The 115343-nt window shown below is 60.7% G+C and carries 107 protein-coding genes and 1 riboswitch (1 of these 108 cut by a window edge); of the genes, 72 read left to right on the forward strand and 35 right to left on the reverse strand.

From position 1 onward, the window contains the following. The first annotated feature begins 283 nt into the window (after nucleotides 1-283). The 3 genes from BUA42_RS17015 to BUA42_RS17025 all read left to right on the forward strand — a co-directional run bounded on the left by BUA42_RS17015 (nucleotide 284) and on the right by BUA42_RS17025 (nucleotide 4232). The gene (locus tag BUA42_RS17015) at nucleotides 284-1837 is read left to right on the forward strand and encodes a phytoene desaturase family protein (protein WP_072779528.1); all 1554 of its coding nucleotides are present in this window, start codon (nucleotides 284-286) and stop codon (nucleotides 1835-1837) included. A gap of 127 nt (nucleotides 1838-1964) precedes the next feature. After that, on the forward strand, nucleotides 1965-2477 hold the full coding sequence (locus BUA42_RS17020; protein WP_143152732.1) for a hypothetical protein: 513 nt from the start codon (nucleotides 1965-1967) through the stop codon (nucleotides 2475-2477). Between the two features lie 153 nt (nucleotides 2478-2630). Next, complete coding sequence (locus tag BUA42_RS17025; protein WP_143152733.1) at nucleotides 2631-4232, forward strand: amidase; 1602 nt, start codon at nucleotides 2631-2633, stop codon at nucleotides 4230-4232. 602 nt (nucleotides 4233-4834) lie between these two features. Here the strand turns inward: BUA42_RS17025 and BUA42_RS21455 are convergent. The 4 genes from BUA42_RS21455 to BUA42_RS17045 form a co-directional block, all read right to left on the reverse strand. After that, nucleotides 4835-4957, reverse strand: coding sequence for a hypothetical protein (locus BUA42_RS21455; protein ID WP_281249791.1), 123 nt, complete (start codon nucleotides 4955-4957; stop codon nucleotides 4835-4837). Between the two features lie 275 nt (nucleotides 4958-5232). Beyond that, nucleotides 5233-8259, reverse strand: a complete 3027-nt coding sequence (locus BUA42_RS17035) for an aminotransferase class III-fold pyridoxal phosphate-dependent enzyme (RefSeq protein ID WP_143152734.1) — start codon at nucleotides 8257-8259, stop codon at nucleotides 5233-5235. Further along, on the reverse strand, nucleotides 8232-9533 hold the full coding sequence (locus BUA42_RS17040; RefSeq protein WP_072779533.1) for a type I glutamate--ammonia ligase: 1302 nt from the start codon (nucleotides 9531-9533) through the stop codon (nucleotides 8232-8234). The genes BUA42_RS17035 and BUA42_RS17040 overlap by 28 nt, the downstream gene beginning before the upstream one ends. Beyond that, on the reverse strand, nucleotides 9530-10375 hold the full coding sequence (locus tag BUA42_RS17045) for a MurR/RpiR family transcriptional regulator (RefSeq protein ID WP_072779534.1): 846 nt from the start codon (nucleotides 10373-10375) through the stop codon (nucleotides 9530-9532). Before BUA42_RS17045 ends, BUA42_RS17040 begins: the two co-directional genes overlap by 4 nt. Nucleotides 10376-10455: 80 nt before the next feature. On the opposite strand from BUA42_RS17045, the gene BUA42_RS17050 reads away from it, so the two are divergent. From BUA42_RS17050 to BUA42_RS17080, 7 genes are read left to right on the forward strand one after another with little or no spacing between them, the layout of a single operon-like run. Beyond that, on the forward strand, nucleotides 10456-11229 hold the full coding sequence (locus BUA42_RS17050; RefSeq protein WP_072779535.1) for an N-formylglutamate amidohydrolase: 774 nt from the start codon (nucleotides 10456-10458) through the stop codon (nucleotides 11227-11229). Then, entirely contained in the window at nucleotides 11226-11870 is a 645-nt protein-coding gene (locus BUA42_RS17055) for a cysteine hydrolase family protein (RefSeq protein ID WP_072779536.1), read from the forward strand. The genes BUA42_RS17050 and BUA42_RS17055 overlap by 4 nt, the downstream gene beginning before the upstream one ends. Then, nucleotides 11870-13738: a branched-chain amino acid ABC transporter ATP-binding protein/permease gene (locus tag BUA42_RS17060; RefSeq protein WP_084066278.1), complete on the forward strand. Its 1869-nt coding sequence runs from the start codon at nucleotides 11870-11872 to the stop codon at nucleotides 13736-13738. The genes BUA42_RS17055 and BUA42_RS17060 overlap by 1 nt, the downstream gene beginning before the upstream one ends. Nucleotides 13739-13757: 19 nt before the next feature. Further along, the gene (locus tag BUA42_RS21410; RefSeq protein ID WP_072779537.1) at nucleotides 13758-14909 is read left to right on the forward strand and encodes an ABC transporter substrate-binding protein; all 1152 of its coding nucleotides are present in this window, start codon (nucleotides 13758-13760) and stop codon (nucleotides 14907-14909) included. 4 nt (nucleotides 14910-14913) lie between these two features. Then, nucleotides 14914-15639 carry an ABC transporter ATP-binding protein gene (locus BUA42_RS17070; RefSeq protein ID WP_072779538.1) on the forward strand — a complete coding sequence of 242 codons (726 nt, stop codon included), beginning with the start codon at nucleotides 14914-14916 and terminating at the stop codon, nucleotides 15637-15639. A gap of 3 nt (nucleotides 15640-15642) precedes the next feature. Further along, nucleotides 15643-16530, forward strand: coding sequence for a branched-chain amino acid ABC transporter permease (locus BUA42_RS17075; RefSeq protein ID WP_072779539.1), 888 nt, complete (start codon nucleotides 15643-15645; stop codon nucleotides 16528-16530). 54 nt (nucleotides 16531-16584) lie between these two features. Continuing rightward, nucleotides 16585-17544: an acetamidase/formamidase family protein gene (locus BUA42_RS17080; protein ID WP_072779540.1), complete on the forward strand. Its 960-nt coding sequence runs from the start codon at nucleotides 16585-16587 to the stop codon at nucleotides 17542-17544. Between the two features lie 606 nt (nucleotides 17545-18150). Here BUA42_RS17080 and BUA42_RS17085 read toward each other — a convergent pair. The 3 genes from BUA42_RS17085 to BUA42_RS17095 are packed head-to-tail and all read right to left on the reverse strand — an operon-like array spanning nucleotide 18151 to nucleotide 21763. After that, entirely contained in the window at nucleotides 18151-19887 is a 1737-nt protein-coding gene (locus tag BUA42_RS17085; protein WP_084066279.1) for a thiamine pyrophosphate-binding protein, read from the reverse strand. Further along, entirely contained in the window at nucleotides 19887-21020 is a 1134-nt protein-coding gene (locus BUA42_RS17090) for an enolase C-terminal domain-like protein (RefSeq protein WP_072779541.1), read from the reverse strand. Before BUA42_RS17090 ends, BUA42_RS17085 begins: the two co-directional genes overlap by 1 nt. Continuing rightward, nucleotides 21017-21763 (reverse strand): aspartate/glutamate racemase family protein, encoded by a 747-nt coding sequence (locus BUA42_RS17095; protein WP_072779666.1) that lies wholly within the window; start codon nucleotides 21761-21763, stop codon nucleotides 21017-21019. The genes BUA42_RS17090 and BUA42_RS17095 overlap by 4 nt, the downstream gene beginning before the upstream one ends. Nucleotides 21764-21908: 145 nt before the next feature. Between BUA42_RS17095 and BUA42_RS17100 the strand changes: the two genes are divergently transcribed. The 5 genes from BUA42_RS17100 to BUA42_RS17120 all read left to right on the forward strand — a co-directional run bounded on the left by BUA42_RS17100 (nucleotide 21909) and on the right by BUA42_RS17120 (nucleotide 27018). Further along, nucleotides 21909-23150 (forward strand): NAD(P)/FAD-dependent oxidoreductase, encoded by a 1242-nt coding sequence (locus BUA42_RS17100; protein WP_072779667.1) that lies wholly within the window; start codon nucleotides 21909-21911, stop codon nucleotides 23148-23150. A 48-nt stretch (nucleotides 23151-23198) separates the two neighbouring features. Continuing rightward, nucleotides 23199-24167 carry a TRAP transporter substrate-binding protein gene (locus BUA42_RS17105; protein WP_143152738.1) on the forward strand — a complete coding sequence of 323 codons (969 nt, stop codon included), beginning with the start codon at nucleotides 23199-23201 and terminating at the stop codon, nucleotides 24165-24167. A gap of 63 nt (nucleotides 24168-24230) precedes the next feature. Then, nucleotides 24231-24767, forward strand: coding sequence for a TRAP transporter small permease (locus tag BUA42_RS17110; protein ID WP_072779543.1), 537 nt, complete (start codon nucleotides 24231-24233; stop codon nucleotides 24765-24767). A gap of 4 nt (nucleotides 24768-24771) precedes the next feature. Then, nucleotides 24772-26079: a TRAP transporter large permease gene (locus BUA42_RS17115; protein WP_072779544.1), complete on the forward strand. Its 1308-nt coding sequence runs from the start codon at nucleotides 24772-24774 to the stop codon at nucleotides 26077-26079. A 3-nt stretch (nucleotides 26080-26082) separates the two neighbouring features. Continuing rightward, a complete protein-coding gene (locus BUA42_RS17120; RefSeq protein ID WP_072779545.1) occupies nucleotides 26083-27018 on the forward strand; it encodes a hypothetical protein in 936 nt (311 codons plus the stop codon). Between the two features lie 67 nt (nucleotides 27019-27085). Here BUA42_RS17120 and BUA42_RS17125 read toward each other — a convergent pair whose 3' ends face one another. The 6 genes from BUA42_RS17125 to BUA42_RS17150 are packed head-to-tail and all read right to left on the reverse strand — an operon-like array spanning nucleotide 27086 to nucleotide 32844. Continuing rightward, the gene (locus tag BUA42_RS17125) at nucleotides 27086-28393 is read right to left on the reverse strand and encodes a TRAP transporter large permease (RefSeq protein ID WP_072779546.1); all 1308 of its coding nucleotides are present in this window, start codon (nucleotides 28391-28393) and stop codon (nucleotides 27086-27088) included. Next, complete coding sequence (locus BUA42_RS17130) at nucleotides 28393-28899, reverse strand: TRAP transporter small permease (protein WP_072779547.1); 507 nt, start codon at nucleotides 28897-28899, stop codon at nucleotides 28393-28395. Before BUA42_RS17130 ends, BUA42_RS17125 begins: the two co-directional genes overlap by 1 nt. 55 nt (nucleotides 28900-28954) lie before the next feature. Continuing rightward, a complete protein-coding gene (gene dctP / locus BUA42_RS17135; protein ID WP_072779548.1) occupies nucleotides 28955-29968 on the reverse strand; it encodes a TRAP transporter substrate-binding protein DctP in 1014 nt (337 codons plus the stop codon). 40 nt (nucleotides 29969-30008) lie between these two features. Next, nucleotides 30009-30656, reverse strand: a complete 648-nt coding sequence (gene leuD, locus BUA42_RS17140) for a 3-isopropylmalate dehydratase small subunit (RefSeq protein ID WP_072779549.1) — start codon at nucleotides 30654-30656, stop codon at nucleotides 30009-30011. Next, nucleotides 30653-32053: a 3-isopropylmalate dehydratase large subunit gene (gene leuC / locus BUA42_RS17145; RefSeq protein ID WP_072779550.1), complete on the reverse strand. Its 1401-nt coding sequence runs from the start codon at nucleotides 32051-32053 to the stop codon at nucleotides 30653-30655. Before leuC ends, leuD begins: the two co-directional genes overlap by 4 nt. Continuing rightward, nucleotides 32050-32844 (reverse strand): GntR family transcriptional regulator, encoded by a 795-nt coding sequence (locus BUA42_RS17150; RefSeq protein ID WP_072779551.1) that lies wholly within the window; start codon nucleotides 32842-32844, stop codon nucleotides 32050-32052. The genes leuC and BUA42_RS17150 overlap by 4 nt, the downstream gene beginning before the upstream one ends. 132 nt (nucleotides 32845-32976) lie before the next feature. Between BUA42_RS17150 and BUA42_RS17155 the strand changes: the two genes are divergently transcribed. Genes BUA42_RS17155 through BUA42_RS17190 form a run of 8 tightly spaced genes read left to right on the forward strand, consistent with a single transcriptional unit; the run spans nucleotide 32977 to nucleotide 42513 of the window. Next, nucleotides 32977-33537, forward strand: a complete 561-nt coding sequence (locus tag BUA42_RS17155) for a nuclear transport factor 2 family protein (protein WP_072779552.1) — start codon at nucleotides 32977-32979, stop codon at nucleotides 33535-33537. Beyond that, on the forward strand, nucleotides 33534-35228 hold the full coding sequence (locus BUA42_RS17160) for a hydantoinase B/oxoprolinase family protein (RefSeq protein ID WP_072779553.1): 1695 nt from the start codon (nucleotides 33534-33536) through the stop codon (nucleotides 35226-35228). The genes BUA42_RS17155 and BUA42_RS17160 overlap by 4 nt, the downstream gene beginning before the upstream one ends. Then, nucleotides 35225-37282 carry a hydantoinase/oxoprolinase family protein gene (locus tag BUA42_RS17165; protein ID WP_072779554.1) on the forward strand — a complete coding sequence of 686 codons (2058 nt, stop codon included), beginning with the start codon at nucleotides 35225-35227 and terminating at the stop codon, nucleotides 37280-37282. The genes BUA42_RS17160 and BUA42_RS17165 overlap by 4 nt, the downstream gene beginning before the upstream one ends. 3 nt (nucleotides 37283-37285) lie before the next feature. Beyond that, complete coding sequence (locus BUA42_RS17170) at nucleotides 37286-37891, forward strand: cysteine hydrolase family protein (protein ID WP_178346925.1); 606 nt, start codon at nucleotides 37286-37288, stop codon at nucleotides 37889-37891. Further along, nucleotides 37888-38757 (forward strand): isocitrate lyase/PEP mutase family protein, encoded by an 870-nt coding sequence (locus BUA42_RS17175; RefSeq protein ID WP_072779555.1) that lies wholly within the window; start codon nucleotides 37888-37890, stop codon nucleotides 38755-38757. Before BUA42_RS17170 ends, BUA42_RS17175 begins: the two co-directional genes overlap by 4 nt. A 3-nt stretch (nucleotides 38758-38760) precedes the next feature. Next, complete coding sequence (locus BUA42_RS17180; RefSeq protein ID WP_072779556.1) at nucleotides 38761-40152, forward strand: FAD-dependent oxidoreductase; 1392 nt, start codon at nucleotides 38761-38763, stop codon at nucleotides 40150-40152. Further along, complete coding sequence (locus tag BUA42_RS17185; protein ID WP_072779557.1) at nucleotides 40145-41359, forward strand: acyl-CoA dehydrogenase; 1215 nt, start codon at nucleotides 40145-40147, stop codon at nucleotides 41357-41359. The genes BUA42_RS17180 and BUA42_RS17185 overlap by 8 nt, the downstream gene beginning before the upstream one ends. Beyond that, the gene (locus BUA42_RS17190) at nucleotides 41359-42513 is read left to right on the forward strand and encodes a CaiB/BaiF CoA transferase family protein (protein ID WP_072779558.1); all 1155 of its coding nucleotides are present in this window, start codon (nucleotides 41359-41361) and stop codon (nucleotides 42511-42513) included. The genes BUA42_RS17185 and BUA42_RS17190 overlap by 1 nt, the downstream gene beginning before the upstream one ends. A gap of 97 nt (nucleotides 42514-42610) precedes the next feature. Here the strand turns inward: BUA42_RS17190 and BUA42_RS17195 are convergent, their stop codons facing one another. The 4 genes from BUA42_RS17195 to BUA42_RS17210 all read right to left on the reverse strand — a co-directional run bounded on the left by BUA42_RS17195 (nucleotide 42611) and on the right by BUA42_RS17210 (nucleotide 46772). Next, entirely contained in the window at nucleotides 42611-43393 is a 783-nt protein-coding gene (locus tag BUA42_RS17195) for an IclR family transcriptional regulator (RefSeq protein ID WP_072779559.1), read from the reverse strand. A gap of 10 nt (nucleotides 43394-43403) precedes the next feature. After that, on the reverse strand, nucleotides 43404-44762 hold the full coding sequence (locus tag BUA42_RS17200; RefSeq protein WP_072779560.1) for a TRAP transporter large permease: 1359 nt from the start codon (nucleotides 44760-44762) through the stop codon (nucleotides 43404-43406). Beyond that, a complete protein-coding gene (locus BUA42_RS17205) occupies nucleotides 44762-45430 on the reverse strand; it encodes a TRAP transporter small permease (protein ID WP_072779561.1) in 669 nt (222 codons plus the stop codon). Before BUA42_RS17205 ends, BUA42_RS17200 begins: the two co-directional genes overlap by 1 nt. Before the next feature lie 112 nt (nucleotides 45431-45542). Then, nucleotides 45543-46772, reverse strand: coding sequence for a TRAP transporter substrate-binding protein (locus tag BUA42_RS17210; RefSeq protein ID WP_072779562.1), 1230 nt, complete (start codon nucleotides 46770-46772; stop codon nucleotides 45543-45545). 105 nt (nucleotides 46773-46877) lie between these two features. On the opposite strand from BUA42_RS17210, the gene BUA42_RS17215 reads away from it, so the two are divergent. Continuing rightward, a complete protein-coding gene (locus BUA42_RS17215) occupies nucleotides 46878-48473 on the forward strand; it encodes a GMC family oxidoreductase (RefSeq protein ID WP_072779563.1) in 1596 nt (531 codons plus the stop codon). A 14-nt stretch (nucleotides 48474-48487) separates the two neighbouring features. On the opposite strand, the gene BUA42_RS17220 is transcribed toward BUA42_RS17215, so the two are convergent. The 3 genes from BUA42_RS17220 to BUA42_RS17230 form a co-directional block, all read right to left on the reverse strand. Further along, entirely contained in the window at nucleotides 48488-50140 is a 1653-nt protein-coding gene (locus tag BUA42_RS17220; protein ID WP_072779564.1) for a thiamine pyrophosphate-dependent enzyme, read from the reverse strand. 104 nt (nucleotides 50141-50244) lie between these two features. Beyond that, nucleotides 50245-51693 carry a sensor histidine kinase gene (locus tag BUA42_RS17225; RefSeq protein ID WP_342716114.1) on the reverse strand — a complete coding sequence of 483 codons (1449 nt, stop codon included), beginning with the start codon at nucleotides 51691-51693 and terminating at the stop codon, nucleotides 50245-50247. After that, the gene (locus BUA42_RS17230) at nucleotides 51690-52427 is read right to left on the reverse strand and encodes a response regulator transcription factor (protein ID WP_072779565.1); all 738 of its coding nucleotides are present in this window, start codon (nucleotides 52425-52427) and stop codon (nucleotides 51690-51692) included. The genes BUA42_RS17225 and BUA42_RS17230 overlap by 4 nt, the downstream gene beginning before the upstream one ends. Before the next feature lie 219 nt (nucleotides 52428-52646). On the opposite strand from BUA42_RS17230, the gene BUA42_RS17235 reads away from it, so the two are divergent. From BUA42_RS17235 to BUA42_RS17285, 11 genes are all read left to right on the forward strand, one after another. Further along, the gene (locus BUA42_RS17235) at nucleotides 52647-53891 is read left to right on the forward strand and encodes an ABC transporter substrate-binding protein (RefSeq protein WP_072779566.1); all 1245 of its coding nucleotides are present in this window, start codon (nucleotides 52647-52649) and stop codon (nucleotides 53889-53891) included. A gap of 74 nt (nucleotides 53892-53965) precedes the next feature. Beyond that, nucleotides 53966-54838: a carbohydrate ABC transporter permease gene (locus tag BUA42_RS17240; protein ID WP_072779567.1), complete on the forward strand. Its 873-nt coding sequence runs from the start codon at nucleotides 53966-53968 to the stop codon at nucleotides 54836-54838. Beyond that, nucleotides 54831-55724, forward strand: coding sequence for a carbohydrate ABC transporter permease (locus BUA42_RS17245; RefSeq protein ID WP_072779568.1), 894 nt, complete (start codon nucleotides 54831-54833; stop codon nucleotides 55722-55724). Before BUA42_RS17240 ends, BUA42_RS17245 begins: the two co-directional genes overlap by 8 nt. Before the next feature lie 5 nt (nucleotides 55725-55729). Further along, nucleotides 55730-56827 (forward strand): ABC transporter ATP-binding protein, encoded by a 1098-nt coding sequence (locus tag BUA42_RS17250; protein ID WP_072779569.1) that lies wholly within the window; start codon nucleotides 55730-55732, stop codon nucleotides 56825-56827. Between the two features lie 171 nt (nucleotides 56828-56998). Then, nucleotides 56999-57973, forward strand: coding sequence for a membrane dipeptidase (locus BUA42_RS17255; protein WP_072779570.1), 975 nt, complete (start codon nucleotides 56999-57001; stop codon nucleotides 57971-57973). After that, nucleotides 57970-59655 carry a hypothetical protein gene (locus BUA42_RS17260; protein ID WP_072779571.1) on the forward strand — a complete coding sequence of 562 codons (1686 nt, stop codon included), beginning with the start codon at nucleotides 57970-57972 and terminating at the stop codon, nucleotides 59653-59655. Before BUA42_RS17255 ends, BUA42_RS17260 begins: the two co-directional genes overlap by 4 nt. Further along, on the forward strand, nucleotides 59652-60263 hold the full coding sequence (locus tag BUA42_RS17265; protein ID WP_072779572.1) for a DUF3726 domain-containing protein: 612 nt from the start codon (nucleotides 59652-59654) through the stop codon (nucleotides 60261-60263). Before BUA42_RS17260 ends, BUA42_RS17265 begins: the two co-directional genes overlap by 4 nt. 223 nt (nucleotides 60264-60486) lie before the next feature. Further along, nucleotides 60487-60945: a (2Fe-2S)-binding protein gene (locus BUA42_RS17270; protein ID WP_072779573.1), complete on the forward strand. Its 459-nt coding sequence runs from the start codon at nucleotides 60487-60489 to the stop codon at nucleotides 60943-60945. Nucleotides 60946-60948: 3 nt separating this feature from the next. Then, the gene (locus tag BUA42_RS17275) at nucleotides 60949-63138 is read left to right on the forward strand and encodes a xanthine dehydrogenase family protein molybdopterin-binding subunit (RefSeq protein ID WP_072779574.1); all 2190 of its coding nucleotides are present in this window, start codon (nucleotides 60949-60951) and stop codon (nucleotides 63136-63138) included. A gap of 182 nt (nucleotides 63139-63320) precedes the next feature. Further along, nucleotides 63321-65042 carry an AMP-binding protein gene (locus tag BUA42_RS17280; RefSeq protein ID WP_072779575.1) on the forward strand — a complete coding sequence of 574 codons (1722 nt, stop codon included), beginning with the start codon at nucleotides 63321-63323 and terminating at the stop codon, nucleotides 65040-65042. A 5-nt stretch (nucleotides 65043-65047) separates the two neighbouring features. Further along, the gene (locus BUA42_RS17285; RefSeq protein ID WP_072779576.1) at nucleotides 65048-65929 is read left to right on the forward strand and encodes a bile acid:sodium symporter family protein; all 882 of its coding nucleotides are present in this window, start codon (nucleotides 65048-65050) and stop codon (nucleotides 65927-65929) included. On the opposite strand, the gene BUA42_RS17290 is transcribed toward BUA42_RS17285, so the two are convergent. Continuing rightward, a complete protein-coding gene (locus tag BUA42_RS17290) occupies nucleotides 65926-66546 on the reverse strand; it encodes a TetR/AcrR family transcriptional regulator (protein ID WP_072779577.1) in 621 nt (206 codons plus the stop codon). The genes BUA42_RS17285 and BUA42_RS17290 overlap by 4 nt on opposite strands. Nucleotides 66547-66635: 89 nt before the next feature. Here BUA42_RS17290 and BUA42_RS17295 point away from each other — a divergent pair, with 89 nt between their 5' ends. From BUA42_RS17295 to BUA42_RS17325, 7 genes are all read left to right on the forward strand, one after another. Further along, complete coding sequence (locus BUA42_RS17295; RefSeq protein ID WP_072779578.1) at nucleotides 66636-67775, forward strand: efflux RND transporter periplasmic adaptor subunit; 1140 nt, start codon at nucleotides 66636-66638, stop codon at nucleotides 67773-67775. 4 nt (nucleotides 67776-67779) lie between these two features. Beyond that, on the forward strand, nucleotides 67780-70914 hold the full coding sequence (locus BUA42_RS17300; protein ID WP_072779579.1) for an efflux RND transporter permease subunit: 3135 nt from the start codon (nucleotides 67780-67782) through the stop codon (nucleotides 70912-70914). A gap of 137 nt (nucleotides 70915-71051) precedes the next feature. Continuing rightward, nucleotides 71052-72476, forward strand: coding sequence for a circularly permuted type 2 ATP-grasp protein (locus BUA42_RS17305; protein WP_072779580.1), 1425 nt, complete (start codon nucleotides 71052-71054; stop codon nucleotides 72474-72476). Between the two features lie 3 nt (nucleotides 72477-72479). After that, nucleotides 72480-73421, forward strand: coding sequence for an alpha-E domain-containing protein (locus BUA42_RS17310; RefSeq protein WP_072779581.1), 942 nt, complete (start codon nucleotides 72480-72482; stop codon nucleotides 73419-73421). 19 nt (nucleotides 73422-73440) lie between these two features. Continuing rightward, nucleotides 73441-74238 (forward strand): transglutaminase family protein, encoded by a 798-nt coding sequence (locus BUA42_RS17315; RefSeq protein WP_072779582.1) that lies wholly within the window; start codon nucleotides 73441-73443, stop codon nucleotides 74236-74238. Between the two features lie 29 nt (nucleotides 74239-74267). Then, nucleotides 74268-74990, forward strand: coding sequence for a proteasome-type protease (locus BUA42_RS17320; RefSeq protein WP_072779583.1), 723 nt, complete (start codon nucleotides 74268-74270; stop codon nucleotides 74988-74990). A gap of 27 nt (nucleotides 74991-75017) precedes the next feature. Beyond that, nucleotides 75018-75965: a carbohydrate kinase family protein gene (locus BUA42_RS17325; RefSeq protein ID WP_178346926.1), complete on the forward strand. Its 948-nt coding sequence runs from the start codon at nucleotides 75018-75020 to the stop codon at nucleotides 75963-75965. Between the two features lie 274 nt (nucleotides 75966-76239). Here BUA42_RS17325 and BUA42_RS21460 read toward each other — a convergent pair whose 3' ends face one another. From BUA42_RS21460 to irrA, 3 genes are all read right to left on the reverse strand, one after another. Beyond that, nucleotides 76240-79875: a DUF4214 domain-containing protein gene (locus BUA42_RS21460; protein ID WP_072779584.1), complete on the reverse strand. Its 3636-nt coding sequence runs from the start codon at nucleotides 79873-79875 to the stop codon at nucleotides 76240-76242. A 278-nt stretch (nucleotides 79876-80153) separates the two neighbouring features. After that, nucleotides 80154-80825 carry a hypothetical protein gene (locus BUA42_RS17335; protein ID WP_072779585.1) on the reverse strand — a complete coding sequence of 224 codons (672 nt, stop codon included), beginning with the start codon at nucleotides 80823-80825 and terminating at the stop codon, nucleotides 80154-80156. A 149-nt stretch (nucleotides 80826-80974) separates the two neighbouring features. Next, nucleotides 80975-81391, reverse strand: coding sequence for an iron response transcriptional regulator IrrA (gene irrA / locus BUA42_RS17340; protein ID WP_072779586.1), 417 nt, complete (start codon nucleotides 81389-81391; stop codon nucleotides 80975-80977). Nucleotides 81392-81576: 185 nt separating this feature from the next. On the opposite strand from irrA, the gene fabA reads away from it, so the two are divergent. Continuing rightward, on the forward strand, nucleotides 81577-82086 hold the full coding sequence (fabA, locus tag BUA42_RS17345; RefSeq protein ID WP_072779587.1) for a bifunctional 3-hydroxydecanoyl-ACP dehydratase/trans-2-decenoyl-ACP isomerase: 510 nt from the start codon (nucleotides 81577-81579) through the stop codon (nucleotides 82084-82086). 3 nt (nucleotides 82087-82089) lie between these two features. On the opposite strand, the gene BUA42_RS17350 is transcribed toward fabA, so the two are convergent. Beyond that, entirely contained in the window at nucleotides 82090-82752 is a 663-nt protein-coding gene (locus BUA42_RS17350; protein ID WP_072779588.1) for a dimethylsulfonioproprionate lyase family protein, read from the reverse strand. A gap of 134 nt (nucleotides 82753-82886) precedes the next feature. Further along, nucleotides 82887-83102 carry a YgaP family membrane protein gene (locus BUA42_RS17355; RefSeq protein WP_072779589.1) on the reverse strand — a complete coding sequence of 72 codons (216 nt, stop codon included), beginning with the start codon at nucleotides 83100-83102 and terminating at the stop codon, nucleotides 82887-82889. A 161-nt stretch (nucleotides 83103-83263) separates the two neighbouring features. On the opposite strand from BUA42_RS17355, the gene BUA42_RS17360 reads away from it, so the two are divergent. Genes BUA42_RS17360 through BUA42_RS17375 form a run of 4 tightly spaced genes read left to right on the forward strand, consistent with a single transcriptional unit; the run spans nucleotide 83264 to nucleotide 86434 of the window. Continuing rightward, nucleotides 83264-84493, forward strand: coding sequence for a beta-ketoacyl synthase N-terminal-like domain-containing protein (locus BUA42_RS17360; RefSeq protein WP_072779590.1), 1230 nt, complete (start codon nucleotides 83264-83266; stop codon nucleotides 84491-84493). Between the two features lie 18 nt (nucleotides 84494-84511). Further along, nucleotides 84512-85303 (forward strand): enoyl-ACP reductase FabI, encoded by a 792-nt coding sequence (locus BUA42_RS17365; protein ID WP_072779591.1) that lies wholly within the window; start codon nucleotides 84512-84514, stop codon nucleotides 85301-85303. A gap of 1 nt (nucleotide 85304) precedes the next feature. Then, entirely contained in the window at nucleotides 85305-85700 is a 396-nt protein-coding gene (locus BUA42_RS17370; RefSeq protein ID WP_072779592.1) for a DUF4260 domain-containing protein, read from the forward strand. A 59-nt stretch (nucleotides 85701-85759) separates the two neighbouring features. Beyond that, nucleotides 85760-86434: a ferredoxin reductase domain-containing protein gene (locus tag BUA42_RS17375; protein WP_072779593.1), complete on the forward strand. Its 675-nt coding sequence runs from the start codon at nucleotides 85760-85762 to the stop codon at nucleotides 86432-86434. A 15-nt stretch (nucleotides 86435-86449) separates the two neighbouring features. Here the strand turns inward: BUA42_RS17375 and BUA42_RS17380 are convergent, their stop codons facing one another. Both BUA42_RS17380 and BUA42_RS17385 read right to left on the reverse strand, forming a co-directional pair. After that, on the reverse strand, nucleotides 86450-87607 hold the full coding sequence (locus tag BUA42_RS17380; RefSeq protein ID WP_072779594.1) for a winged helix-turn-helix domain-containing protein: 1158 nt from the start codon (nucleotides 87605-87607) through the stop codon (nucleotides 86450-86452). Between the two features lie 4 nt (nucleotides 87608-87611). After that, on the reverse strand, nucleotides 87612-88478 hold the full coding sequence (locus tag BUA42_RS17385; protein WP_072779595.1) for a hypothetical protein: 867 nt from the start codon (nucleotides 88476-88478) through the stop codon (nucleotides 87612-87614). 112 nt (nucleotides 88479-88590) lie between these two features. Here BUA42_RS17385 and miaB point away from each other — a divergent pair, with 112 nt between their 5' ends. The 17 genes from miaB (at nucleotide 88591) to BUA42_RS17470 (ending at nucleotide 104994) form a co-directional block, all read left to right on the forward strand. Then, nucleotides 88591-89913: a tRNA (N6-isopentenyl adenosine(37)-C2)-methylthiotransferase MiaB gene (miaB, locus tag BUA42_RS17390; protein WP_072779596.1), complete on the forward strand. Its 1323-nt coding sequence runs from the start codon at nucleotides 88591-88593 to the stop codon at nucleotides 89911-89913. A 105-nt stretch (nucleotides 89914-90018) separates the two neighbouring features. Continuing rightward, nucleotides 90019-90561, forward strand: a complete 543-nt coding sequence (locus tag BUA42_RS17395) for an OmpA family protein (protein WP_072779597.1) — start codon at nucleotides 90019-90021, stop codon at nucleotides 90559-90561. Beyond that, on the forward strand, nucleotides 90561-90869 hold the full coding sequence (locus tag BUA42_RS17400) for a hypothetical protein (RefSeq protein ID WP_143152736.1): 309 nt from the start codon (nucleotides 90561-90563) through the stop codon (nucleotides 90867-90869). Before BUA42_RS17395 ends, BUA42_RS17400 begins: the two co-directional genes overlap by 1 nt. A gap of 75 nt (nucleotides 90870-90944) precedes the next feature. Next, complete coding sequence (locus tag BUA42_RS17405) at nucleotides 90945-91922, forward strand: PhoH family protein (protein ID WP_072779598.1); 978 nt, start codon at nucleotides 90945-90947, stop codon at nucleotides 91920-91922. 30 nt (nucleotides 91923-91952) lie between these two features. Next, entirely contained in the window at nucleotides 91953-92492 is a 540-nt protein-coding gene (gene ybeY, locus BUA42_RS17410) for an rRNA maturation RNase YbeY (protein WP_072779599.1), read from the forward strand. A 193-nt stretch (nucleotides 92493-92685) separates the two neighbouring features. Next, on the forward strand, nucleotides 92686-93456 hold the full coding sequence (locus BUA42_RS17415; protein ID WP_425435043.1) for a hemolysin family protein: 771 nt from the start codon (nucleotides 92686-92688) through the stop codon (nucleotides 93454-93456). A gap of 7 nt (nucleotides 93457-93463) precedes the next feature. After that, complete coding sequence (lnt, locus tag BUA42_RS17420; RefSeq protein ID WP_072779601.1) at nucleotides 93464-94933, forward strand: apolipoprotein N-acyltransferase; 1470 nt, start codon at nucleotides 93464-93466, stop codon at nucleotides 94931-94933. Between the two features lie 35 nt (nucleotides 94934-94968). Beyond that, nucleotides 94969-95017, forward strand: a riboswitch (SAM-SAH riboswitch). A 3-nt stretch (nucleotides 95018-95020) separates the two neighbouring features. Further along, complete coding sequence (metK, locus tag BUA42_RS17425; protein ID WP_072779602.1) at nucleotides 95021-96202, forward strand: methionine adenosyltransferase; 1182 nt, start codon at nucleotides 95021-95023, stop codon at nucleotides 96200-96202. A 138-nt stretch (nucleotides 96203-96340) separates the two neighbouring features. Next, entirely contained in the window at nucleotides 96341-97084 is a 744-nt protein-coding gene (locus tag BUA42_RS17430) for a dienelactone hydrolase family protein (RefSeq protein WP_072779603.1), read from the forward strand. Beyond that, on the forward strand, nucleotides 97081-97623 hold the full coding sequence (locus BUA42_RS17435; RefSeq protein WP_072779604.1) for a histidine phosphatase family protein: 543 nt from the start codon (nucleotides 97081-97083) through the stop codon (nucleotides 97621-97623). Before BUA42_RS17430 ends, BUA42_RS17435 begins: the two co-directional genes overlap by 4 nt. A gap of 50 nt (nucleotides 97624-97673) precedes the next feature. Beyond that, entirely contained in the window at nucleotides 97674-98390 is a 717-nt protein-coding gene (gene trmB / locus BUA42_RS17440) for a tRNA (guanine(46)-N(7))-methyltransferase TrmB (protein WP_072779605.1), read from the forward strand. Beyond that, entirely contained in the window at nucleotides 98387-99013 is a 627-nt protein-coding gene (locus BUA42_RS17445) for a (d)CMP kinase (protein ID WP_072779606.1), read from the forward strand. The genes trmB and BUA42_RS17445 overlap by 4 nt, the downstream gene beginning before the upstream one ends. A gap of 20 nt (nucleotides 99014-99033) precedes the next feature. Beyond that, complete coding sequence (locus BUA42_RS17450) at nucleotides 99034-100020, forward strand: aldo/keto reductase (RefSeq protein ID WP_072779607.1); 987 nt, start codon at nucleotides 99034-99036, stop codon at nucleotides 100018-100020. A 184-nt stretch (nucleotides 100021-100204) separates the two neighbouring features. Next, entirely contained in the window at nucleotides 100205-100651 is a 447-nt protein-coding gene (locus BUA42_RS17455; protein WP_342716119.1) for a polysaccharide deacetylase family protein, read from the forward strand. Between the two features lie 146 nt (nucleotides 100652-100797). After that, nucleotides 100798-101904, forward strand: a complete 1107-nt coding sequence (locus BUA42_RS17460) for a Hint domain-containing protein (RefSeq protein ID WP_072779608.1) — start codon at nucleotides 100798-100800, stop codon at nucleotides 101902-101904. Nucleotides 101905-102096: 192 nt separating this feature from the next. After that, nucleotides 102097-103806, forward strand: a complete 1710-nt coding sequence (gene rpsA / locus BUA42_RS17465) for a 30S ribosomal protein S1 (protein WP_072779609.1) — start codon at nucleotides 102097-102099, stop codon at nucleotides 103804-103806. A 132-nt stretch (nucleotides 103807-103938) separates the two neighbouring features. Continuing rightward, nucleotides 103939-104994 (forward strand): 3-carboxy-cis,cis-muconate cycloisomerase, encoded by a 1056-nt coding sequence (locus BUA42_RS17470; protein WP_072779610.1) that lies wholly within the window; start codon nucleotides 103939-103941, stop codon nucleotides 104992-104994. Between the two features lie 90 nt (nucleotides 104995-105084). Here the strand turns inward: BUA42_RS17470 and BUA42_RS17475 are convergent, their stop codons facing one another. The 7 genes from BUA42_RS17475 to BUA42_RS17505 all read right to left on the reverse strand — a co-directional run bounded on the left by BUA42_RS17475 (nucleotide 105085) and on the right by BUA42_RS17505 (nucleotide 110786). Then, the gene (locus BUA42_RS17475; protein ID WP_072779611.1) at nucleotides 105085-105921 is read right to left on the reverse strand and encodes a 3-oxoadipate:acetyl-CoA acetyltransferase; all 837 of its coding nucleotides are present in this window, start codon (nucleotides 105919-105921) and stop codon (nucleotides 105085-105087) included. 8 nt (nucleotides 105922-105929) lie between these two features. Further along, entirely contained in the window at nucleotides 105930-106535 is a 606-nt protein-coding gene (pcaG, locus tag BUA42_RS17480; protein ID WP_072779612.1) for a protocatechuate 3,4-dioxygenase subunit alpha, read from the reverse strand. Beyond that, nucleotides 106535-107260 carry a protocatechuate 3,4-dioxygenase subunit beta gene (pcaH, locus tag BUA42_RS17485; protein WP_072779613.1) on the reverse strand — a complete coding sequence of 242 codons (726 nt, stop codon included), beginning with the start codon at nucleotides 107258-107260 and terminating at the stop codon, nucleotides 106535-106537. Before pcaH ends, pcaG begins: the two co-directional genes overlap by 1 nt. Further along, on the reverse strand, nucleotides 107257-107634 hold the full coding sequence (gene pcaC, locus BUA42_RS17490) for a 4-carboxymuconolactone decarboxylase (protein WP_425435040.1): 378 nt from the start codon (nucleotides 107632-107634) through the stop codon (nucleotides 107257-107259). Before pcaC ends, pcaH begins: the two co-directional genes overlap by 4 nt. Before the next feature lie 10 nt (nucleotides 107635-107644). Continuing rightward, complete coding sequence (gene pobA, locus BUA42_RS17495) at nucleotides 107645-108814, reverse strand: 4-hydroxybenzoate 3-monooxygenase (RefSeq protein ID WP_072779615.1); 1170 nt, start codon at nucleotides 108812-108814, stop codon at nucleotides 107645-107647. A gap of 149 nt (nucleotides 108815-108963) precedes the next feature. Continuing rightward, nucleotides 108964-109806, reverse strand: coding sequence for a sugar phosphate isomerase/epimerase family protein (locus tag BUA42_RS17500; RefSeq protein WP_245819050.1), 843 nt, complete (start codon nucleotides 109804-109806; stop codon nucleotides 108964-108966). After that, a complete protein-coding gene (locus BUA42_RS17505; RefSeq protein WP_072779616.1) occupies nucleotides 109803-110786 on the reverse strand; it encodes a fatty acid desaturase in 984 nt (327 codons plus the stop codon). Before BUA42_RS17505 ends, BUA42_RS17500 begins: the two co-directional genes overlap by 4 nt. Nucleotides 110787-110989: 203 nt before the next feature. On the opposite strand from BUA42_RS17505, the gene BUA42_RS17510 reads away from it, so the two are divergent. From BUA42_RS17510 to ureC, 8 genes are all read left to right on the forward strand, one after another. Next, a complete protein-coding gene (locus BUA42_RS17510) occupies nucleotides 110990-112120 on the forward strand; it encodes a lytic murein transglycosylase (RefSeq protein WP_072779674.1) in 1131 nt (376 codons plus the stop codon). Next, entirely contained in the window at nucleotides 112120-112566 is a 447-nt protein-coding gene (locus BUA42_RS17515; protein ID WP_072779617.1) for a hypothetical protein, read from the forward strand. The genes BUA42_RS17510 and BUA42_RS17515 overlap by 1 nt, the downstream gene beginning before the upstream one ends. 173 nt (nucleotides 112567-112739) lie before the next feature. After that, nucleotides 112740-113564, forward strand: coding sequence for an urease accessory protein UreD (locus tag BUA42_RS17520; protein WP_072779618.1), 825 nt, complete (start codon nucleotides 112740-112742; stop codon nucleotides 113562-113564). A gap of 3 nt (nucleotides 113565-113567) precedes the next feature. Then, on the forward strand, nucleotides 113568-113870 hold the full coding sequence (locus BUA42_RS17525) for an urease subunit gamma (RefSeq protein ID WP_072779619.1): 303 nt from the start codon (nucleotides 113568-113570) through the stop codon (nucleotides 113868-113870). 32 nt (nucleotides 113871-113902) lie between these two features. Next, the gene (locus BUA42_RS21235) at nucleotides 113903-114076 is read left to right on the forward strand and encodes a hypothetical protein (protein WP_178346927.1); all 174 of its coding nucleotides are present in this window, start codon (nucleotides 113903-113905) and stop codon (nucleotides 114074-114076) included. After that, nucleotides 114073-114378, forward strand: a complete 306-nt coding sequence (locus BUA42_RS17530; protein ID WP_072779620.1) for an urease subunit beta — start codon at nucleotides 114073-114075, stop codon at nucleotides 114376-114378. Before BUA42_RS21235 ends, BUA42_RS17530 begins: the two co-directional genes overlap by 4 nt. Continuing rightward, nucleotides 114378-114692, forward strand: a complete 315-nt coding sequence (locus BUA42_RS17535) for a hypothetical protein (RefSeq protein ID WP_072779621.1) — start codon at nucleotides 114378-114380, stop codon at nucleotides 114690-114692. Before BUA42_RS17530 ends, BUA42_RS17535 begins: the two co-directional genes overlap by 1 nt. A gap of 1 nt (nucleotide 114693) precedes the next feature. Further along, nucleotides 114694-115343: the beginning of an urease subunit alpha gene (gene ureC / locus BUA42_RS17540; RefSeq protein WP_072779622.1), read on the forward strand. Its footprint extends 1111 nt past the window's final position; 650 of the gene's 1761 nt are visible here — the first part of the coding sequence; it begins with the start codon at nucleotides 114694-114696; the stop codon falls past the right edge of the window.

Here is a 115343-nt window from a genome sequence, read left to right on the forward strand (position 1 = left end):
GTGCTAAGTGACGCAAATCTAACGAGCCATTTTTTCGTCAGCTCCCTGCTTTTTCAATTTGAAGTAAGGTCCGGATAAGTCCGTGTTTGTGCAATTCGTCACGTGAAGCGGGCGTGGCTCTAGTCCACTTTTCCAAGTACCCGCATACCTATATTGCTGGCTGCTCCCCCCATTTCGCTCAGTTTAGCATTGATCGCGATCAAAGCGACTTTCCGAGAACGTGTTATCCGGTCTCAATGAAAAAGCGTCTTCTTGACTTGATTGGATGCGGAGGACAACCGACATGGCAGACCCCGAGGGCAAAGACTGGGACGTGATCATGATCGGCTCTGGCATGGGCGGCATGGCCGCGGCCGCCGCGCTGTCGAAGGTGGGGCACAAGGTGCTTCTGCTGGAGCAGTACGAGACGCTAGGCGGGTTGAGCCACAGCTTCACCCTCGAAGGGTTTCAGTGGGATGCGGGCATCCACTATCTCAATCATGTCGCCCCGGAAGATCGTGAGCGACGCATTCTGGACTGGCTGTCGGATACACCGATCGAGTTTGCCTCGATGGGCACGATCTTTGACAATGTCCATATCGGCGACGCCCCGCCGCTGTCCTTGTCTCGCCCCTACGAGGCGCAGGCGCGCGACTTGAAGGACAGGTTCCCCGAAGACGCGGAGGCCATCGATGCATGGATCGGTGCGCTGAAAGAGGGCCGGGATGCTGCACTTAAGGTCACCTCGACGCGCGCAATGCCCGATTTGGTCGGCACGGCGCTGAAGTGGTGGCACAGCGACGCCGTCGAGCGCTGGTGCATGCGCACGACGCAAGAGGTCATCGACGAGATCACCGACAATCCCGTCCTCGCGGCGGCGTTGGCGGCGCAATGGTTCGATCATGGCGGCAGGCCCAGCAAGGCCAGCTTCGCCATGCATGCCCTGATTACAGGAGGCTACCTTCAAAGTGGCGCGTGGTATCCCGAGGGCGGGGGTGCGGCCTTTGCCGAGCACATCCTACCGACGATTACCAAGGCAGGGGGTGACGCGCGGGCCAACACCAAAGTCGAGACGCTTCTGATGGAGGATGACCGAGTCATTGGTGTGCGCACGGCGGACGGGGAGGAGATACGGGCGGACACGGTGATCTCGGATATCGGGGCGCGCGAGACGGTGAACACGCTGCTTCCCGAAGGATGCGGGCATCAGGAGTGGATCGACGAGATCAACGCCCTGCCGCACTCGGTCGCCCATTTCAGCCTGTTCGTGGGCTTTGAGGGCGATATCGAACGTGCCGGGGCGACACGGTCGAACCACTGGATTTACCCGGGCGGAAAGGTCGACGTGGTCTGGACGGATGCGCCCGAAAGTCCGCCGCCCGGCCTTTTCGTCTCTTTCGCCTCCTTGAAGGATCCCAGCCATGACGCGGGACCGTCTCAGAAATACGCCGGCGAAATCGTCGCCTGGGTCGACTGGTCGGTGGTGGAGACATGGGCGGGCAAGGAGCCGGGCGCGCGGGGGCAGGATTACGAGGTCTTCAAGGCCAAGGTTGCGGACGCGATGTTTTCGCGGTTCGAGGCCTATTTCCCAGACCTCGCCAAGCTCGTTGTATTCCGCAATCTCTCGACGCCGCTCACGATCCAGGCGATCACGGGACACCACAAGGGCGCCTTCTACGGGATCGACACGACGCCAGAGCGTCTGATGAGCGAGGCACTGCAAACCCGGTCACCTATCCCGGGTCTCTTCCTTGCAGGGCAGGACGTCCTCACCCCCGGTATCCCCGGCGCGCTTTGGGGTGGCGTGCTGGCAGCGGCGAGCGTTGACCCAAAGCTGTTCCGGCAGCTGCCGAAATAGACGACGAACGTATTTGTGGCCTGACGCGCCATCCACGCGCGCCACCGAACCACGCGCCAACGAGGCTGAGTGCCGACATGGACTGATGGCGCCGCTGCAAGGGACGCCAATTCAAGGGAAACGCATCATGCCGCAGATATTCTGGATCATTCTCGCAGCCACGCTTGCGGCGTGGCTCGCCATGAACCTCTGGACGGCACCACGGATCGAAGAGACGGCCGGCGGTCTTCGCCTGCTGGATATGCGGTTCACCGGGTATTCCTATGAGGAGGTGCGAGAGTTCCTGTCCGCGCTCGATGATGAGGGTGCGGCGCTCCATCTCGGAGCGCAATTCTGGCTCGACATGGTGTTTCCGCCGCTCTTGGGCGCGGTCATATTTTTCGTGTTTCGCTGGCTGTTCCCCGGGTTGCCGGTTTTGGTCATCGGCATCGTTTCCTTGTCGTACGTCGTGGCGGATGTTCTTGAGAATCTGGCAGTGGCCAAGATTCTGCGCGCCGGCGTCGATGGACTGACGCCCCAGATGGCGGCCACGGCCAATCAATGGACGACGGTGAAGTGGGGCCTCGCGCTCGTCGGTCTGGCGATGCTGATCATCGGCATCGCCCTCCGCCTTCGCCGAAATCGGTCAGCCGATGCTTAGCGCTCGACACCCCAACCTGACGGTATTCAAAGCGCTTTTCAGGAGTGGCACTCGGGCAGTTCCTCCCCAACCGATCCATGTCCCTTGTCCCGTATCGGTCGCGGATATGGTCTTTCGGTGCACTACCTATCCCCATCAGAGGAGAGCACGAGCGTGATCCGGACACGGCCCAAATCCCCAGACGAGAAGATCCATATGAGCGCGTCGGAAATGGCAGGCGCGATCAAGTCCGGCGCCTTTTCCGCCGAAGAGGTCGTCGACGCCCACATCAGCCACATCCAGACCGTCAATCCGGCCCTGAACGCAATTGTCATTCCGTTGTTCGAGGAAGCCCGCGCACAAGCCAGAAAGGCTGACGAGGCGCGTGCCCGAGGCGAACCACTTGGCGCTCTGCACGGCGTGCCAGTGACCATCAAGGAGCAATACAAGGTCAAGGGTACGCAAACCACGCTCGGGGCAACCAACAAGATCGGCAACGTCTATGATGACGAGGGGCCATTGGTGACCAAGCTTCGCTCCGAGGGTGCGATCATCCTCGGCAAGACCAATATCGTGCAGACGCTCTTGGGCCACGAAAGCGACAACCGGGTCTATGGGCGCACCAACAATCCCTGGGACTTGAAGCGTTCTCCGGGCGGAAGCAGTGGCGGTGACGCGGCCATCGTCGCCGCTGGCGGCGCACCGCTTGCCTTGGCAAGCGATCTGGGCGGCAGCATCCGGATTCCGGCGCTGTCCTGCGGCGTTCATGGCTTCAAACCGACGACGGGCCGGTTGACCAACGACGATTTCCCGGGCGATCTCCTCGGATATGGGCAGGAAGCCATCCTGCCACAGCCCGGACCGATCGCCCGAACCGTTGCGGATCTTGCGCTGGCGATGGAGGTGTTTGCCAGGACTTCGATGAACGCCACCATCGACAACGTCCCGCCGGTGCCTTGGATCGACCCGGCGACGATACCGGTCAAGGGGATGCGCATCGGCTATTACACCGACAACGGTCTCTTCAGCGTGTCACCTGCGCTGCGGCGCGCGGTTGAAGAGGCCGCAGAAGCCCTGCGGTCCATGGGTGCCGAAATCGTCCCCGTTGACGCGCCGGACCCGTTCGAGGCGATGCGCATCTTCCTCGGTGTGATGACGGCCGGAGGCGGGGCACGGATGAAATCTCTGCTCGGCGCGGAAAAACCGATCCCGCAGATTGCAGCTGCGGTCAAGGGTATGGGGACGCCGCGCCCGGTGCTTGCCATGGTGGCACGGCTCATGGCCGCAAGGGGCCAGCACCACAATGCCCGCGTGATCGGAAACATGGGCGCGCTCAAGACCGCCGACTACTGGCATCTGGTCGAGGCCCGCACGGAATATCGGGTCCGCTTCCAGCGCGCGCTCGATGCAGCCGGATTGGATGCCGTGATCTGCCCGCCCCACGCCGTACCAGCTGTGACGCATGGTGCCAGCGAGCACTTGTTTCCGGCAGTGAGCTACGCCTTCACCTACAACGTCCTCGGCGCCCCTGCGGGCGTGGTTTCGACCACCAGAGTGCGACCGGACGAGGAGAGCGACCGCAAGGTCGGCAAGGACATCGCCGACATCACGGCACAGCAGGTCGAACGGGGCAGCGCCGGACTGCCGGTCGGAGTGCAGGTCGTCGCGCGGCACTGGCACGACCACGTGGCTCTCGCTGTAATGGCAGCCCTAGAAGCGCATTTCCGCAAGACGGAGGAGTATCCACTTCGGCCAGAATTGCCGGTGAGCCTTTGAGAAGAGCCAATACTGGAATTCTGCCAAGCGGGAAAACCGGGCACGAGACCACAAGTTCGGTCGCCGGAGAAAACCAAATGGAATTTGAAGGCCTTTCCGCAAATGCCATTCGAATGTTGGTTGCAAAGGCAATTTCCTCCGGAAAAACTTCGAACTCCCCATCAACTGACGTCGCCGTCTCAGCGAACGTGCGGCATGACGAGCGCAACCGAGCATGCCTAGACGTCTTCGGACAGCCGTCGCTTCTTTGCCAGCCTGAGTAGATGCTGCTTGGCATCCAACGAACGCTAAGAGTTGACGGTGACACGTGCCAAAAGATGCCCGAGGGGCGGCTTTCGCCCGGGTCGGACTTTAACGATAACTCAGCGATCCAAGTTAACCTCATTCAAAATCTTCGAACACCTAATCCACATTTCTCGGTAAGTGCGAATAGTCCATGGGTTTAGCCTGACCGACATAGGCACCGAATTGGACGGCACAGTCCGACCCGTTGGAGGCGACACCACCGCACGGGCGTTACATCAAAGGCGTCCGGTTCGGCCGTGAAGGAAATGCTCGAAGCTAAGATGGTGCCCTGCGAGCTTAACGCACTGAAGACCGCCCTAGCTGTCTCCCGACGAGAGGCGGTAATGGCCTTCGATGTCCTGAAGAGTACCGGCTCCGCCCTGTTTCAGGGCCAGTAGGTGGCCGTCTGGCGCGCCGTGACGGAAGGCATCGACTGGCATTTGAGGCGGCCGGGGTTGTGGTGGGCGATAACAATGACATTCAATCCAACATTTCTCGCATCCGTGCGCTGCTCGGTCAGAAACGTGATCTTTAGGTTATCGCTTGTCGACACACAGCAACCTTGCAACCAGCGCTCGGTTCGCCGAACCAACCCGGGCGGCAAATCTGGCATACTTGGCTTAAGCCCCTGAAGACCGTTCTGGCTAGCAAGGCCCCCTTAAAGGGGCAAGTTAACCTTGGCATCCTTGGCAGCGCTACTTGAACCTTATGGGCGTTACACCGTGACCTCGGCCAGCACCTCATCAAGCGCTGTCAAAATCATGTCGATGTCGTCCATTTCAATGGTCAAGGGTGGGCGGATCTTCAGGATGTTGTCGTGGGAGCCTTCACTGCCGATGAGAATGCGATGATCGCGCATTCGGTTCTTGACGAAGCGGCAGATTTCGGTCGCCTGCGATCCATCCGGTCGGACGAGTTCCACTCCGACGAACAGGCCCATGCCACGCACGTCTCCGATGCAATCATATCGCTTTTCGAGCGTGTTCAATCCCTCAATCAGCCTTGCCCCCGCAAGGCGGGCGTTCTCCTGCAGGGCTTCGTCTTCGACGATTTGCAGGACCTCGCGGCCGAGCCTGCAAGACAGGGTCGAGCCACCAAACGTCGAAAAGAACTCAATCCCGTTGTTGAAGCTGTCTGCGATTTCGCGCGTCGTGACGACAACACCAATTGGATGGCCGTTGCCGATGGGTTTTCCGAGGACCACAATGTCCGGTCGGACCTCCTGCTGTTCGAAACCGAAGTAGTGTTCACCCAACCGGCCCAACCCCGTCTGAACCTCGTCTGCAATGCAAACCCCGCCCGCCGCGCGGATTTTTTCGTAAACCGCAGGAAGGTATCCCGGCGGCGGAATGATCTGGCCCCCGACGGAAGGGAAGGTTTCGGCGATGAAACCCGCAAGGCCTTGCGCCCGCTCCGTCAGGGCCGCAATCGCGGGGTCGACGAGATCGGCGAACTTGCGAGCACGATCGGGATCATCCCGCCTGAAAGAACCGCGATAGTCATCTGCCACTTCGAACAGTTCGACCCAATCTGCCTTGCCCACCCCGCCGGGTTTGTTGAATTTGTAAGCCGAGATGGCGACCGTTCCCGTGGAATTGCCGTGATAGCCATGATCGGGGGTGACGATGCCCTTGCCGCCCGTATGCGCGCGCGCAAGGCGTAACGCCAGTTCGTTGGCCTCGGTCCCGGAATTGACGAAATAGCAGACCTGCAAGTTGTCCGGCAGCTTTGAAAGCAACGCCTCGGCGAACTCCGTTTGTGCCGGATGCAGGTAGCGGGTGTTGGTGTTAACGCGCCGCAGCTGGTCGGCTGCCACGGCTTGGATACGTGGATGCGCATGGCCGACATGTGGCACGTTGTTATAGGCGTCCAAATATGGTCGCCCCCATTCGTCGAAGAGGTGATGCCGCCAACCGCGCACCAGCATCACCGGCTCTGCGTAGCTGAGGCTGAGATTGCCGCCAAAATGCGCCTTGCGCGCGGCCAGAACGGCTTGGCGATCCGTCGGCCGATAGCGCAGCATGTCATCGGGCAGGTTCAGAAGTGCCGCCGGATTTGGGCAGACGGCCTCCCACAGGGCAATGTCATCGGGATCGCAAACACCAGGCCAGTCATCGCCGATCCCGTCGATGGTCAGGGCAAGCTGAATATGCAAATGCGGAGCCCAGCCTCCGTTCTGGTGAATGCCACCCAAATGGCAGAACACCGCACCTTTCGCGACCCGATCACCGGGCTTGAGTGTCTCCAAACAGGACGGATCAAGGTGACCGTAGAGCGTGTGGAACGTATCGCCCTCCGGCGTGACATGGCGCAGGACGATGACGCCGCCGTAGTCGAGGTGGTCGGTGCGGTTCTCGATCGCAGCGACCTCGCCCTCCAGCGGCGCACGCAGCGGCGTGCCGGCAGGGGCGAAGACATCCGCCGCCAAATGCACAGTGCGTCGGTTGCTGGCTTTCCACGGTCCTAAACGGAACGCGGGTGCTGTGTAGATCAGGCGCGGCTCAAGGTAGTAGCCCAGCCAGACCTCCCCGGCCGGACCATTTTCTTCGCCCAGTCTTGCGGCCTCGGTAGGGGTCATGTCGAAGGGATTCTGCGGGCAGGTGCTTGCCTCCACTGACAGCGCGTGCAGCTGCGCATCAGCGAGGTCCGCTCCGATGATCGGGGCAAAGCCGCCCCGCGCATTGTCGAGCCACGCTAGCACGCGACCGGCCGCGTCGCTGACTGGCAGACCGCAGGCTGCGCGCAATCGTGGCGACAAGAGTTTGGGTGGTTCCGGAAAGGTCTCCAGAAAGCGCCATGCGGGGGCTTGGGAGATCACCACATAAGGATCATCCGGCGTCTCAACGGCCATGAGGTGAGAATTGACCACGCTCACTGCCAAGCGCATCCGGATCAAAGGCCAGAGCAGATCAAGTTCTACGCCAGTCAAGGGATAGACGTCATGATACCCCTCAACCAGCGCCTCCAGCGCGCGATCTGGTTGAGGATGATCCAGCACCACATAGGCTGCGGCGATGGCGAGATCGCAGATGCGAGGCCCGGAACACATGTCTCCGAAGTCAATCAGACCCGAGATGCGCTGATCGCCCAGTTCCCCTGCTACGAGGATGTTGTAATCGTTAGCATCATTATGGATCGCCTGCTGGGGTAGTGTCCGCAACGCATGGCTGATTGTCTCGAAACCGGCCAGCGCCGAGGACAGAAGCGCCCGGCGGCCCGCGTCGGGGATCATGTCAAGATGCTCGGCGATCCAACTGGCGCGCATCAGGTCCCACTTGAAATCGCGCGCCAATCCGGGGTGCGCGAAGTCCTCGAGCGCGTGGGCCGTCCGGCCTAACACCTCACCCAGTTGTTGCACAAGCCGCGCCGTCTTGGGCTGAGCCTTGGCATAACAGCGGCCCGGCAACCGCTCAATCAGCCAGACGAGGCGGTATTGCCCATGTTCATCCGAAAGGGTCAGAACCTCAGATCCCGATACCGACGGCATCACCCTTGGAACCGGCAGATCGGGATCGCGCCGCGCGATATGCGCCAGTGCCGCCACCTGCATGTCAACGAGCCAGGGCGGGCAGTCCGGGCGCATCGCCTTGAGCACGTAACCCACGCCGTTGTCGGTCTCGGCCAGGAAGTTCAGGTCGTATTCGCCATCGAGTCGCGTCAGATCAACAGAGATGCCCCAGTGCTGGTGCAGAAGGTCTTTCCAATGGCGCACTGTCAGTAAGTCCGGCCGTAGGCAGCACATTGCGCGGCGGTGTCCATCTCTGCGAGAAAGGCCATTTCGCCGCGCTTGTGCGCCACGTAGACCGGAGCGAAGACCTCAGGGAACCATCCGCGCACGGTAGTATTGTTCTCAAACCGCTCCAGCGCAGCCTCAAGCGTCTCGGGCAAGCGGATGAACCCCCGTGCGTCAAGGTCGGCGGGCGAAAGAAGGGACAAGTCCTCTTCGGTCGGTGCGGGAGGGTTTAGACCGTCTTCGATCCCCTGGCACCCGGCATGCACGATGGCAGCCAGCGCCAGATGCGGGCAGGCGGCCGCATCGGCCGCGCGGTATTCGATGTTGAACTGCCGCGCGATGCTGGCGGGATCCTTGGCCGTGACAGGGCAAACCCGCAGAGACGCCTCCCGGTCGCGGAAGCCGAGGTTGTTGTAGGCCGCCGACCAGCGATGCGGCGTCAATCGCAGGTAGGAGACAACCGAGGGCGCCGTCAGGGCAAGGATGCTGTCGAGATATTTCAAAACGCCCGCGGAGAAAGCCGCTGCAAGCTCTGACATGCCGCAAGGGCCGTCCGGATCATAGGTGGCGGGCGCACCGTTTGCGTCGAGAAAGCTCATATGGACATGCACGCCATTGCCGACACTGGCCGGATCGAGGATCGGGGCATAGGTCGCATGCTCGCCCGCGTGGCGCGCGGTTGCCCGGGTTAGCTCGCGCACGATGACAGCTGCATCGGCGGCCCGCATCCCTGCCTCAGGTCCGATCACCACCTCGTATTGATTGGGGCCATATTCTTTCATGATGCTGTCGGGGCTGAGACCGGCATCGGCCAGATGCGACATCAGAGCCTCACACAGCCCACGCTGTGCCTCGAAACCGGCGCGCCCATAGGCCTCGTATTTCGCGGCATTGCCGGTGGTCAGCTGGAACTCGTGCTCAAATGCCGCAAGCATGGACACTCCGGCCACATTCTGCAACCGCTCAAGTGCGCCGCGCAGGAGCGCGCGAGTACACAAGTCCCATGGCGCGCCTTCAAGCGTGACGATATCGCCCAGCATGAAACGCTCCGTGCCGTTTTCGAATTGCGCAACGACGGCGGTCTCTTCGTCAGGAATCAGCAGCAGATCCCCCAACGCGCCGAAAGGGCTTTCGGAGATGGTGTCGAAACAGGTGATCTGAACGTTCGTGGGCGTCCAGCCCACGCCACGCTTCAGCCGTTTGTCCAGTTGCGCGGCGGGAAAGGCCTTTCCCCGTACCTTGCCCGCCAGATCGCAGGTTGCGGCAAAGATCAAATCAGTCATGTCTTGGTCTCCGTGGTCAGGGCGCGCGTGGCGTCCCAGAGTTCGATGCGGTCCCGGGTCTCGTCCCAGGTCAGTTCCGCGACGCGGGCGACAAGCGCCTCAACGATGGCCAGCGCGGCGGCATAGCTGTCCCAGACGGTGCCTGTCTCAATCGGTACTGCGAGCACCTCAGCCGCGTTGTTCTTGATCGGAGAAATCCAGCTATCGGTCAGGAGCACGATCTTCACCTTTTTGGTGGCCAAGGCCTGCGCCAGACGTTCAAGCGTGTGCTCGTAACGGCGGAAATCGACCAGGAAAACCACATCGCCCGGTCGCATGCGCAGCAGGTGGCCGGGCCAGGATTCGATGTCGCGGGACATATGTTCGACGCCTTCGCGGGACTGGGCGAGGTGAAAGGTCAGATGACGCGCTATGGTGTCGCTGATCCGGCCCCCCAGGGCAAAGACCTGCCTGCGCTGGTCGGACAAGAGTGCGGTGATCCGGTCGAACTGACCATCTGTGATAGCATCGCCTGCCGTTTCGATCTGGGCTGCGGCACGGGACAGAAAGCCTGCCAGAAAGCTGCCTTCGATCCGGGTGCTACGCTCGTGCAGATCAACCGGAGAGATATCCCCTCGGCGCAACTCCTCCAACAGCTTGCGTTGCATGTCGGCATAGCCATCGAGCCCCAGTTTGGCGGTAAAGCGCGAGATAGACGCGGCCGAGACGCCCGCCTCCTCGGCCAGTTCCTGAATGTTGAGCAGTCCCTTGAAGGGATAGTTCGATAAAATCGTCGCTGCCAGTTTGCGCTCTGATTGGGTCAGGCTGTCCGAGGCGGCGCTGATGGTCGATCTGACTGTCATTTCATCAGAATGGTGAAAATAAATTTTCAGTCAATGGAAAAAAGTTGACAGAGAAAAGGATTTTTCCAAGGCTTGCGGGTATGACCCTTGCCGACGACTCAACGATTCTGCACCCATCCGATCCCGCTCCGGTCAGCATCGTGAACGGGCAATCTCGGGTACCGCTGCTGTTGCTGTGCGAACATGCAGGACAATCGATCCCCGCTCGTCTGAACAGGTTGGGTGTCAGCCAGCAGGTGATCGACAGCCATCGCGGCTGGGATATCGGGGCGTTGGCCGTGGCGCGCGAGGTGGCGGCACGGCTGGGCGCGCCGCTGGTCATCCAGAATTACAGCCGACTGGTCATCGACGCGAACCGTCCGCCCGACAGCGTCCATGCCGTGCCCTCAGAGGTCGACGGCGTCCCCATTCCGGGGAACACCGGGATCTCCCGCTCACATCAGAGGCAACGTGCCAAGGAGATCTTTGCGCCGCTTGATGCTGCGCTCGCCGATTTCATGCGCGACCTGCAACCGCGTGGCTGTTTCTCAATCCATTCCTTCACGCCCATTCTGGGAGGCGTACCCAGACCATGGCATGCGGGCTTCCTCAGTCGCCGCGACACGCGCACTGCCCAGAGGTTGATGCAGGCCATCGCTGCCCGGCAGCCCCACCTGACGATGGCGGTGAACGAACCCTACCGGATCGAAGACGACACTGACTGGTTCATACCGCGCCATGCCGAACCCAGTGGCGCCGCCCATGCCCTGATCGAGATCCGCAACGACCTGATTTCAACGCCCGACGGCATCCCGCTCTGGGCGGATCTGGTCGCGCAGGCAATCACCACCGTGATGCAGGAGGCAGAGGCATGACCCTCACCCGCGACGTTCCGCTAGAACCGGCGCACTCGGCGCTGCTTTTCATCGACGTGCAGAACTTCTCTGCCGAGCGCGAAGGCGCGGAATTCAAGGATCTGTCCCCAGACGTCATGGAGGAGAAATACGGCTGGTATTTCGAACAGTTGAACGGCCGTGTCATCCCCAACATGCAGACCATCCAGAAAGCCACACGAGCAGCAGGCGTGGAGGTGATGTATACTACGATTGAGAGCCTCACGCTCGATGGCCGCGACCGGTCACTCGATTACAAGATCACCGGCTTCAACGTGCCCAAAGGCAGTTGGGACGGCAAGGTGATCGACCGGATCGCACCACAGGGGGACGAGATCGTGTTACCGAAATCCTCATCCTCGGTCTTCGTCTCGACTCATATCGATTATATCCTGCGCAACCTCGGCGTGCGGCAGTTGGTCATCGCCGGGCTGATCACCGATCAATGCGTCGAAAGCGCAATCCGCGATGCCTGCGATCTGGGTTACTTGGTAACGCAGGTGACCGATGCCTGCCTAACCTATTCGCAGGCGCGCCACGACAATTCGCTGAACGCAATCAAGGGATATTGCCGTCAGATTACCAGCGCCGAGCTTGTCGCCGAGCTGGAAGCGCAGACCTGATGGCAGACGCCGCGCTCTTCGCCCATCCGGCGCGGCTGCGCGCGGCAAACTGGCTGCGCACCTTCGCGGCCCTTGGCGTGCTGATCGGAACGGTTGCTTTTCTCACGCTGGTCTTTGGACGTACTGGCGAACGGATCGCGGTCCTGATGTGCGTGAACGTGTCGGCGGTGGTGGCACTGGCGGTCTTCTGCGGCAACACCGGCATTGTCTCCTTCGGGCACGGTGCCTTTATGGCCCTGGGGGCGTATCTCTCGGGTATCCTCACTATGCCCGCCGGTTTGCAGCGCAGCGCGTTGCCTGAGCTTCCGGGCTGGCTGGCGGGGCATGAGCTGTCGGTCTTGGGCGCCTTGCCTTTTGTCCTATTGGCGGGCGCGGGTTTTGCCTTGCTCACCGGTAGTGCGATTTCCCGGCTGGTGGGGGCCTCGGCGGCGATCGCGACACTGGGGCTTTTGATCATCGTCCATAGCATCGCCGTGTCGGCGCGGGAGTTCACGCGCGGCAGCCAGACCTTTTATGGCGTGCCCCGGATCACCGATCTGACCTTCGTACTGATGGCGGCGATTGTTTTTGTCATCCTCGCGCGGGTCTATCGCGAAAGCCGCTGGGGCCTCTTCGTCCGCGCGGTGCGCGATGACGAGGACGCGGCGACCGCGCTAGGCATTGCACCGCGCCGGGCGCGGCTGGCGGCGTGGACGCTGTCGGGGACATTGGCCGTGGTGGCAGGCGCTCTTTACGGGCATATTCTGGGTGCGTTCTCGCCCGCCTCTTTCTATCTCGGGTTGGTCTTCGCCCATGTGGTGATGATGATCGTGGGCGGAATGAGTTCGGTTGGCGGCGCGGTGGTGGGCGTGATCGCCGTGACCATCCTGCAAAACACGGTACGCAACCTGGAGGGCGGGATCACCCTTGGCGGGGTCACCCTTCCAGAAGTCTTTGGTCTCACGACCGTTTCGCTTGGTGTCGCGATCCTGCTGGTCATCTGGTTTCGCCCGCAAGGCTTGGTGGGCGGGTTTGAGCTGGGCCCCGGCGCGGGCGCAGGCCTGCTGAGGCGCATCGCCTCCAGAGCGACTGAGCCGCCCGCGCCGCGCCCCGTCTCCACCGAGACGTTAAAGGCGCGTGGCCTTTCGCGCGCCTTTGCAGGGGTGAAAGCCGTCACCGATGTCAGCTTTGACGTGCCCGCTGGCCGGATTACCGGGCTGATCGGCCCGAATGGGGCGGGCAAATCGACGCTGGTGAACCTCATCACCTGTCAATACGACGCCGATACAGGCAGTGCAGAGATCGAAGGCGTGGATCTGACCGGGCTGCCGCGTCACCGGATCATCGACCACCGCGTTGCGCGCAGCTTTCAGAACCTGCGACTTTTCTCCGGTCTGACCGCCTTTGAAAACGTGCTGGTTGCCGCCTTGGCCGCAGGCAACAGCCGCCAGAGGGCCAACGCGATAGCGCTGCGCGAACTGGAAGCCTTTGACCTTGGCAGCATCGCCGCGATACGCGCCGACAACCTGCCCTATGGCGCCCGCAAACGGCTGGAGATTGCCCGCGCGCTGGCGCAGGATCCGGCCATCCTGTTGCTGGACGAACCCGCAGCGGGCATGAATCCCGCCGAGACCGATGACCTTGCGGACCGCCTGATCCGCATCCGCGAGGACCGCAGGATCGGTATTCTGCTGATCGACCACGACCTGCGTTTCGTGAACCGCCTATGCAGCCATATCGTGGTGATGAACAGGGGTGAGAAAATCGCCGAGGGCACGCCCGAAGAGGTGCGCGGGAACCCTCAGGTCATTGAAGCCTATATCGGCCGCGGTCGGGTGGCCCGCGCCGCCGATGCACAAACACCTCAAGATCAAGCCCTCGCCAATTGAAATCTGAAAGGAAATCCCCATGAAACTGAAGTCTCTCTTGCTCGGGTCAGCCATCGCAGCGCTCGGCACGGCCGCTTTTGCCGAAGATGAATATATCATCGGCGTAATGTCTGCGCAGTCGGGCTACCTCGCCCCTTATGACGGACCCGCTTATGCCGGGTTCAAGTTCTGCATGGACGAAAAGATGGCCAATGGCGGGCTGAACGGCAGCATTCCTGTAAGGTTGATCGTCAAGGATACCCGATCCGACATCGCATATGGCGTGCAGGTGGTTCAGGAAATGCTGGACGACGGGGCGCAGTTCATAGTGTCCTCGGCCGACGCGGACCCGACGATCGCCGCCGCCCAGATCACTGCGGCCGACATGGTGCCGACGATGACTTTTGCTGGCACGGCGCCGGTATTGACGCAGGTCGGCCCGCATGTTTTCGGCAGCTATCCCGGTGACAACCAGCAAGGCGCTGTGCTTGCGGGCTATGCGCGCGACCAGGGCTTCGAGAAAGCCTGGCTGCTGACCTCGCCCGACAGTGCCTACACGCTCGGCGGTCCGCGCTATTTTGGTGAGGTCTTTGAAACGCTCGGCGGTGAAGTCGTCGGAGAGAGCACCTTCAGTCTCAACCAGCCTGACTTCTCGGCAATTGTGACCAATATCCAGAATGCGGAAACCGCACCGGACGTCATCGTGACGTGGGCGTGGGAACCGGACTTCCCCGCTTTCATCCGCGCCCTGCGCGGCGCCGGTGTCGAAACGCAAGTGATGGGCGGTGACGTGCTGGACACACCGACTGTTCGCGGTCTGGGCGATGTTGTTGACGGTGTCGTGCACACCTCTGGCGGCTACCCGGAGGAAGGTTCGGCCTATGCCGCTTTCATCGACCGGTTCACGGAAGCGACCGGCACGACGCCTGACAACAATTACTACGTGAATGGCTGCGACATCGCGGACATGATCGAACAGGCGGTTGCTGCCGCGGGCACCACCGATCCGGCGGCCGTCAGCGCAGCCATGGCCGAAATCGAAGATGGTGAGGCGACCATGTCGAATTTCACCTTCAAGGGCACTGACCGTATGCCTTTGCGCGAGGTTGTCGTGGCACGGATCACGGGTGACGGGGAAAAGGAATTCGTCCTTCGCCAGATGGCCGATCCCGAAACCTTGCCGAAGCCCTGATCCGGTGACCGGTCAGAGCGATACGGTTCTCGACGTCGAGGCGCTTGATGTCCGCTACGGCCCCGTCAGGGCCGTGCGCGGTATCAGCTTCGGCGTTGCCCGCGGCGGAATCACGGCACTTCTGGGGGCCAACGGTGCAGGCAAGTCCAGCACGCTGATGGCCATTGCCGGGGTCGTTCCGGTCGCTTCGGGGCGCGTGTCGCTTTTCGGCAAGCCCACTGCCAAAACCACGCCCGACGCGATCGTTCGGTCGGGCGTGGGAATCTGTCCCGAAGGGCGGCGCATCTTCGCGTCACTGTCGGTAGAGGAGAACCTGATCGTCGCAGGCACCGCGGTGGCCACTCCGCAAGTGGCTGCCACCCGCCGCGAAGAGATGATGGAGCGCTTTCCCATTCTCGGCGAACGTCGCCGCCAGCTGGCGGGTCTACTGTCGGGAGGTGAGCAGCAGATGCTTGCCGTGGCCCGTGCCCTGATGGGGGCACCCAAGCTGCTGTTGATGGACGAGCCGTCTCTGGGCCTTGCCCCGCAGATGGTCGACACGATCTTTTCCATCATCGAGGAGCTTCAGCGTGAAGGCATCTCGATCCTTTTGGTCGAACAGAACGCCGCCCTTGCACTCGAGGTCGCAAACCATGCGGTTGTCATGGCCAATGGCGAAATCGCGGGGCAGGGCGCTCCTGCGGATCTGGCGGGAGACACCCTTTTGAAATCAGCATATTTGGCGGCCTGAGAGATGGACCAACTTCTGCAGCAGCTCATCAACGCGCTCAGCCTCGGCGGCATCTACGCGATGCTGGCACTTGGCCTCGCCATCGTTTTTTCCATCGTGGGTCTGATCAATTTTGCCCATGGCGACATCATGACCTTCGGCGGCTATGGCATCTTCCTGTCGATGGTCTTTGGTTTCCCACCAATTGCAGCGCTGTGTATTGGGCTGGGCGCTGCTGTCGTCATGGCGCTGGCGATGGAGCGAACGGCCTTTCGAGTTATGCGCGGGGCGGATGTCATCTCGCTGCTGATCACGAGTTTCGCGGTATCTGAAATTCTCAAGGTTTTGTTCCAAAACGGCATTTCGGCGCGGCCGGTACCGATCTCCTTCCCAGCTGCGTGGTCGGGCTCGTACCAGATCGGTGGCATGACCATCGGGGTAGCCCCTACAGCCTCAATCCTTGTGACGATCGTTTCACTGGGATGCCTGACCTTTGTGCTGCGGCGTCTGGCCATCGGTATGGCGATGCGCGCCGCGGCGGAAGATTTCGATATGCTGCGCATGCTGGGCGTGCGCGCCAACCGTGTTGTGGCCGCCGCTTTTGCAATCTCGGGACTGCTGGCCGGGATCGCCGCTGTGATCTGGACGGCGCAACGTGGCTCCGTCGACCCAATGATGGGCTTCTTTCCGGTGCTCAAGGCCTTCATCGCTACGGTTTTGGGCGGCTTGGGTAGCCTCGGCGGCGCAGTTCTTGGCGGCTTCGTTGTGGGCACGCTGGAGGTTCTGACACAGGCGTTCCTTCCCGATGCGCTGGCCCCGTACCGTGACGCCATCGTATTGAGCGCCGTGATTGCAGTGCTTCTGGTGCGCCCGGACGGTCTTTTGCCGGCGCGCAGCGGCGCTCGGTCCTGAGCTGCGCAAAAGCCAAAACGGGGCCAGGCGGTCCCCAATGTTACGGAGAGCACCATGTGCAAGACCTGCGACTACACCATCCACAGCGCGCAGCATCATTTCGGCTGGGACAATGCGATTGCGCCCGTCGCGACCGTGGCGCCCGGATCGACGCTACTGTTTCACTGCATGGATGCGGCCGGCGGTCAGCTTGGACCCTCAAGCACCGTGGACGATGTCGCAGCGCTCGATTTCGGCAAGATCAATCCGGTCTCCGGCCCGATCTATGTTGATGGGGCCGAGCCGGGCGACGCGCTCAAGGTCACGTTCGAAGGCTTTGCGCCGCGTGAGACCGATGGCAGCGCCTGGGGCTGGACCGCCAACATCCCCGGTTTCGGCCTCCTGGCCGATCAGTTCGACGACCCGGCTCTGACGATCTGGACCTACGATGCCCGCACCATGGCACCCGCGCTCTGGGGCGATATGGGCCGCGTGCCTCTCAAGCCGTTCACCGGCACCATCGGGGTGGCGCTCGCCGAGCCGGGCCTGCATTCCATCGTCCCGCCCCGGCGTACGGGCGGCAATCTCGATATCCGGGATCTCTCCACGGGGACGGAGATCTACCTGCCGGTCGAGGTGGCAGGTGCGCTCTTTTCCGTGGGCGACACGCATGCTGCACAGGGTGACGGGGAGGTCTGCGGCACTGCTATCGAAAGCCCGATGGATGTGACGCTGACCCTCGATCTGGTGAAGGGTGCGGAACTGAAAATGCCGCGCTTCACCACGCCCGGCCCGGTGACGCGGCATCTCGATGCCAAGGGGTATGACGTGACCACGGGCATCGGTCCGGACCTCATGACTGGCGCGCGAGATGCGGTGGCGGGCATGATTGACCTGCTGACGGCGCGTCACGGCATGTCAACCGTCGATGCCTACATGTTGGTATCCACCTGCGGCGACCTGAGGATTTCCGAGATCGTCGATATGCCAAACTGGGTGGTTTCCTTCTACTTTCCGCGCATGGTTCTGGAGTAGCTGCTACCACTGGTATGAGCACTGAACGGAAACCTTGTCAGTTTTTCCAAAGGCAGCATCTTCGGTGACCACAACCAGTCCTTCAAATCCACCTATGGTTATTTTGTCTGTGATTTAAGTACGCAGGAAGCCGACATCTGGTTGCACTGTTCAAACGTTAGCTTATTCCCGCGTCCGTTTGTTCGGCAGCCATAGAGTTTCGCTGCCTCACCTTTTCTTTGATATCCCGGCCAATGCGAACTCGGTTCTTCACCATTTGAACGGGCGAAGCACGAAGAGCTATAGAGCGGAAGTGTTATACGGAGGAGCAAATCATCGGCCAGCTGAAGGAGCGCGAGACTGGCGCAAAGACCGACGACATCTGTTGCCGCAGCAGCACCAATCAGTGACGTTCTATAGATGCGTTAGAAGTACGGAGGCTTGCAAACTGGGATGCGAAGCGCCTGGGAGCCTTTCGATCTCCATGCTTTCACTCATCACTGGAAACCAACCGAAAAACCTAGATCAGACCGGTCCTACCTCACATCTGGTAACAAGCGCAAACGGCCGTATCCGATCACTAATCTAATGCAATCATCAGACGACCCGCGCTTGGCAAAACCGCCATCAGTAGAAATGCGGAAGGTTCTTTACTCTGGCTGCTCGGACCCAGCTTGGGACGAAGGGGACGATTTTGTCTTGGGTTGGGACCATGATTTCGATGAAGTTTGCGCCCGGATTTGAGATGGCATGCGCCAGCGTGGGTTTGATCTCGGCCTCTGTCGCGATCCGTGCCGTCTGGAACCCGAAGGCGTCCGCGACCTTGAGGTAGTCGACGCCGCCGAAATCGGTCGACCAAGGTGCATCGACATCGTCGAGGAGGATCGCCTCGCCGCGAATCCAGCCGAAGCTGTCGTTGCGGGTCAGGATGATCGTGACGTTCTTGCCGGAGCGTTTGATCGTTTCCATGTCGCCGATGACAAAACCGAATGATCCATCACCCGTGAAGCTGATGACGGGGCCGTCTGTGGAATGGCACGCGCCAATCGCGGCGGGCACCGAATAGCCCAAAGCGCCCATGGAGTAGTTGGTGATGTAGCGCCGCCCGGCTTTGCGGAAGGTCAAAAGGGCGGAGGGGTAGATTGCGCTCACACCCGGTTCGGACGTAACGACCGCATCGTCCGGCATGAGTTGATCAAGCACCTGCGACAGCTTCACAGGCGACACCGTGCCCTCCGGCATCGGGATATTCGATTTGAAAACCTTGTCGAGCGCGGTCTTCTTGATCTGCGTGAGATCGACCGTTGGGCGGCTGGGGTCGGGGCGGTTCTCTTTAAGAAGCTCAACCATGTAGGTCAGGCTCGCGCGGGCGTCGCCGACCATGCCAACCTCGACCGGAAAGTTGTTGCCGATATGGGCTTCCGCGATGTCGAGATGCAGGAAGGTCTTTGTCCGCGGGTCCCCGTAGAGCTTCCAGTGGTCTGTCGCGGCGCTGTCGGTGTTGGAGCCGATAAAGAAGATCACATCCGCGTCGTGGACATACTGGTTCGAGTACTCCATTCCGCCCCGCCCACCGATCACGCGCAGCGCAAGGGGATGGTCCTCCGGGATTGTGCCTTTGCCGGGTGTTGTGGTGCCAACCGGGATCTGCAGCACCTCGGCGAGCTCCAGAACAATGTCAGACGCTTGCGAGATCAGCGCTCCCTGACCGCAAACGATCGCGGGTTTACTGGCTGACAGCAGCACGTCAATCGCGGCGCGGATCTTGTCGTGATCTGCGACCGGGCGATGTGCGGGGTAGGTGCTGTATTCGGGCTCGGCGTAAAGGTCGCTTAACTCTGCCTCTTCGCCAAAGATATTGATCGGCACGCGGATATGCACGGGTGCCGGTCTGCCTGATGTGGCCACGCGAAAGGCGCGGCGCACGAGAAAAGGAATATCGCGGGCGTTCGAAATCACGAATGATTCCTTACAGATGCTTTCGTAGAGCGCGGTTTGATTGACGCCGGTCAGCCCATGTTTCTTGTCCTGATTGATAGGAATGTCTGAACTGAAGAAGATCACGGGAACAGAGCTGAGAAAGGCCTCGGTGATCCCCGGCGTGCAGTGTGTGACACCCGGGCTTGGCGCTTCGAGCACGGCGGGCTTGCCGGTGATCTTGGCGTAGGCCTCGGCGGCGAAAGACGCGGTGCGCTCATCTCGCGTGAGGACGAATTCGATATCGGAATGCGCGCGCCATTCCTTGTACCAGCCAATCGTCGTTTCTCCGGGCAATCCGAACACATGGGTCACGCCGTGCAGTTCGAGCATACGCAAAAGCGCTTGCGCCCCATTCATTCGCGTCGGGTCGGGAATCGTCGGCATCACGGTTCTCCTGACGAAAACAGGTGTGTGCGGTAGCGGTCGAGCATGTCGGGGTCGGGCGTGGTTCCAAGGCCCGGTGACGTGGGTACGTGAACGTAGCCGTCTTTGACTGGGAAGGGCGCGAGCGCCAGGTCCGCCTCGGCATAGAAGGTCGACATGTAAAATTCGCATCCAAGCGTCAGGTTCGGGACGGCTGCCATCAGGTGGGCACCGGCCATGTGGGCGATGGAGGTTTCAAACATGCAGCCGCCATAAACCTCGATCCCCGCCGCGCGGGCAATCGCCGCGATTTCCAGACAACGTCGAATACCGCCTGACTTCGCGGTCTTGAGCGAAAAGATATCGGCGATGCGCATCTGGGCGCCATGCAGCGCATCTCGGACGTCGAACACACTTTCATCCGCCATGATCGGCACGTCGACGGCGCGTGTGATCGCCGCCAAGGCCTCGCGTTCGCGCATCCGGACCGGTTGCTCCACAAAGTCGGGCCGAAAGGTTTCAAGGTCGCGAATGAGCCGGATTGCATCGTAGGCCGGCAGGCCCTGATTATAGTCAATGCGCAGATGGATCGCGTCGCCGTAGAACGCGCGCAGCTTCTCAAGCCGCATGAGGTCAAAGCTGTGGTCGGCAAACCCGGTCTTGAGTTTGAAAATGCGAACGCCGCTGTCCCAGATTCGGGCGACATCTTCGAGATCAGCGTCGAAGTCCGGGTTGGCTACCGAGAAGCTGAGCGGGATGCTATCGCGGTGCCGCCCTCCGACGAGTTCCGCAATCGGCAGACCGGCGATTTGCCCCGTAATGTCCAGCAAAGCGCATTCCAGCGCCGCCTTTGCCTCTGGGTGACCCACCAACGCTTGCTCCGCATCTGCGAGGATCGGCTCGATCAAAACGGCATCCCGCCCCACCACATGCGGTCGCAAATGCACATGGAGCGCAGCGGCGTTGCCATCAACTGTGCCAGTGAAGACAGGCCAGGGCGACGCTTCGCCCCAGCCGGTCAGGCCGCTGTCCGTCACCAGTTCGCAAAGTGCTACGTTGATGCCGCCTACATCTCCCGAACCGTGCGAATGCACGGCGCGCGCCGGGATCGAAACGCAATGCACCCGCATGTCGGTGATCCGGTGTGCTGTCATGGCGCCGACGTTCGCGGGTCATCAAGCTCGGATGGGAAGCGGCGGGGCAGGAGGCCCGCCTGAAACCAGAGCAGATAGGTGTAGATTGAGAAGACGGGTCGACCGGTCGCGCGACGGATGTCAGCGGCATAGGGCACCATGTTTGTGCACTCCAGAAGGATTGCGCCAACCCGGGGATGCGCTTCGACAAGGCGCAGCGCCGCAGCAATGTTGTCCGCGCGGGCACGATCGAAATCGATCTCCTCGGCATCGCCCAGCACCTGCGTGGTAAAATGGGATGTCGCCCTCGTGCCCATGATGGGTGTATCACCGGCAATGCCTGCCGCATCGAGATGGGCCGAGGTCAGCGTCTCGGACGATATCGTCAGGATTCCCAGTGAGCGGTCAGCTGGCAATGACTGCTGAATGAGACCCGCTTGGAGCAGCGACGACGACGCGACTGGCACGCCCAACGCATGAGACATATGGTCCTGAAAAGGCACCAGAAATCCGCAATTCGTGGCAATCCCATCGCATCCGAGGTCGACAAGTTCTTGCCCGGCCTCGATGAACGCGGCCAGAAGCGGGGTCGCATCGCCGCGTACGACGTTGTCCGGGGTAGCGGAGCGAACGACCTTGTATTGAACCGGGAAGGGCCAGGTCGCGGCATTTCCGATATCGCCGGGGATGCGTGGAAACCGGGTGTTCAGCATAAGAATGCCAACCGTCGCGCCGAAGACCGTCTTCCCGCCATGTGTCGTCATTCCGGCATTCCCAAAAGGACCCACAAAGCCATCCGTGTGAGCCATCTGAGCCAGCCTAGCGTCCGTCTTGCTTTGCGCGCAAGGCTGTGTCTTCATCGACGGCGGGTGTTGTCAGAAGAAAGACTGGACCAAGGGGGGTATCACCATTCCGGAACGCGTGATCATAGCCGGTGCCGGAATCGTCGGTGTTTCAACCGGGATTTGGTTACGCCGCATGAGCGATGCCGAGGTCACGATTATCGACCGTTTGCCCCCCGGCGAAGGCACCTCTCACGGCAACGCGGGTGTTTTGGCTGCCTGTTCGATTGCGCCGGTCACGGCTCCGGGTCTTGTACGAAAAGCGCCGGGAATGCTCCTGAACCCGGATTTTCCGCTTTTCATGCGCTGGGGCTATTTCCCCAAGCTCGTACCGTGGCTGATCAAGTATCTGTCAAACGCAAATGACAGCGACACCCGCCGCATTGCGAAAGGCTTGACGCATATCGTCGGTGATACCGTCGACCAGCACAAATCACTCGTCGCCGGAACCGATGCGGCGGACTGGGTGCACGAAAGCAATTATTCCTTCGCTTACACAAACAGGGCTGCGTTTTCGGCTGATGCCTACACCTGGGGCCTCCGGCACGAGGCTGGTTTTGAACCCGAAATCCGCGAAGGCGACGCGGCGCGGGAATTTGAACCGAACCTGTCGCCGACTATCGGGCTCTTGGCGACGATGAAAGACCACGGATACATCCGTGATCCCGGCGGCTACGTGAAAGCACTGGCACGAGTATTCGAAGGTCTGGGCGGCACGATCCTTCGGGCCGAGATCAAGGATTTCGAGTTCGAAGACGATCGCATCCGGTCGGTTCTGACCGACGCAGGCCCGCAACCTTGTGACCGCGCAATTCTGGCAACCGGTGTCTGGTCCAAACCGCTGATGCAAAAACTCGGGCTAAAAATCCCGCTCGAGACTGAGCGCGGGTATCACATTATCTTCAAGGATGCAGAAGGCATTCCGTCCCACCCGATCATGATTGCGAGCGGTAAATTTGTTGCTACGCCGATGGATGCGGGGCTGCGCTGCGCCGGTGTAGTCGAGTTCGGCGGGCTGGATGCGGGGCCTGCGCAGGCCGTGTTCAACCTGTTGCGGAAGCAGGCCAAGGCCGCGCTTCCCAATCTCAGCTATAGCGAAGAGGTGGAATGGCTCGGGCATCGTCCTGCTCCGGCTGACAGCCTCCCGCTGATCGGACAAGTCCGCCAGACCGGCATCTTTACTGCCTTTGGTCATCACCACATTGGATTGACCGGTGGCCCCAAAACGGGAAGGATCGTGGCATCTCTGGTCGCGCACCGACCGCCCAACACAGATATCGGTGCATTTGATCCAATGCGATTTGCCTAAGATCGCTTCTAAGAAAAAGACATCAACTGGGAGAAGACAATGTCAACAATGTCGAAAACGCTGATCGCTTCGGTCACCACGGCCATGCTCGCCGCACCTGCCGTGGCTCAGGAAAAATGGGACCTGCCCATGGCCTATTCCGGATCGAACTTCCATTCGGTCACGGGGGCTGAGTTCGCCAAATGCGTGACCACCGGTACCGGTGGCGAGATCGAGATCACCACCCACCCGTCCGGGTCCCTTTTCGCAGGCGCCGATATCAAGCGTGCCGTTCAGACCGGTCAGGTGCCAATCGGTGAGCGCCTTCTGTCCGGCCACCAGAACGAGAGCGCGATCTTCGGATGGGACAGCGTGCCGTTTCTCGTGTCGTCCTTCGATGAGCATGAAAAGCTCTATGAAGCCGCCAAGCCGCACATCAACGAGCTGCTGGCCGAGCAGAACATGACGATGCTCTACTCCGTGCCGTGGCCACCGCAGGGCCTTTACTTCAACAAGGAAGTGAATTCGGCCGCTGACATGGCAGGCCTCAAGTTCCGGTCCTACAACAACGCCACCGCACGTCTCGCGGAACTGACCGATATGCTGCCGGTTGCGATCGAAGCGGCAGAGATCAGCCAGGCCTTTGCTACCGGAGTGGCGGAATCGATGATTTCCTCTGGTGCCACGGGCTATGACCGAAAAGTGTGGGAAAGCCTGAGCCATTTCTATTCGGTCGATGCATGGCTGCCGCGCAATTACATGCTGGTCAACAACGACGTCTGGGCCGATGTGTCGGAGCAGAACAAGAACGTCATCAACGCCTGCGCCGCCATGGCGGAATACGCAGGAACGTGGCGCGCGAAGGAATACACCGGCTTCACGCTGGCAGGCCTCGCCGAGGGCGGAATGACGGTTCAGCCGGCGGGCGAGCAGCTGATGAACGACCTGCGCGAAGTGGGTGCAACCATGACGGCCGAATGGCTCGAAGCGGCTGGTGAAACCGGCCAAGCGATCCTCGACGCCTACAACGCTCAGTAACCGAGCGATCAGGGCCAGCCTCACCGGGCTGGCCTTTTCCTTTCCTGCGCTGGAGACGTGCCCATGACCGGTGCCTTGCGCGGCCTGCGCCGCTTTCTTGATTTCCTATACCTGGCTGCAGGCATTCTTGCCGCTCTCTGCCTGATTGCGATCCTGCTGCTGATCGTGGCGCAAATGGTGGCGCGCTGGACTGGTGAAATCTTTCCCGGTGCCGCCAACTATGCGGGCTACGCGATGGCGGCGGCGAGTTTCTTTGCGTTTGCCAACGCGCTCAACCGGGGGTCGCATATCCGCGTGTCCCTATTGTTGAATGCCGTGCCGAAAGCGTTTCGGCGCGTGTTGGAAATCTGGTGCTTCGGCATCGCCACAGCGGTCATGTGGTACTTCACCTACTACGCCTATTGGTTCGCCTACTGGTCCTGGAAATTCAACGAGGTCAGTCAGGCACAGGACGCAACTCCGATGTGGATCCCGCAATCGGTCATGGTGATCGGCGGTTGTATCCTTGCCATTTCGCTGACCGATCACCTGATCCACGTGATCTTCCGGGGCGACCACCGCATCAAGCGCGACCTCGTCGATCAAAGTTTTGCGGAGTAGGGCCGTGGAAGAATTTTACGCCATCAGCCTGTTTCTCTTCGTTCTTTTCCTGCTTCTCGGCACCGGGGTCTGGGTCGGTATCGCCCTGATGGGTGTCGCTTGGGTGGGCATGGAGTTGTTCACCTCGCGCCCGGTCGGCGACACGATGATCACGACGATCTGGGCGTCCTCGTCAAGCTGGACCCTGACGGCCTTGCCGCTTTTCATTTGGATGGGGGAGATCCTCTTCCGGACGCGGCTGTCCGAGGACATGTTTCGCGGCCTGTCGCCCTGGCTCGCCCGACTGCCCGGTGGCCTCGTCCACACCAACATCGTGGGATGTACTGTCTTCGCGGCGGTGTCCGGGTCGTCGGCGGCGACGTTGACGACTGTCGGCAAGATGTCCATCCCAGAGCTCCGTGCGCGCGACTACCCAGAGCGGATCGTTATCGGCACACTCGCCGGCGCGGCGACGCTGGGCCTGATGATCCCGCCGTCACTGGCCCTTATTGTCTACGGTGTGACGGTCAATGAATCGATCACGCAGCTGTTCTTCGCCGGGGTTTTCCCGGGCCTCTGCCTTGCGCTCATGTTCATGGGATACGTGGCGATCTATTCGCGGTTGTCGGGTTCGTGGAACCCGAAGCAGGAAACCGGCATGTCCTTCAGCGAAAAGCTCAGCAATTCCCGCTTCCTGATCCCGGTTTTGCTTCTGATCTTCGTGGTCATCGGGTCGATGTATGCAGGCTACGCCACCGCGACCGAAGCAGCGGCAATCGGTGTGATCGGATCACTGGTTCTGGCGGCGGGTCAGCGGTCGCTGAACTGGACGACCTTTACCGAAAGCCTCATGGGGGCCACGCGGACGTCCGCCATGATCGCGCTGATCCTCGCAGGCGCGGCATTCCTGAAGCTTGCGATGGGGTTCACCGGCTTGCCGCGTGCATTGGCAGACGGAATTGCCTTGATGGAGCTGTCGCGGTTCGAGCTTTTGATGATCCTGATGGTCTTCTACATCATCCTTGGGATGTTCCTTGACGGGATTTCGTCCGTTGTGCTGACCATGGCCGTCGTGGAACCGATGGTACGGGAGGCCGGGATCGACCTGATCTGGTTCGGCATTTTCGTCGTCGTGGTGGTCGAGATGGCGCAGATCACGCCGCCCATCGGGTTCAACCTTTTTGTCCTGCAAGGCATGACCGAACACGAGATGGGCTACATCACGCGCGCGGCCTTCCCGATGTTCATGATCATGGTGCTGATGTGCTTCGTGCTCATCTGGTTCCCAGACATCGCCATGTGGTTGCCCGAGACCATGCGACAGGCCCCCTGACGGGTGTTCAGCGCTCTGGCCTGGATCGGGCGACATGGGAAATACTTTCTGATCGCCGGGTTGTTCGTTGGGCTTCTCGCGCCCGGGCTGGCAGAAACGCTGCGCCCGTGGATCGGCACGCTGGTAGCCGTGTTGCTATTCGTGACCGGCGTCCGGGTTGGGGCACGGCAAGCCTTCGGACACCTAAGCGAACTCAGGCCGACCTTGGTCCGGATCAGTGTTTTGCAAACTCTCTTGCCGCTTGTTGTCATCGCAATGCTTGCTGTTCTCGGAGTGTCGCATTTCCCGATGGCGATGGCCGTCTCTCTGATGCTGGCGGCACCGTCGCTGACAGGTGCTCCGAATTTCGCGATCATGATGGGACACGATCCGGCACCGGGCATGCGGTTGCTGGTGATGGGAACGGCCGTGTTTCCAGTGACGGCATTGCCGGTTCTTCTGATCCTCGATCCGGCGGGAGGCGGTATTTTCAGTGCCTTTTCGCTTTCGCTCGGACTACTTGCAGCGATCCTGGCCGCGGTAAGCCTTGGCTTCACTGTTAGGCGTTTTGTCCCGAATTTGGGTGATCTACGCGCACAAGGCGCTTTGGACGGATGCGCGGCGCTGCTTCTCGCAATCGTGGTCGTCGGTTTGATGAGCGCCATCGGCCCGCTGTTGCAAGACGATCCATTGGCCTTGGTACTTTGGTTGCTGGCGGCGCTTGCGGTGAATTTCGTGCTTGTCTTTGTGACCTTGCACGTGTCGCGCCGCGCGCATCTGCAAATGGCAGTGCCCACCGCGATCTACGCAGGCAATCGCAACATCGCCCTGTTCCTGATCGTACTGCCAGACGAGGTTGCGGCGCCGCTCATGATCTTTGTCGGCTGCTATCAGGTTCCGATGTATTTGACGCCGATCCTGTTGTCCCGGCTGGCTGGCGAGGGGCCACAGGACAGGTAACTGCGATGTCAGACGCCACCGCATGATCGACCGAAGAATTCGGAATTGAAGTGGGCTGTATGCCCGGCTACAGGCCCGGCAGCCACGTCGCCAGGATCGGGAACAGGATCAAAAGGCCCACGACCATCAGCGAGCAGAAGATGAATGGCATGGCTGCACGGTAGATCTCGCGCATGGTGGTCTCTGCCGGGGCCACCCCCTTCATCACGAACAACAGCAATCCGAAAGGTGGCGTTGTAAAGCTGATCTCAAGCGCCAGCAGCATGATCAGCCCGAACCAGATCGGATCGAATCCAAGTGTCTGCGCCAGCGGGAAAAAGATCGGCACGGTCAGAAGCATGATCGAGATCTGTTCCATGAACATGCCGAGCACCAGCAGCACACCGAACATTACCAACAGCATCATGGTCGGGTCCAGGTCGAACCCTGTGGCCCAGTTGATCAGGCCACGTGATGCGCCAGAAAACGCGAGAAGCTGACTGAACGTGGCCGAGCCGAACACGATCAGGTACGCCATCAGCGTCACACGCAACGCACCTCGCACGGATTTCTTGATCGCGTCCCATGTGAGGCACCGGTAGATCGCGGCGAGGATGAGCACACCCAATGCGCCAAACGCCGCCGCTTCTGAGGGTGTGACGATCCCGTTGATCATCATGATGACAATCGCGACCATGAGCCCGATCATCGGGACAACATCCCGCATCAGGATGCCGAGCTTTTCGCCCGCACTCATTGGGGTGACGTCGTAGGGCGGCGCCGCGTCGGGATCCAGCCGGGTCTGGATGTAGATCGTCGCAATATAAAAGGCGGCAAGGATCAGGCCGGGGATCACCCCGGCGATCAGCAAAGCGCCCACGTCGATCTTGGCCAGCGTGGCCAGCAGCACGGCAAGCGCCGAGGGCGGGATGATGATGGCCAGCCCCCCGGTGCCAAGGATTGGGCCGATGGACATATGGCTTTTGTACCCGCGCCGCTTCATCTCGGGTACCATCAGCGACCCGAGAAGCGCGGTCGACCCCATCGAAGACCCGGACAGCGTCGAAAACCCGGTACCGCCAAGGACCGTGACATAGCTAAGGCGTCCAGGCAGTCGACCCAGCAGCTTGTCTATGGCGGAAAACATGCGGCCGCCCAAACCGGTCTGGAAAAAGATCTCTCCCATCAGCAGGAAAAGCGGAATGGGCACCAGTGCGAAGATCGTCAGCGATCCCCAGCCATTGTTCAAAAGCTGGCTGATCCCCCGCTCGCCCCCCATGAAGACCCATGCTCCAAGGATGTTGGCGGCCAGAAACGCCAGTGCCACCGGCATTCCGAGCGCCATGAGAAACATGATGCTGCCAACCAGCAGGCCAAGGGCTTCGTACCATTCCATTATTCGTGAATCCCCGCCTCGCCGGAATGCATCAGTTCCGGACCAAAGACGAACCGGGCGAATTCAATCGCCATCACGGAAAACGCGATGGGGAAGGTGATCGTGAGAAGCCACCGGGGATAGTAGTAGGCCCGCACATCGAAATCGTTGCGTTCGATATTGGTCAGGAAGAGGTCCAGCCCGTACCACGCAAGGATCAGGGACACCGCCACACATGCCAGCGCGACAGCGCGGCTGACGATCCGGCGCAGGGCTGAGGGCAGGGCGGCTGTCACCAGTTCAATGTGCACATGCCCCTTTTCGCGCACCAGCCACGGCGCGCCGAGCATGGTCATGTAGAGGATGCCGTATTCGGCGGAGGTAAACAGCCATGCGAAGGGCTGCATCCCCAAATTGCGCATCAGGACGGATACGACCACCGACACCATCAGCCAGACGAGCGTCACGGCAGCGATGAAAGCCATCGTGTACAGAAGGGCGTCGTAGGCCCGGATCACGGCGCGCATGAGGTATTCCGTCCGAATTGGAAGGGCCGGAACGTGCGGTTCCGGCCCTATGGTCTTACTGGTCTGCTGCCGGATCGTAGAACTTGCCGATCAGGTCGTCATAGCTCGCGACCGACTGCGGTTCTGCTTCCATCAGCTCTTTCATCCGTGCCCAAGTGGTCTCGCGTGCAGCGGCAAGATAGTTGGCGCGCGCCTCACCTTCGAGTTCCACAACCTGCATGCCAGCCGCGTCGAGCGCTGCGAAGTCCTCATCGCGCTTCCCGCGCAGGGCGTTCACGCTGTCGATCTCATGCTGGATCGCGGTGTCCTGCAGAATCTGCTTGGCTTCGTCACTCAAGCCGTTCCACGACTCAAGGTTCACGATCACCCCAAGGTCGGTCGAGAAGAAGCACGGCTCGATCCGGTAGTTGAGGAACTCGTTCCACTTGAGGTCGATGAGGCCAATCTGGGTCCAGCCTGTCGCATCCACGACGCCGTTCTGCAGCGCCGAATAGACTTCGCCCGTGGGCAGGTCGATGACCTGTGCTTCGAGGTAGTTCGTAAAGAACGCGTTATACACTGCGTTGCCGCGCAGACGCAGACCGTCCACTTCGAGGTTGCCATCGGCGTCGAAGGACGGCTCGTTCCGCGTCCAAAGGTTGTAGCACACGCCGCTGTCGAACCAGCCAAGGTACTTGAGACCCATGCGTTCCTGATGGATCTGATCGATCAGGTCGATGCCGCCGTTTTCGCGGGTTTCGATGGCCGTCAGGTTTGACGCCACAAGGGCGTCTTTCTCTGGCAGCGCGCCGCCATAGAACGACCCGGGCGTATAGACCATGTCCACGATGCCGTCGCGTACCGCGTCGGGCTGCTGGAACATGCCGATGGCTTCGGGGCCGCCCCGGACTTCGATCTGGATCACGCCTTCGCCCGCTTCGTTTACCTTGTCCACGAAGGACAGGAAGCTTTGCGTGTAGATCAGCGTTTCTGGAAACGCATGGACTGCGGTGATCGTTTCTTCCGCGTGGGCCACCGAGCCCAGCATCACGCCGCCCGCAAGGCAGCCTTTCAACAGGTTCATATTCATGGTTAGTTCCTCCTACACCCTTCGGCCGGTCTGGCCTTTGCTACTGCGAACCGGTGTCCCGCCCCGCGCTCCTGAAGTTGGTCTGTTGGACTGGTATGGCCCACGGTGTGTCCTTGACATATTGCGTGCGAAACTCCGCGATGGCCGCTTTGTGGTGTTGGGTCAGGTCGATGTCGTCCCACCCGTTGATCAGTTTCTGTTGCCAGACATCGTCAAGCGTGAAATCGAGCACGCTGTCGCCGACTCGCATCGTCCGGTCCGTCAGGTTGATACTGACCTCGACCGGGCCTGCGCTCAACTGAGAGATCGCGGCGTCGACCTCCGCCTCCGGCACGCGGGCGGGCAAGAGGCCGTTGTTCACAGCGTTGCTGGCAAATATGTCACCAAAGCTTGGTGCAACGACCGCACGGATGCCGAAATCGACAAGCGCATAGACCGCGGCCTCGCGTGACGATCCGCTTCCGAAGTTGCGGCGCGAAATCAGGATGCTGGCGTCCGGCGTGCTATTCAACGGGAAATCGGCAATCGGATTGCCGTTGTTGTCCGTGCGCAGGTCGTAAAGCAGGAAATCCCCGTAGCCCTCGGACCGTGGCGTCGACATGAAGCGCGCCGGGATCAGCTGGTCGGTGTCCACGTTCTCGCGGTCCAGTGCAACCGCCAGACCCGTATGCTGGGACCATCCGGTCATGCGACCTTCCTCCCATTCAGCAGGTCGCGCACATCGGTGAGATGCCCCGTCACGGCGGCAGCGGCGACCATGGCGGGTGACATCAGATGCGTCCGCGCACCCCGTCCCTGGCGGCCACGGAAGTTTCGATTGGTCGTGGACGCGCAGCGCTTTCCCGGTTCGACATGATCGCCGTTCATCGCCACGCACATCGAACATCCGGACCCGACCCAATCGAGGCCCGCGTCGACAAAGATGCGATCCAACCCTTCGGCCTCGGCCTGGGCCTTGACTTGTCTTGATCCCGGCGACACCAGTCCCGGCACTTTCGCGCGACGCCCGGACAGCACGGCCGCCGCAGCGCGCAAGTCTTCGATCCGGGCATTTGTGCAGGACCCGATAAACACCTGATCGACCGCGATATCGGTCAGCGCGCGACCCGGGGTCAGACCCATGTACTCAAGCGCATTGCGCGCGCGCTCTGCTGTGTTTCCACTCATTTTCGAGGGGTCGGGAACTGTCGCCGTCACAGGCAAAGCGTCTTCCGGTGTGGTGCCCCAGGTGACAATCGGGGCAATCTCGGCGGCGTCGAGGGTCACCTCGGTATCGAAAGTGGCGTTCCCATCCGACGGCAAGTCAGACCAGGTTTCAATCGCCCGGTCCCAATCGGCGCCGCGCGGCGCGAAAGGACGGTCTTTCAGATAGGCAAAGGTTGTCTCATCCGGCGCGACCATGCCAAACCGCGCGCCGCCTTCGATCGACAGATTGCAAAGTGTCATGCGCCCTTCCATCGACAAGGCCCGCACTGCGGCCCCCGTGTATTCGATGGCGTGACCGCGCCCTCCGTCTGCGCCCAGTTTCGCAATCCACGCGAGCGCGAGGTCCTTGGCCGTGACCCCCGGTCCAAGCTGTCCCGTCACGTTGATCCGCATTGCCTTGGGTTTGGTTTGCCAGATGGTTTGCGTCGCCAGCACATGCGCCACTTCGGTTGCGCCGATGCCAAAGGCCAAGGCCCCGAATGCGCCATGTGTCGATGTGTGGCTGTCACCGCAGTTGATCAGCAAACCGGGCAGTGTGATCCCCTGTTCCGGTCCAATCACATGCACAATGCCCTGCCGAGGGTCGTCAAGGCCGAAGCATTTGATGCCATGTGTCCGCGTGTTTTCTTCAAGCGTCGCAATCATCCGCGCGATGGCTTTGGTCGCGGGTCCGCCGCGTGTTGGAGCATAGTGGTCTGCCACACCGAAGGTCAGGCCCGGCTCCGCAACCGGAACGCCCCGCTCCGCGATCTTGGCAAAGGCGTGATGAGAGCCTTCGTGGACAAGGTGACGATCCACCCACAAGAGGCTTGTCCCGTCGTCCCGGCGGAGGATTTCGTGCGCATCCCACAGTTTGTCGAGAAGACGCCGACCCGTCATAACGCTGCTCCGCCAATCACGGGTTCCCAATGCCGCGCTTCGCCGGCACCGACACGCGCCAGATCCATTTCGAGGCGGAACAGGTCTGGCCGGTAGAGCGCCGACAGATGCTCGACCCCGCGTCCTCTTGCATCGCGCACAATGCGCTGCACGAACAGAAGCGGTGATCCGACCGAAATCTCCAGCGCTTCCGCGACGTCCGGTGTGGCAAGAGCGGCGGTGACACTTTGATGCGCGCTCTCAACGCTCACCCCGCTGCGTTCCAGGAGTCGGAACAGCGGTTGGGTGGCGAGATCGGCCTCGTCGTAGTTGATTGCGATGTCTTTCGGGACATAGGTCGTCAGATGCGAAAACGGCTGGCCGCCCGATGACCGGACCCTCACGGCCTTTTGTACTTCCGCACCGTCGGCGAGTTCCAGCGCCTTGGCGACTGTCGGTGGCGCGCTGTCGTACGAAAAGGACAAAAGACGTGCGGTTGTCGTACGGTCCATTTCGACAAGATGCGGGATCAGTGTCGCGAAATCTGCAGACAGCTTCTGGCTTTCATGATCTTTTGCCCGCACCACTGAGCCGGCACCGGTTTTCTTCTCAATCCAGCCATCTGCCGCCAGTGCCTCAAGGGCACGCCGCACCGTGATGCGCGAGACGTCGAACATGTCTGCAAGCTTGTGTTCGCCAGGCAGGCGCGTTCCGTCCTTGAAAACGCCATTTGAAATTTCGTCGCGCAGCAACAGGTAAACCCTGCGGGCCTTACCGCCTTCTGGAAGTCCGGAATGCGCGATGATCGTCACGAAAGCGCGGCCCCTGTTGCTTGCTGATCCTTGCCGCCGCTGTGGCGTTGCGACGAAGGTTCCTGTTGGATTGGCCTTTCAATATACCAAAACCTGTTATATGAAAAGTGCAGATTTTGCGGGGAGGATCGTATGCCAATCGTGGAAGCGCATATCCTTGAAGGGTATAGCGCCACTGAGAAATCCCGGCTGACTTCCGCTCTCACAAATGCGATTCGCTTTGTCGTTCCCGCGCCGGATGTAGCCATAACCGTGATGCTGCATGAATACCCGTCCGAGGCCTACGCCCGCGGTGGGCAGCATCGCCAGCCCGCTCCGGCGCTGCCCGACCCATCCACGATTGTCCGAGACTACCTGACCTCGATGGAGGCGCGCGATCTGGAGGCCGCACAGTCCATGCTGCGGGAGGATTTCCAAATGGTCTTCCCTGCAACCGATCCGATGACGCGATTGTCCGAACTGATCGAATGGTCCAAGGCCCGTTACCGATCCGTGAAAAAGACCTACGACGGCTTTGATGCGCTGCACGGCAATGGCGTCGCGGTTGTTTATGCCCGCGGTACGCTACACGGCGAATGGCTGGATGGTACGCCGTTTGACGGCATCCGCTTCATCGACCGTTTTGAAATTTCGGAAGGCAAGATCGTACGTCAGGACGTCTGGAACGACATGGGAGAGGTGCGAGCGCAATGACCGCTGCAATTGACCCGATCACACTGGCGGTTTTGGCCGGGCGCATGGAGCAGATCGCCGACGAGATGGATGCAACCCTGTTTCGCGCGGCTTTCAACCCTATCATCGCCGAGGCGCACGATGCCTCGCACGGCTTCTACCACGCGTCCTCGGGCGATACGCTGGTACAGGGCAAGTCCGGTCTACCGATCTTTGTCGGCGTCATGGCGTTTGCCGTTAAGGCGGTCATCGACAAGGCCGCCGAGGCGGGCGATCTGGCCGATGGGGATATCTACATCTTCAACGATGCCCATATGGGTGGGACTCACCTGTCGGACATGCGGCTTGTGCGACCCTACTTCCGAGACGGCCAGCTGTTCTGTTACCTGGCCAGTGTCGGGCATTGGCACGATGTCGGCGGTGCGGTGCCGGGGAACTACAACCCGTCCGCGACAGAGGCCTTTCAGGAGGCGTTCGTCCTGCCCCCGGTCAAACTGGCCAGCGGCGGAGTGATCCAGCAGGACATCATTGACATCCTCATGCGCAACACGCGCCTGCCGCAGTCGGCGATGGGCGACCTGAATGGCCAGTTAGGCGCACTCGATCTGGGTGTGAAACGCCTTGATGAATTGCTGGATGAATACGGCGCCGAAACGGTTTCAGCCGCACTCGACGCGCTGGGCGACAGGGCGGAGACACTCATGCGGTCCGAATTGTCCGGCCTGCCCGACGGGCGTTGGGAGGCCGTGGATTACCTCGACAATGACGGGATCACTGATGAGGCTTTGCCGATCAAAGTCGCGCTGGAAATCCATGGCGATCAGATGGTGCTTGATTTCGAGGGCACGGCTCCGGTGACGGCAGGTCCGGTGAACATTGCCTATCCGACAGCCGTGGCAACGGCCTATGTGGCGATCAAGCACATCTTCCCCGACCTGCCTGCCAATGCAGGCGTCATGCGCCCGATCGAAGTGCGGGTGCCGGACGGATCACTTCTCTCTGCCGAATTCCCCGCGCCTGTCGGGGGATACACCGAAACCATTTTGCGGATGATCGACGTGATCTTCAGCGCCGCGTCGCAAGCAGCCCCGGAGCGGGTGGTCGCCAACGCCTACGGCACGATCAATGCCCTTTCCATCGCCGGAAAGCGCGCGAACGGGCAGCGCTGGGTGATGTTCAGTTTTTACGGCGGTGGTCATGGTGGCAGCATCGAAAGCGACGGCCTGAACCACGGCAACGCGCCGATTTCCACCGCGACCATTCCCCCGATGGAGATCCTCGAGGCGGCCTATCCGGTGATGTTCCGTCAATGGGCGCTGCGCCCCGACAGTGCAGGGGCGGGCCAGCATCGCGGCGGGCTTGGGGCGACCTACGAGATCGAGGTGCTTGAGGAAAACGCTGAGGCATTCCTGTTCGGTGAACGTGGACGGTTCGCCCCTCAGGGGGTTCAGGGCGGCGGTGACGGGGCAATGAACGTGTTTCACTTCGAACAGGCCAGCGGATGGGAGACGCCGCCGCTTGCGTCAAAAATGCTCGGGATCAAGCTAACCAAGGGACAGGCCGTCCGCCTCGACACACCGGGCGGAGGGGGGTACGGCCCAGCCTCGGACCGCGATCCGCAGCTCGTCGCGCGCGATGTGGCGCTCGGGTATCTGACCGCTGACCTTGCAACGGAACTCTACGGGTCTGCCTGGCAAGAGGTGTCCGCATGAGCAAGATGGTGGGCGTGGACGTGGGAGGCACCTTCACTGACGTGTTCGTGCTGGATGAGGCAACCGGCACAGCCGAAGTGGCCAAGGTGCCCACGACGCGCCCGGATCAGTCGGGCGGGTTTCTGGACGGGATCGGCCAGCAGGTCGACGACCTTTCCACAGTCGCTGCAGTGGTGCATGGCACCACGGCGGGTACAAATGCTTTGCTTGAACGCAAGGGCGCGAAGATCGGCGTGATCACCACACACGGGCTCCGCGACGTTCTGGAAATGCGCCGCCGTGACAGACCCCGCACATGGGGTCTCCGCGGCGATTTCGAACCGGTCGTGCCGCGCAATTTGCGCCTGGAGGTGCCCGAACGCACTTTGGCCGACGGAACGATCCGCACGCCTGTCGATCTGGACGCGGTGAAGGCAGCGGCGCAGGAGTTGATCGATGCCGACTGCAAAGCTGTCGCCATCCTGTTGGCCAATGCGTATGCCAACCCCGAAAACGAAGCCAAGGCAGTCGAAGCCGTCCGCGCCATGTGGCCGAACGATCATGTGAGCTGTTCGTCGGAAATTCTGCCGGAGATCCGTGAATTCGAGCGGTTCTCGACCACGGCGCTGAACGCCTATCTGCAACCCGAGGTTTCCGGCTACATCAACCGCCTGGACCGGGCGCTGACCAAAGGCGGGTTCGACGGCGAATTCATGATCGTGCAGTCGAATGGCGGCGTGATGGGCACGGACACCGCGTGCCGCTTGCCCATCCGAACAGCGCTGTCCGGTCCCGCGGCTGGTGTCATCGCCGCAGGGCACATCGCAAAGACAGCCGGTTTTGAGAACGTCATCACGGGCGACATGGGCGGGACGAGCTTCGACGTGGCGCTGATTGCCAAGGGGCAGTCGATGCTGTCGCCGCAGACCTCCATCGACTTCGGCATGGTGGTCCGCAATCCGATGATCGAGATCACGACGATTGGCGCGGGTGGCGGCTCTATCGCTTGGGTCGATAAGGGCGGCCTGCTGAACATTGGCCCCGAAAGCGCAGGATCGACGCCCGGGCCTGTCGCTTATGGGCAGGGCAATGATCGACCCACGGTGACGGATGCCAATGTCGTGCTCAGCCGGATTGATCCGGAAAGTCCGATTGGCGGAAAACTGGACCGTTTGGACGTGGATGCGGCTGCGACGGCCATCGATACCCATGTCGGGTCTAAACTGGGACTGAGCACCGTCGAAGCGGCTGAAGCGATCCTTCGCGTGGCGAATTCGCGGATGGCGGGGGCAATCCGGCTTGTCAGCATCGAGCGCGGGTTTGACCCAAAACGCTTTGCCTTCATGCCCTTTGGTGGTGGCGGCGCTTTGCACACCGGTGCGATCTTGAAAGAGGTCGGGATCGGCAGCGCAATCGTTCCACGCTATCCGGGCGTGACTAGCGCAATGGGGTGTGTCATCGCCGACATGCGGCAGGATTTCGTTCAGACGATCAACACTTTGACGGCGACCCTCGACACCGATGCGCTGCGAGATGTGATGCAGCGGCACATCGACGGCGGGATGGCCTTGCTCAACGCGGCCCGGTCCCGTTTCGAGGCGCGGGACATCGTGGTTGAGCTGGACATGGCCTATGTCGGTCAGACACATACAGTGGCCGTGCCGTTGCCCGTGACGGTCGATGGCACGACTGTGGCTGCGCCCACCATCGCGGATATCGGTGCGGCGTTCGACGCTGCGTACCAAGCCACGTATGGACGTCTGCTGAAAAACGGCACCCGCCGGGTGATGAATCTGCGTACTGCGGTGATCGGGCGGCGTCCCAAGTTTGACCTGACAACGCTCGCCCCAAAAGGCGGCGGCGTGGATGCGGCAAAAACCGGGACGCGTCAGGTGCATTTCGGCGATACCTGGCACGAGACCACCATCTACAAGCGCCTCGATCTGCCTGTCGGCGCTGAGATATCTGGCCCTGCGATCCTCGTGCAGCCGGACACCACGGTGTTGGTGGACCCCGGCTTGTCCGCGCGGGTGGACACCTACGGCAACACGATCATCACAAGGGACGAGGAGTGACACATGGCACATGAGATCGACCCAAAACGCACCGCTCTCCTGACCATCGATCTGCAAAACGACTTTCTGCATCCCGAAGGTGCCTACGGCCGTGCCGGACAGACGGCTGAGGCAATCGCGGCCTTACCCGCCCGGATCAAACCCGTGGTCGATGCGCTGCGGACCAAAGGCGGGACGTACATCAGCGCACAGTTCACGTTGGTGCCTGGACCGGGGGAGGAACCACTGATCGCGCCGCACCTGAAAGAGCTGCGACCGTTCCTTGGCAAGGGCGACTTCGCACCGGGGAAATTCGGCCATGCGCTGGTCAATACACTTGCTCCGGCGGATTACACGGTCGAGAAGGTGGCCTATTCCGCCCTCTACCAGACCCGGTTGGAATACATTCTCCGGGCGTTGAACATCGATACGCTGATCATCGGGGGGATTGTGACCAATGGCGGTGTCGCAAGCACCGTACGTGACGCCCATCTACGCAACATTCACACGATACTGCTTTCGGACGGTTGCGCAGCGTTCAAGCAAGAGGTGCATGACGCCACACTCGTTTCCCTCGGTTCGATTTGTCCGAACGTTACCTGCGCCGAAATGGTGGACTTGCTGTCATGAACCTGAAAACGCGCCTTTCGTCGAATGAGATCCTGGTCGCGCCAGGCGTTTTTGACGCGCTGACCGCCGCGCTTGCCGAACAGGCTGGGTTCGAAGCGCTTTACCTCAGCGGCGCCGCAGTGGCCTATACCCGGCTCGGCCGCCCGGATATCGGTCTGACATCGGTCAGCGAGATGGCGGACACCATGGCGTTGATCCGGGATCGCGTAGACCTGCCGGTCATCATCGATGCCGACACAGGTTTCGGGAACGCCTTGAACGCACAGCGCACGATGCGTGTGTACGAACGGGCTGGGGCAAATGCGTTGCAAATCGAAGATCAGACCTACCCCAAGCGCTGCGGGCACCTTGCGGACAAGTCTCTCATTCCGAAGGCGGAAATGGTCGGCAAGATCGCCGCGATGGCCGATGCGCGGGCGCGTGAAGAAACGCTGATCATCGCGCGTACGGATGCGGTGGCTGTAGACGGGTTTGACGCAGCGATGGACCGGGCGGACGCCTATGTCGCGGCCGGGGCAGATGTTCTGTTTATCGAAGCTTTGCGTTCTGTTGATGAAATGAAAACGGTGACAGAACGGTTTAAAGACCGCGTACCTTTGCTGGCGAACATGGTTGAAGGTGGAGCAACGCCGATTCAGAGCGCCGAAGATTTGCAAGCGATGGGTTTTTCCGTCGTGATCTTTCCCGGCGGCATCGTGCGTGCGCTGGCCCGCACGGCTGAAGCGTATTTCGGCAGCCTGAAGGCAAACGGCAGCAACCGCCCGTTTGCAGACCGCATGTTCGATTTCGGCGGGTTGAACGACCGACTTGGCACAGATGCCATGCTGGCTGCGGGCAAGCGCTACGAACACGGGGGCGGCGACTGATCCATGCCCGTTTTGCCGCCCCCATCGACTGGTTTCGATCTTGACGTGCCGATCTTAATCGTCGGCGCGGGTGCATGTGGCTTGGTGGCCGCTCTTTCCGCAACGGATGCCGGTGCAGAGGTGCTGGTGGTCGAGGCGGATGCGGCACCTTCGGGGTCAACCGCGTTGTCTGCGGGGCTCATCCCTGCCGCCGGAACGCGATTTCAAATCGACGCCGGGATCGACGACAATGCTCGTCTGTTTGCTCAGGACATCCAGAAGAAGGCGAAGGGCGAGAATCCACAGGCCTTGGTCGATTTGCTTGCCGATCGTTCGGGGGATGTGATCGAATGGCTGGCGGACCGGTTCGATCTTCCCTTCTCGGTGGTGACCGATTTCGACTATCCCGGCCATTCCCGCCGCCGCATGCATGGACTTCCCACCCGCGCCGGACGCGAGTTGGTCGACCGATTGCGAAGCGCCTGCGAAGCGCAGGGGATCGATATCATCTGCAATCGCCGCGCAACGTCGCTTTTTGTCGAAGGCGACCGTATCCTGGGCATCCAGTTGGAAAGCCCGACCGGCACGGAAACCTTGGGGTGCAGCGCGCTGATCCTCGCGTGCAACGGGTTCGGCGGGAACCGCGACATGGTCCGCGAGTACATGCCTGAGATCGAAAATGCAGTTTGGTTCGGCCATGACTTTAATCAAGGCGATGCCGTCACCTGGGGCGACGCGCTGGGCGCGGAAACGCTGCATCTGAGCGCGTATCAGGGCCACGGAAATGTCGCGCATCCGCAGGGCATACTGATCACCTGGGCGGTGATCACGCAAGGCGGGGTGCAGGTGAACCTGAGGGGAGGGCGCTTCTGGGACGAGAGCCAGGGCTATTCCGAAGCCGCACGCGCAGTTCTGGCCCAGCCAGATAGCGTTGCTTGGACGATTTTTGACAGCCGTATCGCGGCCATCGCGCGCCAATTCCAGGATTTCAAGGACGCTGAGGCCGTCGGTGCGATCCGTACCGCAGAGACGCTTGCAGACCTCGCAAACGTTACCAACCTGCCGGAAGACGCGCTGGCAACGACGCTAAACGCGCTTCCGACGGATGGAGAAGACGTGTTCGGACGCCAATTTTCTGCCCCCCCGCTTCGATCACCGTATTGCGCGGTCAAGGTGACCGGCGCCTTGTTTCACACGCAAGGGGGGCTCAAGATTGATGACACCGCGCGGGTCATCCGCAAGAGCGGCGGCGTTTTCCCGAACCTGTTTGCGGCGGGTGGGGCTGCTGTGGGCGTCTCGGGATCAGGCGACAGCGGATATCTTTCAGGAAACGGACTTCTGGCCGCAACGGTCCTCGGGCACATCGCCGGAGCTGAAGCGGCGTACGACATGAAAAAGGAGATGCCAAATGCTTGATGCATCACACTCGGGCCACGGCCCATCGCTTGCGAAATTCGACTGGGAAGACCCGCTTCACCTGCGGGCTGCGCTTGAAGAAGAAGAGCGCATGATCGCAGACAGCGCTGCTGCTTATGCGACGGACAAGCTGCTGCCGCGGGTGTCCGACATGTATCTGAACGAAGGCGTTGCGCCCGAGATCTTTGCGGAGATGGGCGAGATGGGTCTGCTCGGCGTGACCATCCCCGAAGACTTCGGCGGGCTGGGCGCGGGCTATGTGAGCTACGGCCTTGTCGCGCGCGAGGTTGAACGGATCGACAGCGGCTTCCGGTCGATGATGAGCGTGCAAAGCTCTCTCGTCATGTACCCGATCCACGCCTACGGCACCGAAGAGCAACGTCGGAAATACCTGCCCGGACTGGCGGCCGGTACGTTGATCGGGTGCTTTGGCCTGACCGAACCCGATGCCGGGTCCGATCCCGCGGGCATGAAGACCGTCGCGCGCAAAACGGACGGCGGCTATGTTCTGAACGGTGCGAAAATGTGGATCTCGAACAGCCCGATTGCGGATGTGTTCGTCGTCTGGGCCAAGTCTGACGCGCACGGCGGCAAGATCCGGGGTTTTGTTCTCGACAAAGGGATGAAGGGCCTCTCTGCACCGAAGATCAATGGCAAGCTGTCCCTTCGCGCGTCCATCACGGGTGAGATCGTGATGGACAACGTGGAAGTCGGCGAAGACGCTCTGCTTCCCGGTGTTGAGGGCCTGAAGGGTCCGTTCGGCTGCCTCAATCGCGCGCGCTATGGCATCGCCTGGGGCGTGATGGGCGCAGCCGAGGATTGTTGGCATCGTGCGCGTCAATATGGTCTGGACCGGACGCAATTCGGTCGCCCGCTGGCACAGACGCAATTGTTCCAGAAGAAGCTCGCCGATATGCAGACCGAGATCACACTCGGTTTGCAGGCGGCATTGCAGGTGGGTCGGATGCTTGACGCGGGCACTGCCGCGCCAGAGGCCATCAGCCTGATCAAGCGCAACAATTGCGGCAAGGCGTTGGACATCGCCCGTCACGCGCGCGACATGCATGGTGGCAATGGCATCATGGCCGAATACCATGTCATGCGCCACGCGCAGAACCTCGAAACGGTGAACACCTACGAAGGCACGCATGATGTGCATGCGTTGATCCTTGGTCGTGCGCAAACGGGACTGCAGGCGTTTTTCTGATGCCGGCACCGCTCGAAGGTCTCAAGGTTCTCGAATTGGCCCGCATCCTTGCCGGGCCAATTGTCGGACAGACGCTGGCTGACCTTGGCGCAACCGTTATCAAGGTCGAAAGCCCCAAAGGCGACGATACGCGCAGCTGGGGCCCCCCGTTCATCGAACGCGAGGGCGAGGATGCGCCGTCCGCCGCGTATTTCTACAGCTGCAACCGGGGTAAGTACTCTGTCACGGCGGACCTTGCGACGGAAGAGGGCAGGGCATTCGTGACCGATCTCGCCCGCGACGCGGATGTGTTGATCGAGAACTTCAAGGTGGGCGGGCTCGCGAAATACGGTCTGGACTATGCCAGCTTGTCCAACGCAAACCCGCGATTGGTGTATTGTTCAATCACGGGGTTCGGACAGACCGGCCCCTACGCTGACCGAGCGGGATACGACTACCTTGTTCAAGGCATGTCGGGTCTCATGTCGATCACCGGCGATCCCAACGGCGAGCCGCAGAAAGTCGGCGTTGCCGTGACAGACATCTACACCGGGCTCTATTCCGTCATCGCGATCCAAGCTGCGTTGACCGCGCGCGAAAAGACCGGAAAAGGCCAGCATATCGACATGAGCCTTTTGGATGCCGGCACCGGCTCTTTGGCCAATCAGGCGATGAACTTTCTTGCAACGGGTCAGTCGCCCAAACGAATGGGAAACCAGCATCCAAACATCGTACCCTACGAGGTGTTCCCGGTCTCCGACGGCGATATCATCATCGCGGCGGGCAACGATCGCCAGTTTCAGGGTCTATGCGAGGTGCTTGGCCGACAGGACCTTGCCACCGTTCCCGACTATGAAACCAACGCAGGCCGTGTCAAAAACCGCGAGCTCTTGGTGCCGCTTCTGAAAAATGAGACAGCCAGTTGGACGAAGTCCGACCTGCTCGCGGCATTGAAAGGACAGAAAGTGCCCGCATCGCCGATCAACACGGTCGAAGAGGTCTTCTCCGATCCCCAGATCGCTCACCGCGAGATGCAGATCACTCCCGAAGGCATCCCAGGCGTCCGTACCCCCATTACCTTCAGCGACGCCGACCTCGCCCTCACCAAATCCGCGCCACTTCTTGGCGCCCATACCGAGGAGGTGCGCCAGAGGGGGTGGTTCATTGGCGGCTAAGGTCGACTTCTGAAACCGGCCGTACTTTGCGTGTCGAGTATTCGGCGGCCGAACCAAAAACTTGCCCGAGTTGCCAGCCTTTTTGAACTTCCCGCAGTCACTCAGCGTCGATCAACTCGGACAGGCGTTGTGCTGCTTGGCGGAGTTGGGGGAGCATTTGCTCTAGGCTCTCTTTGTTATGCCGCTGTAGCGGGGCGTGGATTGAGAGTGTGGTCAGCAATCGCCCGCGGTTGTCGGTGATCGGCACGCAGACGGCGGCCATGCCTTCCATGAATTCCTCGTTGTCTGTCGAATAGCCCCGCGCGCGGGTCAGGTGGAGTTCCTCGCGCAACTGGTCCGGGTCCGTCAGTGTTTTCTCAGTCTGCCGGTCGAAGCTTAACGATGCGAGGATGCGGTCGAGGCGGTCGTTGCGTAGCGAGGACAGGTACATCTTGCCGCTCGCCGTGCAGTGAAACGGGACTTGCGTGCCAACCGGGAGTTCGATGCGCAGCGGCCAGTGGGTGTCCACGCGATCGAGGTAGACCATGCCCTCGCGGCCCGGCGCGGCCAGGTTGCAGGTCTCGCCAACCTCCTGCGCCAAAGCGCGCATGATCAGAAGGCGCTCCGTCCGGATGCGCTGTGAGGATAACGTGTTGGCCGCCAGTCGTCGCAGACGTTTGCCCGGGCCAAAGGAGCGACCATCGACGTCGCGCTGCAAGAACCCCTGTTCCTCTGCCGTTACCAGAAGCCGGTGAACAGTGGGTTTCGGAAGATCAAGGGCATCGGCCAGCGCCGAAGGAGACACCGCAACTCCCGCGCTTGCGACCTCCTCCAATATCAGGAGGAGGCGCAAATTCGTGGGAATATGACCTTTCGCCGAAACGGCGTGATCATCCGGCATCACTACATCCTTATCGGTCCGGTAGCAGGAAGAGGGCGAGTTCCGGTGTCAATGACACCAGGATCCAAACACTGATCAACGCGACAAGGTAGGGCACCGTGTAGCGCAGCAGTCGGAAATACGGCACGCCGGTCACGCCCGAGGCCACATACAGATTGAGCCCGTAGGGTGGGGTGATGAACCCGATGGACGCTCCGACGAGGAAGATCACAGAGAAATGGATCGGGTCCACGCCCACGCTTGCTGCAATCGGTGCAAGGATGGGGGCAAGGATGATCGTCACGGGAAGAGACTCGAGCACCATGCCCGAGAAGAAGACGATCACCATCGCGGTGAAGAGCACGGCGTAGTAGCCGCCCATCGAAGTCACGAAATCGCCGATAACCTGTTGCGCACCGAGAAGCGAGAGGATCTGCTGCATGACAACGGATATCGCGATCAGAGGTGCAAGAATGCCTGTGATCTCGGCCGACCGCATGGTGATCCCCGGGATTTGCCAGAGCGTGAACCCCTCCACCACGATCATTTCGCCGTAGCTCTTTTCTTCCCAGGTTTTCTCGGACTTCAGACGCAGCGCCTTGGTCACGGCCCAGGACAGAAGACCCGCGATGATGCAGAAGCCGACGGTGACACCCGCAGCCTCGGTCGGGGAAAACTTGCCGGTATAGATGCCCCAGAGCACAAGTCCGATGGCGAAGAAGCCAAGCCATGCGCCGAAGGCGGTTTTGAGAACCCGGTTGAGTTGCAACGGGATCAGATAGCCCCAGCCGTTGATGCGGCAGATGATCCAGCAGGCGACCTGCATGCCAACAACCATGAGCGCACCGGGCAGGATGCCCGCGACGAACAGGTCCGAGATCGGCAGGTTCATCAGGAAGCCGTAGACAATGAAGATGATCGACGGCGGGATGATGATCCCAACGGTGCCACCGGCCGCAGCCGTCGCCGCCGAGAAACGTTCGTCGTAGCCGCCCTTGACCATTTCAGGGTGTAGCATCGAACCGATCGTCGCGGTTGTGGCCGAGTTCGATCCAGAGATCGCCGCGAAAAGACCGCACGCGCCAAGTGATGCCATGGCCAGACCGCCTCGCAACCAACCCAGGCAGGCGTAGGCGAAGTCGGACAGCCGTCGCGCAATCCCCGACTTGTTGATGAGGTCTCCGGTCAGGATGAAGAGCGGCATCGCAAGGAGCGCGAAGCCCTTGTTGAACACGTTGAGAAGTTCCGCGCCCATGTTGTCGAGGGTCAGACCAAGGACAAAGGAACATCCGATGACCCAGTAGGCGATCACCAGAAGAACCGGGACGCCGAGCATGAACAAAAACGTCACGCCCAGCGAGATGAGTGTAATCAAGGTTCCGTCGGTCATCAGGTGTCCCCCCCGATCACGGCTTGCTGTATAAGGGGTTTGCCCTCGCGGTAGTTTTTCACGTCATCCTGAATGTTCTCTACCGCGCGTGCTGCCATCAGGGTCGCGGCCAGCGGCGCTCCAAGGATGAACCACCACTGCATGGTGTTATCGGTGCCAAGGACGATCTGGAAATTTGAAGCGGAAAGCGCCACCACCCGCAATGTCGTCACGAGGAAGATCAGGGCGAAGCCGAACCACAGGAAGAAATCAAGCCAGAGGCAGAGCAATTGTCCACCGCGTGCCATGCGCGTTCTGAATTCGGAAAAGCTGAGATGCGTTCTGACGCGGACGTTATATGCCGCCCCGAACCATGCCATGATCATAAAAAGGAACGGAGGAATGGTGGTCGACCACGGTTGTTGGTTCGAAAAGACGAACCGGTCGATCACTCCCCAGAAAATGATCCCAGCGATCGCAAGGTAGCAGGTGATCATCACTGTGCGTTCGAAATAGCGTTCGATGAGTGGAAAGTGGTGGTACACCCACGACAGGGCCAGACCACTCAAAATCAGGAACACTGCGCAGAAGATGTAGACTGTATTTGGTGACAATGCCTGACGGATTGTCCACGAATCCTGGCTCGCAAAAGCGCTGATCAAGGCGCTCAGATCAGACCAGATCTCCATCGGCCCTTCCTCCCATAATCTGACTGTGTCGGGTTTTCCCGATCTCGATATTGTTAGACAAAACAGCCCCGACCGTGCGGGGCTGTTCCGGTGTCACGATAACCGCGCGGCGTTAGCCTCTCCACCAGCGACGTGGTTCGACGTTTTCGGCCAGGGTGTGCGGATTGTTGCGGACCTCGTTGTAGATGTCTTGGTAGGTGTCGATGCCACCCGCCCAGCCGTTGATCCGCTCGCGCCACTGCTCCCACAGTTGCGGCTGGAACTCGGGCGAACACATCTCTTCGGCCTTGCGGACCTCTGCATCGCTGAGATTTGCGACGCGCACGTCGTTCTGGGCAAAGATAGTATCCGGCAGTTGCGGGGTCGAGAAGCCGACTGTGTTCACCAGCGCCGCTTCGTTCGCCGCCTGTACATGAACCTGCGTAAGGTACGAGGATTCCATGACCGCGTCCTGCAAGTCTCCGCCCAGCCCGTCGAACGTCTCGGCACGCATCGCCGTATGTTCCGTACCACAGAAGAAACGCAGGTCCACACATTGGCTGACCACCGGCGACATGTTGGCATAAGCCACCGCAGACGCCCATGTTTCCGCGCCGTCGATCAGACCTTGCTTCAGACCATCAAGCGTTTCTTCCCATGCAACCGGAACCGGGTTGAGGTTCAGAGCCTCCATCGCGATCCGGCCAAGCTGAGTGCCGGTCACACGGTTCTTGGTGCCCATGATCTCTTCGAGGGTGGTCACCGTCGGTTTGTCGGCAAAGTTCTGACCCATCATGATCCCGCGCAGTTCGGCATGGGTGAACAGGAACTTCAGGCCGTGACGCTGTTCGAATGGATCGCGCAGGATGCGCTGGGATTCCGGGCTGTACATGAAGTAGTACTGATCCGCACGCGTCCGGAACATATAGGCGTAGTCGAGCACGTTCAGGTACGGCGCACCGCCGGCCGAGTTCTGCGTCGAGGCAGCGTAAAGGTCGATGATGCCCTGCTGGGCTTTCTCGACGCAGGAAAGCTGACCGCAAATCTGGTTGTTGCCGATGAATTCGATGCGGATCTCACCGTCCGTGCGCTCTTCGAGATCGCGTGCGAATTCGAGACAGCCCGCCCGTTCGATCAGCAGGTTTTGCGGGTTGAATCCCGCCGCGCCAAACTTGAGCGTGTGTTTGGCTTCTTTGGAGAAGCGCTTGTTGTAGGTCGATTCCGCCGCTTTCGCGAGGTTGGCGGCGGTCATCACTCCTCCAAATGTGCCCGCAGCCAACAGTGTGGAACTCATGCCGTAAGTCCCCGCAATGCGGAAGAAATCCCGGCGTGAGATTCCCTTGATACGATCCCTGATCTTCATTGCAATCCTCCCTTTGAGCAATTTTTGAGACGTTTGTTTTCAAAAAAGACTAGAAGGGGATTTTCGTTCTGCATAGAGTTTTTTTCGTCAGGGAGGATTCCATCGGTGGACGCAGACTATGTGATCGTGGGCGCGGGCTCGGCGGGCTGCGTGATCGCCAATCGCCTGAGCACGGATCCGAAGACCAAGGTTGTCCTGCTCGAAGCGGGCCCGCCTGATCGGAATCCGTGGATCCACATCCCCGTTGGTTACTTCAAAACCATGCACAACCCGACGGTCGACTGGTGCTACAAGACCGAACCGGATCCGGGGCTGAACGGACGCTCCATCGATTGGCCACGCGGCAAAGTGCTTGGCGGGTCGTCTTCGCTCAACGGGTTGCTCTACGTGCGCGGGCAGCCTCAGGATTACGACCGCTGGAGGCAAATGGGCAATCCTGGCTGGGGCTGGGACGACGTGTTGCCACTATTCAAGCGAGCCGAGAACAACGAGCGCGGTGCCGACGAATTCCATGGCGACAAGGGACCGTTATCCGTGTCTGACATGCGCATTCAGAGAGCGATCTGCGATGCCTGGGTCGCGGCGGCACAGGCGGCGGGGTATCCCTTCAACCCCGATTACAACGGGGCGGAACAGGAAGGCGTTGGGTACTTCCAACTGACCACCCGCAACGGGCGGCGGTGCAGCGCGGCGGTGGCCTATCTCAATCCGGTCAAGTCGCGCCCGAATTTGCACATCGAAACCCGGGCCCTGGCGAGCCGCGTGCTTTTCGAGGGCAAGCGCGCCGTTGGCGTTGCGTATCTCGATGCGTCGGGGACGGAACAGATCGTCAAGGCGAGACAGGAAGTCATCCTGTCGGGCGGCGCGTTGAATTCTCCACATTTGTTGATGCTGTCTGGCGTCGGCAATCCCGAACACCTGAAGGCGCAAGGCGTGGAGCCGGTTCACGAGCTGACGGGTGTCGGACAAAACCTGCAGGACCATTTGCAGGCGCGTCTCGTTTTCAAATGCAACGAACCCACGCTGAATGACGAAGTGCGCAGTCTTGTCGATCAGGCGCGGATCGCGTTGAAATACGCGCTGTTCCGATCAGGGCCGATGACCATGGCCGCCAGTCTTGCCACCGGTTTCCTCAAAACGCGCGAGGACGTGGAGACACCGGACATTCAATTCCACGTTCAACCGTGGTCTGCGGACAGCCCAGGGGAAGGGGTGCATCCGTTCTCTGCCTTCACCATGTCGGTGTGCCAGCTTCGGCCCGAAAGCCGGGGTGAGATCACGCTCGACGGTCCGAATCCGCGGACCTACCCGAAGATCCATCCTCGCTATCTTTCGACCGAGACGGACTGCCGGACTATCACCGAAGCCGTGAAGATCGCCCGCCGTATTGCGCGTCACGCGCCTTTGACGTCGAAAATATCAGAGGAGTTCCGCCCGACCGCAGAGCTTGATCTTGACGACGACACCGGGACACTCGACTGGGCGCGCAACAACAGTGCGTCGATCTATCACCCGACCGGGACATGCAAGATGGGGCAGGACGCGCGCTCTGTGGTGGATGCGCAACTGCGCGTGCACGGGATCGGCGGTCTGCGTGTGGCCGACTGTTCGATCATGCCCGAGATCGTGTCGGGCAACACCAATGCTCCTGCCATCATGATCGGCGAAAAGGCGTCTGACCTGATTTTGGAATCCGCCTGAGGCGCACCCGGTCCCTAAGACAGCCATTTCCCCGGCGATAGGAGTTTAGGGTCCATCGGGACCTCGATCAATTTCACTCCGGGTCGTCCTCGCGCGTCGGACAACGCGTCTTTGAAGGCATCAATGTCCGGAGTTCGGTAGGCCTCTGCCCCAAAGGACTTGGCAAAGGCGCAGAAGTCCGGATTGGTCAGGTCGGTACCGGAAATCCGGTTCGGGAACTCCCGCTCTTGATGCGCCCGAATGGTTCCATACCGGCTGTTGTTGATAACGATGACGGTCAGGTTGAGCTTGTGGTGCACAGCTGTGGCGAGTTCCTGACAGGTCATCATGAGACACCCATCCCCGGCAATGGCAAAGACTTCTCGGTTCGGGGCAAACGTGGCTGCGCCGATGGCGGCTGGAAGGCCATAGCCCATGGATCCTGAAGTCGGCGCAAGTTGTGACCCCGGGGCGCGGTAGCGATAAAACCGGTGCAGCCAGGCCGCGTAGTTTCCGGCACCGTTACAGAGGATCGCGTCATCCGGCAGGTTCGAGGCGAGACGTGCAAAAAACGGGGCGAGCGGATCACCATCGACCGAGGTCGGGTTGTTGAACGTCTCGTAGTCCGCGCGCAAGGTGGACAGGGTAGCGGCGAACCGCTCTGGCGCAATCGGCTCCCAAGCCGCGACGCTCTGGCAAAAGGTTTCCGTGTCTGCCACAAACGACAGAGTTGGTTCGAATACGCGCCCGAGTTCCTCGGCCTGCGGAAAGACATGGACCAGATCGACGTCCGGCACAGGCGGGGTGAGCAATGTGTAGCCACCCGTCGTCATTTCACCCAGCCGCGGGCCGATGGCGATCAACAGGTCCGTCGTCTTCAGCGCCTGCGCCAAATAGGGCGTCGATCCGATGCCGAAATGCCCCACGTAATTCGGGTGGTCATTGTTCATCACTCCCTGAGACCGAAGAGAAACCGCAACCGGCAGCCCTTGGGTTTCCGCGAAAGATCGAAGCGCGTTAATGCCTTGTGACGTCCAGCCTCCTCCACCAGCGATGACAAGCGGACTTTGCGCAGCTGCGATCTTGTCTTTCAGATCATCAAGCGCCTGCAAATCCGGTCCAAACCGCGGTGTTTCTGCGCGTGCGGCTGGTTTCGGCGGCGACAGATCGTCGTACAACATGTCTTCCGGCAAAGAGAGCACCACCGGGCCCGGCCGCCCCGAAAGCGCGGTGCGAAATGCACGGCTGATGTATTCCTGCAACCGCGATGCGTCATCGATTTCGGCCACCCATTTTGCCATCTGGCCGAACATTCGGCGGTAGTCGATTTCCTGAAACGCCTCGCGCTCAACCATGTTGCGGGCAACCTGTCCGATGAAAAGGACCAACGGCGTGGAGTCCTGAAAAGCGACATGCACCCCGGCGCTTGCGTTCGTCGCGCCGGGTCCGCGCGTGACAAAGCAAACACCCGGACGCCCGCTTAGCCGCGCATAGGCGTCCGCCGCCATCGTCGCACCGCCTTCCTGACGACAGGTGACGAAGCGGATCTGGTCGTCTCGTCCGTGCAGCGCGTCAAGAACCGGCAGGTAGCTTTCCCCGGGCACACCGAAGGCGGTATCAATTCCTTGCGCCACCAACTGGTCAACGAGGTGGTCGGCGGCACGCACGGTGTTCGGACGAGACGTCATTGGGAAACCTTCGGTTCTGAAACGTGATCGATCCACGCTAACGATGATCTTTTGTCAGGGCAAACAGCGCGTTGCCGCTCTTGGCCGGACGCCGGTGAAAAGAACTATCGTTGCAGCTTCAACAGCGCACGGATTCCCGACTTGCCGTCCTCAAACCCAAGGGTGCCGCCGTGCAACTGCGCGATGGTGGCGACAATCGTCAGGCCAAGCCCGTAGCCTTCTATCGCGTCGGTCGCGGCCCCCCGCGTGAAGGGCGCGACAAGCGCCTCAAGATCAGCCGCCGCCGTCTCGGACCCCTGATCCTCGACGACGATCGTCGCCCAGTCGGCGTCAGTTCCAAGCGAAACCGTCGCGCGGCGACCGTACTTCAACGCGTTGTCGATCAGGTTCGTGATCGCCCGCTGTAATGCGATGGGACGCCCATGAATAATAACGTCCCGATCCCGCGAAACGATGCTTTGGCCCTGTCGGGACATGAAGACAGAGCTCGCGCCATGCACAATCTGATCCTCAGGTTCGCGCAGCGTGACCGCTTGCCCCATGTCCTGATAATCATCCACAATCGACGTCACCAAGGCGTTCAGAGACAACCGCCGCGGCTCTTCGATACTCATCTCTGCGCGGGTATAGGTGAGCACGCTTTCGATCATGCCGGTCATGCTGTCGATATCCGCGTTCAGTTTCTCGCGCAGGTTCGTGTCGGGGATCAGTGCGGTGCGCAGGCGCAGGCGAGTCGCAGGCGTGCCAAGATCATGGCTCACACCCGACAGAACGGCAGCACGGCTTTCCAGCTGCGCGCGTTCCGCTTCGAGATAACTGTTCACGGCACTTACGATGTCCTGCAGCTCTTTGGGGCCCTCCGCCTCGTAGCTCGCCGGACCACCGATGCGCCGACGATTGCGAAGCTTCTCTGCGAATTGAGAAAAGCTCGCCGACATGTTCAGCGCCAGCGTGACGAGGATAGCCATCGCGAGGATCGCAAGCAGCGCGATGAGCAAGCGCTGGTCCGCCGGCGCAACAGCACACCCCCACACGGATGCGCCATCAATCGCCACCCAGCGTTCGTCGCCCATATGCGCGATGACCAGCGGATCACTGCAGAAGGATGCCAACAGGCGAAACACGGCACCCGTGGTTTCGGCGGCGGTCTGGCCTTCTCGGATCGGCAGGTCGGCCAGTCGGTAGACTAGGTCTGGCGACAGGATCACGAGCGTCAGTGGCACACCCGTGACGGCGTTCGCCGCATCAGCGAGGATGGGAACATTGGTGATGCGCGCTGCGCGGGGCGCTTCTGACAGCCGCGCGAAATTGCCCGATTGGGCGAGGTCCTGATCGTCTGAGCTCAGGGGGACAACGCTCACACCTGCGGAGGGGGCTGTCCCGTTTTGCAGGGCGTTGAACAAAGTGATCCCCGCGACGTAAGCTCTGTTCTGGTGGGCCTTCCAGTTCGCATTGGACTGCATCCACAACCAAGTCGCCAGCGCGCCGGTCACAAAGGCCAGAAGCACAAGCAGCGTGCTTATGGTGCGAAGGCTGCGCAACCGGTCGATCACGTGTCTTCGGCCGTCACATCAACTGAGAACACGTATCCGACGCCGCGCTCGGTTCTGAGGATATGCGGATCTTTCGGATTGCGTTCGATCTTGCCGCGCAACCGTCCAACAAGAACATCGATGGCACGGCCTTCGGCATCGGCGTTGTGCGCATTGTCGCCCGTCACATCCAATGCCGCCGCGATCTCTTCGCGTGTGAGCGGAATGTGGGGATTTGCGAGGAATGCCTTGAGCAAAGCCGTTTCGCGTTTGGACAATGCGACCTGTACGCCGTCCGGTGACAGGATCTCATCGCGTTTTGCATCGTAGGTCCATCCGTCGAAGCGGAAGGTCTTGGTCGTTCGGCGATGCACCAGCGAAGACGAACGTCGCGCGCGCGACAGCACCGCCTTGATCCGCGCCAGAAGCAGCTCGGGATTGAAAGGTTTGGCGATATAGTCATCGGCGCCAACCTCGTAACCCGACATCCTTTGATGGTCGGCGGACAAGGCCGAGACCATGATAATCGGCACATCCTGTTCGTGGCGCAGTTTCGCACAGATGTTCAGCCCGCTTTCGTCACCCAGCATCACGTCCAGCAGGATCAGATCGACACGCCCGTCTGCGAGATGCTTCAGAACTTCGGATTCATTGGCGGCGGGCAGGGCGATCGTCCCGCTTTGACGCAGGAATTGCACCATCATTTGGCGCATGTCCGGGTCGTCATCGACAACCAAAAGCCTGGGAATCGCCACCGAAATCTCTCCGCTGTTTACGTGATTACGCACGTCATGCATGCGTCATACGTAACACCATGCAACAAAATCGAGGGGCAGGTAACAACGTGTAACGAACCGCAGGAAAATCTGCATGTCCGCCATGCAAGGCGGCTATGTTGATGTTGCAAGGTGTCGGCCCGCAGCCTCAGAATATCCCCATCTGTGCCCATGACGGGCAGATTTGGGAGGAAAACCATGAAAAACTTTGTACTGGGCGCAACGTCCAGCATCGCAATCCTTGCATCCACCGTGGCCTTCGCCGGCCCCGAGGCTGAAGTCCTGCATTGGTGGACGTCCGGCGGTGAAGCCAAGTCCGTTGCGGTTCTTCAGGAAGAGTTCGCGGCCAATGGCGGCACATGGACGGATATGCCGGTTGCCGGTGGCGGCGGTGACGCGGCCATGACGGCCCTGCGCGCCCGTGTTCTGTCCGGCAACGCGCCCGCAGCGGTGCAGCTGAAAGGTCCGGCGATCCAGGAATGGTACGAAGAAGGCGTCCTTGCCGATATCTCGAGCGTGGCCGAGGCCAACAACTGGGCAGAGGTGCTGCCCGCATCCATTGCGGGTCATATGATGTGCGAAGGCACATGGTGCGCGGCACCGGTGAACGTGCACCGCGTGGACTGGATCTGGGCCAATGCCGACGTTCTGGAAGCCAACGGCATCGAGATGCCGAGCACGTGGGACGAATTCAACGCGGCAGCCGAGAAGCTGCAGGCGGCTGGTGTCATCCCGCTCGCACATGGCGGTCAGGCCTGGCAGGACGCGACTGTGTTCGAGGCCGTGGCGCTGGGCATCCTTGGGCCAGACGGCTTCCGCAAGGCGTTTGTCGATCTCGACATGGATACGCTGAAGTCCGACGAGATGAAGGCTGTCTTCGACCAGATGCGCACCATGCGCGGCTATGTCGACGACAACTTTTCGGGTCGTGACTGGAACCTTGCCACGGCAATGGTCATGAACGGCGAAGCGGCGTTCCAGATCATGGGTGACTGGGCCAAAGGCGAATTCCTTGCAGCCGGCAAAGCTCCGGGCGAAGACTTTCTCTGTGCCTCTACACCGGGTGATGGCTTCCTCTACAACGTGGACAGCTTTGCCATGTTCGCCGTGGAAGGCGACGACAAGCGCGCCGGTCAGGAACTTCTGGCCGAGCTGGTCGTGGGCCCGAACTTCCAGAAGGTCTTCAACCTGAACAAGGGTTCGATCCCGGCCCGCACGGACGTGCCTCTGGACGAGTTCGACAGCTGTGCGGTTCTGTCTTCGGAAGACATGGCGGCAAGCTCCGACGGCGGATCGCTGCTTCCCAGCTACGCCCACGGCATGGCGCTGCGCGGCGCGCAGTCCGGCGCGATCACCGATGTCGTGACCGCGCATTTCAACTCGGACATGTCCTCCGATGAGGCGGTCCAGATGCTCGCGGACGCTGTCGCAAACAGCATGTAAGCTGAGCATTCGCTCGCTCCGGCGTCTTCTCCACCCCACGCCGGGGCGAGTTCCTCTGACTTCAGGATATTTCCATGACCAAATGGCTTGAAGAACACACGCCAAAATTGGTGCTGGCCCCCTCGTTCATCGCGATCCTTGTGTTTGTATACGGGTTCATTGCGTGGACGGCCTGGGTTTCTCTTACCCGGTCGAGGCTGCTGCCGCGCTACGAGATCGAAGGCTTCATCCAGTATGAGCGTCTTTTCGATTCCCCGCGCTGGGACACGGCGCTGAACAATCTCTTCATCTTCGGTTTGCTCTTTATCCTGATTGCGATGTTCCTCGGGTTGATCCTTGCGATCCTGCTCGATCAGAACATCCGCACCGAAGGCGCTATCCGCACGATCTACCTCTACCCGATGGCGCTTTCGATGATCGTCACGGGGACGGCGTGGAAATGGATATTGAACCCCGGTTTGGGCATCGAGGCGATGGTGCGCAGTTGGGGATTTGAGGATTTTACCTTCGACTGGCTCGTGAACCCCGAAATGGCCATCTACACCGTCGTCCTTGCCGCGATCTGGCAAAGCTCCGGCTTTGTGATGGCGCTGTTTCTGGCCGGTCTTCGATCGGTCGATGGCGAGATTATCAAGGCCGCACAGGTGGACGGTATCCCGACATGGCGTGTCTATACGGCGATCATCATCCCGTCGATGGCCCCGATCTTTCTGTCCGCCTTCATCGTGTTGTCCCACCTCGCAATCAAGAGCTTTGACCTTGTCATCGCGCTGACGGGCGGTGGCCCCGGATACGCGACCGATCTGCCTGCAACCTACATGTATGCGATGGCGTTTTCGCGCGGCGATATCGGTCAGGCGGCCAGCTCTGCCATGATCATGATGATGGTCGTCTTCGCAATCGTCGTTCCATATCTTTACTCCGAACTGAGGTCCAAAGATGGCTGATCTATCGATGACCCAGGGCGTGCGCCAAAGCCAGGCCAGCAAGATTGCCTTGCGCTGGCTGCTCTACAGCCTGCTCGTGCTGTTCGCGCTCTTTTACCTGATGCCGCTGTTCGTGATGATCACGACCTCGCTCAAAAGCCTCGACGAGATCCGCACCGGCGATCTGATCGCCTTGCCACGGGAAGTGACCTTCGATGCATGGTCGACCGCATGGTCAAGCGCCTGCACCGGCATTCAATGCGAAGGTGTCCGGCCGTATTTCTGGAACTCCGTGCTGATTGCGATCCCGGCCGTTGCGATTTCGACTCTGCTTGGCGCCATGAACGGATACGTGGTTGCGCAGTGGCGGTTCCGCGGCGCGAACATCATCTTCTCGCTCATGCTCTTCGGGTGTTTCATTCCGTTTCAGGTGGTGCTGCTGCCGATGGCGCGGACACTTGGGATCATGGGCATCGCGGGCACAATCCCGGGTCTGATCTTTGTCCACGTCATCTATGGGCTTGGTTTCACCACGCTGTTTTTCCGCAACTTCTATGTGTCGATACCCGCAGAGCTGACAAAAGCGGCGAAGGTGGACGGCGCAGGGTTCTTCCGCATCTTCTGGTCGATCTTCCTGCCGCTGTCCCTGCCCATCATCGTTGTAACGGTCATCTGGCAGTTCACGCAGATCTGGAACGACTTCCTGTTCGGCGTGTCGTTCAGCCAGGCCGGTACGCAGCCCGTGACTGTGGCCCTGAATAATATCGTCAATTCGACCACTGGCGTCAAAGAATACAACGTCGACATGGCCGCCGCGATCATCGCCGCGCTGCCAACCCTCTTCGTCTATGTCGTCGCCGGCAAATACTTCATCCGCGGTTTGACCGCCGGATCCGTGAAAGGATAAGTCTCATGTCTCCGATCCTTGAAATCAACAATCTCTACAAGAACTACGGATCGACGGAGATCCTCAAGGACATCAACGTGTCCATCGAACCGGGTGACTTTCTTGTGTTGGTCGGCCCTTCCGGCTGCGGCAAGTCCACCTTGTTGAACTGCATCGCCGGGCTTGAGCCGATTACCAGCGGGTCGCTGAAGATCGGCGGGCAGGACATGACCCATGTCAGCCCAAAAGACCGCGACATCGCGATGGTGTTCCAATCCTATGCGCTTTACCCAACGATGAGCGTTGCCAAGAACATCACCTTCGGCATGAAAGTGCGCGGTGTCGATCAGGCCACGCAGGAGCGGAAGCTGGCACAGGTGGCGCAGCAGCTGCAGATCGAACCGCTTCTGAACCGTCGCCCGGGCCAGCTTTCCGGTGGGCAGAGACAGCGCGTGGCGATGGGCCGCGCTCTGGTCCGCGACCCGAAACTGTTCCTGTTCGACGAACCGCTGTCGAACCTCGATGCGAAGCTTCGGGTCGAGATGCGGACCGAGATCAAGGCGCTGCACCACAACCTTGGCGCTTCGATGGTGTACGTGACCCACGATCAGATCGAAGCGATGACGCTGGCCACCAAGATTGTCGTGATGAAAGGGGGTGTGATCCAGCAGATCGGGTCGCCCTCCGAGATCTACAACCGGCCCGCGAACCTCTTCGTGGCGGACTTCATGGGCAGCCCGGCGATGAACCTGATCCCGGCAAAGGTGCGGAAGAACGGCGCGGGCACCCATATCGAGATCACGCGAAAGGATGGCGTGCCGATCGTTCTGACCGATACGAAGACGGAAAACCTGCCCGAAGACGTCATCCTTGGCGTGCGCCCCGAGGATATCGCCGATCCGGCCGTGCGCATTGGCGGCCATGCCCAAGAGGCCGAGTGCCTCATCGACATGGTCGAACCCGCGGGGGCTGATACGTTTGCCGTGATGCAGCTGGGCGGGAAACACGTCACCGCCCGACTGCATGCCGAGACAACCGCGCGCCCCGGGCAGCTTCAAAAGCTCGCATTTGACCTTGGCAAGGTGTCCTACTTCGCCCCCGACACCGGCTTGCGGCTGAATTAACGGTGCCCTAGGGCGAGGTTCGCCGCGATTTTGACTGGCATTTTCCCTTTGCTCCGGACTAGCGTTCGGACAAGGGGAGGATCGCCGGTCGATGCGTGACGCATACATTCAATCGAAGCTATTGCTATCCGCCGGATCTGCGTTGCCAGATGGCCTTCAGGTGCACGCTTGATGCGGATCGATTGTCTGCAATACGCCAACTGGTCGGAAAAGATTTTCCGTCAGATGCGCGAAGGTGACGTCGACGCGGTGCACGTCACGATCGCTTATCACGAGACCTTTCGTGAAACGGTTTTGAACTTCGAACGCTGGAACCGCTGGTTCGAACGCTATCCCGACCTGATCCTCAAAGGTTCAACGGCGGTGGACATCGACCTGGCCCGTGAGACCGGTCGCACAGCGATCTTCTTTGGGTTTCAGAACCCAAGCCCAATCGAGGATGACATTGGCCTGGTCGAGATCGTGCACACACTGGGCGCGCGGTTCATGCAACTCACGTACAACAACCAGTCGCTTCTCGCGACCGGATGCTACGAGACCGAGGACACAGGGATCACCCGCATGGGGCGTCAAGTCATCAAAGAGATGAACCGCGTCGGGCTGGTGGTCGATATGAGCCATTCGGCGGACCGCTCTACCATCGATGCCGCGGACCTCTCGGAACGCCCTATCGCCATCACTCACGCCAATCCGTATGAGTGGGCTCCGGCCTTGCGGAACAAAAAGGACGATGTCATCCGGGCGGTCACAGAGAACGGCGGCATGCTCGGGTTCTCTCTCTACCCGCACCACTTGCGTAACAAGTCAGACTGCACATTGACTGACTTCTGCGCAATGATCGCGCTTACGGCGGATACCTTTGGCACCGCGCATCTCGGCATCGGATCGGACCTGTGTCAGGATCAACCGGACAGCGTGGTTGAGTGGATGCGCACCGGTCGATGGACCAAGGACATCGACTATGGTGAAGGCTCCGCTGCCGCTCCCGGGTTCCCGCCGATGCCTGCTTGGTTCAAGGACAACAGGGATTTTGGAAACATCGAAGATGGCTTGCGCGCCGTTGGCATGTCGCCGGATGAGGTGGAGGGGATTATGGGTGGCAACTGGTATCGCTTCTTTGCTGAAAACTTTGGACCTGCACCATGAACGCGCCCTTCACCAATAACCGGTGGCGACCGCCCGAAACCGTGATGCGGCTCAAGCGGTTGGGATCGCTGCATCAATGCCGCCTGAGCTTCATGCGGGTTCTGACCCGGCGCATGGCATCCGAGAAATGGCAGTTCTCGCGCGCCGTTTTCGATGTCGACACCCGCGGCGTCGGACACGCGGTGTACACAGCCACAGGGCCAGAACGGTCGTATTCATTGGTCGCCTTCGCCCATGACTTGCCACCAGAACAACGATCCGACCGCGTGATCGCAGAGGCTTGGGACGCCACCTTTGCGCTGTTCGATGGTGTGCCCACGCAAGCAGATGTCGACCGCCTGTCCCAGAATGTGCCTTTGCAAGAGGCGGGACGCGTCAGCGAGAGAGAACTGACATTGTCGCGCGCCAACCGGTCGGTGCGCTTGTGGACGCATGTCGTGGACGCGCTTGCCTCGGGGCGGCAACCCGACATCGCGCAGATCGATGACGTCGGCTATCTGATGCGAACAACGGCGGTTTACGGGTCGGGCAAATTCGGGGCCGCCGACCGCGATGTGATCGCGGATCGACCCGAAATGCACGGGCCGTTTCAGGCCGAGATGCTGACGGTCTACTTTATCCGAACCTTCGTTCGCGATCTGGTGCAGCACATGGCGCAGAACCAAGGCGGCGATGCAGCCGTGGCACTGGACCCGGCGATCGCACGGCGGCTTGGGATCGGGAATTCCACCGGATTGGGCATGGCGCCGTATCTCGTCAATCATCCGGTCCTGTTCAACAACTGGATTGCCGCCCGAGAAGAGGCCATTGCGCGGGTCCGCGCCATTCAGCGCGCAAGTGCAGTAGAGATTTCGGTTTTCGAAAAACTGCTGAACCGCGCGGAACTGTCCATCACGCGATGGCGCTCTGCACACGTGGCGCAGCTTCAGAAGCTTGCCGATCTGCGCACCGACCTTCAGGCGCTCCGTACCTATCTGGCAGACAACGCCCTGACCTCGGACTACCCATGGGACCGCCTTCATGTCTGGGCTGAAAGCGCCCTGAACGAAGAAGGGCAGGAGTTCTTGGCGTCGCTCATGCTTGAGCCATACGGCGAGCTCATAGATGGTCTGGCGCATTGCATGTCCGATACCAATGCGGACGCGTTTCGGATCGATGGCGCTATGTCGGTTCGAGAGGTGCGCGCACTGCTGGAGGCGTCTTTCGGCTGGGCGCGTGACATGGACTGGTCTGCGAGAAAGAACATTGCTCGGGCTTGGTACACGTCCGAAGAAAAGCTGGAGCCGCGCTTGGGGGAACGGTTCGAAGAGCCGATTGCGGAATATGAACAACCGCTCGCGCCAGCACGTGACGCGGCCCTCGCAATGCGCGCGCTTGAAGGCTGGTCGGACACAGTTCCCATTGCCGAATTCCTGCTGGAACACGCCGAACACCGTCACACGATCCGCCGTGCACAGATGCACCGTGTCGCGCCATATGGAGAAATCCACGACAACACGATCGGAGCCGACGTGCTTCCCATCGACATGCTGCGTGCGAAGCTGTCGTTTTTTGGCGCAACCCATTTCGATCCGCGCTCAGACAGATGGGTGCGCATCTGCATGTATGCCGGTGCGCCGTACCCGGAGGATTTGACGCCTGAAAACGCCGATCTCTGGGTATACCCGGAAACGGCATCTTGAACGTCTCGCTCAACGAGGTTGAGGCACTCGCCAAGAAGGCAACACGCGGTGCCGGGTATCCATGGGGCCTGGCCGAGGACGCGGCAAAAGCAGTCCGGTTCCTCTGCTCAAATGGTGTCGACGGGTGCGCTGCGCTTGCCGGGACTCTGAGGGTGTTCGATGGGGCACAGCTGCACAACAGAATGCCAAGACAGGTCGACGGGTTTTGGCAGGCAGAAACCGGTGATGCCTGCCCCATCGCGCTGGGCGCGGCATTGCTCGACCGGGCGGGGTTGACGACGGGCCAGGTGCAAACCGTGGGACCAATTGTGCACCCCATCCTGCTCGTGCCGTTCATCGCTCAGATCGCGTTGGTCAACGGCTGCGCGATGCGCTTCCACGCGGGAAGTTTCCAGGTGGTGACTGACGGCAAATTCATTGAAACCCTGGGTGCTATATCCGAGCACGCCGACACGGCGCGCGTTGAGCAAGAGGGTAAGCTCAAGGCGCCCAACTCACACGTTTCGCGGGCAACGCCTGATGCCGCCGTCTGGGACGTGCTCAACGCCTTTGCGCACAAAACATACGCGCCTGCGACCGAAGAAAGCCGTCGCAAGGGGGCAGGGTAGCAAGCTCGATCAATCATGAGCGGATTGCTGCCATTCTAAGGTAGCGCGGCGCGCTCACGCTATCACGCTGAAAAGTTTTCGATTGTCTCGCGACAGGGTGCGCCGCCTTTGCCGAATTCCCCAAATCCGTGCCTGTGGGCGCACCGGCAACAGAATAACTTGTTAGGGTCATCGAAGGGGCTACCTTTCTAAAAACTGATAAAGACACAGGGAGGCGTTGGATATGACGCGAATTATTCTCAATGGCACCGAGACGGACTTGGATGTGTCCCCGGATATGCCGCTTCTTTGGGCCTTGCGCGACAGCCTGCAGATGACCGGCACAAAATTCGGTTGCGGTGTTGCGTTTTGCGGAGCCTGCACCGTTCATATCGATGGCATTCCGGCGCGCGCATGTCAGACCTATATCGGCGATATCGAAGGGGCAGAGGTCACAACGATCGAGGGTGTTTCGTCGCCGGAAGCGCAAGCCATTCAGGCGGCATGGGTCGAACTGCAGGTACCGCAATGCGGGTACTGCCAGTCCGGTCAAATCATGTCGGCCTCCGCATTGCTGAAAGAGACACCGAAGCCAACCGACGAAGACATCGATTTCGCGATGGATGGAAACCTGTGCCGTTGCGCCACTTACGCGCGGATCCGCAAAGCGATCCATCGCGCGGCCGAAATCTTGGAGGCCTAGGACATGTTTCACTACCTAGAGAAGACACTCGCGTCTCAGGTCGTTGCACCGACGCGGCGGACATTTCTAAAACTCAGCGCGGGTGCGGTCGGTGGCCTGCTGATCGGTGGCGGTGTTGCACCGATCCGCGACGCACAGGCATCCACACCAGCCGAGGCCTTCGTTCAGCCCTTCGTGCACATTACGCCTGACAATCAAGTGACGGTCATCGTCAAGCACTTGGACATGGGACAGGGCTCTGCAAACGGCCTCGCCACGCTTGTGGCCGATGAGCTTGACGCCGATCTGTCACAGCTTAGCGTACAGCACGCACCGTCCAACCCTAACGTTTACAAGAACCTCCTCTTTGGCGTTCAGGGGACCGGCGGGTCGACGGCAATTGCCAACTCTTTTGAACAATACCGGCAGGCGGGGGCTGCGGCGAAGGCGATGATCGTGCAGGCCGCGGCCGAACGCTGGGGTGTGGAACCGGGCACGATTACGGTCTCGGCGGGCACGGTATCGGGCGGCGGTAACTCGGCGACGCTCGGAGAGCTTGCAAGTGCAGCGGCAGAACAGCCTGTTCCTGAGACCGTGTCGCTGAAAGCGCCGGAGCAATGGGTCTATATCGGCAAGGAAACACAACGCTTGGATTTGCCGGTGAAGACCCAAGGGTCCGTCGGTCTTTTCGGGATCGACCTGCAGCAGGCCGATGCGCTGACGGCGGTCACGCTGCGGCCCCCGCGCTTTGGCGCGACGGTGGCGTCGGTGGATGACGGCTCGGCCCGCGCCGTGGATGGTGTTGTCGAAGTCCTGCAGACCCCGGCAGGCGTCGTCGTTGTCGCGCAGAACATGTGGTCTGCCATGCAAGGACGGACTGCGCTTGAAGTGACATGGGACGAAACCAACGCAGAGATGCGCGGCACGGATGAGCTGGCGGCGGAGTTCTCGGCGCTTTTGGATCAGCCCGGTAACGCGGCTCCCGCACGTGGCGATGCAGCGGGCAAGCTGGCATCAGCTGCCACGGTCATCGAAGCGGATTACAGCTTTCCCTATCTAAACCATGGCCAGATGGAGCCGCTGAACGCGACCGTGATGTTCGACGGGGAAAAGGCCGAATTCTGGTTTGGATCTCAGATTCAGACACTGGACCACAACGTGGCTGCCGCGGTTCTGGGGATCGACTTCCCGAATGTCTCGATCAACACGATGTTTGCGGGCGGGTCCTTTGGTCGTCGCGCGACACCGGACGCCCACCTGACCGCCGAGGCGGCGATGGTGGTCAAGGCGTGGTTCGACGCGACGGGCGAAGCGCGCCCGATTAAGCTTGTGTTCACCCGTGAAGACGACATGGCATCCGGATATTTCCGGCCGATGCATATGCACCGCGTGCGCGCCGGAGTGGACGAGAATGGCATGATCTCGGGTTGGGAGCATCGTGTCGTTGGACAGGGCATCATGATCGGCACCCCGTTTGAGGCCTTCACGGTCAAGGATGGCGTCGACCATTCCTCGGTCGAAGGCGCTGCAGATACGACTTATGATCTGCCGGATTTCGCGCTGGACACCCATCATCCCACGGTCGGAATCCCGGTCCTGTGGTGGCGGGCGGTCGGCCACACCCATACGGCCTTCGTGATGGAGACCATGATGGACGAACTGGCCGAGGCGGCGGGGATCGATCCTGTGGCGTTCCGCCTCAACCACCTGACTTCGGATGCGCGCCTCGCGGGTGTTCTGCGCGAAGCCGCCGACCGTGTCGGTCCGGCTCCGGACGGCACACACCGGGGCATCGCCGTGCACAAGAGCTTCAACACCTATGTGGCGGAAATCGCCGACGTTCGCCTGCGCGAAGACGGCACGGTGAAAGTCGAGCAGGTGACCTGTGCGATTGATTGCGGTGTCGCTGTGAACCCGGACAATATCCGCGCACAGGTTGAAGGGGGTCTAGGCTTCGGCCTGTCCGCGGTTCTGCGCGAAGAGATCACTCTGACCGATGGGCAGGTGGATCAGTTGAACTATCCCGACTATCCGCCCTTGCGGATCAGCGACATGCCAACCGTGGACGTCCACATCGTCGCCTCCGCCGAGGCACCCACCGGGGTAGGGGAGCCCGCGACGCCGCCTATCGGACCGGCAGTTGCCAATGCAATCTACCGCGCGACCGGTCAACGTATCCGGTCACTGCCGCTGACGAAACACGGGTTGGCATAACCGGGCAACATCCGATCAAGACGGTCCTCAGGGGCCGTCTTTTCCTTTTGGACCACCCGCATCCGGATGACGCCGGGGCGTTTCACCTCTTGTTCTCCGATTTTCCCGAACGTCACAATCGACACGCCACAGAATATGCGTAGTGTCCCTGAAAATGCGTGTGACCGATCGGGGAGGGATTGATGACACTTGAGGATCGGCCTTGGACGGCGTTTTACGGCCCGGGCGTACGAACCGATATTGAAAGCCCATCGTATCGTACGATCGGCGATTTGATCGGTTCTGTCGCGGACACGTTTGGATCGGCCCCGGCCTTTACGACCTGTTTACCCAACGGGATGAACGGCACACTGACCTTCGACCAAGTCGACGAGATGTCCGACGCCTTTGCGGTCTATCTGCGTGAGGTGGCGGGTCTGACACAGGGCGACCGCGTCGCGCTGCAGATGCCGAACTGCCTTAGCTTTCCGGTCGCGGCTTTCGGTATTCTGAAGGCGGGCTGCATCCTCGTTAACGTCAATCCGCTCTACACGGCCGACGAGATGGCGAAGCAATTCTCGGATGCGAAGCCGCACGCGCTGGTGATCGTCGACATGTTCGCGGACAAGATCCCGCAAGCCACCCGGGGACATCCGATCCCGAATATTGTGGTAACACGGGTTGCCGAATTCCTCCCGTCCATGCCGCGTGGCATCGTCGGCTTGGTGCAGAAATACTGGGACAAGTCCGTCAAACCGATCGAGGTCGCCCATATCCGCCTTCCCGACGCGCTCGAAGCGGGTCGTGCACACAAACAGGCGGAGAAGGTCGAGGTGGACGGCTACAATCAGTCCGTGAAGCCCGACGACGTCGCATGCCTTCAATACACTGGTGGGACCACAGGCGTGGCCAAAGGTGCGATGCTGACGCACTCTAATCTGATCATGAACATGGAACAGACGATGGAGCTCATCGCGGGGGTCAAGAAGGGTGAGGAAGTGGCCCTGACTGCCCTGCCGATGTACCACATCTTTGCGTTCACAGTGAATTTGCTGGGGTTCTATTGGCTTGGGGCGCAGAACATCCTGATCCCGAACCCGCGGCCTCTGTCGAACCTCAAACGGGCGTTCGAAAACTACAAGATCACCTGGATGAGCGGCGTGAACACCTTGTTCAACGGGCTGACCAACGAGGTGTGGTTCAATGACAGCCCGCCGAAGTATCTCAAGTTTGCGTCGGCCGGTGGCATGGCTTTGCAGTCCGCTGTCGCAGAAAAATGGGAAGCGGTGACAGGTAAGCCAGTCCTGCAAGGGTATGGTCTGACCGAAACCTCTCCGGTTCTGACCTTCAACCCGCTTGGCAAGACGCGTGACGGGTCCATCGGTGTGCCGGTGCCGTCGACTCTGGTGACATGCCTGTCGGATGATGGCGTCCCGGTCCAGATCGGCCAAAGCGGTGAGATCGCGGCCAAAGGCCCGCAGATCATGGCGGGTTACTGGAACAAGCCCGACGAAACCGCGAAGGTCATGAAGGACGGCTGGTTCCTGACCGGCGACATCGGCGTGATGGACACGGACGGGTACTTCCGGATCGTGGATCGCAAGAAGGACATGGTCGTCGTCTCGGGCTTCAACGTCTATCCAAACGAGATCGAAGATTGCCTGGCCACCCACCCGGGTATCCTTGAAGCCGCCGTGATCGGTGTCCCGGATGACGCAACCGGTGAGGCAGTCAAGGCCTTCGTCGTAAAGCGCGACAGTGGCTTGACGGAAGCAGAGATCAGGACCCACTGCAAAGAGCATCTGACCGCCTACAAAGTACCCAAACGCGTCGAATTCCGCGATGAGCTGCCGAAGTCGAACGTTGGGAAGATCCTCAGAAAAGACCTGCGCGCCGAAGAGCTTGCGCAATTGGCGGCGGAGTAAGCGCAATGGTTGGAGCATTCGAACAGGCGCTTCTGGCGCTCATGATCTTCGTCATCATGCTGGGCATGGGCGCGTCCCTGACCCCGCGGGACTTCTACCTCGCCCTGCGCCGGCCCTACGGCCTCGCCATCGGTGTGATTTCTCAATACGGCTTCATGCCGTTTATCGGGTTCCTGCTGATCACGCTCTTGCCTCTGCCCGAGGCGATTGCAGTCGGCGTGCTGATCATGGCCTGCATGCCGGGTGGAACTACGTCCAACATCTTCACCTATTTCTCGAAGGGCAATCTCGCGCTTTCGGTGCTCATGACCGTCACTTCGACCGTCTTCGGCGTACTTCTGATCCCGATCATCCTCGTGATTTATTCGGCGGCGCTTGACCTCGAAATCCCGCGCGAGAACATCATCGCGACGCTGGTCCTGCTGCTCGTGCCTGTTGCCATCGGCATGCTGCTGCGCAAGTTCAATGCAAATGTCGGCGCGGTGACCGAATTCATGGGTTCGGCGCTCGCGCTGTTCTTCATTCTCTTCATCATGCTCAGCTGGATCCCGCGCAACTGGCAGTTCCTCGTGACAACGACGCCAGCGACCTATGTCGCCGCCATTGGTCTGGGTCTTTTCGGGATCACCATCGGGTATCTCTTTGCGCGCGCTTTGAAACTGCACCCGCGCAATGCACGCACTGTGGCGTTGGAGACAGGTATCCAGAATGGCCCGCTTGCCATCGCGATCATCGCCTTCACCTTTGCCGGCTCCGAGGCGCAAAGCTACATGGCGGTGCCGGCGCTCTATTCGCTGTTCATCGTGATCGTATCGACGCTGGTCACGCTCGTCTTCCGCCGGGCCAACACAGCGGCGGAACAGAAGATGCCGGACAGCCTTCTTTAATCCTTGGGATCGTGCATCACGCGATGCGCGATCTCTCGCAGCACACTCTCGTGATCAATCTGCAGATCTGTCTTGGTCAGTTTTCCGTCGATCTGCAGGAACGACAGCCCGTGCACAAAGCTCCACAAAAGAAACGCCTTGTTGATGTCCGACGCGGTGACCTCGTTACGCCCAAAGCATTTCGCAACCTCTTTCTGCACATCCGAGAAGATCTGATCGCCCATCTGGACCAGTTCCTCGTGTTCGTCGTGGTCTTCGGAAAGCCCGAACATCAAACGAAACACTCCTGGTTCGGCCGCCGCGAAGCGCGTGTAGACGCGACCCAGGGCGATGATCCGTTCGATCGAACCCGGCGGATGGGGTTCCAGTTCTTCCATCATTTGCTGGTGCTGACGAAGCATTCCACCCAACGCCACGGCCCGAAGCATTTCACCCTTGTTTTTGAAATGCTTGTACGGTGCGGCTGTCGATACGCCAGCTTCGCGGCATGCCTCCGAAACCGAAAAATGATCGGGCCCCTTGGTCTCGACCAGACGACGGGTTGCTTCGATAAGCTGTGCCCGCAGATCGCCGTGGTGGTAGGTGCCTCTTTTCGCGTCGATTTCCAGTTTTTCCATGATCTGATGTCTTTCAGACAGCGTAATGCTTGTCAAAGTAAGAGTGACTAACATATGTTAGAGTCTCTAACATTGCGAGGGCTGCCGCCATGAGTGACGCAACAAAACCATCTTTTCTCAGACGCGCAGGGCGATGGGTGATCTCAACAACACTCACTCTAAGCGTCGTCGCAGCAGCCGGTGCAGCGGTTTTCTTTGGAGCCAATACACTTGCAGAGCGTGCCGAGGCGATTGAACCACCGGTCGAAGCGGACCTGACGAAAGTGTCTGTGTCCCCGATCCGCATCGAAAGCAGATACACTGTCCCGCGCCGGTTCGTTGGCCAAGTCGAATCCGGTGCAAACGTTGCGCTTTCGTTCGAACTCGGTGGGCGGTTGACTGATCTGCTCGTCGAAGAAGGGGACAGCGTCACCAAGGGACAGGAAATAGCACGTCTCGATACGGCCCTGCTCGAAGCGGAACGTACACGTCTTGGGGCGTCACGCTCGGCCACTGCCTCGCAGCTCGACTTCGCGGAAAGCCGCGTTGTGCGGGCGGAGGCACTTCGCGAGGAAGGCTTCGCCAGTCAAGAGGCGCTGGACCAGGCGCGCTCCACCCGGGATGAGTTGCGCAACCGGATTGCTGAAATCGATGCGGCCCTGACGTCGGTGCGTATCAATATCGATAAATCCGTTTTGTACGCGCCGTTCGACGGTCAGGTTGGTGCACAGTCGGTCGATGGCGGTGAAACACTTGCCGCCGGTCAGGCGGTTTTGACGCTGCTGGAAACGGGCACGCCGGAAGTTCGCGTTGGCCTGCCGTTGTCATTGTCCCCGGACATTCTGAAGGACGCGCAAGTCGATGTGGGCGGTACGGTTTATCCTGCCCGTCTGCGCCATTTGCGCCCTGACATTGATCCCGTCACACGGACCCGGACCGCGCTGTTCGAGATCGAAGCGACGAGTGCGCCAATTTTTGGACAGACAGCAACTCTGATGCTGCAAACCGAAAAGGCCATTGAGGGTGCCTGGGTGCCGCTTGATGCACTGCGCGAAGGCTCTGGCAGTGTCTGGACCGTTCTGGTCGTGGAGGACGGTGTTGTGCGTAACGCGGCTGTCGAAGTGCTGCATGCGGAAGAAACTCGCGTGTACGTGCAGGGCACATTTGAGGACGGCACACCTCTGATCGACACGGGCGCCCATCGCGTGGTGCCGGGACAAGCGGTTCAAGTCCTCGACGCGGAAGGCTGATCAAATGCAAACCCTGACCTTCCGCCAGCCCCGTCTTGTCGCTCTCATCCTTCTGGTGCTGATCTCTGCCGGGCTGTCATCTTTCCTATCGCTAGGGCGTCAGGAAGACCCGACAATCACCAACCTTTTCGCAACCGTGACAACCAGCTTCCCCGGCGCCGATCCGGCACGGGTCGAAGCGCTTGTCACAAGTGAGATCGAAGAAGAATTGCGCGAGATCGCCGAGGTCGATGTCATCGAATCCGTGTCACGCACCGGAGTGTCTGTGGTGTCGGTCGAGCTTCTGGAAACGCTGGACGAAGCCACCATCGAGCAGATCTGGTCCGAAGCGCGCGATGCGGTGGAGGACGCGCGCCGAAATTTCCCGGCAGGCGTGCAGCCGCCCGAATTCAACGCAGAAGGCATCAGCGCCTACTCCGCCGTCATCGCAGTGACCGCAGATCACGTCGGTGTGCCGATCACGCTGGCCCATGCGCACGCGGAAGCCTTGGCCGATCGTTTGCGCGCGATCCCGTCGACCCGCGCAGTGGACCTGTTCGGAGAGCCGGACGAAGAAGTGCTCATTCAGGTGGACCCCGAAGCGGCGGCAGCTCTTGGGCTGACCACAGCAGAAATTTCGCAACGCATTTCCGCCGCAGATGGCAAGGTACAGGCGGGGCGGGTGCAAGGGGCGCAATCCGACCTGACGATCAATATCTCGGGCGAAATCGAGGCTCTGGATCGCGTCGGTCGAGTGGTTCTGCGCGAAAACGAAGACGGCGCGTCCGTTGTGCTCTCCGACATTGCCACGATCACGCGCGGCGCGCGTGCCCCTGCCGAAGAACTGGCCTTGGCCAACGGCCGGCCGGCCGTTCTGGTCGGTGTCTTGGCGCAAGACGGCGTTCAGATTGACCGCTGGATGGGGTTCGTTCGCGATGAGCTTGCCGCTGGAGAGGACATGATCCCGGTCGGGTTGTCCGAAATCCTCATGTTCGATCAAAGCACCTATACGGCGGATCGCTTGGCCGAAGTCGGTTTCAACATGGCCATTGGTGTTAGCCTCGTTGTTGCAGTGCTCTTCATCACGCTAGGGGTGCGGGCCGCAGCCATTGTGGCGTTGGTGCTGCCCGTTGTGTCACTTGCGACCTTGGCTTCGATGAACTTCATCGGTCTGCCAATTCATCAGATGTCGGTGACCGGTCTCATTGTGGCGCTGGGCCTCTTGGTGGACGCGGCTATCGTCATGGTCGATGAAGTGCGGCAACGGCTCGCGAAAGGCATGGCGCGCGAAGAGGCGGTGGGGGACGCCGTCAAACGGCTTGCAGCACCGCTTTTGGCGTCAACTGTAACCACGGCGCTCAGCTTTACGCCGATGATCCTTCTGCCCGGCCCGGCGGGCGACTTCGTCGGCTCCATCGCAATTGCCGTGGTGCTGATGCTGATCTGGTCGCTCATCGTGGCGCTGACAGTGACCCCGGCTCTGGCAGGGTGGTTCCTGCGAGAGAACAAGGCCGCAGGTCTCTCCGTTCCGATGTTTGGGCGCGCATTCGAGGCGTCCATTCGGTGGTCTGTCGCGAACCCCGTCAAATCCATCGCTCTGGCGTTGATCCTCCCGGTGACGGGGTTCGCGGCATTCCCGACCCTTACCGCGCAGTTCTTTCCCGGGGTGGAACGCGATCAGTTCTACCTTGAGGTTGAAATGCCCCCGGGCACTGCAATTGCGGAAACCGCCGAGGTGGCAAAAGGCATCGACCGGTTGCTGCAAGACGAGGCAGGGATCGACCGTGTGTATTGGTCCATCGGTAAATCAGGACCTGCGTTCTACTACAACATCACTGGCGGGCGCAGTCAGGAGCCGGGTTACGCGCAGGCGATGATCAAGACCGCGACAGCAGAGGACGCCGCGCGCCTTGTGCCTGGTCTGCAGGCCGAACTCGACAGCAGCTATCCGCAAGCCCGGATCATCGTGCGTGACCTGGTGCAGGGACCGCCGGTCGCGGCACCGGTCGAGGTCCGTCTCGTCGGGTCCGACCTCGACACGTTGCGCGATCTGGGGGCTGAGGCGCGGGCGCTGATGGCGGACTTGCCACTGGTCACACAGGTGCGGGCTGGCGTCACTGGTGGCGCGCCGCAGGTGCGGTTCGAGATCGATGAGACGAAGGCCCGCCTTCTTGGCTTCAACGTGACCGATATCGCGGCGCAGTTGGAGACGAGCCTTGTTGGCAGCGAAGGCGGCAGCCTTGTCGAGGGCACAGATCAGCTTTCCGTCCGCGTACGCCTCGGTGACGCGACGCGCAGCGACCTGGCGGCGATCAGTGACCTCCCGATTCTGTTGCCCGGCGCCGGTGCCGTGTCAGCGGGCGGCGCGATGCCCGTTGTGCCATTGTCAGAGCTTGCAACGCCGGTCATCGAACCGGCGGAAAGCGTGATTACCCGCCGCAACGGCGAACGCGTGAACACCGTGCAGGCTTACATCGTGCCGGGAGTTCTGCCGGAGGAGGCATTGCAATCAGTGCTGGCGTCACTGGACGAACGCGGGTTTGAGATGCCCGCCGGTTACCGCATGGAATTGGGCGGCGACTCTGACGCGCGGTCGAACACGGTGGGCAACCTGTTGGCTTCCGTAGGTCTTATCGTCACCCTGACCATCGCGGCGATCGCGTTGACCTTCAACTCCTTCCGTTTGACGGCCGTTGCTCTGGTCGTCTGCGTGCTCTCGGCTGGGCTTTCGATGCTGTCGCTTGCCGTGATGCAATACCCGTTCGGGATCAATGCGATCATCGGCGTGATCGGCTCTATCGGCGTGTCCATCAATGCGGCGATCATCATTCTGACAGGCTTGAAAGCTGATCCCGAGGCACTTTCCGGCGACCATGACGCGATGGCTCGGGTCGTGACCGGGTCCAGTCGACACATCATCTCGACGACGATCACGACGTTCGGCGGTTTCCTTCCCCTGATCCTTGCCGGCGGCGGCTTCTGGCCGCCCTTTGCGGTGGCAATTGCCGGAGGCGTGCTGTTGTCGGCAGTGGTGTCCTTCTACTTTACGCCGCCGATGTTCGCGCTGCTCTACCGTGGCAAGCGACGGAAAACAGAGGAAATGCACCCTGAAGGCGAAACAGAGTCACCGAAAAACACGCTGAGATTGGCCGCGGAATGACACCTTCGCCAGCTTTCGCGAAAAGCTACATCTTAAAAGTGCCTAATAAGACTGCATAATTCGGCCTGAAGCGCTCGCCAAGCCGCAAGAACAGGCCATCTGCTTGCGGTCAGGCAACCATGCGTTAATTCTTAGGCATGTCAGAGAACACCATTTTTGATGAGATGTGGGGCCACGACGCGCAACTGCGCGCGCCCTACCAAAACTTTCACAGCTGGTTCGATCAGGAAGATCCCAAGCGATTACGAGCCAAGAACCGCGAGGCCGAAGAGCTTTTTCGCCTGACCGGGATTACCTTCAACGTCTATGGGCGGGCCGAAGCCGAAGAACGGCTGATCCCGTTTGATATCATCCCGCGCATCATCTCGGGTGCTGAATGGGCCAAGCTGTCCCGGGGGATCGAACAACGCGTGCGCGCGATCAACGCGTTTCTGCATGACATCTATCACACTCAGGAAATCCTGAAGGCGGGTCGCATCCCGGCCGAAATGATCTCGCAGAACGAGGCATTCCTGCCGCAAATGATCGGCGTCGATGCACCGGGAGGTGTCTACACACACATCGTCGGAATCGACCTTGTGCGGACCGGGCCGGGCGAGTTTTACGTTCTGGAAGACAACGCTCGCACACCATCGGGCGTCAGTTACATGCTCGAAAACCGGGAAACCATGCTGCAAATGTTTCCGGAGTTGTTCTCCAAAAACCGTGTGCAGTCGGTGCAGCAATATCCGATTGATTTGCGCCGATCGCTTGCCGCCTGTGCGCCCAACGCGACGAATGGCACCCCGACCGTCGCGGTCCTGACGCCGGGTATCTACAACTCCGCTTATTTCGAACACGCCTTCCTCGCCGACCAGATGGGCGTCGAGCTGGTCGAAGGCCACGACCTTCGCGTCGTCGACGGTCGCGTCGCCATGCGGACCACGAAAGGGTATGAGCCGATTGACGTGCTCTACCGTCGGGTCGATGACGATTTCCTCGATCCGCTCAACTTCAACCCGGAAAGCCAACTGGGTGTGCCGGGGATCATGGATGTCTACCGCGCCGGCGGAATCACGATTGCGAATGCGCCGGGCACAGGGATTGCCGACGACAAGGCGATCTATTCCTACATGCCCGAGATCGTCGAGTTCTACACCGGCGAACGCCCCCTGCTGCAGAACGTGCCGACATGGCGCTGCTCGGAGCCTGATGCGTTGGCTTACGTGCTCGACAACCTCGAAGACCTCGTGGTCAAGGAGGTACATGGCTCTGGCGGCTACGGCATGCTGATCGGGCCAACCGCGTCGAAAAAGGAAATAGCGGAGTTCCGGAAAAAGCTGAAGGCGAGACCCAAGAACTATATCGCGCAGCCGACGCTCAGCCTCTCCACAGTTCCGATCTTCGCGCAGAAAGGCCTGTCCCCACGCCACGTGGACCTGCGCCCCTTTGTTCTGGTCAGTCCCGACGGGATCAAGATCACGCCCGGAGGATTGACGCGCGTCGCTCTGAAGAAAGGCTCACTCGTCGTGAATTCGTCACAAGGTGGCGGGACAAAAGACACTTGGGTACTGGAGGAGTAGAGAATGCTGGGTAAAACGGCAAACGGGCTCTTCTGGATGTATCGCTACATGGAAAGAGCCGAAAACACCGCGCGCCTGATCGAAACCGGGCAACGCATCGCACTCACACGGTTGACCGAAACGGACGACGAATGGCTGTCAGTGCTGCAATCGGCGGATTGCCTGTCCGGTTACAACGCCACTCATGACGAGGTGTCACGCGAACTTGCCGTCGACTGGATGCTGCGGGCCAAGGAAAACCCGTCGTCGGTCCTGTCGAGCATTAACGCCGCGCGTCAGAATGCACGTCTGGTGCGCACCGCCATTACCGGTGAAGTGTGGGAAGCGGTGAATTCGGCGTATATGCGCTTGAAAGACGGACTTTCGCGCAAGGTCAGCGAACGTGACCTGCCAGCGACCTTGCGCCTGATCCGGCAACACGCGGCCCTGGTGCGCGGTGTCACATTGGGCACGATGCTGCGCAACGAGATTTACGATTTCGCCCGGCTCGGTACGTTTCTGGAGCGGGCCGACAACACCGCGCGCATTCTCGACGTGAAATACTACGTCCTTCTTCCGTCAGCCCGCGCTGTCGGCACCTCGCTGGACAACGTGCAGTGGGAGACGATCCTTCGCTCCGTATCCGCGCGCGGAGGGTTCCGCATGGAACACGGCGCTGGAGGTGGACCAAAGGAAATCGCGGATTTCCTGATCCTCGATAAACGCATGCCGCGGTCCTTGGCGTTCTCGGTCAGCAAGCTGTGCGACAATCTTGGGTACCTGAGTGACGGCACCGATCAAGGTCTGGCGTCGCGTGATCGCGTGATTGCGCTTCAGGACGGTCTTCTGTCAAAGAGCATTGACGATATCTTTGACTTTGGCTTGCATGAGTTCCTACAGAAAACTCTCGAAGAGCTGTCCGGCATCTCCAGCCAGATCGAACAGGACTTCCGCTTCTACGCTTAATTGATCGCGACCAAGGCTTATGCGACTGAAAATCGAACACACGACCCGATACCGGTTCGACACACCGGTCGTTTACGGCTTGCAGCAGCTGCGCAAGACGCCCAAAAGCACGTTCAATCAAAAGGTTGTCTCGTGGGAGACGCGGATCGAGGGCGGCAAGAAGGAAACCTCGTTCGAGGATCACCACCGCAACACGACCGAACTCATCAGTTTCGATCCCAACACGCTTGAACTGTCCGTGATAAGCGAAGGCGAGGTTGAACTGGAAGACAACGGCGGGATTCTTGGTCCGCATCAAGGCTGCGCGCCGCTGTGGCTCTACGACATGACCACGCCGCGCACCCAGGCCGGTGCCGGGACGCGGGCCTTGATAAAGGGCCTCGGCGACCCGAATGACGTCTCGACCCTCCACAAGCTGAGTGAGCGCATTCGTGACGCCGTGCCTTACACGCTCGGCGCGTCGAACCCGGATTGGTCCGCCGAAGATGCGTTGGAAGCGGCGAAAGGGGTGTGCCAGGATCACTCGCACATCTTCATCACCTGTGCCCGCGCGATGGGTCTGCCCGCGCGCTACGTGTCTGGCTACCTGATGCTGAACGATACGACGACGCAGGAAGCAATGCATGCTTGGGCCGAAGCCCATGTTCCGGGTCTTGGTTGGGTAGGTTTTGACGTGTCGAACGCGATTTCGCCGGATACGCGCTACATTCGCGTCGCAACGGGGCTGGACTATTCCGACGCCGCACCGATATCTGGAACACGGATTGGCGGGGCAGGCGAAGACCTGAACGTTCAGATCCACGTGATTCAGCAGTAAAGGCCGTCTCAGTGACATATTGCGTAGGAATGATGCTTCGCAGGGGGCTGGTCTTCATGTCCGACACCCGCACAAACGCGGGTCTCGACAACATTTCGACCTTCAAGAAGATGACAATCTGGGAAGAACCCGGTGAACGCGTCATCACACTGATGTCTGCGGGCAACCTCGCCACAACTCAGGCGGTGATCAGCCTTCTGGACGAGCGCAGCAAACTGCCGGAGGATCGAACGTCTTCCTTGATGAAGGCGCCGTCGATGTTTCAAGCGGCGTGCATGGTCGGAGATACGCTGCGTGAGGTCATCGGTGACCTCACGGATGGCGGTCAGCGCGCCGATAGCGGGTTCGATGCCACGCTTATCCTTGGCGGCCAGATTGACGGAAGCCCGCCGCGCATGTTCCTCATTTATCCCGAGGGCAATTTCATCGAGGCGGGAGACGACACACCGTTTTTCCAGATCGGCGAGATCAAATATGGTCGCCCGATCCTCGTGCGCGCCTTTGATCCCGATCTGACATTCGAAAGCGCATTGAAGCTGCTCATGGTGAGTTTCGATTCGACGCTGAAGGCCAATCTGTCGGTTGGTATGCCGCTCGATTTCTTCTGCTACGAAACGGACAGCCTGGAAAAACGCCACGTTGGTCGCGTGACCGCCGACAACGAACGGTTTCAGACCATCTCGAAAGGCTGGGGCGAGGCGCTGAAGCAGGCGCTGGATACTTTGCCGGATGTTGGTATGGAATCGATCTGACGTGATTAACGGATCAGGGAGGATGCCGTGACCAACAGCCCAATCATCTGCGTAGGCGGCGAAAACCTGATCGATCACGTGACGCGCGAAAGCAACGTATCCGCACTTCCGGGCGGGTCCCCGTTCAACGTCGCCATGGCGCTGGGCCGCCAAGACGTCGATGTCCGCTACATCACGCCGATTTCGACCGACAGCTGGGGCGACTTGCTGGCCGATACGCTGACACGCTCGGGCGTCACACTCAGTGGCGGTCGCGTGGACGCGCCGACCACCGTCGCCCGTGTCACCGTCACCGACGGGATCCCGTCCTACGAGTTTGAACGAAACGGTACGGCAGAGCGCCGCGTGACAGAGCAGTCGTTGTTCGACGCCATGCCAGCGCAAACGCGCGCGCTCCACACCGGCTCTCTGGCCGTGTCCGAAGGGGCGGATGGTGCGGCATGGGAAGACGCCTGCAAGCGGGCCTTCGACGACGGCACTTTGGTGTCTTTCGATCCCAATGTGCGCCTGTCCGTTATCTCGGATCCGGAACGCTACCGCGCCCGCGTACTTCGGATGATGGCGACGACCCATCTGTTGAAGTTGAGCGATGAAGACCTGGAAGGTCTGTTCCCCGATTTGGCAGCTGTCGACGCTTTGACCGAAGTAAGAGCCCTCACCTCTGCACCGCTGGTCGTGATGACCAAGGGCCCCGATGGTGCGATGGCCTGGATCGGTGAGGACGTCGTGGATATGGCTGCGCCGCCAGTGCCAAACTTGGTCGACACCGTCGGTGCGGGGGACACGTTCATGGCCACGCTTCTGGCCGGTCTGGTTCGGATCGACGCCCTGTCTCCGACCGCCGTGGCTGATCTGAGCAGGGACGATGTCGAGACACTTATTCGCCGCGCCGGGATGGCGGCGGCGATCAACTGCGGACGCGCCGGGTGCAACCCGCCGACGGTCGCAGAACTGGACGCGGCTCTCGGGATTTGAGGCCTTGGAAGGCGGAGAGTTCTTGCACTGGCGAAGCATCTGTTTCACCTGTCTTGGCGAGCCGATGCATTCCGTAAGAGGCTGATAATTTGACTTAAATCGTCTGTGTCGGGTAACGAAGCTTTAAGAGCTGAGTACGTAATAAGGGCAGGAAAGAGGCGTTGCCGCCTCCTTCGTTTTCTTGGGTCCTTTTTGCGGATGTCTCATGCCGGCCTTGTTGTTCATTCTGCAGTTATTCCGCTACCTCATGCGGCGACGGATGGCATTGGCGGTGTCAGACCAGAAACACATCAGGACTGATCCCGACGACCTGCATGAGAAACCCGCTCTCGCTGCCGTCGAGGATCGATTGATAGACCATGTCGCTTTGGGCAATGCCTGCGTCAAGGCTGGCATCCGTTCCGTCAAATCCGTGCATGACGGCCCGTGCATCTTCGACGTCGGACATGCCCCGCATGACGGCGAAATGGCCGCCCAGCATGACCTTGTTGGCCAAATATTCGGCGTCCGCAGCGCTGCCTGTCTCGGCCTTGGCACCGGCCAATATGGCCTGGATAAACGTCGGCGGCGTGATGGCCGTGTCGTTCTGAAGCACATCCAGCCAATAAAGCAATCCCGACACATCCGGATCACGCCCGAGGACGTTTTGGTAGACCGCCGTCACGAAGGCCGGCAAATTTTCCATCGACCCATAAAGCGCCCGTGTCTCCGGTTGGTCGAAAAACAGCGCTGCAATCTCATCCATGCCGAGACCTTGGGCAAGCTGATCGCCCCAGAAGAAAAGCCCAACCGCGTCCGGCGCACGATTGAAATACGCGATGTAAAGCTCGGTCAGTTCAGCCATCTGAACCGGGGAAAGCGTCGCCATACCGTCGAACATTCCGATCGGAATCCCGTCAGTGGCAAATGGGGAGATCTCTTCTGCGAAATCAATCCATTCGATATTGCTCAGCATAGTAAGTTCGTTGCCCGCTCCATCCCGGTTCTCCACCAGAATCGTCGGGCCATCGAATCGCAGTGTGTATCCCGATTGCGTGCCTTCGAAAGCGGCAATGTCGATACCGCGTCCACCATCCACGATGTCGCGACCGCCACTTATGAGAATGACATCATCACCATCCAAAGCGTCAATGCGATCGTCTAAGAGGGTGCCGTGCAACATGTCGTTACTGTTGCTACCCTCCAACAGACTTACAGACGGATCGTCGCCATCTGGCACATCGGAATTGTGGTCACCGTCACGAAACGGGTCCACGATCGGTGCGGGCAAATCGCGAATATCCGCGGACAGAAACGACATGATGCCGTCTAGGTTTGACCTGACCGCAGGGTGGATATCGTCTGGCAATTCGACACTGCTGAGCGGTAACTCTCCGAAAACAGTGATGTAGTGAACCAGCGACGCAAGGAAGTAGAGCGTTGCGGTGCCGTGAGCATCCTCGTCAACGAACAGATCGGATGCACTGATCTGCTCAAGCCCGAGTGAGGGGGTATCCAGCAGACGCGCGATCTGTGACCCGGCACTTACAAGGCGAACGTCCAGATCAGACCGCTCAGATTGGATGATTTCGGTCAGTGAGACCCACCAGTCATGCCATTCACCGGCCATATAGTTCTTCAACGCATCGAATTCGGAAGTGGTCAGCATCCCATCGGTCGCAAACTGGTTCAGTTCAGGCCAAGTTTCGAAGATGTTGACCGTAACACCTGGGGCTTGCTGTGTTGTCCACTCAATGACCTGCAGCGCGGCGTGTGCTGGGGATGTATTCGGGTCGATCCAATAAGCCTCATCGGGGGCAAGGTCTTGAACGAAATTTACGGGCGAAATCGTGATTTGATTGAAACCAGCGTCTGCGAAGGACTGTCCAACACCCGGTGTCCAAGCGTCCTGCACGCCGTCGATCTGCAATTCCGGGGCCGCCGCAGATATTGCATGTTCCCGCATCATCCCGCTTTGCGTGGAGTTCGCGTAGCCGTTATCTGCGAGATCCGCCATCACGCTGATCCAATACGGCACCGTCAGAAGAGGGTCGTCATTTCCGCGTGCGAAATGGGTGTTTGCGAAAGCGTATTCGACCACGTCATCGAAACGCGGTGTCGGAGAAGGTGTCGGGTCCGGATCAGGTTGCGGGTCGGGCGCCGGACCGGGTTGCGGAACTGGCGTCGGCTCGGGGTCCGGTTCAGGATCGGGCTCGGGTCGCGGCGCCGGGCCGAAGTCTGATGGTGTCGAGCTCCAAGTCCCGTCTTTCATGTGATCCGGCGCCGGATGGTCGCGCATGAAATCCTCCAGCGCGTTGTACCGGGCCGTTTCATCTTCGAGATGCCGGAGTGTTCCCCAGCTGCCCCATTTCGTGGGGCGCGACACATCGACAAAGGCATTGAAAAGCGTACCGCCGGCGTCTTCCCAGCCTTGCAGCAATTCCCTGTAAAGCTGACCCATCCCTTCTGAATAATTGAGATGTGCGAAGAAGTCGGACAACGTCTCATTGTGAACCCACTGGCCGATCCCGACCACGTGTGTTCCGCCTTCATACATCACCAAATCCAGCCCGTGCGCGTCGGCAACCTGTTTGTGATAGCGAAACAGGTCGAACAACGCGTCAAGCGAGTCTCCTCTGTCCCCGGTGACAGACCCGTCCCGCAGTTCACGGATTGCGAGCGCTTCCGCATGATCGTACCGATGCTCTTCGACATACGCCTCCGCAGCCGATCCGCGAAGACCGCGTGCCGCCGCTTCGTCGCGCGCCCGGTCTTCGCTCTCCTCGATCCAACCCAGAACGATCGGAGCTTTTCCGTCGGTGCCGAGGCCGCTGGCAAAGTATCCGGTGATCGCATAGGTGTCGAAGGACAAGTACGGCGCGTGGTTCGCACCGCCCTGTGCTTGCCACGCCGGTGCTTCGAGGATCGGCTCTTCGAGACCAGGCCAATTCGTGTGCGTCGCGATGACTTTGACAAGCCGGTCGTCGGCGCCTGCGTATACACTGTCGAGCACCCTGGCCATCTCTGCAGATCGTGCGCCGTATTCCTGAACCCAGCCATCGCCGTGATCCTGTCCGAAGCGGTCGCGCGCCGACTGTTGTGCGTCTTGCGCCTGTTCGAACATCCAGTTCCACACCTCGTTCGACAGTTCAAAATGCGCGCGCAAATCCGGGTTCAGATTGTCCCGGACATATGTCGCGAATTCGCGGATGTAGGTGGCATCGGCATGCCAGGGGATATTGAACCATGGCTCCGTACCGGTCTGGTTGGCCAAAGCGACCATGACCTCCACGGGCACGCCCGGGGAATAGGTGTAATACTCGGGCGCAGGGCGATCGGACCAGCTGCTTACCTGCGAGTCATTGGTTTGCTGCCAATCCATGAAGCGCAGGGAATGAGCATCGTCGATCAAATCCAGCCACAACGGGTTGAAGAGCTGGCCTGCGTCATGCGCCGGAATGTGCTCTTGTTTCACGACCTCAATATTGCGCAGGTAATCGCCATTGTTCCGTGGATCCGTGGACCGGATGAGAACGGTCACCAAGGCTGCGCCATTGGGCTCAAAATCGAACCAGATCTCGCCATCAGACCGGGAAACGACGTCAGCGCCGTAGATCTCGATCTCGCCCTCGCCATCATAGCTCAGCCGGTACAACCCGCGCGTGTAGTTCGCGTCGGCGGGCATCTCTGTCAGAATGTAAGAATGAATGGAACTTGCGCCGGCCGGCATTTCGGTCAGCCAGCCGTTGGCATCCAATACCCCCATGTTCTCAAGGTCTTCGGGCGAATATCCACCGCCCGACCAGGGGCGTGCCGTTTTGAAGACGTCAAGGAACGGCTGCTGCACGCTCCAGTCTTTGACGCCTCTCAATCCAAAAGCCAACGCCGCCGCAGAGGTCTGCGTTCCGAACACATCGGTTAGGGGTTCCATGTCCCACTCCACTCATCCATGTGCCCCCGTCGAAAGCGTTAGACGGGTGAGTGTGAACGGGCTCTTAAACGCGCAATTCGATGAAAATTGACGGCAGCCGTCGATCAATGCGGCTGTACTTTTCGGCGCTTCGCATTTGCCGATTTCGATTGGGAAAACAGGGCATTGCAGCCAGGCTGCATTTGCCGCGCCCCTGAACTCTGCCAGGAAGCGTGAGGCATACCCATGTTCTGAAAATTTGAGGAATGGACGGCCTTGGATCGGGCGATGGCTGTGCCCTAGCTCGTATCTCGCCCAAAGGTCGGCAGCGCGTGCGCAAGCATCGCCGTCAGTACCAGCATTTCGCCACCGTCTTCGATCACCCCGATGATCCCGGCTGTCAGGGTCCGTTTCTCAGCCAACTGGTGAATGACGTCGATACCAACGGCCAAGAAGACCAGGACCCCGAACAAGATGGCCTGCGGCGCGAGTTTCGCGCGCGTCTCGGCCGTGGCATTCGGCCAGGTCAGAACGATGACGCCAAAGAAGATCAGACCAAGAAAGGCCCACACGACGAGCTCGGCCAGGGTAAAAATCATCGCGCTGTAAGATAGATGGAAATCGAGCGCCATCACCACGTACGCGCTGCGTTCATGCAGTTGAAACGCGTCGTCAACGAAAGCGAGAAGATACACAAACGCAGTCGCCAGCAAAAGCGGGTCGCGCGCGCGTCGCCACGCCACGAAAACGCACGCGATGATCACGACCCAGAGCGCGTAGTTCAGAAGCTCACCAAGACTGTAGTCGCGGGCGATGTTGAGCATGTCGGGCCAGACATGCGCCGGGTTCTGTCGCGTTGCCAGCCCCATCCAGATGTGAATGGAAATCAGAAAGATTTGAAGACTGCCGATAATCGCAAACAGAGACAGGTCAAACGTTCCCCGGCCACGATCCAGTTTTCGATAGCGCATGCCAAACGGTCATAAGAATGCTTTGATAAAATCGCACCAGTTAATCACTCGTATCCACGGGGGATGCTAAGGTCAGTCATGCTTGCAACGCAAGCGCCGCATGCCACTGCTTTAATTGGATCGTTCGGGTGGCGTGAAAACAGACCGGATCAGGTCTTCCGAAGTTTGATCACCACGTTCACGCTGGAAATCTCGGCGCCTTCCGGCGGCGTTGGAATGCGTGCGATTTCAAGCTGATCGGCGGGCGCGTCCGACAGACGCCCTTCGTCTTCCCAGAAGAAGTGCGGGTGATCGTGGGTGTTTGTGTCAAAGTAGCTGCGCGCACCGTCAACGGTGACCTCCTGCATCAGTCCCGCATCGCAGAACGTGCGAAGTGTATTGTAGACGGTCGCCAACGACACTTGCTCACCGGTTTTCTGAACCGACGCGAACAGGCTTTCGGCTGTGACGTGGCGGTTTTTTCCGTCACCGACAAGAAGCGACGCCAACGCAACACGCTGACGTGTCGGGCGAACACCGCCCTCGGACAACCATTTGGTTCCACGTTCTGTCTCGATAGAAGGCATGCCGGCCCCGATTTTCCTCGTCACCCGACAATATAGGGTGCGAATGCTTCGCAATTCAAATGAAATTCTTGCAACAACTTGTCTCAGTCCAACACGGTCGCGCGATTTGGCTGGGCTTGCGGCACTTGGTTGCGCGGTGCTAGAGGGGGCGGGATTTCGCCAATCACAACGGGAGCCCGCCGCACATGACCGACTATCCGCGCAGTTTTGATCGTGATGACCTTCTCAAATGCGCGCGCGGCGAGCTGTTCGGCCCCGGAAACGCGCAGCTTCCGGAACCGCCAATGCTGATGATGGACCGGATCACCGATATCTCGGGGGACGAAGGCGCGCACGGCAAGGGCCATGTGGTCGCGGAGTTCGATATCAAGCCAGACCTCTGGTTCTTCGAATGCCATTTCCCCGGCAACCCGATCATGCCCGGCTGTCTCGGTCTGGACGGGTTGTGGCAACTCACCGGCTTCAATCTGGGTTGGCGTGGTTGGCAGGGTCGCGGATACGCGCTTGGTGTGGGTGAGGTGAAGCTCACCGGCATGGTGCGTCCGGATCGAAAGATGCTGACCTATTATGTGGATTTCACCAAGGCGATCCAAACCCGCCGCCTGACAATGGGCGTTGCCGACGGTCGGGTCGAAGCGGACGGTGAGACGATCTATCAGGTCAAAGACATGAAGGTCGCTCTGTCTGAAAGCTGATCTTCACTTTCGCGGCCCTCGGGAAAACACCATTTTCTGGTTGGCGAGCTTTTTCCGGTCTCCGGTCCAAGCGTAACAAAGAAGCGCCGGGTTCTGTTCGGCGACGGTAATGCGATGCCGCTGTTCCGGCGGGTTGAAGATTAGTGACCCCGGCGCATAGACCCCTTGATCATTCTCTGACACTGCCCCGGACAGGCAGATGTAACTTTCCGAAATGCCGTCATGCGCATGTGCGGGATAGGTGCAGGATGGCGCGAACAAAACCAGCCCGAGGATGACCTCGTCGGTCAACACCGGACCGGTCGGACCGGCCAGCTCGGCATAGGCGTATTTCGTCTCCAGTCCGCGCGGCACCTTTTCGTAACCATATTGCCAGACCAGATGATCGCGCACGGAGTCGATGGCACGGATGAACGGCGCGTGGCGTTCCATTCGCCCGTTGTCGAGCGCACGCTGCAGGTGCGCGGTGACAGGCTTCGAAACAGGCTTCAGCTCGTGCACCTCGGCGTTCGCCTTGATCACGCGGCTGATGCCGTCGCGCACGGTCTTCTGGTGACTGCGGATCTTGGCGCTCCCGCCAGCGGACAGGCGTCGATAAAGCTCGTAATAGTCGCGCAGTAGGTAAAGCCAGTTGGGCCGGTCGCGCAGGCGTGGATAGTCGATCATGCTGCCCCTCTGCAGTCGGAATGCTCAGGGTGCTATGTCCGTGTTGGCTCCATGAGGCGCAAGAGCAGAATACGCCTTCGACGCAAAGTCCGCGGTCGTTGAACAAGGATTGTGCAATCGCGCCTGACTACCGCCTACTTGTCTGTCGAAACGCCGGTGACGGAATACGCCGGGCAGCGACGGCTGACACTAGTCAGAAACAACACGGCGCCGATAATCCCGGAAGGCCACGTGACGACGGCGCCAAAACTCGCAGCCCAAGGGCAAAACAGGGCAAACCCGATCAGCGTCGCGCCAAGGATAATCCTTACAATTTGATCGGTGCGTCCGACATTTGGTTGAGAAAGCATGATAGCCTCCTATCCAAGACGCCAGCACGTCTAGCAAAGCTGGGTTCCAAGGCGTTGATCCGGATCAATTGTTCACAAGTACCCCCGGTTGCGTTTCGAACGGCTTGCTCCTCCCCCCCTCCTTCCCCTACACACGCTTGCAACAATTGTAAGGAGCCGTGATGCGCCGAGTTGTCGTCACCGGATTGGGCATTGTCTCGTCTATCGGAACCAACAAGGAGGCTGTGCTGGCCTCGCTCAAAGCGGGCCGGCCAGGGATCACCGCAAATGCCGACATGGCCGAACATGGGTTCAGGTCACAAGTGGCTGGTGCCATTGACCTCGACCTGACCGCGCATGTGGACAAGCGCACCCTGCGCTTCATGGGGCCGGGCGCGGGTTATGCCTATGTCGCCATGGGCCAGGCGATCGAAGATGCAGGTCTCACCGAGGCAGAAGTCGTCGATCCTATGACGGGCCTGATCGCCGGGTCTGGCGGACCGTCGACCTCTGCAATGCTGGCGGCGCATCAGACCGTACTGACCACCGGCGCGACCAAACGGATCGGGCCTTTCGCCGTACCGAAGACCATGTCGTCGACCGTCAGTGCGAACCTCGCCACGGCGTACCAGATCAAGGGCATGAACTTCTCGATCACCTCGGCCTGTTCGACCTCGCTGCACTGCATCGGCATGGCGGCGCAGCAGGTGGCGCTGGGCGCGCAGGACGTGATGTTCGCCGGTGGCGGAGAAGAGCTCGACTGGACGCTGTCCTGTCTCTTTGACGCGATGGGCGCGATGTCGTCAAAGTTCAACGACACCCCCGAACGCGCCAGCCGCGCCTTCGATGCCGACCGCGATGGTTTTGTGATCTCGGGCGGCGGCGCCATTGTCGTGCTGGAACCGCTTGAGCGGGCTTTGGCCCGGGGGGCAAAAATCTACGCAGAGATCACGGGCTTTTCGGCGACCTCCGACGGGGCTGATATGGTTGCACCGTCCGGCGAAGGTGGCGAACGCGCGATGCGCGGAGCGTTGAAGACGCTGCCGGAAGACCGGAAGGTCAGCTACATCAATGCGCACGGCACCTCGACCCCAGTGGGCGACGTCGGTGAGATCGAAGCCGTACGCCGCGTCTTTGGCGAAGGCAGCACACCGCCTGTAAGCTCGACGAAATCCATGACGGGTCACAGTCAAGGCGCAACCGGCGCGCAGGAAGCGATTTACTGCCTTCTTGCCTTGCAGGACGATTTCATCATCCCATCGATCAACGTCGAAACACTCGATCCGGCGCTGAAGCCGGAAGAGATTGCGACTGAGCTTGTCGAAAATGCAGGGCTCGACACGGTGATGACCAACTCCTTCGGGTTTGGCGGCACCAATGGGTCGATGCTGCTGTCGAAATTTCAGGATTGATGTGAGCGGGGCCTTGCAATGACGAAGCAGTTGGAGGGCAAGCGTGGCCTCATCATGGGTGTGGCCAACGAACGGTCCATCGCATGGGGCATTGCCAAAGCCATGCACGAGGCCGGAGCCGAGCTGGCTTTCACCTATCAAGGCGAGGCGTTTGGCAAAAGGTTGGAGCCGCTCGCCGCCTCGGTTGGATCGGACTTCATGGTCGACGTGGACGTCACGGATGACGGGTCGCTTGATGCCGCTTTCGAACAGCTCGCTGCGCGCTGGCCGACGATTGACTTTCTGGTCCACGCGATTGCGTTCTCGGACAAATCCGAACTGACGGGCCGGATCCTCAACACATCACGTTCGAACTTCAAGAATTCGCTCGATATCTCGGCCTACAGCTTTATCGACGTGGCGCGACGTGCGCATCCGCTGATGGTCGACAACGGCGGTACCTTGCTGACCCTGACCTACATGGGCTCCACCCGCGTGACGCCCAATTACAATGTGATGGGTGTCGCCAAGGCCGCATTGGAAGCCGCCGTGCGGTATCTGGCGAATGACCTTGGCCCGGAAGGTATCCGCGTCAACGCGATCTCTCCCGGACCGATGAAAACGCTGGCCGGGGCCGCGATTGGCGGAGCGCGCAAGACATACAAGCACACCGACCAGAACGCGCCGCTACGGTCGAACGCGACGCTCGAGGCGGTGGGCGGCACCGCGGTCTATTTGGCCTCCGACGCCGGTGCTTTCACCACGGGTGAAATCGTGCGTGTGGACGGAGGCTTCCACGTCCTCGGCATGCCGCAATACGATCATCTCTGAAATGCAGCCTAAACCAACCGCACCGACCTACAGCGCGTTTGTATTTTGGCAACGCGCGGAAGGTGCGGTTCTCTTTGGCGTGGCGCTCTGGCTTTACACGCTGGTTGGATCGCCTTTTCCCGTTTGGGTGGCCGTTCTGCTCTTCTTTCTGCCTGATCTGTCCTTTGCTGCTTACCTCTTGGGTCCGCGGCTTGGTGCCTGGGCGTACAATATCGTCCATGTGTACGCCTTCGGGGCAATTGTCGGTGGCATAGGTCTTGCGTTTGACAGCGCCGCGTGGATGGCCGCGGGCACGCTCTGGTTTGCGCATTCAGGTTTCGACCGCGCGCTTGGCTACGGACTGAAATCGACGCACGGTTTCAAGGAAACTCATCTCGGTCGTATCGGGCAAGAGTGATCCAAGCGGGAACCGGCAGGTGTCCGACGCGTTATCGCCGCAAAAGGAGATACGCTTAAATGACACATGTTTTGACCCTGCAAAGCATCGAACCCGTCACCCACGACACCTACCATTTGGTATTCAACAAGCCTGACGGGTACGACTTCACGCCCGGCCAGGCCTGCGATTTCGCGCTGGCGCGTGACGGATGGCGGGACAAGCAGCGCCCCTTTACCTTTACCGGTCTGCCGACCGAGCCAACACTGGAATTCGTCATCAAGAGTTATCCGGACCATGACGGCGTGACCGAACAGATCGCGGGTCTCCAAATGACCGATCAGGTAGAGATCAGCGACGCGTGGGGCGCTATCGAGGACAAGGGCCCGGGTACCTTCATCGCCGGAGGCGCGGGCGTGACCCCCTTCATCGCGATCCTCAAACGCCGCTTGCAGACACACGGAACGCTTGAGGATTGTCGTCTGGTTTTTTCAAACAAGACCGAGAAGGACATCATACTGCGCGATACCTTCACCTCCATGCCCGGGCTACAGCGCGATTTCATCGTCACGGATGAGCCGGACAGCGAATTCCATGGCAAACGGATCGACAAGGCTTATCTGAAGGGGCTTGTCGAAGAGATGGACGGACCTTTCTACATTTGTGGTCCCGACCAGATGGTCACGGATATCTCCGACACCTTGAAGGAGCTGGGTGTCAGGGAAGACCGTATCGTGACCGAAGACTTCGGTTAATCAGCCAGCGGATCTCTAGCGCAGAATCCGCTCCACTCCAACGAAACGGGCAAGCCGGGTGAGTTCTGCATCCAGCTTGTCCTGTCGTTTGAACGTCCATCGAACGCCGGGTTCGTGCCAGAGGTTCTTGACCGTCAGGGTGGAGGCTTTCCGGTCAGCCTTGAGGTCGATGCGCCCGACGAAGCGGTCGCCTTCGAGGATCGGAAACACGTAGTAGCCCCATATGCGCTTCGCCTCCGGCACAAACATTTCGACCCGGTAATCGAACCCGAACAGCCGCGAGAGGCGATTGCGGTCTCGGATCACTGGATCAAAAGGGTTGAGGATGCGAAGGCGGCTGGTCGCGGGCGTCAGCCGTGCCAATCGCGCCTCGATATCCGGCACCGCAATGGCGTCAATCCAATCTCCCGAGGATGCTTCGATCTGGACCGGAACAATATCCGTACGTGCATCACACCACGTTTGCACTTCGCTCCGCTCCGTCGCGTCCCAAAAGCGCTGCACATCGCCCGGCGCACCGAACGCCATGCGATCGAGGGCAGCATCACACAACCAGGTGACCTGATCTTCATCCGCCATATCAACCTCGCGGAGATGGTCTGAAAAGACCCGCTCCGGCAGATTGTAGAATTTCGTGAAGTTTCGGCGGTGGCACGTCGCAAGGTCGCCAGAGAACCACATGTAGTCCAGCGCTCGCTTGTGGGGCGGGCGCGACCACATCGCCTTCGGCCCCTCGATTTTCGTATCGAACGCCTTGGTCGACAACGCGCCTTCCCGCGCGATCCTTTCTTTGATCTTGGCGCGTTCGGACGCGTCCGGCAGGTTTTTCAACCAACCTTGCTTATCAAGCTTTGCCTGCATCCGCCGGAACTGCCGCCGCCACATCGGCAGGAACTCCATCGGCAGGACAGATGCGTCATGTGTGAAATGCTCAAAGATCGCGCGGTCCTTGCCCAGCAGCCGATCCAGCATCGGCTCGCGGTAATTTTGATTGCGGCTCCACAGGATGTGGTGATGAGCGCGTGCAACAACTTGAATGGAGTCCAACTGCACAAACCCCAGATCATGGATGAGCTTCGGTAAATCCAGAGCGCCGGTGGGCGTGCCCCCAAGCCCCTGCGCATGTAGCCACATCTGCCGGGCCGTCCGATTGGGAATGCGAAGGGGCGTCATATGGTCAGAACCACTGACCGGGTTCCATCAGCCCCAGATCCAGCAACTGGCGCGAATGCCACTCGAACGGCACCGAATTGTGCCAGCGGAACGTCTCGATCTCGAACGACGACCCGGGATTGCGCTTCAGCGCTTTTGCCGTACGGAAAGACACGACGGCCGCCGTCAGGTTGTTGTGCCACGGGCAAGCGTAGGTGTTGTATTCTTCGTCGTTGAAGGTGTGATCTTCGCGAAGCTGCAGGCCCGGTTTCGACTTGAATAGCGCGACGCGGTCGATCTTGCGCCTTTCGGGGGGCACGTGTTCCTCGTACCGCCAGCGCAGTCCGCCAAAGAAATCCAGCTGCCGTTCCTTCGGGTGGTTGGTTTTCGGATCATTTCGCCCAAGGGCGTAATATCCCGACCGATCCAGATAGGCCTCTTCGATGCTCACCGCGCTCGGATACGCACCCAGATCGCCCGCGTAGACGTCGATGGCGTAACACAACATCGCGTCTCGCCGTTCCTCGGTGTGGAAGGCCAAAAGCTCTCCCACTGTGCGCGTCTCGCAAAACGGGAAGAACAGGTACTCCGCATTGTAGCAGACATACATCCAAAGCCCGGGTGCCTTCGCAATGATCCGATTGACGATGTTTTCGCGGCTTTCCTTCAAAGCGATATCGGCGTCGATGCGAACGACGAGTTCCTCGATATCCGGCGCAAGACTGAATTCCGGGCGCATGAACACCAGCACCTTCTTGAACCCAAGTTGAAGATGGTGCCGCAGTGTCGTGTCGACCTCGACGTCGTCTTCCACGAATATCAGGGCAACTGGCCCTTTAACGAGGGCATCGCCGGGGTCGTTCAAAAATTCGTTTGTGCCTGCATAACGCATGAGGGAACCTCTGCGGGGGTTTTCGCCAGACTCGATGAAAAAACCGTGCATTGCAAGACAGGGGTGAGATGCGGTATCGCCACGCCCTGAACCTGCCCCAAGGAGTGTCGGCATGTCCGAGGCGAAAAAGCTCTACATCAAGACCTACGGCTGTCAGATGAACGTCTATGACAGCGAACGCATGGCCGAAGCGCTGGGCGGGCAGGGCTATGTGGAGACGCAATCGCCGGATGATGCGGATATGATCCTGCTGAACACCTGCCACATCCGCGAGAAAGCGGCTGAGAAGGTGTATTCCGAGCTGGGGCGCTACAAAGGATTGAAGGCCGCAAAGCCCGATCTGAAAATTGGGGTCGCGGGCTGTGTCGCGCAGGCCGAAGGCGAAGAGATCATGCGCCGCCAGCCGATGGTCGATCTGGTGGTCGGTCCGCAGAGCTACCACCGCCTGCCCGAACTTGAGGCCAAGGCCCGGTCGGGAGAGAAAGCGCTCGACACCGATTTCCCCGAGGAGGACAAGTTCGAGGTCCTCAAGAACCGCCCCAAGGCAAAGCGCGGACCGACCGCGTTTCTGACCGTGCAGGAAGGCTGTGACAAGTTCTGCGCCTTCTGCGTGGTCCCCTACACGCGCGGCGCCGAGGTTAGCCGCCCTGCAGATCGTATCCTGACCGAAGCGCGCGATCTGGTGGAGCGCGGCGTTCGCGAAATCACCCTGCTTGGCCAGAACGTGAACGCCTATCACGGTGCAGGAGAAGGTGGCGACTGGTCACTCGCACGCCTGATTTGGGCCCTGAACGACATCGACGGGCTGGAGCGCATCCGCTTCACCACCAGCCACCCCAACGACATGACCGACGATCTGATCGAGGCGCATGGCACTTGTCCAAAGCTGATGCCGTACCTGCATCTGCCCGTACAGTCCGGGTCGGATCGCATCCTCAAGCGGATGAACCGGCAGCACACGGCGGACAGCTACCTGAAGATCATCGAAAAACTGCGCGACGCGCGGCCTGACCTGCTCTTGTCGGGCGATTTCATCGTCGGCTTCCCGGAAGAGACGGAAGAGGATTTCCAGGACACCTTGGACATCATCCGCGCGTCCAACTACGGCTACGCCTACAGCTTCAAGTACTCGACCCGCCCCGGCACACCAGCGGCCGAGCGGGACCAGCTGCCGGAAGACGTCAAGGACGACCGTCTGCAACGCGTGCAGGCTCTGATTACCCAGCAGCAGAAAGCCGCCCAGGACGCGATGGTCGGCAAAGAGGTGGGCGTGTTGTTCGAGAAGCCCGGCCGCTTGCCCGGCCAAATGGTGGGCAAATCCGACCACCTGCATGCAGTGCATGTGCAGGGCGAGGGGATCCAAACCGGTGACCTCCGTCGGGTCCGCATCGTCGACAGCGGGCGCAACTCGTTGGCCGGTGCGTTGGTCGCGTGACACACCCCCCAATATCTTGAGGTTCCCTCTTTAATAAACCGCCGCTTTTGGTAGTCTGCCCAAGATACAGCGCTTAAGCGCGATTCCGAATTGGGGGATGCGGAGATGTTCGGGCGATTGTCCATCTTTCTGATCGGTGCAGCACTGGCGGTTCCTCAGGTCGCGGCCGCGAATGAACCCGAACGGTACATCCCGGGCGTCTGGATTGATCCCGACGGCTGTGAACATTGGGTCATGGACGATGGCGTCGAGGGCTTCATGAGCCCGCACCTGCGCCGCGATGGCACACCGGTCTGCCACAAGGTCAGCAAATGCGCGATTGTTCCGACCGACCAGATGTTCGCTTCTGGAAGCGCCGCGATCTCACAGCATGGCGTCAATGGATTGCGCAACTTCTTCGCGTCAAACCCGGCGAACGGCTTTGTCATCGAAGGCCATACCGATAGCCGTGCCTCGGACCGCTACAACCTTGGTCTCAGCCAACGCCGTGCCCGCGCCGTGGCACGTGTGGCGCAAGAGGCGGGGGCGCAGGTTTATTCGGTGCGCGGCTTCGGCGAACGCCGCCCGCTCGCCAGCAATGCGACAGCGGAGGGCATGGCCAAGAACCGACGCGTCGAAATCCTGTGCCTTGAGCGGGGGAAGCGGTGATGCGGATGATCAAACCTGTAGTGATAGTTGCCGCCCTTGCTGGCTTGGCCGCCTGTGAAAACCCGTCCGAAGACAAAAGCGTTGACCGCGGCTGGGACGACAAACCACTCAGCGAATTGCAGGCGGGCATCTGGATTGATCCCAACGGGTGCGATCACTGGATCATCGACGATGGTGTCGAAGGCTACCTGTCGCCCCGCCTTGACCCGCGCGGACGACCGGTCTGTTCGGGAACACCTCAGGACCGCAACACAGCTATTGGCGATTTCAAAGGCGGTTCTACTTCCATTATCGGGGATGCGCTGTGACGGGACGGGTGATCGCTTGCACAGTGTGACCGAACTTGCCACCCTGCGAATGCGACCCTTGAGCCGGAGACCCGCGTGACCACAGACACATTGTCCGAAGCGCTTGTTGAATTTCCTGATAATCGTTTGCTTATCGACCTTTGCGGTGAATACGACCGAAACCTGACCGAGATCGAAAGCCGTTTGGGCGTCCAGATTCTGCGTCGCGGGAATCAGTTGGCGATCCACGGCGAGCCCGACGCGCAGGAAGAAGCGCGCGAGGTGCTGATGGCGCTTTACCAAAGGCTCGAACAGGGGCGCAGCGTCAGTCATGGCGATATTGACCGCGAATTTCGGATGGCCCTAGACGAGTCCGGCCCGGATGCACAGATCGAGATGTTCGAAGGCGGCCCGGTCGAGATCAAGACCCGCAAGAAGCTTGTCGAACCGCGCACCGACGCGCAAAAGGCCTATGTCCGCTCCCTGTTCGAGAACGAGTTGGCGTTCGGCATTGGCCCGGCCGGAACCGGCAAGACCTACCTTGCGGTGGCCGTGGGGGTGAACATGTTCATCACCGGGCAGGTCGATCGCATCATTCTCAGTCGCCCCGCGGTCGAGGCAGGCGAAAAGCTCGGCTATCTTCCGGGCGACATGAAGGACAAGGTCGACCCCTACATGCAGCCGCTCTACGACGCGCTGAATGACTTTCTGCCGGGCAAACAACTCGCTCGGATGATCGAGGAAAAAACGGTCGAAATCGCACCGCTCGCCTTCATGCGCGGCCGCACGCTCAGCAATGCCTTTGTCGTGCTCGACGAAGCGCAGAACGCCACCTCGATGCAGATGAAGATGTTCCTGACCCGACTTGGCGAAGGCTCGCGCATGGTCATTACCGGTGACCGGACCCAGATCGACCTGCCGCGCGGCGTTGCCTCAGGACTGCGTGATGCGGAGCGTCTGCTGAACAATATTCCGAAGATCAGCTTCAACTATTTCACGGCCAAGGACGTCGTCCGCCACCCGCTGGTTGCGGCGATCATCGAAGCCTACGAAAAAGACGCGGAAACGCCCTGATCTTCTCTGGTTCCAAAATATCTCGGGGGTATGGGGGCTGGCCCCCATGATGATACCCAATTGCCACCGCTCACAGACATCCTGATCGAAGACGACCGTTGGGACGCCATTGACCTGTCTGCGCTTGCTGAACGGGCGGCGGTGCAAACGCTGGAGCATCTTGGCCACTCAGCGCGTGGGTACGAGATCGCCGTTCTGGGCTGCGACGATGCCCGGATCGCCGATCTCAACGCAGAGTTCCGTGAAAAACCCGGGCCGACCAACGTTCTGAGCTGGCCTGCCCGCGATCTGTCCGCCGAGGTAGACGGGGACGATCCGACGCCGCCACCACCTCCTGATCCGCTTATGGGTGAAAGCCTCGGGGACATCGCCATCGCGTTCGACACTTGCGCGCGCGAAGCCGATGCCGGCGGAAAGTCGCTTGCAGACCATACGGTGCATTTGCTTGTTCACGGAGTGTTACATCTTCTGGGCTACGACCACGTTCGTGACCGTGATGCCACGCTGATGGAAGGGCTGGAGACGGAAATACTTGGCAAAATGGGTCTGGCCGACCCATATAGGGAATAGAACGGGATTTTGGCCTCCACCGGAACAGGAAAAGATGGGCGACAACGACGACTCGTCTAACGCAGCGCAAAGCGCGCGAGAGACGACTGACAGTAAAACCGCGGGTGGTGTGTTTGCCCGCATGCGCAAATGGCTGGGCGCCGGCCCGGACGAGGTGCAACCTCCCAAACCGTCGCCAGATGTGGCCCGGGCGATGGCTCCAATCCATGGCATGATGAACTTGCGCAGGATGCGCATCGAGGACGTGGCCGTGCCGCGTGCCGATATCGTGTCCGTGCCCGACACGATCACAAAGTCCGATCTGGTGAAGGTGTTCCGTGAAAGCGGTCTCACACGTCTGCCGGTCTACAATGGCACGCTCGACACGCCTGTCGGTATGGCGCACCTGAAAGACCTCGCGCTGAAGCACGGCTTCAACGGCAAAGGCAGCAGTTTCGACCTCAAGGCGCTCTTGCGCCCACTCCTTTTCGTGCCACCCTCCATGCCCATTGGAGTTCTTCTCGCCAAGATGCAGACAGAGCGGCGGCATATGGCGCTGGTGATTGACGAATACGGCGGCGTAGACGGGCTGGTCACGATCGAGGACCTGATCGAGCAGGTTATCGGTGAGATCGAGGATGAGCACGACCTCGACGAAGGCCGCAACTTCACTCGCGAAAAACCTGGGGTCTACATGGCCTTCGCCCGCACCCCGCTCGAAGAATTCGAGGCCGAGATCGGGATGGAGCTGACCGACCACGACGATATCGACGGCGAAGAGATCGACACGCTTGGCGGCCTTGTCTTCATGCTGGCCGGTCACGTCCCCGCGCGCGGTGAAGTTGTCCCGCATCCCGAAGGCCCTGAATTCGAAGTGGTTGATGCCGATCCGCGCCGGATCAAACGCATGCGGGTCCGCCTCAGCGCGACACCTCCGGCGGAGCGCCCGGCGCAAGCGGCAACCACTGCTGCTCCAACGCCCTAGTCTTTCGATGGTCAAGGTCTTGCCCCGTCTCGCGGCGTTCGGGCTGGGATGCCTCTTTGCGCTTGGCCAACCACCGTTTGACCTCTGGTGGGTTGCGGTTGCGGCATTGGTTGCGGTGTTTTGGCTCGTCGACCGAGAAGCTATCGCGGCGCGGGCAGGCTGGATCGGATGGTTGTTCGGAACCGGCTATTTCGCGATCTCTCTGCACTGGATCCTTGAGCCGTTTCAGGTCGACGCTGCGGCAACCGGCTGGATGGCCCCCTTCGCGCTTGCCGGGATCGCCGGTGGCCTGTCGCTCTTCTGGGCGGGCGCCTTCTGGATCGGGCGGCGCCTGTCGCCGACGCCCTTTGCAATCGCCGTTGTCTGGGCCACGGTCGAGCTTGCACGTGCCTATGTTCTCACTGGTTTTCCCTGGGGATTGCTTGGCTATCTCTGGTCGTCAACGCCGGTGGCCCAATGGCACACCGTTCTGGGGCCGCATGGTGTGACGCTGATCACTGTGCTTTTGGCGGCACTGACCATGACGGCTTTGAAATCCAATTCCCTCGTCAGGGGTCTGGTGACCGTCGCGGGTTTCCTGGCCTTATGGATCGGCGGTGTCCTCTTGACGCCGCATGCTTCAGACGTGGACAATCGTCCGGTGGTTCGTCTGATCCAACCGAACGCACCGCAGCACCAGAAATGGGATCCGGCGCATATCCCGACCTTCTTCACCCGTCAGGTCGATTTCACCGCGCAACTGCCGAGCCCCGATCTGATTGTCTGGCCGGAAACCGCCGTTCCGAATTTGCTCCATAACGCGGGCCCGGCCTTCGAAGTGATCGCCGATGCGGCGCAGGGTGTTCCGGTGGTTCTGGGCATCCAGCGCGAGGAAGAAGGGCGGTACTACAACTCGCTCGTGACACTGGATGCAACAGGCGTACCGGATCAGGTCTACGACAAGCATCACCTGGTCCCCTTCGGCGAATATATGCCCGCCGCGGGGCTCTTCGCCAAGTTCAATATCCTTGGTCTCGCGGCACGGGCCGAAGCGGGGTACTCGTCCGGGCCCGGCCCGCAGACGCTCGATTTTGGCGCGCTTGGCATCGCTCTGCCGCTCATCTGTTACGAGGCGGTGTTCCCGCAAGATGTGAACGGCGCACCCCTTCGCCCGGACTTCCTTTTGCACCTGACCAACGACGCCTGGTTCGGGACGTCGGCCGGCCCGCAGCAACACCTGCAGCAGGCGCGTCTCAGGGCCATCGAACAGGGTGTGCCGCTGGTCCGCTCCGCCAATACCGGGATTTCGGCGATGATCGATCCGGCAGGCCGCATGCTCGAGGCGATCCCTCTCGGGCGGGCGGGATTTGTCGACGTGCCCTTGCCCGCGCCGCGTCCGCCCACCATCTACAGTATAACAGGCGATACTCCGGCCATTCTCGCTCTGGTCGCGGCATTTGCAGCGCTTGTCGCCGTGAAACGCCGACGGCCCCATTGACCCGGCGGACGCAGGCGCGTAACGCACGACAATACATCCCGTCACAACGGCTTCCTGACGTGACGGCAGAACCCTAATGGAGCACTCATGTCCCGACAGAACTATATCTTCACCTCGGAATCCGTGTCCGAGGGACACCCTGATAAGGTGTGCGACCGCATCTCTGACGCGGTCCTCGACGCGTTTCTGACCGAAGAACCTGAAGCCCGCGTTGCCTGCGAAACCTTCGCCACTACGAACCGCGTCGTAATCGGCGGCGAGGTCGGTCTGTCGGACAAAGACAAGCTTGGCACCTACATGGACCGCATCCCCGATATTGCGCGCGCCTGCATCAAGGATATCGGGTACGAGCAGGACAAGTTTCATCACGCGACCTGTAAGATCACCAACCTTTTGCACCCGCAATCCGCGCATATCGCCCAAGGTGTCGATGCCGGTGAGGACAAGGACGAAGGCGCAGGCGATCAGGGTATCATGTTCGGCTATGCAACGAACGAAACCGACGCGCTTATGCCTGCGCCGATCCAGTACAGCCATGCAATCCTGCGCCGTCTGGCCGAGGTGCGCAAATCCGGGCAGGAGCCGCTTTTGCGACCTGACGCGAAGTCACAGATTTCCGTACGATATGAAAACGGCAAGCCCGTGGGTGTGACCTCAATCGTGTTGTCGACCCAGCACGCCGACGAAAGCCAAAGCTCTGCCGATATTCGTGCAATCGTCGAACCTTACATCCGCGAAGTTCTCCCCGACGACTGGATCACCGAAGAGACAGAATGGTGGGTCAACCCAACCGGCATGTTCGTCATCGGTGGGCCGGACGGAGATGCAGGGCTGACGGGGCGCAAGATCATCGTAGATACCTATGGCGGTGCTGCGCCGCATGGCGGTGGCGCGTTTTCCGGCAAGGACCCGACCAAGGTGGACCGCTCTGCGGCCTACGCCGCGCGCTACCTGGCGAAAAACGTCGTGGCCGCGGGCATGGCCGACCGCTGCACGATCCAGCTCAGCTATGCGATCGGCGTGTCGAAACCGCTGTCGATCTACGCTGACACGCACGGCACCGGCGACGTGGACGCGGCTGCGATTGAACGGGCGATCCCCAAGGTGATGGACCTCACCCCACGTGGCATTCGCACGCATCTGGAACTGAACAAACCACTCTATCAGCGCACCGCGGCCTACGGCCATTTCGGCCGCGCGCCTGAGGCGGATGGCGGGTTCAGCTGGGAACGCACCGACCTTGTCGATGCGCTCAAGTCCTCGGTCTGATATCGGACTGGTCGGGCAAACCTGCCCGACCGCCGCAAAGACTGTGTTCGCTTGTTAAAGTGGGAACATTCGCTCTGACCTCTTTCCTTTCGCGCATCCGTGCTAAGCTGTGTCCTAGGGATGCGAGAGGAGAGACCCATGTTCAGATCAAGTTTGGCCATATTGGCCCTCACCGCCACCGCCGCTCATGCCGAGCTGTTGGCGGACTACCACCGCTATACGGTGGGCGATCGCGAATACGAAGGCTACGTCGCCACCAACACGGCCATCGAACCAAAAGGCACGGTGCTGATCGTGCACGATTGGGACGGCATGACCGACTACGAAGAGCGCCGGGCCGAGATGCTGGCGGCGCTGGGCTACACGGCTTTTGCCATCGACGTCTACGGCGCGGACGAGAACCCGCAAAGCATCGATGAAAACCGCGCTCTTTCGGGCGCGCTTTATGGCGACCGCGAGGAATTCCGCGCCCGTCTCCTGGGCTCCATTGCCGAAGCCGCCAATATCACCGGGGCGACCTCTGACATGGTGATGATGGGGTACTGCTTTGGCGGGGCCGCTGTTCTCGAAGCCGCGCGCGCCGGGGCAGAGCTTAACGGCTTTGTCAGCTTCCACGGCGGCCTCGGCACGCCCGAAGGGCAGGATTACTCTGCCACCGCCGCACCGATCATGCTCTTCCACGGCAGCGCCGATCCGGTCTCGGGGATGGCTGATCTGGCGTCTTTGCTGGACCAGCTTCAGGAAGCCGGTGTGCAACATGGGGCCGAAGTCTTTGGCGGCGCAAGGCACAGCTTCACCGTCTACGGATCGCGCGATTACGACCTGATGGCAGATCAGGGAAGCTGGGACGGACTGCAAGAGTTTCTCGACGGACGGCTATGATCAAACGCCTTCTTCTTACCCTCGGCCTGCTCTGGCCGGGGGTTCTTTTCGCCAATGACTGGGCTGCGTTGGACCAGCCTGGCGCCTTCGCCATCATGCGGCACGCGTTGGCTCCGGGCACCGGTGATCCTGCCGATTTCGACATCAGCGACTGCAGCACCCAACGCAACCTCGACGATCGGGGACGTGCGCAGGCCGAACGCATCGGCATGGCCTTCCGCGAACGCGGTCACAGCTTCGACATCGTGCTGACAAGCCAATGGTGCCGGTGCCGCGATACGGCAGAGCTGCTTGACCTCGGCCCGGTTCAGGACGCGCCCGCCTTCAACTCGTTCTTCCAGAACCGCGCGTTGCGCGACCCTCAGACCCGCGAAGCGGTGGCGCAGTTACGAGCCCTGACGGCGCGTCCTTTCGTGGTCACGCATTTCGTCAACATCGTTGCTTTGACCGGCCAGACCACAGGCTCCGGCGAAGTACTGATCGCTCGTGTCGGAGAGACCGGACTGGACGTTCTGGGCTCCATCGTGATCGACCCGTAAACGTCAACACGGCTTGCCCCGGTCAATCTCTGGCTTTAGACGAGCGCTCCATGACGGACCCCAAACACCCCTCTGGCGCGCCGTGGCGCAATTTCTACGGGCGGTTCAAAGGCAAGACCCTTCGGAAAAGCCAAGAGGCCTATCTGGAGGAGGACCTCGCAAAGCTCAGCCCCGGACCTGTGTCGTGGGACGAGAACCCGGATCGCAAGCCATTGGACCTGCACGCGATCTTCGGCGGCAAGCCGGTCTGGTTGGAGATCGGATTCGGCGGCGGCGAACACCTTGTGCATCAGGCACAGCAGAACCCCGATGTTGGTCTCATCGGCTGTGAGCCCTTCATCAACGGCGTAGCGATGCTCCTGGGCAAGATCCGGGAAGCCGGGGTCACCAACTTGCGCGTGTTCCCGGGCGATGTGCGGGACATGTTCGATGTGTTGCCCGATGGGTCGGTGGAAAAGGCGTTTCTTCTCTACCCCGATCCCTGGCCCAAGAAACGCCATCACCGGCGCCGGTTCGTCACGCAAGAGCACCTTGATCCTCTGTTCAAGGCGATGGCCCCCGGTGCGGAATTCCGCGTGGCGACCGATATCCCGGATTATGTCCGCCAGACCCTGATCGAAGTCCCGAAAGCCGGGTTTGACTGGCTGGCCGAACGACCCGCTGACTGGCGGGAGCCGTGGGACGACTGGATCTCAACCCGGTACGAGCAGAAAGCCCTGCGCGAGGATCGCGTGCCGCATTACATGACCTTCCGGAAACCCGCATGACCCAGCCTTTCACCGTGGCCATCGACGGCCCTGCCGCCGCCGGAAAAGGCACGATCAGCAAAGCGGTGGCGGCGCATTTCGGCTTTGCGCATCTCGACACCGGGCTTTTGTATCGAGCTGTCGGCGCGCGCATGTTGACCGGTGAAGACCCGATTAGAGCCGCGCAAAACCTGGTGGCCGAAGATTTGGACAACCCGGACCTGCGCAGCGCAGACGTGGCGCAAGCCGCATCGAAAGTGGCGGTGATCCCCGAGGTCCGCTCCGCGCTGCTCGACTTCCAACGTGCTTTCGCACGCCGCGCCGGGGGCGCCGTCTTGGACGGTCGCGATATCGGCACGGTGATCTGTCCGCAGGCCGAGGCCAAGCTCTTCGTCACCGCCAGCGCCGAGGTCCGCGCGCAGCGCCGGTTCGCCGAACTGCAAGAGCGCGGCGCGGATACCGATTTCGACACTGTCCTTGCCGATGTGAACGCGCGCGATGCCCGCGACAGCAGCCGCGCGGACGCGCCACTTGCGCAGGCCGAGGATGCCGTCCTGATCGACACCTCTGACATGACGATTGACGCCGCTGTGGCGCAGGCCATCTCTGCCGTTGAGGCGCGCCGCGCCGGCGACAGACCATAATTCCGTAGGGGAGGGGACATATGAACGGTTTCGAAGGAATGCAGCGCCGGTTCGGCATCGGCGCGATGTCATTCGGCAATTTCTACGGCCCTACGACCGAAGCAAACAGTCATGCCATCATGGACGCGGCGATGGAGATAGGCGTCACGCATATCGACACTTCGAACGTCTATGGCATGGGCGGCTCCGAGACGGCGATTGGTACGTTTTTCAAAGCGCGCGGGTCTGCGGCGCGCGACCATTTCCACATCGCTACGAAAGCCGGGATCACCAAAGATGCCGACGGCAAGCGGGCCTATCGCAACGATCTCGCACATCTCGAAGCGGAACTGGACAACAGCCTGACGCGCATGGGCGTCGACGCCGTAGACCTGTTCTACATTCACCGGCGCCAGGCGGACCTGCCGATCGAGGACGCCACCGGCCATCTCGCCCGGCTGGTCGAAAAGGGCAAAGCGAAAACCATCGGGTTTTCCGAAATCGCCCCCTCATCGCTTCGCCGTGCCGCGACGGTGCATCCAATAGCGGCGGTTCAGTCGGAATATTCACTGTCCACCCGGATGCCGGAACTCGGTCTTGTTCAAGCCTGCGCAGAACTTGGCACGGCCTTGGTTGCCTTCTCTCCGGTGGGGCGCTCTTTGCTGACCGACCATCCGGTCCCTGCCGACATCGTTCCAACGCTGCCCTTCCTGTCGAGCAATCCGCGTTTTCTGGAACCGAACTATTCGGCCAATATTGCAATCACTCACAGGTTTCGCGCTCTCGCTGCCGAGATGGGTGAACCGGCAGCCGCCATTGCGATTGCATGGCTCCTGCACAAGGCGCCACACATCGTCCCAATCCCCGGAACCCGCTCGGTTGCGCATTTCCGCGAACTCGTGCGCGGAACCGACCTCACATTGACGGCCGAGGACATCACGCGCATCGAAACTGTCCTGCCGGTCGGCTGGGCGCATGGAGAGCGATATTCCAAGGACCAGTGGATCGGCCCAGAACAATACTGCTGATCGGATTTGCGAAAAGCTTGGGAACTTACACGAAGACGTGCGTCGCGGTGTGATGAATTTGCGGTACGCTGTGACCCGTCTTATCGAAAGGTTTTCGACAATGCGCCGATTTTTCAGCATTCTTGTCTTCTGTCTCGGGACCAGCGCCGCAGCCGCACAAGAGGCACCTCAATCAGAACCTCCCATGACATTCGTGCGGATGGCCGAGATCATCTCCCAACTCGACGAAGACGCGCGCGTGCAGGGCAATGTCATTGAACTGACCCTGGCGGATGTCCCCGTGATGGTCATCGCGGACCCGGTAGCGGATCGCATGCGCGCGATGGTTCCGATCCGTTCGGCTGACGGCCTCGATGCCGACGAACTCATGCGCCTGATGCAGGCGAACTTCGACACTGCCCTTGATGCCCGTTACGCCGTTGCGCAGGGCCGGCTCTGGGGGACCTTTATCCATCCGATGTCGCCGCTGGAGCAGAACCAGCTCATTTCAGCGCTTGCGCAAACGGTCACCGTGGCTCTGACCTATGGACAGGCCTATTCCAGCGGCGCCCTCAGCTTTGGCGGAGGTGACAGTCGGGGGATATACGAAGACATTCTGAGAGACTTGCTCGAACGTGGTGAGGAACTCTGACCCAACAGCACCACGCCGCAGCTTCAATGCTCTAAGCTGATCAGAAGAAACATTAAAATATTCGGCAGAATAGCTCAGGCCGGCAACCGGCCATTGACAGGTTCCGTCTAACGTCATGATCCAGACGAAAGCGGACACGGCGCATCATGGCGGATCTGATCTATATCGGCGTTCTGTCCCCAATGGACACGGACGAAAGCAACAATACCAACGAGAACCCCGGCGCGGTGCAGGGCACCTATGATGAGACCCAGATGCAGGTGGTCAGCGTGTCGATGTCAGACAATTTCGATCCCGGCATCACATATAACGACGATTTCAACATGGCGTCGGATACCTTTACCTACGATCTGGGGGCGGGTCCGATCACCAGCGGGCTCGACAGCGAAGCGCGCTTCTTGGCGCAGGTCGTGCGCGCCGCGACGACCACGCCGGAATCCATTGAAATCAGCGTCTATCAGCTTCAGAACGGCGCAACCTTCGTGCGCTTGCCCGATGGCTACAAGATCAATGAGCTTACCATCCAAAGCATGTCGGCAGACGGCTTCGACGGCATCAACACCAACAGTTCCAGCTCATCGACCGTCGTGTGTTTCGTGGCCGGGACATGGATCGAAACACCGGACGGTCCTCGAAAGATCGAAGAAATCAGGGTCGGCGATCTTGTTCTGACCGCCGATCACGGGGCGCAACCGGTGCGCTGGACACGTCGTTGGACCGTCCGGACGGAACCGAAGACCGCTCCTGTCAGCATAGCTGTCGGGGCGTTGGGCAATGGACGGCCTTTCGCTCCGCTGAAAGTCTCGCGCCAGCATCGCATCTTCGTGACCTCACCTGTCGCCCGCCATATGTTCAACGACAGCGGCGCATTCGTCGCGGCGCATCGACTGACCAACCTGCCGGGGGTGACTTTTGACCTGAGAGCAAAAAGCGTGGATTACGTGCACATCCTATGCGCCAGCCATGAACTGATTTCAGCCAATGGCGTTTACGCGGAAACCCTGCTCAACAGCGATCTTAGCCGAAGCCTGGTTTCTGCCAGAACCGGAACGGACCCGCCAGACGGCATGGCGCGCATCCCGGTTCGTCCGCTCTTATCGGCCCGGAAGCAAAAGCAATTCGTGGGGCGTATCGCGGAGCGGGCGGCGCGTCGTGCCACGGCCGCATCCAACAAACGGATCGCGGCAAGCCTGCAAAGTCAGGTAACCGCCCTTGCGCGACACCCGGCCCATACTGCGCAGCGCCTTCCATGAGGTCTTGCCATGAACGGCGGGCTCTGCTACGCCGCGCGCGTCGCTAAAAGGCAAACAAAGCCAAAAAGCAAAGATCGAGCAGGGGTCGGCATCCACCGGCCCTCTTTGTTTTACGGACGCCTTGACCAATCGCCCCACATCAAGTGCGGCACCAACCCCAGACCGGCGGAGACAACCGCTCGGCCAGAAAAGATGAGACGTAAAGGAAAAAGACGCCACATGGCTCAGAACGCATCTATGGAGGAATTCGAGGCCCTCTTGAACGAAAGCCTCGAAATGGACACACCCGACGAAGGGTCTGTCGTCAAAGGCAAGGTCATCGCAATCGAAGCGGGCCAGGCCATCATCGACGTTGGTTACAAGATGGAAGGCCGCGTCGAACTCAAGGAATTTGCAAACCCCGGCGAAGCGCCCGACATCAGTGTCGGTGACGAGGTCGAGGTTTATCTGCGCTCCGCAGAAAACGCGCGTGGCGAAGCGGTGATCTCCCGCGAAATGGCCCGCCGCGAAGAAGCATGGGACCGTCTGGAAAAAGCCTATGCCGACGACGCCCGCGTCGAGGGCGCGATCTTCGGTCGTGTCAAAGGCGGCTTTACCGTCGACCTCGGCGGCGCCGTGGCGTTCCTGCCCGGCTCTCAGGTAGATGTGCGCCCTGTACGTGACGCAGGCCCGCTCATGGGTCTCAAGCAGCCGTTCCAGATCCTCAAGATGGACCGCCGCCGTGGCAACATCGTTGTCTCGCGCCGCGCGATCCTCGAAGAGTCCCGCGCCGAACAGCGCGCCGAAGTCATTGGCAACCTCACCGAAGGTCAGGCAGTCGACGGCGTGGTCAAGAACATCACCGAATACGGTGCGTTCGTGGACCTGGGTGGCGTAGACGGCCTCTTGCACGTGACCGACATGGCATGGCGCCGTGTGAACCACCCGTCCGAGATCCTGTCGATCGGCGAGACGGTCAAGGTTCAGGTCATCAAGATCAACAAGGAAACGCACCGCATCAGCCTCGGCATGAAGCAGCTGCAGGAAGATCCGTGGGATCTCGTCGCGGCCAAGTACCCGCTCGAGTCCGTGCATATGGGTCGCGTGACCAACATCACCGATTACGGTGCCTTTGTTGAGCTTGAGCCGGGCGTCGAAGGCCTGGTCCACGTCTCCGAGATGTCCTGGACCAAAAAGAACGTCCATCCAGGCAAGATCGTGTCCACCTCGCAGGAAGTGGAAGTCATGGTCCTCGAAATCGACGGCGCCAAGCGCCGCGTGTCGCTGGGCCTCAAGCAGACCATGCGCAACCCGTGGGAAGTGTTTGCAGAAACACACCCCGAGGGCACAGAGGTCGAAGGCGAAGTCAAGAACATCACCGAATTCGGTCTGTTCGTTGGCCTCGACGGCGACATCGACGGCATGGTGCACCTCTCCGACCTGTCTTGGGACGAGCGTGGCGAAGACGCGATCCAGAACTACCGCAAGGGCGACATGGTTCAGGCCGTTGTCACCGAAGTGGACGTTGAGAAAGAGCGCATCTCGCTGTCCGTCAAAGCACTGGGTGGCGACAAGTTCGCCGAAGCCGTTGGCGGCGTGAAGCGGGGCTCCGTGATCACCGTTCAGGTCACAGCGATCGAAGACGGCGGCATCGAAGTGGAATACGAAGGCATGAAGTCCTTCATCCGCCGCTCCGACCTGTCGCGCGACCGTGCTGAACAGCGCCCCGAGCGCTTCTCGGTGGGTGACAAGGTTGATGTGCGCGTGACGAACGTGGACAGCAAGACGCGCCGTCTTGGCCTGTCGATCAAGGCACGCGAGATCGCCGAAGAGAAGGAAGCGGTACAGCAGTACGGGTCCTCCGACTCCGGCGCGTCCCTCGGCGACATCCTTGGTGCCGCACTGAAGAACGACAACGACTAAGCGTTCCTTCACCCGAAACATCAAAAGCCCCGCCATCGCGCGGGGCTTTTCATTTCGGGGGGATTTCGCCGGTGCACGAGTTGCCCGTTCGACAGGCTTGCCCCACCTGCGCTTTGCCGCCACGGTGCGTTCATGACAAACAGTTTCACCACGTCCGGTTTGTTCGGGGACCTGTTTCACGACACCGAAATCGCCAGCCATTTCGGGGCAGCTGCGTTCCTGAAACACGCCACCGCGTTCGAGGTCGCCTGGACCGAGACGCTCAAGTCTCTCGGTGCCGTGCCGGCCTCAGACGCCGACGCCGCGATTGACGCGATCCGCGCACGGGTGCCGGACCTTCTGGCGCTGGCAGACAGCAGCAACGCCAACGGGATGCCGATCCCCGGTTTTATGACGCAACTGCGCGACGGTCTGGATGATCGAACGGCCCAAGCGATCCACACCGGGACCACCAGTCAGGACGTGATCGACACCGTGATGGTGCTGATGCTCATGGACATCCTGGGCGTTCTCGATGCGCGGCTCGGTCAGGTCCTCGACGCGCTGACCGCGCTCGAACGCGACGCCGACGGCACATTGATCGGACGGACACGGATGCAGGCGGCGTTGCCGATCCCGGTGAAGGCGCGCGTGCATGCGTGGCTCACGCCCCTGCGCGATCATCACGAGCGGCTGGCCAGTCTGCGCGCGCATGTCGGCCAAGTGCAACTGGGTGGCCCGGTCGGTTTGCGCGACACACCGGACGGCCAAGGGGATGCCGCCGCGATGGAGTTGGCGCGGCGCCTCGGGTTGCGCATGGGTCCGGTGTGGCACACCAATCGAACGCCGATCCTTGATGTGGGCCACTGGCTGGTTCTGGTCACCGGGTCGCTGGGCAAGATGGGGCAGGACATCGCGCTCATGGCGCAGCAGGGGATCGACGAGGTCAAACTGACGGGCGGCGGGGGCTCCTCGGCCATGCCGCACAAGGAAAACCCGGTGTTGGCCGAAACGCTCGTGACGCTGGCCCGGTTCGTGGCCGTGCAGCAAGGCGGGCTGGCGCAAGCGCTTCTGCACGAACAGGAACGCTCTGGCGCGGCGTGGGCGCTCGAATGGATGATCCTGCCCGCCATGGCCGAGGCGACCGGTGCGAGCTTGCGTCACGCGCATTGCCTGATCGATCAGATCACGCGTTTGGGGCCGGCGTGAAGATGCGTCGGCGCATCTTCAACGCTCCGTAAACCGGAGCGTTCACAAGACGCGTCATCGCGTCTCTGCTTTCCGTCGACGGAAAGCCCGTCAGGCCACCGCGCGCAGTCCCAGCATCTCGCGCGCCTGCGCCGGTTTTGCGACTGGGCGCTCGTGTTTTTCGCAGATTTCAACCGTCCGCGCGACGAGCGCGGCATTGGACGGTGCCAGCGTTTCCCGATCCAGTCGGACGTTGTCTTCCAGTCCCGTGCGAGCATGGCCGCCCTCGGAAATCGCCCATTCGTTGAGCGTGATCTGGTTCGGTCCGATCCCGGCGGCGCACCATGGCACATCTTCGCCGAAAAGCCGTTTCACGGTTTGCACGTAGAAGTCAAAAACCTGCCGATCCGCTGGCATCGCGTTTTTCACCCCCATGACGAATTGCACATAGGGGGTGTCCGCGATCTCACCGGCTTCGAACATCGCTGCGGCGCGGAAGATGTGGGACAGGTCAAATGCCTCGATCTCGGGTTTCACGTCATATGCGATCATTTCCGACGCGAGCCAGGCCACAAGGTCCGGCGGGTTCTCGTAGACGCGCGTCGGAAAGTTGTTGGATCCCACTGACAGCGACGCCATGTCCGGACGCAACGACAGCATGCCGCCACGCTCTGTCCCGGCGCCCGAACGGCCTCCGGTTGAGAACTGGATGATCATGCCGGGGCAGTGGGTTTCGATCCCCTCTTTGAGCCGGGCAAAGCGCTCCGGGTCCGAACTTGGCGTCTCATCCTCATTGCGGACATGGGCATGCATGATGGTCGCCCCAGCCTCGAACGCGGCATGCGTGCTTTCGATTTGTTCGCTGACCGTCGTGGGAACCGCGGGGTTGTCGGCCTTCCTGGGGACAGACCCGGTGATGGCGACACAGATGATGCAGGGGGTGGTCATGATGGGCCTCAGATGTCGAAGAAGACGGTTTCGTCTTCACCTTGGATGTTGATGTCGAACCGGTAGACGTCACCGTCGCGCCGGGCAATCAGCGTCTCGCGCCGCCGCTCCCATTCGATCAGGTTCAGGACCGGATCGGCGGCGTTGGCTTCGGCCTCATCATCGAAATAGAGCCGCGTCGTCAAGCCGAGGTTGATCCCCCGAGCCACAAGCCAGAGCGTGATGTGCGGGGCCTGTGTGGTGCCGTTCCGGCCCGGAGTGGCCCCCGGCTTCACCGTGTCGAAGCCCCAGATGCCCGTGTCAAAATCCGGGATCACGCGGCCCCAGCCGCGAAATCCGTCCTCGACCGCGCCGTTGCTTTCGGGATGCGCGTAAACGCCCTTGGAATTCGCCTGCCAGACCTCGATCAGCACATCCTTGATCGGACTGCCGGTGCCATCCAGCACGCAGCCTTCCACGCGAATGTGCTCTCCCTCGGCGTTCGGCCCGGCGATGTCGTGGCCCAGTTCATGGTCATAGATGTCAAAGCCCGCGGCCCCGGGCGCGAGGCCGATATGCACGTAAGGCCCGGCCGTCTGCGATGCCGTTTCCGGCAGGTAGGGCAGTTTCGTCATCAGTTCCCCTCCAGCCGGTTTTCAAACAAGGTCGACCGCCGTCCGCGCAGCACGATATCGAAACGATAGGCAATGCTGTCGAGCGGAATCGTCGCGTTCAGATCAAGCTTCGCGGTCAACCGGTCGACGGCGCCCGCATCGGGGATCGACTGCACGATCGGGCACAGCGGGATCAGCGGATCGCCCTCGAAGTAAAGCTGCGTGATGAGCCGCTGGCAGAAGGCTGACCCGAAGACCGAGAAATGGATATGCGCAGGCCGCCAATTGTTCAGGTGGTTGCGCCACGGATAGGCCCCCGGTTTGACGGTCCGAAAGACGTAATACCCGTCTTCATCCGTAAGCGTGCGCCCGCAGCCACCGAAATTCGGATCGATCGGCGCAAGGTAGCTGTCTTTCTTGTGCCGATAGCGCCCACCCGCATTGGCCTGCCAGACCTCCACGAGTGTGTTCGGCACCGGGCGCGCGTTTTCGTCCAATACACGCCCATGCACGATGATCCGCTCGCCAATCGGGTCGCCGGTCTTGGCGTAATTGGATAGCAGATCGTGGTCGCCCGGCGCGATATCCCCGTGGCCAAAGGTCGGTCCCGTGATGTCGCTGATCGTCTGTTCAAGGCTGATCCGCGCGAATTGTGGGGATCGTGTGACGCTGGTCTTGTAGTCGGGCGCCAGCGCAGGCGGATGGATCGACATGTCGCGCGGATAGTATTCGCCGGGTTTCGTCATGACGCGGCCTCCATCTCGGCATAGGTGGCCTTGGCCAGTTTGATCGCGTGGTTCGCTTTCGGCACGCCGGCATAGATCGCCACGTGCAGGAAGGCTTGCAGTACATCGTCTTTCGACGCCCCCGTATTTACCGTCGCGCGGATGTGCATCGGGATTTCGTCGAAATTCCCCGTCGCCGCCAAAAGCGCGAGCGTCAGCATCGACCGCTCGCGGCGCGAAATCGTGTCATCCGACCAGACCGTGCCCCACGCGCTTTCGGTGATCAAATCCTGAAACGGCGCGTCGAATTCGGTCTTTGCGGCCTCGGCCCGGTCTACATGTGCGTCTCCCAGAACCGCCCGGCGGGTGGCCATACCTGTCTCTTTTCGGCTCATGGGCATCCTTTCAGTAGGGCAGGCCAACATAGTTCTCCGCCATCGCCTTTTGCGCGGCGGCGTTGGTGCGCAGGAACTCGATCTCGGCACGCTGCATCTTGAGGTCGAACTCCGACTGGTCGGGATAGCGGTGCATCAGCGAGGAGAACCACCAGCTGAACCGCTCGGCCTTCCAGATGCGCGCGAGGGCCTTTTGCGAATAGCCATCCAACCCGTCGCGCGTGTCTTGTTCGTAGAAATCGCGCAGCGCGTTGTAGAGGTAGTGCACGTCCGACGCCGCCGTGTTCAGCCCCTTTGCCCCGGTGGGCGGCACGATATGCGCCGCGTCCCCGCACAGGAACAAGCGGCCCCATTGCATCGGCTCTGTCACGAAGGACCGCAGTGGCGCGATGGATTTCTCGATGCTTGGCCCGGTGACAAGGTGTTCCGCCTGGTCTGCCGGGATACGGCGCTTCAGTTCTTGCCAGAACGCCTCGTCGGTCCAGTCCTCGGGTTTGTCGCTCAGCGAACACTGGATGTAATACCGGCTCAGCTTTTCGTTGCGCATCGAACAAAGCGCAAAGCCGCGCTCCGAATTGGCGTAGATCAGTTCCTCGTTGACCGGTTGCGTCTCGGACAGGATGCCGAGCCAACCGAACGGATAAACCTTCTCGTACTCCTTGCGCACCGACAGCGGGATGGTCTGACGACTGACCCCGTGGAACCCGTCGCATCCGGCAATGAAATCGCAGTCGATGCGATGCGTCTCGCCGTCCTTTTCGTATGTCACGTGCGGCGCATCGGTGTCCGCACCGTGGATCACCACAGACCCGACAGAGAACACGATCTCAGCCCCTGCCGCTTCGCGGGCGGCATAGAGATCCCGCGTGATCTCGGTCTGGCCATAGACCATCACGGGCGTGCCGGTGTGTTCCGTGAAATCGATGCGGAAAAGCTCGTCGCCACACGAGATCAGCGTCCCGTCATGCGTGAACCCTTCACGGTGCATCCGGTCCGCGCAGCCCGCTTCTTCCATCAACCGCAGAAGGCCCTGTTCCAGCACGCCTGCACGAATTCGGCTTAGCACGTAATCCTTGGTCTGACGTTCGAGGACCACACTGTCGATCCCGCGCGTGTGCAGCAGCTGGGACAGCAGCAGACCCGACGGGCCGCCACCGATAATGGCCACCTGCGTTTTCATGTGATCCTCCCAATTCTTGTGCGCAGTCTGGCACGGAAAATCGGGGGGATAAATGGCCTTTCGACACCGCAGTCACAGTGCCACCAAAGGGGTCGGGACGGCGCTGGCACGGCGGCGCTGCGCGCCTTGATGCCGTGCCTTGGCATCGCTCAGCCATCCCCGCCCAGATCATCCCAGATCTCGCGCACCCAGCCCTTGATGACCTGCGCTTCTTCCCAGCGGTTCGACATCTCGCGGCCTTGCGCGTCGGTCATGGCATATTCCGGCGGTCCCAGTTCGCAAACGAAGATGCAGTCGCCGGCCACGTTCCGCGCCCGCCAATCGGCGATCCCTTCGCGCCACCAGCCCTTGAACAGATCCACCCATTTCTGGTGCTGCGGGAAATCGAGTTGCAACTGGATCTGCTGGCGGCTGGCAACTCGGCCCTGAAAGCTGTCCGACCTCTGTAGCACCCGAGAGATCAACTCCAGGTCCTGCTCGGACAATGGGAACCAGAACTCCCGATCCACGACGTAATGTGAGAGATCGGCACAGATCCGCATCTCTGGAATGCGGTCCAAAAGCTGCAGCGTGACGTAAAGGTCATTCGTGATGCAATTGCGATGGGTCTCGAACTGGATCGGCATGCCGATCCGGTCCGACATCTCCAGCCACGTCTCGATCACCGGCACCATATCATCAAGCGCAATTGGCATGACCTGACCGATCACGTCCACAAACGGCGCGCCGAATTCGGCGGCCATGTGCAGCGTGTCTTCCAGGCTCTCAACTGTCTTCGGAAACGCCACGATCAGTGGCGTCAACCCGTGCGCCTCCATATGCGGCCGCACGGAGTGGGCGACTGCGACATCGGACGCGCCCAGATCAATCGCCATCCCATCGAACCCGGCGCTGGCCACCATTTCACACACCTGATCCAGCGGCAGCTTGACCCCCGTCTGGTCATGCGGCTGCATCGCCCAGAGCGAGGTGTAGACCTGAAGCCGCCTCACTCGGCGGGCACGCGGCGCGTGCGGCCACCGCCCGCAGGCACGACCCAGACCTCGTTCATCGGGTACTGGCTTTCGTCCTTCGCCATGAGTTTCTTGATGACCTCGACCTGAAACTCGATCCAGCCCATGCGGTGGACCTCTCCCGCCTTGTCTTCGATCTTGTCGTTCAACGCGCGTAGTTTCCAGAACGGCACGGCCGGAAAGGTGTGATGTGCGGTGTGGTAAGGCATCTGCCAGCACAGCCAGCGGAAAAAGGCGTTTGTGCGGGTGGAGCGCGTGTTCTCCAGGATATCATTCTCGTGCGACAGGCCCAGATGTTCGATCGTGTTCTGCAACTGGTGCACCGGCTTCGTCAGCACCATAGGGATCAGCCAGAACGTCAACGCGGCCCAGCTTCCCGTCACCACGGAGACAAGTGCGATCACCGCGTAGCCCGCCAGATGCAACCGGCTTTCGCGGATCACCTTGGCTTCTTCCTCGGGCCGGATGAACGGCTCCACGATCACCCCGCGCGCCCGCCGGATCACGCCAAACACGCGGTTGCGCCAATAGGTGATGCCAAAGAGCCAGAGAAGATAAGTCGTCAGCGTGTAAGGCTCGCGCACCAACTCGCCGTCCCGCTCCCAGTCTTGCGTGTGCTGGTGGTGCGCGAAATGCATGATCTGGTCAAAGTCGCGCGGGAAAACCTGAACGAACCCGATCAGGCGACCGAATACCTCGTTCAGCCACCGCGTCTTGAACACCGTCGCGTGGCTCAATTCGTGCTGTGCGGCATAGAGAAAGTTCAGCAGGACTCCCAAGGCGAACCCCGTGACCCAGACCCATGCCGTCCCCATCGCCTGCGCATGCAGAATGCCGACCAACAGGATCGCACCCAGATGGCTGGCCATCTGCATTGCACCGTGCAGGTCGGACCGTTCGGTCAGGCTCCGCAGCTCGGCGGGTGTCAGCAACTTTCGGCGAGAAAAACTGGCGTCCATCACTCCCTCCGTTCGCATGATGATAAAGACTGAACGGGATCGGGGGAAAAGAAAAGGACAGTGTGCCTGATTTCCAGCCAGGCCGACCGCCTCTGCCCGATTTGCCATCATCCGCTGATCGTCCACGCCTCGGTCATGAGATCATTGAACCAAAGCCAATGCTGGCGCAGAATGAGGCAAAACAGGCAGAGGCGGGCAGACCGATGCAGATCAACAGACGACAGTTCGGCCTTGGCCTTCTGGGCTTTGGCTTTTCCGCGTGCTCCGGGGGCGTGAGCAGCACGGTGACATCCAACAGCCCCACGGGTATACCAGCCGACCTGCGCCCGGTCCCGAACTCGGGCTACGACGCCTGGGTCGCGTCGTTCAGAGGCCGCGCGGTTGGGCAGGGCATCTCGCAAAGCACTCTCGCTGCAGCGTTCAGGGGCACGGGTTTCCTACCCGGCGTCGTGACCCGCGACCGCAACCAGACAGAGTTCCGGCGCAGCCTTGAAGACTACCTCTCCATCGCAACCTCCGACGAGCGTATTCAAAAGGGGCGCGCCGCCTTTGCCCGCCATCGCGGAACCCTGAACGCGCTCGAAGACCGCTACGGCGTCGATGCCTACATCATCTGCGCGATCTGGGGGCTGGAAAGCTTCTACGGCGAACGGCGCGGGCAGGTGCCGGTGATCTCGTCCACCTCGACGCTCGCCTTCGACGGGCGGCGCGGGCGGTTCTTCGAGCAACAACTCATCGCCGCGCTGCGCATTCTGCAAAACGGCGACATCACCGCGCCCCGCATGACAGGAAGCTGGGCGGGCGCGATGGGTCATACCCAGTTCATCCCGACGTCATACCTGCAATTCGCCGTTGACTACACTGGCGACGGGCGGCGCGACATCTGGTCGGACGACCCCAGCGACGCACTTGCCTCCGCCGCTGCCTATCTGCAGCGCAACGGCTGGCAGCGCGGCCTTGGCTGGGGCGGCGAATCCGCCTCCGGATCGCTTCAGCCGCAGCCGGGCGGCCCGCGATTCAGCACGACGCGCAACTTCGGCGTCATTAAGCGCTACAACAACTCCGATGCGTACGCGATTGGCGTCGGCCACCTGTCTGACCGCATTCGTGGCGCAGGACCCCTCCGTACGCCGTTCCCACCAGATGCAAACGGGCTCACCAAGGCGGATCGCATCGCCTTGCAGCAACGCCTCACCGCGCGCGGATTCGACACCGGCGGTGCGGATGGTGTGATCGGGCGCAATACCGAAGCCGCGATCAGCGCCTATCAGCAAAGTCGCGGTCTGCCCGTGACCGGAACGCCGTCGCAAGCCCTGTTACAGAGCCTTCGGTGATGCGCCTCTTCAGGGTCTTGCGCTCGACCGTTGTGCTGTTTTGGCTCTGCGGCGCACTTGCGATCAGTACGGTTGCACTTGGCATTCAGGCGCTGACACTCAGCGCGCAGGTCGCCACGTTGAGTGCCAGCGCTGCTGCTTCGGCAGTCAAGCACCGCAAGGAGGTGGCGCAAGCCGTGTCCAAAGCCAAAGCCAAGGCGCGCCTGCGCCGGATGATCGTTGCCGTTCCGGTGCTCGGCGGTGCCGCCGCTATCGCTTTCGAGGCGCAGGATTACGAAGCGTGGCAGGCGGCGAACCCTGACCGGGCGTTCTCTGACTACTCCTGCGATGTCGCCGCCCAGAGCGCGGAAGTGGTCGACGACGTATTGCAGGACCTCCCAGAACAGGTGCGCCCCTCGCGCGACATGGTTTTGCGTCAGTTGCCGGATTGCGACTCTCCTGCGTGACAGCCACCGCTGGGATTGCGCCCATCTGACAGGCGATCAGACCAGATCTGTTCAAAAATTAATCACTTGAGAGCGGAATCGGTCAAATTTCGCGAGGCAATTCGCCTCTGTCGATCAGATCTGCGCAATCGGCAAGGGACAGTCCCAAACGGCGCTGCTAGCGTCCGAGCGACATGACACACGTGACCACCTTGACGATCCAACCGCCGCGCTCGCATGGCACGCTGCACATCGCCGCGAAGTCGCGTGGCGCGGGCGCGTCCGCCATCGCCGATCTGCGTCAGCAGGGATCTGCCAAGGTGCTGATGACCCCGGCGCGGGACGCGGTCGAGGGGATCATCCTGAACACGTCCGGTGGGCTGACCGGCGGCGATACGCTGGCCATTCAGGCCGATGCCCAATCGCACGCGCGACTGCGCCTGACCACACAAGCCGCCGAACGCGTCTACCGCAGCCCGGACGCCCGCTTTGCGCGTGTCCGCAATACATTGACCGTGGCCGAGGGCGGTCGGATCGACTGGTTGCCGCAAGAGACGATCCTCTTTCAGAACGGCGCCTTGCGCCGGTCGCTGAGGGTCGACATGGCGCCAGAGGCCCACGCCCTGATCGTCGAGCCGGTGCTCTTCGGTCGCCTTGCCATGGGTGAGGTCGTGACGGAGGCGAGCCTTCTCGATGACCTCACCATTCGCCGGGGCGACACGGTGATCTTCAAGGACACAACGCGTCTGACCGGTGACATTGCCGCCAAGCTCGACAAGCCCGCAGTCGGCGGCGGCGCGCGCGCGATGGCGCTGGTCGTCTACGCCGCGCCCGACGCGGACCGGCACATCGACCCGATCCGCGCCGACCTGCCCAACACAGCGGGCGTATCGCTCGTTCATGACGGCTGCCTCGTCCTGCGCGCGCTCGCGCCCGATGGGTTCGAGCTGCGCCGCACCCTGATCCCCATCCTCGAACGACTAAGCGGCGACACCCTGCCGCGCTCCTGGAGACTGTGACGTATGAACCTGACCCCCCGCGAAAAGGATAAACTGCTGATCGCGATGGCCGCCGAGGTGGCCCGCAAGCGGCTCGCGCGCGGCGTGAAACTCAACCACCCCGAAGCCATCGCGCTCATCACCGACGCCGTGGTCGAAGGCGCGCGCGACGGCCGCTCCGTTGCCGACATGATGCAGGCGGGCGCGCAGGTCATCACCCGCGACCAATGCATGGAAGGTGTGCCCGAGATGATCCATGAGGTTCAGGTCGAAGCCACTTTCCCGGACGGCACGAAGCTCGTCACGGTCCACAATCCCATCCGCTGAAATTTTCCAGATTTTTGAAAGAGAAGAAGACCATGAAGCACCTTGTACTCCCCAGCCTCCTGCTGACCGCCACCGCCGCATCCGCGCATCCCGGGGCGCATGTCCATCCGCACGATGGTGCGTCCTGGCTTGTGATCGTCGGCGCTTTGGCTGTGCTCGCCGTTGCAGGCGGTCTCGCTGCAGCAAAGGTGAGGTCGCGCAGATGATCCCCGGAGAGCTTTTTCCGGCGGAGGGGACGTTGACCCTCAATCCCGACCGAGAAGCGATCACCCTGATAGTCGCCAATACCGGCGACCGCCCGGTGCAGGTGGGCAGTCACTACCATTTCGCCGAAACCAATCCGGCGCTCGATTTCGACCGCGATGCCGCGCGGGGCCACCGTCTCGACATCGCGCCCGGCACCGCCGTCCGGTTTGAACCGGGTCAGCGCCGCGAGGTGCAGCTCATCCCCTTCGGCGGTGCGCGCCGGGTGATCGGGTTCAACCAGCAAATCATGGGAGATCTCTGATGCCCAAAGTTGTTACAGCGATGGATTACTGGGCCAATGCCATGCAAATGGGGTTTGTCCTGGCAGAGGCGCACGGTGTCATCGCCATGCGTCTTCTGGGTGCCATGGGCGTCTGGTCCGTACCGAAAACCGAAAACAGCCGGATGCTGAACGAGAAGGTCTTCGCCTTTGTAAAAGGGTCGACGGATGCCTCGCTGGCGGCGATCGCGGGGAATACGCCGGACGTGGTCGCAGCTGCTGCGATCAAGCCGATCCGCCGAGCGACCTACTACAATCACAAGCGCCTCACCCGACGCGGCCTCAAGAGGTTCTGACATGCCAGCAGAAATCAAACGCGCCGACTACGCCGCGATGTTCGGTCCCACCGTGGGCGACAAGCTGCGTCTGGCAGATACAGACCTCATCATCGAGGTTGAGCGCGACCTGACCGCCGAAGCGGTCGGAGCGGCGACGAGCGGCGGCTCGGGTGGCAACGCGCTGATCTACGGAGAAGAGGTCAAGTTCGGCGGTGGCAAGGTCATCCGCGACGGCATGGGGCAGTCGCAGGCCACACGGGCCGAGGGCGCGGTCGACACCGTCATCACCAACGCGCTGATCGTGGACTACACCGGTATCTACAAGGCCGATGTCGGCCTGCGCGACGGGCGCATCCACAAGATCGGCAAGGCGGGCAACCCTGACACTCAGCCGGGCGTCGATATCATTGTCGGCCCCGGCACAGAGGCCATCGCGGGCGAGGGGCGTATCCTCACCGCAGGCGGGTTTGACAGCCACATCCATTACATCTGCCCACAGCAGATCGAGGATGCGCTGCACTCCGGTCTGACCACAATGCTCGGCGGCGGCACCGGCCCGGCACATGGCACCTTGGCGACCACCTGTACCCCCGGCCCGTGGCACATTGGCCGCATGTTGCAGGCCGCCGATGCCTTCCCGATGAACCTCGCCTTTGCGGGCAAGGGGAA

The organism is Marivita hallyeonensis (assembly GCF_900129875.1).
Classification (GTDB): domain Bacteria; phylum Pseudomonadota; class Alphaproteobacteria; order Rhodobacterales; family Rhodobacteraceae; genus Marivita; species Marivita hallyeonensis.

Coding starts and splice junctions, on each gene's coding strand:
- BUA42_RS17185 (WP_072779557.1), top strand. CDS start 40,145: ATGCTTGATGCATCACACTCGGGCCACGGCCCATCGCTTGCGAAATTC.
- BUA42_RS17380 (WP_072779594.1), bottom strand. CDS start 87,607: ATGACGCCCCTTCGCATTCCCAATCGGACGGCCCGGCAGATGTGGCTA.
- BUA42_RS17155 (WP_072779552.1), top strand. CDS start 32,977: ATGCCAATCGTGGAAGCGCATATCCTTGAAGGGTATAGCGCCACTGAG.
- BUA42_RS21235 (WP_178346927.1), top strand. CDS start 113,903: ATGAAGCACCTTGTACTCCCCAGCCTCCTGCTGACCGCCACCGCCGCA.
- BUA42_RS17290 (WP_072779577.1), bottom strand. CDS start 66,546: ATGGAAAAACTGGAAATCGACGCGAAAAGAGGCACCTACCACCACGGC.
- BUA42_RS17255 (WP_072779570.1), top strand. CDS start 56,999: ATGCGGATCGATTGTCTGCAATACGCCAACTGGTCGGAAAAGATTTTC.
- BUA42_RS17365 (WP_072779591.1), top strand. CDS start 84,512: ATGACGAAGCAGTTGGAGGGCAAGCGTGGCCTCATCATGGGTGTGGCC.
- pcaC (WP_425435040.1), bottom strand. CDS start 107,634: ATGAGCCGAAAAGAGACAGGTATGGCCACCCGCCGGGCGGTTCTGGGA.
- BUA42_RS17020 (WP_143152732.1), top strand. CDS start 1,965: ATGCCGCAGATATTCTGGATCATTCTCGCAGCCACGCTTGCGGCGTGG.
- BUA42_RS17430 (WP_072779603.1), top strand. CDS start 96,341: ATGTTCAGATCAAGTTTGGCCATATTGGCCCTCACCGCCACCGCCGCT.
- BUA42_RS17130 (WP_072779547.1), bottom strand. CDS start 28,899: ATGCGCGCCGTGATCCGGGCCTACGACGCCCTTCTGTACACGATGGCT.
- BUA42_RS17220 (WP_072779564.1), bottom strand. CDS start 50,140: ATGACGTCTCGTCCGAACACCGTGCGTGCCGCCGACCACCTCGTTGAC.
- BUA42_RS17350 (WP_072779588.1), bottom strand. CDS start 82,752: ATGATCGACTATCCACGCCTGCGCGACCGGCCCAACTGGCTTTACCTA.
- pcaH (WP_072779613.1), bottom strand. CDS start 107,260: ATGACGAAACCCGGCGAATACTATCCGCGCGACATGTCGATCCATCCG.
- BUA42_RS17170 (WP_178346925.1), top strand. CDS start 37,286: ATGGCACATGAGATCGACCCAAAACGCACCGCTCTCCTGACCATCGAT.
- BUA42_RS17165 (WP_072779554.1), top strand. CDS start 35,225: ATGAGCAAGATGGTGGGCGTGGACGTGGGAGGCACCTTCACTGACGTG.
- BUA42_RS17210 (WP_072779562.1), bottom strand. CDS start 46,772: ATGAAGATCAGGGATCGTATCAAGGGAATCTCACGCCGGGATTTCTTC.
- BUA42_RS17060 (WP_084066278.1), top strand. CDS start 11,870: ATGGCAGACGCCGCGCTCTTCGCCCATCCGGCGCGGCTGCGCGCGGCA.
- trmB (WP_072779605.1), top strand. CDS start 97,674: ATGACGGACCCCAAACACCCCTCTGGCGCGCCGTGGCGCAATTTCTAC.
- BUA42_RS17295 (WP_072779578.1), top strand. CDS start 66,636: ATGAGTGACGCAACAAAACCATCTTTTCTCAGACGCGCAGGGCGATGG.
- BUA42_RS17475 (WP_072779611.1), bottom strand. CDS start 105,921: ATGACCACCCCCTGCATCATCTGTGTCGCCATCACCGGGTCTGTCCCC.
- BUA42_RS21460 (WP_072779584.1), bottom strand. CDS start 79,875: ATGGAACCCCTAACCGATGTGTTCGGAACGCAGACCTCTGCGGCGGCG.
- BUA42_RS17515 (WP_072779617.1), top strand. CDS start 112,120: ATGCGCCTCTTCAGGGTCTTGCGCTCGACCGTTGTGCTGTTTTGGCTC.
- BUA42_RS17335 (WP_072779585.1), bottom strand. CDS start 80,825: ATGCGCTATCGAAAACTGGATCGTGGCCGGGGAACGTTTGACCTGTCT.
- dctP (WP_072779548.1), bottom strand. CDS start 29,968: ATGAATATGAACCTGTTGAAAGGCTGCCTTGCGGGCGGCGTGATGCTG.
- BUA42_RS17315 (WP_072779582.1), top strand. CDS start 73,441: ATGCGACTGAAAATCGAACACACGACCCGATACCGGTTCGACACACCG.
- BUA42_RS17110 (WP_072779543.1), top strand. CDS start 24,231: ATGACCGGTGCCTTGCGCGGCCTGCGCCGCTTTCTTGATTTCCTATAC.
- BUA42_RS17455 (WP_342716119.1), top strand. CDS start 100,205: ATGACATTCGTGCGGATGGCCGAGATCATCTCCCAACTCGACGAAGAC.
- BUA42_RS17015 (WP_072779528.1), top strand. CDS start 284: ATGGCAGACCCCGAGGGCAAAGACTGGGACGTGATCATGATCGGCTCT.
- BUA42_RS17275 (WP_072779574.1), top strand. CDS start 60,949: ATGTTTCACTACCTAGAGAAGACACTCGCGTCTCAGGTCGTTGCACCG.
- BUA42_RS17415 (WP_425435043.1), top strand. CDS start 92,686: ATGGCTCCAATCCATGGCATGATGAACTTGCGCAGGATGCGCATCGAG.
- leuC (WP_072779550.1), bottom strand. CDS start 32,053: ATGACGGGTCGGCGTCTTCTCGACAAACTGTGGGATGCGCACGAAATC.
- BUA42_RS17205 (WP_072779561.1), bottom strand. CDS start 45,430: ATGGAGATCTGGTCTGATCTGAGCGCCTTGATCAGCGCTTTTGCGAGC.
- miaB (WP_072779596.1), top strand. CDS start 88,591: ATGTCCGAGGCGAAAAAGCTCTACATCAAGACCTACGGCTGTCAGATG.
- BUA42_RS17320 (WP_072779583.1), top strand. CDS start 74,268: ATGATGCTTCGCAGGGGGCTGGTCTTCATGTCCGACACCCGCACAAAC.
- BUA42_RS17240 (WP_072779567.1), top strand. CDS start 53,966: ATGACCAAATGGCTTGAAGAACACACGCCAAAATTGGTGCTGGCCCCC.
- pcaG (WP_072779612.1), bottom strand. CDS start 106,535: ATGACGAAACTGCCCTACCTGCCGGAAACGGCATCGCAGACGGCCGGG.
- BUA42_RS17105 (WP_143152738.1), top strand. CDS start 23,199: ATGTCGAAAACGCTGATCGCTTCGGTCACCACGGCCATGCTCGCCGCA.
- BUA42_RS17530 (WP_072779620.1), top strand. CDS start 114,073: ATGATCCCCGGAGAGCTTTTTCCGGCGGAGGGGACGTTGACCCTCAAT.
- BUA42_RS17435 (WP_072779604.1), top strand. CDS start 97,081: ATGATCAAACGCCTTCTTCTTACCCTCGGCCTGCTCTGGCCGGGGGTT.
- BUA42_RS17195 (WP_072779559.1), bottom strand. CDS start 43,393: ATGCCGGATGATCACGCCGTTTCGGCGAAAGGTCATATTCCCACGAAT.
- BUA42_RS17375 (WP_072779593.1), top strand. CDS start 85,760: ATGACACATGTTTTGACCCTGCAAAGCATCGAACCCGTCACCCACGAC.
- BUA42_RS17085 (WP_084066279.1), bottom strand. CDS start 19,887: ATGCCGACGATTCCCGACCCGACGCGAATGAATGGGGCGCAAGCGCTT.
- BUA42_RS17450 (WP_072779607.1), top strand. CDS start 99,034: ATGAACGGTTTCGAAGGAATGCAGCGCCGGTTCGGCATCGGCGCGATG.
- leuD (WP_072779549.1), bottom strand. CDS start 30,656: ATGACCGGATGGTCCCAGCATACGGGTCTGGCGGTTGCACTGGACCGC.
- BUA42_RS17175 (WP_072779555.1), top strand. CDS start 37,888: ATGAACCTGAAAACGCGCCTTTCGTCGAATGAGATCCTGGTCGCGCCA.
- BUA42_RS17125 (WP_072779546.1), bottom strand. CDS start 28,393: ATGGAATGGTACGAAGCCCTTGGCCTGCTGGTTGGCAGCATCATGTTT.
- BUA42_RS17190 (WP_072779558.1), top strand. CDS start 41,359: ATGCCGGCACCGCTCGAAGGTCTCAAGGTTCTCGAATTGGCCCGCATC.
- metK (WP_072779602.1), top strand. CDS start 95,021: ATGTCCCGACAGAACTATATCTTCACCTCGGAATCCGTGTCCGAGGGA.
- BUA42_RS17445 (WP_072779606.1), top strand. CDS start 98,387: ATGACCCAGCCTTTCACCGTGGCCATCGACGGCCCTGCCGCCGCCGGA.
- fabA (WP_072779587.1), top strand. CDS start 81,577: ATGACCGACTATCCGCGCAGTTTTGATCGTGATGACCTTCTCAAATGC.
- BUA42_RS17270 (WP_072779573.1), top strand. CDS start 60,487: ATGACGCGAATTATTCTCAATGGCACCGAGACGGACTTGGATGTGTCC.
- BUA42_RS17525 (WP_072779619.1), top strand. CDS start 113,568: ATGAACCTGACCCCCCGCGAAAAGGATAAACTGCTGATCGCGATGGCC.
- BUA42_RS17180 (WP_072779556.1), top strand. CDS start 38,761: ATGCCCGTTTTGCCGCCCCCATCGACTGGTTTCGATCTTGACGTGCCG.
- BUA42_RS17400 (WP_143152736.1), top strand. CDS start 90,561: ATGCGGATGATCAAACCTGTAGTGATAGTTGCCGCCCTTGCTGGCTTG.
- BUA42_RS17305 (WP_072779580.1), top strand. CDS start 71,052: ATGTCAGAGAACACCATTTTTGATGAGATGTGGGGCCACGACGCGCAA.
- BUA42_RS17200 (WP_072779560.1), bottom strand. CDS start 44,762: ATGACCGACGGAACCTTGATTACACTCATCTCGCTGGGCGTGACGTTT.
- BUA42_RS17045 (WP_072779534.1), bottom strand. CDS start 10,375: ATGACAGTCAGATCGACCATCAGCGCCGCCTCGGACAGCCTGACCCAA.
- lnt (WP_072779601.1), top strand. CDS start 93,464: ATGGTCAAGGTCTTGCCCCGTCTCGCGGCGTTCGGGCTGGGATGCCTC.
- BUA42_RS17535 (WP_072779621.1), top strand. CDS start 114,378: ATGCCCAAAGTTGTTACAGCGATGGATTACTGGGCCAATGCCATGCAA.
- BUA42_RS17280 (WP_072779575.1), top strand. CDS start 63,321: ATGACACTTGAGGATCGGCCTTGGACGGCGTTTTACGGCCCGGGCGTA.
- BUA42_RS17050 (WP_072779535.1), top strand. CDS start 10,456: ATGACCCTTGCCGACGACTCAACGATTCTGCACCCATCCGATCCCGCT.
- BUA42_RS17520 (WP_072779618.1), top strand. CDS start 112,740: ATGACACACGTGACCACCTTGACGATCCAACCGCCGCGCTCGCATGGC.
- BUA42_RS21455 (WP_281249791.1), bottom strand. CDS start 4,957: ATGCCAGTCGATGCCTTCCGTCACGGCGCGCCAGACGGCCACCTACTG.
- BUA42_RS17260 (WP_072779571.1), top strand. CDS start 57,970: ATGAACGCGCCCTTCACCAATAACCGGTGGCGACCGCCCGAAACCGTG.
- BUA42_RS17040 (WP_072779533.1), bottom strand. CDS start 9,533: ATGACTGATTTGATCTTTGCCGCAACCTGCGATCTGGCGGGCAAGGTA.
- BUA42_RS17505 (WP_072779616.1), bottom strand. CDS start 110,786: ATGGACGCCAGTTTTTCTCGCCGAAAGTTGCTGACACCCGCCGAGCTG.
- BUA42_RS17470 (WP_072779610.1), top strand. CDS start 103,939: ATGACAAACAGTTTCACCACGTCCGGTTTGTTCGGGGACCTGTTTCAC.
- BUA42_RS21410 (WP_072779537.1), top strand. CDS start 13,758: ATGAAACTGAAGTCTCTCTTGCTCGGGTCAGCCATCGCAGCGCTCGGC.
- BUA42_RS17075 (WP_072779539.1), top strand. CDS start 15,643: ATGGACCAACTTCTGCAGCAGCTCATCAACGCGCTCAGCCTCGGCGGC.
- rpsA (WP_072779609.1), top strand. CDS start 102,097: ATGAGACGTAAAGGAAAAAGACGCCACATGGCTCAGAACGCATCTATG.
- BUA42_RS17510 (WP_072779674.1), top strand. CDS start 110,990: ATGCAGATCAACAGACGACAGTTCGGCCTTGGCCTTCTGGGCTTTGGC.
- BUA42_RS17460 (WP_072779608.1), top strand. CDS start 100,798: ATGGCGGATCTGATCTATATCGGCGTTCTGTCCCCAATGGACACGGAC.
- BUA42_RS17090 (WP_072779541.1), bottom strand. CDS start 21,020: ATGACAGCACACCGGATCACCGACATGCGGGTGCATTGCGTTTCGATC.
- BUA42_RS17355 (WP_072779589.1), bottom strand. CDS start 83,102: ATGCTTTCTCAACCAAATGTCGGACGCACCGATCAAATTGTAAGGATT.
- BUA42_RS17370 (WP_072779592.1), top strand. CDS start 85,305: ATGCAGCCTAAACCAACCGCACCGACCTACAGCGCGTTTGTATTTTGG.
- BUA42_RS17385 (WP_072779595.1), bottom strand. CDS start 88,478: ATGCGTTATGCAGGCACAAACGAATTTTTGAACGACCCCGGCGATGCC.
- BUA42_RS17035 (WP_143152734.1), bottom strand. CDS start 8,259: ATGTGCTGCCTACGGCCGGACTTACTGACAGTGCGCCATTGGAAAGAC.
- BUA42_RS17250 (WP_072779569.1), top strand. CDS start 55,730: ATGTCTCCGATCCTTGAAATCAACAATCTCTACAAGAACTACGGATCG.
- BUA42_RS17080 (WP_072779540.1), top strand. CDS start 16,585: ATGTGCAAGACCTGCGACTACACCATCCACAGCGCGCAGCATCATTTC.
- BUA42_RS17360 (WP_072779590.1), top strand. CDS start 83,264: ATGCGCCGAGTTGTCGTCACCGGATTGGGCATTGTCTCGTCTATCGGA.
- BUA42_RS17095 (WP_072779666.1), bottom strand. CDS start 21,763: ATGACGACACATGGCGGGAAGACGGTCTTCGGCGCGACGGTTGGCATT.
- BUA42_RS17310 (WP_072779581.1), top strand. CDS start 72,480: ATGCTGGGTAAAACGGCAAACGGGCTCTTCTGGATGTATCGCTACATG.
- BUA42_RS17395 (WP_072779597.1), top strand. CDS start 90,019: ATGTTCGGGCGATTGTCCATCTTTCTGATCGGTGCAGCACTGGCGGTT.
- ybeY (WP_072779599.1), top strand. CDS start 91,953: ATGGGGGCTGGCCCCCATGATGATACCCAATTGCCACCGCTCACAGAC.
- BUA42_RS17160 (WP_072779553.1), top strand. CDS start 33,534: ATGACCGCTGCAATTGACCCGATCACACTGGCGGTTTTGGCCGGGCGC.
- BUA42_RS17235 (WP_072779566.1), top strand. CDS start 52,647: ATGAAAAACTTTGTACTGGGCGCAACGTCCAGCATCGCAATCCTTGCA.
- BUA42_RS17245 (WP_072779568.1), top strand. CDS start 54,831: ATGGCTGATCTATCGATGACCCAGGGCGTGCGCCAAAGCCAGGCCAGC.
- BUA42_RS17055 (WP_072779536.1), top strand. CDS start 11,226: ATGACCCTCACCCGCGACGTTCCGCTAGAACCGGCGCACTCGGCGCTG.
- pobA (WP_072779615.1), bottom strand. CDS start 108,814: ATGAAAACGCAGGTGGCCATTATCGGTGGCGGCCCGTCGGGTCTGCTG.
- BUA42_RS17285 (WP_072779576.1), top strand. CDS start 65,048: ATGGTTGGAGCATTCGAACAGGCGCTTCTGGCGCTCATGATCTTCGTC.
- BUA42_RS17300 (WP_072779579.1), top strand. CDS start 67,780: ATGCAAACCCTGACCTTCCGCCAGCCCCGTCTTGTCGCTCTCATCCTT.
- irrA (WP_072779586.1), bottom strand. CDS start 81,391: ATGCCTTCTATCGAGACAGAACGTGGAACCAAATGGTTGTCCGAGGGC.